Annotated in this window: 99 protein-coding genes and 3 pseudogenes (2 of these 102 running past the window's edge); 46 read left to right on the top strand and 56 right to left on the bottom strand. The window is 66.0% G+C overall.

Annotated elements, in window-relative coordinates:
* The 7 genes in view from R9B84_RS31325 to R9B84_RS31295 are tightly spaced (each overlapping or abutting the next) and all read right to left on the bottom strand, a layout consistent with a single transcriptional unit that may run on beyond the window.
* Positions 1–526, bottom strand: the 5' portion of a protein-coding gene (locus R9B84_RS31325; protein ID WP_047901624.1) for an ABC transporter substrate-binding protein. It extends 521 nt beyond the left edge of the window; the window shows 526 of its 1047 coding nt (coding positions 1–526); its start codon is at positions 524–526; the stop codon falls past the left edge of the window.
* Positions 523–1674, bottom strand: coding sequence for an NAD(P)/FAD-dependent oxidoreductase (locus R9B84_RS31320; RefSeq protein WP_423761326.1), 1152 nt, complete (start codon positions 1672–1674; stop codon positions 523–525). Before R9B84_RS31320 ends, R9B84_RS31325 begins: the two co-directional genes overlap by 4 nt.
* Positions 1667–3100 carry an FAD-dependent oxidoreductase gene (locus R9B84_RS31315; RefSeq protein ID WP_423761325.1) on the bottom strand — a complete coding sequence of 478 codons (1434 nt, stop codon included), beginning with the start codon at positions 3098–3100 and terminating at the stop codon, positions 1667–1669. The genes R9B84_RS31320 and R9B84_RS31315 overlap by 8 nt, the downstream gene beginning before the upstream one ends.
* On the bottom strand, positions 3097–3444 hold the full coding sequence (locus R9B84_RS31310) for a (2Fe-2S)-binding protein (protein ID WP_423761324.1): 348 nt from the start codon (positions 3442–3444) through the stop codon (positions 3097–3099). Before R9B84_RS31310 ends, R9B84_RS31315 begins: the two co-directional genes overlap by 4 nt.
* Complete coding sequence (locus R9B84_RS31305; RefSeq protein ID WP_423761323.1) at positions 3444–4238, bottom strand: ABC transporter permease; 795 nt, start codon at positions 4236–4238, stop codon at positions 3444–3446. Before R9B84_RS31305 ends, R9B84_RS31310 begins: the two co-directional genes overlap by 1 nt.
* Positions 4235–5212, bottom strand: coding sequence for an ABC transporter permease (locus R9B84_RS31300; protein ID WP_423761322.1), 978 nt, complete (start codon positions 5210–5212; stop codon positions 4235–4237). The genes R9B84_RS31305 and R9B84_RS31300 overlap by 4 nt, the downstream gene beginning before the upstream one ends.
* Positions 5213–6295, bottom strand: coding sequence for an ABC transporter ATP-binding protein (locus tag R9B84_RS31295; RefSeq protein ID WP_047901618.1), 1083 nt, complete (start codon positions 6293–6295; stop codon positions 5213–5215).
* A gap of 294 nt (positions 6296–6589) precedes the next feature.
* Here R9B84_RS31295 and R9B84_RS31290 point away from each other — a divergent pair, with 294 nt between their 5' ends.
* The 5 genes from R9B84_RS31290 (at position 6590) to R9B84_RS31270 (ending at position 10304) form a co-directional block, all read left to right on the top strand.
* Positions 6590–7477 carry an IclR family transcriptional regulator gene (locus R9B84_RS31290; protein ID WP_423761321.1) on the top strand — a complete coding sequence of 296 codons (888 nt, stop codon included), beginning with the start codon at positions 6590–6592 and terminating at the stop codon, positions 7475–7477.
* A complete protein-coding gene (locus R9B84_RS31285; RefSeq protein ID WP_423761320.1) occupies positions 7477–7677 on the top strand; it encodes a hypothetical protein in 201 nt (66 codons plus the stop codon). Before R9B84_RS31290 ends, R9B84_RS31285 begins: the two co-directional genes overlap by 1 nt.
* A 267-nt stretch (positions 7678–7944) precedes the next feature.
* The gene (locus R9B84_RS31280) at positions 7945–8691 is read left to right on the top strand and encodes an SDR family oxidoreductase (RefSeq protein WP_423761319.1); all 747 of its coding nucleotides are present in this window, start codon (positions 7945–7947) and stop codon (positions 8689–8691) included.
* Between the two features lie 152 nt (positions 8692–8843).
* Positions 8844–9698, top strand: a complete 855-nt coding sequence (locus tag R9B84_RS31275; protein WP_423761318.1) for a DJ-1/PfpI family protein — start codon at positions 8844–8846, stop codon at positions 9696–9698.
* Positions 9699–9821: 123 nt separating this feature from the next.
* Positions 9822–10304 carry a YybH family protein gene (locus tag R9B84_RS31270; RefSeq protein WP_423761317.1) on the top strand — a complete coding sequence of 161 codons (483 nt, stop codon included), beginning with the start codon at positions 9822–9824 and terminating at the stop codon, positions 10302–10304.
* Positions 10305–10395: 91 nt separating this feature from the next.
* Here the strand turns inward: R9B84_RS31270 and R9B84_RS31265 are convergent, their stop codons facing one another.
* Both R9B84_RS31265 and R9B84_RS31260 read right to left on the bottom strand, forming a co-directional pair.
* Entirely contained in the window at positions 10396–11343 is a 948-nt protein-coding gene (locus R9B84_RS31265; protein WP_423761316.1) for a GlxA family transcriptional regulator, read from the bottom strand.
* Between the two features lie 478 nt (positions 11344–11821).
* Positions 11822–12565 carry an SDR family oxidoreductase gene (locus R9B84_RS31260; protein ID WP_423763519.1) on the bottom strand — a complete coding sequence of 248 codons (744 nt, stop codon included), beginning with the start codon at positions 12563–12565 and terminating at the stop codon, positions 11822–11824.
* A 316-nt stretch (positions 12566–12881) separates the two neighbouring features.
* On the opposite strand from R9B84_RS31260, the gene R9B84_RS31255 reads away from it, so the two are divergent.
* Positions 12882–13265, top strand: coding sequence for a hypothetical protein (locus R9B84_RS31255; protein WP_423761315.1), 384 nt, complete (start codon positions 12882–12884; stop codon positions 13263–13265).
* Between the two features lie 163 nt (positions 13266–13428).
* Here R9B84_RS31255 and R9B84_RS31250 read toward each other — a convergent pair whose 3' ends face one another.
* Positions 13429–13887: a hypothetical protein gene (locus R9B84_RS31250; RefSeq protein ID WP_423761314.1), complete on the bottom strand. Its 459-nt coding sequence runs from the start codon at positions 13885–13887 to the stop codon at positions 13429–13431.
* A 621-nt stretch (positions 13888–14508) separates the two neighbouring features.
* On the opposite strand from R9B84_RS31250, the gene R9B84_RS31245 reads away from it, so the two are divergent.
* Positions 14509–15807: an NAD(P)/FAD-dependent oxidoreductase gene (locus R9B84_RS31245; protein ID WP_423761313.1), complete on the top strand. Its 1299-nt coding sequence runs from the start codon at positions 14509–14511 to the stop codon at positions 15805–15807.
* Between the two features lie 311 nt (positions 15808–16118).
* On the opposite strand, the gene R9B84_RS31240 is transcribed toward R9B84_RS31245, so the two are convergent.
* From R9B84_RS31240 to R9B84_RS31220, 5 genes are all read right to left on the bottom strand, one after another.
* On the bottom strand, positions 16119–16493 hold the full coding sequence (locus R9B84_RS31240) for a copper resistance CopC family protein (protein WP_423761312.1): 375 nt from the start codon (positions 16491–16493) through the stop codon (positions 16119–16121).
* 2 nt (positions 16494–16495) lie between these two features.
* Positions 16496–17431 (bottom strand): hypothetical protein, encoded by a 936-nt coding sequence (locus R9B84_RS31235; protein ID WP_423761311.1) that lies wholly within the window; start codon positions 17429–17431, stop codon positions 16496–16498.
* A gap of 104 nt (positions 17432–17535) precedes the next feature.
* On the bottom strand, positions 17536–17916 hold the full coding sequence (locus R9B84_RS31230; RefSeq protein WP_423761310.1) for a DUF2946 domain-containing protein: 381 nt from the start codon (positions 17914–17916) through the stop codon (positions 17536–17538).
* Between the two features lie 267 nt (positions 17917–18183).
* Positions 18184–19413 (bottom strand): cyanate transporter, encoded by a 1230-nt coding sequence (locus R9B84_RS31225; protein WP_423761309.1) that lies wholly within the window; start codon positions 19411–19413, stop codon positions 18184–18186.
* A gap of 197 nt (positions 19414–19610) precedes the next feature.
* A complete protein-coding gene (locus R9B84_RS31220) occupies positions 19611–20468 on the bottom strand; it encodes a helix-turn-helix transcriptional regulator (RefSeq protein WP_423761308.1) in 858 nt (285 codons plus the stop codon).
* A 95-nt stretch (positions 20469–20563) separates the two neighbouring features.
* Between R9B84_RS31220 and R9B84_RS31215 the strand changes: the two genes are divergently transcribed.
* Positions 20564–21457 carry an SDR family oxidoreductase gene (locus R9B84_RS31215; protein ID WP_423761307.1) on the top strand — a complete coding sequence of 298 codons (894 nt, stop codon included), beginning with the start codon at positions 20564–20566 and terminating at the stop codon, positions 21455–21457.
* A 60-nt stretch (positions 21458–21517) separates the two neighbouring features.
* Here the strand turns inward: R9B84_RS31215 and R9B84_RS31210 are convergent, their stop codons facing one another.
* The gene (locus R9B84_RS31210) at positions 21518–22507 is read right to left on the bottom strand and encodes a zinc-dependent alcohol dehydrogenase family protein (protein WP_423761306.1); all 990 of its coding nucleotides are present in this window, start codon (positions 22505–22507) and stop codon (positions 21518–21520) included.
* Between the two features lie 271 nt (positions 22508–22778).
* Between R9B84_RS31210 and R9B84_RS31205 the strand changes: the two genes are divergently transcribed.
* Positions 22779–25775 (top strand): amino acid adenylation domain-containing protein, encoded by a 2997-nt coding sequence (locus R9B84_RS31205; protein WP_423761305.1) that lies wholly within the window; start codon positions 22779–22781, stop codon positions 25773–25775.
* A gap of 109 nt (positions 25776–25884) precedes the next feature.
* Here the strand turns inward: R9B84_RS31205 and R9B84_RS31200 are convergent, their stop codons facing one another.
* From R9B84_RS31200 to R9B84_RS31185, 4 genes are all read right to left on the bottom strand, one after another.
* Complete coding sequence (locus tag R9B84_RS31200) at positions 25885–26787, bottom strand: LysR family transcriptional regulator (protein ID WP_423761304.1); 903 nt, start codon at positions 26785–26787, stop codon at positions 25885–25887.
* A gap of 90 nt (positions 26788–26877) precedes the next feature.
* The gene (locus R9B84_RS31195; protein ID WP_423761303.1) at positions 26878–28257 is read right to left on the bottom strand and encodes an FAD-containing oxidoreductase; all 1380 of its coding nucleotides are present in this window, start codon (positions 28255–28257) and stop codon (positions 26878–26880) included.
* A gap of 276 nt (positions 28258–28533) precedes the next feature.
* Positions 28534–29109: a hypothetical protein gene (locus tag R9B84_RS31190; RefSeq protein WP_423761302.1), complete on the bottom strand. Its 576-nt coding sequence runs from the start codon at positions 29107–29109 to the stop codon at positions 28534–28536.
* Positions 29110–29157: 48 nt separating this feature from the next.
* Entirely contained in the window at positions 29158–29622 is a 465-nt protein-coding gene (locus tag R9B84_RS31185; RefSeq protein WP_423761301.1) for a GNAT family N-acetyltransferase, read from the bottom strand.
* A 151-nt stretch (positions 29623–29773) separates the two neighbouring features.
* Here R9B84_RS31185 and R9B84_RS31180 point away from each other — a divergent pair, with 151 nt between their 5' ends.
* The 5 genes from R9B84_RS31180 (at position 29774) to R9B84_RS31160 (ending at position 35851) form a co-directional block, all read left to right on the top strand.
* Positions 29774–30412 carry a LysE family translocator gene (locus R9B84_RS31180; protein ID WP_043179179.1) on the top strand — a complete coding sequence of 213 codons (639 nt, stop codon included), beginning with the start codon at positions 29774–29776 and terminating at the stop codon, positions 30410–30412.
* A 345-nt stretch (positions 30413–30757) separates the two neighbouring features.
* Positions 30758–31531 carry a DUF3348 domain-containing protein gene (locus R9B84_RS31175; protein WP_423761300.1) on the top strand — a complete coding sequence of 258 codons (774 nt, stop codon included), beginning with the start codon at positions 30758–30760 and terminating at the stop codon, positions 31529–31531.
* A gap of 10 nt (positions 31532–31541) precedes the next feature.
* The gene (locus R9B84_RS31170) at positions 31542–34589 is read left to right on the top strand and encodes a DUF802 domain-containing protein (RefSeq protein ID WP_423761299.1); all 3048 of its coding nucleotides are present in this window, start codon (positions 31542–31544) and stop codon (positions 34587–34589) included.
* A 3-nt stretch (positions 34590–34592) separates the two neighbouring features.
* Positions 34593–35237, top strand: coding sequence for an OmpA family protein (locus R9B84_RS31165; RefSeq protein ID WP_423761298.1), 645 nt, complete (start codon positions 34593–34595; stop codon positions 35235–35237).
* Positions 35234–35851 (top strand): DUF2894 domain-containing protein, encoded by a 618-nt coding sequence (locus R9B84_RS31160; RefSeq protein WP_423761297.1) that lies wholly within the window; start codon positions 35234–35236, stop codon positions 35849–35851. Before R9B84_RS31165 ends, R9B84_RS31160 begins: the two co-directional genes overlap by 4 nt.
* A 33-nt stretch (positions 35852–35884) precedes the next feature.
* Here the strand turns inward: R9B84_RS31160 and R9B84_RS31155 are convergent, their stop codons facing one another.
* Positions 35885–36388 carry a DM13 domain-containing protein gene (locus R9B84_RS31155; protein WP_423761296.1) on the bottom strand — a complete coding sequence of 168 codons (504 nt, stop codon included), beginning with the start codon at positions 36386–36388 and terminating at the stop codon, positions 35885–35887.
* 250 nt (positions 36389–36638) lie between these two features.
* Between R9B84_RS31155 and R9B84_RS31150 the strand changes: the two genes are divergently transcribed.
* Complete coding sequence (locus R9B84_RS31150; RefSeq protein WP_423761295.1) at positions 36639–36944, top strand: DUF4148 domain-containing protein; 306 nt, start codon at positions 36639–36641, stop codon at positions 36942–36944.
* A gap of 79 nt (positions 36945–37023) precedes the next feature.
* Here the strand turns inward: R9B84_RS31150 and R9B84_RS31145 are convergent, their stop codons facing one another.
* Positions 37024–37596 (bottom strand): NADPH-dependent FMN reductase, encoded by a 573-nt coding sequence (locus R9B84_RS31145; RefSeq protein WP_423761294.1) that lies wholly within the window; start codon positions 37594–37596, stop codon positions 37024–37026.
* Positions 37597–37692: 96 nt separating this feature from the next.
* Positions 37693–38328 (bottom strand): histone acetyltransferase, encoded by a 636-nt coding sequence (locus R9B84_RS31140; RefSeq protein WP_423761293.1) that lies wholly within the window; start codon positions 38326–38328, stop codon positions 37693–37695.
* Between the two features lie 1136 nt (positions 38329–39464).
* Here R9B84_RS31140 and R9B84_RS31135 point away from each other — a divergent pair.
* From R9B84_RS31135 to R9B84_RS31120, 4 genes are all read left to right on the top strand, one after another.
* Complete coding sequence (locus R9B84_RS31135) at positions 39465–48752, top strand: hemagglutinin repeat-containing protein (protein WP_423761292.1); 9288 nt, start codon at positions 39465–39467, stop codon at positions 48750–48752.
* Between the two features lie 7 nt (positions 48753–48759).
* The gene (locus tag R9B84_RS31130) at positions 48760–49182 is read left to right on the top strand and encodes a hypothetical protein (RefSeq protein WP_423761291.1); all 423 of its coding nucleotides are present in this window, start codon (positions 48760–48762) and stop codon (positions 49180–49182) included.
* Positions 49183–49443: 261 nt separating this feature from the next.
* A complete protein-coding gene (locus tag R9B84_RS31125) occupies positions 49444–49593 on the top strand; it encodes an SMI1/KNR4 family protein (RefSeq protein WP_423761290.1) in 150 nt (49 codons plus the stop codon).
* Between the two features lie 152 nt (positions 49594–49745).
* Entirely contained in the window at positions 49746–50009 is a 264-nt protein-coding gene (locus R9B84_RS31120) for a hypothetical protein (RefSeq protein WP_423761289.1), read from the top strand.
* 75 nt (positions 50010–50084) lie between these two features.
* Here the strand turns inward: R9B84_RS31120 and R9B84_RS31115 are convergent, their stop codons facing one another.
* Positions 50085–51344 (bottom strand): IS256 family transposase, encoded by a 1260-nt coding sequence (locus tag R9B84_RS31115; protein ID WP_204421550.1) that lies wholly within the window; start codon positions 51342–51344, stop codon positions 50085–50087.
* A gap of 42 nt (positions 51345–51386) precedes the next feature.
* Here R9B84_RS31115 and R9B84_RS31110 point away from each other — a divergent pair, with 42 nt between their 5' ends.
* The 4 genes from R9B84_RS31110 (at position 51387) to R9B84_RS31095 (ending at position 56275) form a co-directional block, all read left to right on the top strand.
* On the top strand, positions 51387–53129 hold the full coding sequence (locus tag R9B84_RS31110; RefSeq protein ID WP_423763518.1) for a ShlB/FhaC/HecB family hemolysin secretion/activation protein: 1743 nt from the start codon (positions 51387–51389) through the stop codon (positions 53127–53129).
* A 93-nt stretch (positions 53130–53222) separates the two neighbouring features.
* Positions 53223–54092, top strand: a complete 870-nt coding sequence (locus tag R9B84_RS31105) for a hypothetical protein (RefSeq protein WP_423761288.1) — start codon at positions 53223–53225, stop codon at positions 54090–54092.
* Positions 54093–54567: 475 nt separating this feature from the next.
* On the top strand, positions 54568–55359 hold the full coding sequence (locus R9B84_RS31100) for a hypothetical protein (protein ID WP_423761287.1): 792 nt from the start codon (positions 54568–54570) through the stop codon (positions 55357–55359).
* 544 nt (positions 55360–55903) lie between these two features.
* Positions 55904–56275, top strand: coding sequence for a hypothetical protein (locus R9B84_RS31095; RefSeq protein ID WP_423761286.1), 372 nt, complete (start codon positions 55904–55906; stop codon positions 56273–56275).
* A 62-nt stretch (positions 56276–56337) separates the two neighbouring features.
* On the opposite strand, the gene R9B84_RS31090 is transcribed toward R9B84_RS31095, so the two are convergent.
* Together R9B84_RS31090 and R9B84_RS31085 are read right to left on the bottom strand one after the other, a co-directional pair.
* The gene (locus tag R9B84_RS31090; RefSeq protein WP_423761285.1) at positions 56338–57624 is read right to left on the bottom strand and encodes an isoprenylcysteine carboxylmethyltransferase family protein; all 1287 of its coding nucleotides are present in this window, start codon (positions 57622–57624) and stop codon (positions 56338–56340) included.
* Positions 57625–57744: 120 nt separating this feature from the next.
* Entirely contained in the window at positions 57745–59871 is a 2127-nt protein-coding gene (locus R9B84_RS31085) for a collagen-like triple helix repeat-containing protein (protein ID WP_423761284.1), read from the bottom strand.
* A 360-nt stretch (positions 59872–60231) separates the two neighbouring features.
* On the opposite strand from R9B84_RS31085, the gene R9B84_RS31080 reads away from it, so the two are divergent.
* Positions 60232–60630 carry a carboxymuconolactone decarboxylase family protein gene (locus R9B84_RS31080; protein WP_423761283.1) on the top strand — a complete coding sequence of 133 codons (399 nt, stop codon included), beginning with the start codon at positions 60232–60234 and terminating at the stop codon, positions 60628–60630.
* Between the two features lie 55 nt (positions 60631–60685).
* On the opposite strand, the gene R9B84_RS31075 is transcribed toward R9B84_RS31080, so the two are convergent.
* From R9B84_RS31075 to R9B84_RS31065, 3 genes are read right to left on the bottom strand one after another with little or no spacing between them, the layout of a single operon-like run.
* The gene (locus R9B84_RS31075) at positions 60686–61681 is read right to left on the bottom strand and encodes an alpha/beta fold hydrolase (RefSeq protein WP_423761282.1); all 996 of its coding nucleotides are present in this window, start codon (positions 61679–61681) and stop codon (positions 60686–60688) included.
* Between the two features lie 7 nt (positions 61682–61688).
* Positions 61689–63272 (bottom strand): flavin-containing monooxygenase, encoded by a 1584-nt coding sequence (locus tag R9B84_RS31070; RefSeq protein WP_423761281.1) that lies wholly within the window; start codon positions 63270–63272, stop codon positions 61689–61691.
* On the bottom strand, positions 63269–64171 hold the full coding sequence (locus R9B84_RS31065) for an SDR family NAD(P)-dependent oxidoreductase (RefSeq protein WP_423761280.1): 903 nt from the start codon (positions 64169–64171) through the stop codon (positions 63269–63271). The genes R9B84_RS31070 and R9B84_RS31065 overlap by 4 nt, the downstream gene beginning before the upstream one ends.
* A gap of 88 nt (positions 64172–64259) precedes the next feature.
* Here R9B84_RS31065 and R9B84_RS31060 point away from each other — a divergent pair, with 88 nt between their 5' ends.
* Positions 64260–64919 carry a TetR/AcrR family transcriptional regulator gene (locus R9B84_RS31060; RefSeq protein ID WP_423761279.1) on the top strand — a complete coding sequence of 220 codons (660 nt, stop codon included), beginning with the start codon at positions 64260–64262 and terminating at the stop codon, positions 64917–64919.
* An 822-nt stretch (positions 64920–65741) separates the two neighbouring features.
* Here the strand turns inward: R9B84_RS31060 and R9B84_RS31055 are convergent.
* The 12 genes from R9B84_RS31055 to R9B84_RS31000 form a co-directional block, all read right to left on the bottom strand.
* Positions 65742–66638, bottom strand: coding sequence for a LysR substrate-binding domain-containing protein (locus tag R9B84_RS31055; protein WP_423761278.1), 897 nt, complete (start codon positions 66636–66638; stop codon positions 65742–65744).
* Between the two features lie 77 nt (positions 66639–66715).
* On the bottom strand, positions 66716–67441 hold the full coding sequence (locus tag R9B84_RS31050) for an amino acid ABC transporter ATP-binding protein (protein WP_423761277.1): 726 nt from the start codon (positions 67439–67441) through the stop codon (positions 66716–66718).
* A gap of 38 nt (positions 67442–67479) precedes the next feature.
* The gene (locus R9B84_RS31045; RefSeq protein WP_423761276.1) at positions 67480–68136 is read right to left on the bottom strand and encodes an amino acid ABC transporter permease; all 657 of its coding nucleotides are present in this window, start codon (positions 68134–68136) and stop codon (positions 67480–67482) included.
* Complete coding sequence (locus tag R9B84_RS31040; RefSeq protein WP_423761275.1) at positions 68133–68897, bottom strand: amino acid ABC transporter permease; 765 nt, start codon at positions 68895–68897, stop codon at positions 68133–68135. The genes R9B84_RS31045 and R9B84_RS31040 overlap by 4 nt, the downstream gene beginning before the upstream one ends.
* Before the next feature lie 43 nt (positions 68898–68940).
* A complete protein-coding gene (locus R9B84_RS31035; protein WP_423761274.1) occupies positions 68941–69762 on the bottom strand; it encodes a transporter substrate-binding domain-containing protein in 822 nt (273 codons plus the stop codon).
* Positions 69763–69802: 40 nt separating this feature from the next.
* Positions 69803–70876, bottom strand: coding sequence for an ABC transporter ATP-binding protein (locus tag R9B84_RS31030; protein WP_423761273.1), 1074 nt, complete (start codon positions 70874–70876; stop codon positions 69803–69805).
* Between the two features lie 35 nt (positions 70877–70911).
* Positions 70912–71754: an ABC transporter permease gene (locus R9B84_RS31025; RefSeq protein WP_423761272.1), complete on the bottom strand. Its 843-nt coding sequence runs from the start codon at positions 71752–71754 to the stop codon at positions 70912–70914.
* Positions 71751–72671: an ABC transporter permease gene (locus R9B84_RS31020; protein ID WP_423761271.1), complete on the bottom strand. Its 921-nt coding sequence runs from the start codon at positions 72669–72671 to the stop codon at positions 71751–71753. Before R9B84_RS31020 ends, R9B84_RS31025 begins: the two co-directional genes overlap by 4 nt.
* Before the next feature lie 4 nt (positions 72672–72675).
* Entirely contained in the window at positions 72676–73773 is a 1098-nt protein-coding gene (locus R9B84_RS31015; RefSeq protein ID WP_423761270.1) for an ABC transporter substrate-binding protein, read from the bottom strand.
* A 150-nt stretch (positions 73774–73923) separates the two neighbouring features.
* Positions 73924–75396: an aldehyde dehydrogenase family protein gene (locus R9B84_RS31010; protein WP_423761269.1), complete on the bottom strand. Its 1473-nt coding sequence runs from the start codon at positions 75394–75396 to the stop codon at positions 73924–73926.
* Positions 75393–77087 (bottom strand): 5-guanidino-2-oxopentanoate decarboxylase, encoded by a 1695-nt coding sequence (locus R9B84_RS31005; protein WP_423761268.1) that lies wholly within the window; start codon positions 77085–77087, stop codon positions 75393–75395. The genes R9B84_RS31010 and R9B84_RS31005 overlap by 4 nt, the downstream gene beginning before the upstream one ends.
* 280 nt (positions 77088–77367) lie before the next feature.
* Complete coding sequence (locus R9B84_RS31000; RefSeq protein WP_423761267.1) at positions 77368–78303, bottom strand: LysR family transcriptional regulator; 936 nt, start codon at positions 78301–78303, stop codon at positions 77368–77370.
* A 128-nt stretch (positions 78304–78431) separates the two neighbouring features.
* Here R9B84_RS31000 and R9B84_RS30995 point away from each other — a divergent pair, with 128 nt between their 5' ends.
* The 6 genes from R9B84_RS30995 to R9B84_RS30970 all read left to right on the top strand — a co-directional run bounded on the left by R9B84_RS30995 (position 78432) and on the right by R9B84_RS30970 (position 86386).
* Positions 78432–79106 (top strand): glutathione S-transferase family protein, encoded by a 675-nt coding sequence (locus tag R9B84_RS30995; RefSeq protein ID WP_423761266.1) that lies wholly within the window; start codon positions 78432–78434, stop codon positions 79104–79106.
* 36 nt (positions 79107–79142) lie between these two features.
* Positions 79143–81320: a pyridoxamine 5'-phosphate oxidase family protein gene (locus R9B84_RS30990; protein WP_423761265.1), complete on the top strand. Its 2178-nt coding sequence runs from the start codon at positions 79143–79145 to the stop codon at positions 81318–81320.
* 123 nt (positions 81321–81443) lie between these two features.
* Positions 81444–81647 (top strand): DUF2970 domain-containing protein, encoded by a 204-nt coding sequence (locus R9B84_RS30985; RefSeq protein ID WP_423761264.1) that lies wholly within the window; start codon positions 81444–81446, stop codon positions 81645–81647.
* 588 nt (positions 81648–82235) lie between these two features.
* Positions 82236–84467 carry a TonB-dependent siderophore receptor gene (locus R9B84_RS30980; RefSeq protein WP_423761263.1) on the top strand — a complete coding sequence of 744 codons (2232 nt, stop codon included), beginning with the start codon at positions 82236–82238 and terminating at the stop codon, positions 84465–84467.
* Between the two features lie 59 nt (positions 84468–84526).
* A complete protein-coding gene (pnuC, locus tag R9B84_RS30975; protein ID WP_423761262.1) occupies positions 84527–85159 on the top strand; it encodes a nicotinamide riboside transporter PnuC in 633 nt (210 codons plus the stop codon).
* A gap of 36 nt (positions 85160–85195) precedes the next feature.
* Positions 85196–86386 (top strand): phosphotransferase enzyme family protein, encoded by a 1191-nt coding sequence (locus tag R9B84_RS30970; RefSeq protein ID WP_423761261.1) that lies wholly within the window; start codon positions 85196–85198, stop codon positions 86384–86386.
* Positions 86387–86550: 164 nt separating this feature from the next.
* Here the strand turns inward: R9B84_RS30970 and R9B84_RS30965 are convergent, their stop codons facing one another.
* Positions 86551–87000 (bottom strand): hypothetical protein, encoded by a 450-nt coding sequence (locus tag R9B84_RS30965; protein WP_423761260.1) that lies wholly within the window; start codon positions 86998–87000, stop codon positions 86551–86553.
* Positions 87001–87015: 15 nt separating this feature from the next.
* Positions 87016–87732: a M35 family metallo-endopeptidase gene (locus R9B84_RS30960; RefSeq protein ID WP_423761259.1), complete on the bottom strand. Its 717-nt coding sequence runs from the start codon at positions 87730–87732 to the stop codon at positions 87016–87018.
* A 303-nt stretch (positions 87733–88035) separates the two neighbouring features.
* On the opposite strand from R9B84_RS30960, the gene R9B84_RS30955 reads away from it, so the two are divergent.
* The 6 genes from R9B84_RS30955 (at position 88036) to R9B84_RS30930 (ending at position 96750) form a co-directional block, all read left to right on the top strand.
* Positions 88036–88305 carry a hypothetical protein gene (locus R9B84_RS30955; protein ID WP_423761258.1) on the top strand — a complete coding sequence of 90 codons (270 nt, stop codon included), beginning with the start codon at positions 88036–88038 and terminating at the stop codon, positions 88303–88305.
* Between the two features lie 181 nt (positions 88306–88486).
* On the top strand, positions 88487–89788 hold the full coding sequence (locus tag R9B84_RS30950) for a TolC family protein (protein ID WP_423761257.1): 1302 nt from the start codon (positions 88487–88489) through the stop codon (positions 89786–89788).
* Positions 89789–89814: 26 nt separating this feature from the next.
* Complete coding sequence (locus R9B84_RS30945) at positions 89815–91284, top strand: efflux RND transporter periplasmic adaptor subunit (protein WP_423761256.1); 1470 nt, start codon at positions 89815–89817, stop codon at positions 91282–91284.
* 137 nt (positions 91285–91421) lie between these two features.
* Positions 91422–94646 carry an efflux RND transporter permease subunit gene (locus tag R9B84_RS30940; protein ID WP_423761255.1) on the top strand — a complete coding sequence of 1075 codons (3225 nt, stop codon included), beginning with the start codon at positions 91422–91424 and terminating at the stop codon, positions 94644–94646.
* The gene (irlR, locus tag R9B84_RS30935; RefSeq protein ID WP_423761254.1) at positions 94646–95329 is read left to right on the top strand and encodes a heavy metal response regulator transcription factor IrlR; all 684 of its coding nucleotides are present in this window, start codon (positions 94646–94648) and stop codon (positions 95327–95329) included. The genes R9B84_RS30940 and irlR overlap by 1 nt, the downstream gene beginning before the upstream one ends.
* The gene (locus R9B84_RS30930) at positions 95326–96750 is read left to right on the top strand and encodes a heavy metal sensor histidine kinase (protein ID WP_423761253.1); all 1425 of its coding nucleotides are present in this window, start codon (positions 95326–95328) and stop codon (positions 96748–96750) included. The genes irlR and R9B84_RS30930 overlap by 4 nt, the downstream gene beginning before the upstream one ends.
* Before the next feature lie 82 nt (positions 96751–96832).
* Here R9B84_RS30930 and R9B84_RS30925 read toward each other — a convergent pair whose 3' ends face one another.
* Positions 96833–97123, bottom strand: coding sequence for a DUF4148 domain-containing protein (locus tag R9B84_RS30925; RefSeq protein ID WP_423761252.1), 291 nt, complete (start codon positions 97121–97123; stop codon positions 96833–96835).
* Positions 97124–97447: 324 nt separating this feature from the next.
* On the opposite strand from R9B84_RS30925, the gene R9B84_RS30920 reads away from it, so the two are divergent.
* A complete protein-coding gene (locus R9B84_RS30920) occupies positions 97448–97660 on the top strand; it encodes a hypothetical protein (protein ID WP_423761251.1) in 213 nt (70 codons plus the stop codon).
* A gap of 214 nt (positions 97661–97874) precedes the next feature.
* Here the strand turns inward: R9B84_RS30920 and R9B84_RS30915 are convergent, their stop codons facing one another.
* Both R9B84_RS30915 and R9B84_RS30910 read right to left on the bottom strand, forming a co-directional pair.
* Positions 97875–99035, bottom strand: coding sequence for a porin (locus R9B84_RS30915; RefSeq protein WP_423761250.1), 1161 nt, complete (start codon positions 99033–99035; stop codon positions 97875–97877).
* Entirely contained in the window at positions 99032–99226 is a 195-nt protein-coding gene (locus tag R9B84_RS30910) for a hypothetical protein (RefSeq protein ID WP_423761249.1), read from the bottom strand. The genes R9B84_RS30915 and R9B84_RS30910 overlap by 4 nt, the downstream gene beginning before the upstream one ends.
* 124 nt (positions 99227–99350) lie before the next feature.
* On the opposite strand from R9B84_RS30910, the gene R9B84_RS30905 reads away from it, so the two are divergent.
* Both R9B84_RS30905 and R9B84_RS30900 read left to right on the top strand, forming a co-directional pair.
* A complete protein-coding gene (locus R9B84_RS30905; RefSeq protein ID WP_423761248.1) occupies positions 99351–99626 on the top strand; it encodes a DUF4148 domain-containing protein in 276 nt (91 codons plus the stop codon).
* Positions 99627–99692: 66 nt separating this feature from the next.
* Positions 99693–100196, top strand: a complete 504-nt coding sequence (locus R9B84_RS30900) for a hypothetical protein (RefSeq protein WP_423761247.1) — start codon at positions 99693–99695, stop codon at positions 100194–100196.
* 22 nt (positions 100197–100218) lie between these two features.
* On the opposite strand, the gene R9B84_RS30895 is transcribed toward R9B84_RS30900, so the two are convergent.
* Entirely contained in the window at positions 100219–100944 is a 726-nt protein-coding gene (locus R9B84_RS30895; protein ID WP_423761246.1) for a ZIP family metal transporter, read from the bottom strand.
* 182 nt (positions 100945–101126) lie between these two features.
* Positions 101127–102422 carry an O-acetylhomoserine aminocarboxypropyltransferase/cysteine synthase family protein gene (locus R9B84_RS30890; protein ID WP_131947099.1) on the bottom strand — a complete coding sequence of 432 codons (1296 nt, stop codon included), beginning with the start codon at positions 102420–102422 and terminating at the stop codon, positions 101127–101129.
* A 133-nt stretch (positions 102423–102555) separates the two neighbouring features.
* On the opposite strand from R9B84_RS30890, the gene R9B84_RS30885 reads away from it, so the two are divergent.
* Positions 102556–103224: an O-methyltransferase gene (locus tag R9B84_RS30885; protein WP_423761245.1), complete on the top strand. Its 669-nt coding sequence runs from the start codon at positions 102556–102558 to the stop codon at positions 103222–103224.
* Between the two features lie 76 nt (positions 103225–103300).
* On the opposite strand, the gene R9B84_RS30880 is transcribed toward R9B84_RS30885, so the two are convergent.
* The 3 genes and pseudogenes from R9B84_RS30880 to R9B84_RS30870 all read right to left on the bottom strand — a co-directional run bounded on the left by R9B84_RS30880 (position 103301) and on the right by R9B84_RS30870 (position 106062).
* Complete coding sequence (locus R9B84_RS30880; RefSeq protein ID WP_423761244.1) at positions 103301–104449, bottom strand: DUF1176 domain-containing protein; 1149 nt, start codon at positions 104447–104449, stop codon at positions 103301–103303.
* 258 nt (positions 104450–104707) lie between these two features.
* A pseudogene (locus R9B84_RS30875) lies at positions 104708–104836 on the bottom strand (nucleotidyltransferase); the annotation flags it as partial.
* 2 nt (positions 104837–104838) lie between these two features.
* Complete coding sequence (locus R9B84_RS30870) at positions 104839–106062, bottom strand: RtcB family protein (RefSeq protein ID WP_423761243.1); 1224 nt, start codon at positions 106060–106062, stop codon at positions 104839–104841.
* A 227-nt stretch (positions 106063–106289) separates the two neighbouring features.
* On the opposite strand from R9B84_RS30870, the pseudogene R9B84_RS30865 reads away from it, so the two are divergent.
* Positions 106290–106631: pseudogene (locus tag R9B84_RS30865) on the top strand (sigma 54-dependent transcriptional regulator); the annotation flags it as partial.
* A gap of 260 nt (positions 106632–106891) precedes the next feature.
* On the opposite strand, the gene R9B84_RS30860 reads toward R9B84_RS30865, so the two are convergent.
* Positions 106892–107467 (bottom strand): AidA/PixA family protein, encoded by a 576-nt coding sequence (locus tag R9B84_RS30860; RefSeq protein ID WP_423761242.1) that lies wholly within the window; start codon positions 107465–107467, stop codon positions 106892–106894.
* A 321-nt stretch (positions 107468–107788) separates the two neighbouring features.
* Between R9B84_RS30860 and R9B84_RS30855 the strand changes: the two are divergent.
* A pseudogene (locus R9B84_RS30855) lies at positions 107789–108292 on the top strand (sigma 54-dependent transcriptional regulator); the annotation flags it as partial.
* Between the two features lie 128 nt (positions 108293–108420).
* On the opposite strand, the gene R9B84_RS30850 reads toward R9B84_RS30855, so the two are convergent.
* From R9B84_RS30850 to R9B84_RS30840, 3 genes are all read right to left on the bottom strand, one after another.
* A complete protein-coding gene (locus R9B84_RS30850; RefSeq protein ID WP_423761241.1) occupies positions 108421–109008 on the bottom strand; it encodes a nuclear transport factor 2 family protein in 588 nt (195 codons plus the stop codon).
* Between the two features lie 98 nt (positions 109009–109106).
* A complete protein-coding gene (locus tag R9B84_RS30845; RefSeq protein WP_423761240.1) occupies positions 109107–109868 on the bottom strand; it encodes a class I SAM-dependent methyltransferase in 762 nt (253 codons plus the stop codon).
* Between the two features lie 13 nt (positions 109869–109881).
* Positions 109882–110508 carry a LysE family translocator gene (locus R9B84_RS30840; protein WP_423761239.1) on the bottom strand — a complete coding sequence of 209 codons (627 nt, stop codon included), beginning with the start codon at positions 110506–110508 and terminating at the stop codon, positions 109882–109884.
* Positions 110509–110679: 171 nt separating this feature from the next.
* Here R9B84_RS30840 and R9B84_RS30835 point away from each other — a divergent pair, with 171 nt between their 5' ends.
* The 3 genes from R9B84_RS30835 to R9B84_RS30825 all read left to right on the top strand — a co-directional run bounded on the left by R9B84_RS30835 (position 110680) and on the right by R9B84_RS30825 (position 113116).
* On the top strand, positions 110680–111480 hold the full coding sequence (locus tag R9B84_RS30835) for a helix-turn-helix domain-containing protein (RefSeq protein ID WP_423761238.1): 801 nt from the start codon (positions 110680–110682) through the stop codon (positions 111478–111480).
* A gap of 113 nt (positions 111481–111593) precedes the next feature.
* Positions 111594–112013: an ATP--cob(I)alamin adenosyltransferase gene (locus R9B84_RS30830; RefSeq protein ID WP_423761237.1), complete on the top strand. Its 420-nt coding sequence runs from the start codon at positions 111594–111596 to the stop codon at positions 112011–112013.
* 110 nt (positions 112014–112123) lie between these two features.
* Positions 112124–113116 (top strand): LysR family transcriptional regulator, encoded by a 993-nt coding sequence (locus R9B84_RS30825; protein WP_423761236.1) that lies wholly within the window; start codon positions 112124–112126, stop codon positions 113114–113116.
* Positions 113117–113426: 310 nt separating this feature from the next.
* On the opposite strand, the gene R9B84_RS30820 is transcribed toward R9B84_RS30825, so the two are convergent.
* Positions 113427–113700: the final stretch of a LysR substrate-binding domain-containing protein gene (locus R9B84_RS30820; RefSeq protein ID WP_423761235.1), read on the bottom strand. Its footprint extends 647 nt past the window's final position; 274 of the gene's 921 nt are visible here — the last part of the coding sequence; the start codon falls outside the window, past its right edge; the stop codon is at positions 113427–113429.

Genomic DNA, 113700 nt, shown 5'->3' with positions numbered 1-113700 from the left:
GCAGCCCGAACGTGCTGCTCGACGCCGACTGGAACACGACCTTGCCCTTGTATTTCGGATCCGCGAAATCCATCCACGACGTCGGCGGCGCCCAGCCCTTTTCCGCGAACAGCTTCTTGTTGTATGCGATGCCGGTCATCCCGAGCTGCACGCCCGCGCCGACGTCGTCCTTCATCCTCGCGAACGGGTACAGCTCCTTCAGCACCGGCGAATCGTCGAGCTTCTGGCACACGCCGAGGCTGACCGCGCGCGCCATCACGCCGTCGTCGAGGAACGCGACATGGATCTGCGGCTTGTTGCGGTTCGCGAGCAGCTTCGCGAGCACGTCCGACGACGTGCCGGGCACGACGACGACCTTCACGTTGTTCGCCTTCTCGAAGTCGGGCAGCACCTGGCTCGTATAGGCCTTTTCCATCGGCCCGCCGTTCATGCCGATGTAGATCGTCTTCGTTTGCGCGAACGCGGGGGCGCTGGCGCCCGCGATGCAGAGTGCGGCTGCGGCCGCGATCGTACCGAGCAGTTTCATCGAGAGGTCTCCTCTTGGGGGAAAGGGGCGGTCGGCGCGGCTTGGCGGAAGAAGCGGCCGATCGAGAATGCATCGAGTGGTGTGGCGGTTTCGCCGGTCGTGACGAGATCGGCGAGCACGTCGCCGACGCCCGGCGCGAGCAGGAAACCGCCGCCGGAAAAACCGAACGCATGCAGCAGGTTCGGCGTCGTGCGGCTCGCGCCGATGATCGGGTTGTGGTCGGGCGTGCAGCCTTCGACGCCGCTCCACGTGCGGATCAGCAGCGCGTCGCGCAGCGCGGGCAGCAGCGCGCACGCGTCGCGCATCACCGCGCGCGTCGTATCGACCGACGGCTGGCCGAATTCGCCGTCGCCACGGCCGCGTCCGCCGCCGATCACGCAATTGCCGCGCGCGACCTGGCGCGCGTAGACGCCGCCGCCGTACACGCCGAGGTTGTGCGTGATGAACGGCGGCAGCGGTTCGGTCACCCACATGTTCGGGTAGATCGGCTCCATCGGCACGGCTTCGCCGAAGCGTTCGGCGATCGTATTCGCCCACGCGCCGGCCGAATTGATCAGCCACGTCGCGGTGCATGCGCGGCCGCCCGCTTGAAACTGGAAGCGCGTGCCGTCGTGCCGGACGTCGTCGACCGGCGTGTGTTCGAACACGTCCGCGCCTGCCGCGCGGGCCGCGCGCGCGAACGCGGGCGACACGACGCGCGGGTTCGCATGGCCGTCGGTCTCGCACAGCGAGCCGCCGAGCGCCGCGCGGCCGAGCCACGGATAACGACGGCGGAACGCGTCGCCGCGCATCACCTGCAGCGGCAGGCCGTGTTCGCCGGCAAGCGTCGCGTATGCGTCGAGCGCGTCGAGATCGGCGTCGCTGCGCGCGAGCCGCAAGTGACCCGACACGACGAATTCGCCGTCGATGCCGATCAGCTCGGGCAGTCGATCCCAGATGCGTCGCGCACGCAGCGCGAGCGGCAATTGCTCGGCGGGCCGGCCCTGACAGCGCACGCCGCCGTAGTTCACGCCGCTTGCCTGCGCACCGCAGTCGCGCCGCTCGAACAGCCCGACGCGCAGACCGCGCCGCGTCAGCGCAAGCGCGGCCGATGCGCCGACGAGGCCGCCGCCGACGATCGCGACGTCATAGTGACGGGAATCACTCATCGCGCGCCTCGTCGGGAATCGCCGCGACGTCGTCACCGGCGAGCGCGGCCGAGATCGGGAACGGCTTCACGGGTGGTTGCGCGCGCAACCGGCCGACGTCGGCGAGCGGGCGGCCGGTTTCGGCGGCCAGCACGAGCGCGGCCGCATTGCCGCACATGCGGCCCTGGCAGCGGCCCATCCCGACGCGCGTCAGCGCTTTCAGCCGGTTGAGTTCGGTCGCTGCGCCGCCACGGATGCAGCGGCGCAGCGTGCCCGCGTCGATCTCCTCGCAGCGGCATACGATCGTGTCGTCGGGGCAGTGTGCGATCTGCTCGACAGGCGGCGCGAATGCCGCTTCGAGGCCCGCACGGAACGCGCCGATGCGCGCGAGCGTGCGTTCGAGTGTCGCCGCATCGGGTTTGCCGGACGGCGTTGGCGATGCGATGCCCGCGTCGTCGAGCAAGGCAAGCGCCGCGCGCCGGCCCGACGCTTCGGCCGCGTCGGCACCCGCGATGCCCGCGCCGTCGCCCGCGACGTAGATGCCGGGCACCGACGTGCGGCCGGCAGTGTCGCGCTCGGGCAGCCATGCGCGGTTGACCGGATCGAAACCGAACCGGCAGCCGGCGAGATCGGCGAGCTGCGTTTCCGAACGCAGGCCGAAGCCGAGGCCGAGCGCATCGCAGTCGAGCAGGCGCGGCTGCGCATTGTCACCGGCCGCGCGCCACGCGAGCCCCGTCACATGGTGTTCGCCGAGCACGCGTTCGAGCGTGACGCCCGTTTCGATCGCGACGCCATGCGCGCGCAGCCAGCCGATGTAATAGAGCCCTTTCGCGAAGGTCGACGGTATGCGCAGCAGTGCGGGCGCGGCGGCGGCCTGGCGGCGCAGCGGGCTCGTGTCGAGCACGGCCGCGACCTGCGCGCCGGCCTTCGCATACTGATAGGCGACGAGATAAAGCAACGGCCCGGTGCCTGCGAACACGATGCGCCGGCCGATCGCGCAACCCTGCGCCTTCAGCGCGACCTGCGCGCCGCCGAGCGTATAGACGCCCGCGAGCGTCCAGCCGGGCACCGGCAACATGCGATCGGTCGCGCCGCTCGCGACGATCAGGTGCGAGAACGGCACGGTAATTTCGCGGCCGTCCTGCAGCGTATCGACGCGGCCCGCGCCGCATGCCCACGCGAGCGTGTTCGGCCGGTAGTCGACGTGCGGCAGCAGCGCGGCCATCGTCCGGTGCACGGCGTCGGCCTTCGATGCTTCGAACCCGTACAGCGCGCGTTTGGCGCGCGCGAAGCCGCCGTCGGCAGGCGGTTGACGATAAATCTGCCCGCCCCAGCGCGCGTTCTCGTCGATCACGACAGGGCGTAGCCCCGCGTCGACCAGCGCCTCGGCCGCGCGCACGCCGGCCGGCCCCGCGCCGACGATCACCGGTTGCAATGCGGCGTTCATTGCGTGTCTCCGGTCGCGGCCGGTTGAGCGGCGGTGAGAATCCGCATGCCTTCTGCGATCGGCGTCGAGCACGCGCGCACGCGTGCGCCGGCCTCGGTACGCACCCAGCAGTCCTGGCATGCGCCGATCAGGCAGAAGCCCGCGCGCGGCTGGCCGCTGAATTCGCTGACGCGCACGCGGCGCTGCGCGACGAGGATCGCGGTGAGCACGGTGTCGCCGGCGAGCGCGTGCGCGGGCCGGCCGTCGAGCGTGAACGCAACGGCGGCACGCTCGCGCTCGGCGACGCGCACGAACTGCGCGCCGTCGGCCGGGTCGCTTGGGGAACGGGAAACGGGAGTCGACATCAGTGTTGGCCAATCAGGATGCGGTTCAGGCCGTACACGCGATCGAGCAGCAGCATCGCGCCGGCGGTGATGAAGATGACGAGCGCCGACACCGACGCCATCATCGGGTCGATCGATTCGGTCGCGTACATGTACATGCGTACGGGCAACGTGATCGTCTGCGGCGATGTGACGAAGATCGACATCGTCAGCTCGTCGAAGCTGTTGATGAACGCGAGCAGCCAGCCGCCGGTGATGCCGGGCACGATCATCGGCAGCGTGATGCGGCGGAACGTCGTCCACGGGTCCGCGCCGAGCGAGCACGCGGCTTGCTCGATGCTGCGATCGAGGCCCGCGACGGACGCGAGCACGAGCCGCATCACGAACGGCGTGATGACGATCATGTGCGCGATCACGAGCCACGCGAACGAGCCGGTCGCGCCGATCAGCGCGAAGAAGCGCAGCAGCGCGATGCCGAGCACGAGGCCGGGGATCACGAGCGGCGACAGCAGCAGGCCGTTCAGGAACGCGCGGCCGGGAAACGCCGCGCGGCCGATGGCAAGGCCCGCCGGCAACGCGATCGCGAGCGACAGCGTCGCCGACGCGAACGCGAGCTTCAGGCTGTTGAAGAACGCGGTGACGAAGTCGGGATAGTCGAGGATCGCGCGGAACCAGCGCAGCGACAGCCCGTGGGTCGGCAGCGTCAGCGTTTCGTCGGGCGTGAACGCAACCAGCACGACGATCGCGAGCGGCGCGAGCACGAACAGCATCACGAGCGTGTGAAATGCGAGGGCGAAGGGGCCGTTCTTTCTCATCGGGATGCGCCTCCGAGGCTGCGCGCGTAGCGGCGTTCGAGCACGCGGTAGTAGGTGAGCATCACGACGAGGTTCGCGATCAGCAGCAGCACCGCGATCGTCGCGCCGAGCGGCCAGTTCAGCGAGCCGAGGAATTCGTCGTAGACGGCCGTGGCTGCAACCTTCAGCCGGCGTCCGCCGAGCAGGCCGGGAATCGCGAATGCGCTGGCCGACAGCCCGAACACCATCAGGCTGCCCGACAGCACGCCGGGCATGAGCTGCGGCAGCACGATGCGGCGCAGCGTCGTGAACGGCGACGCGCCGAGCGACAGCGCCGCGTGCTCGGTCTGCGGATCGAGCCGCTGCAGCGCGGTCCACACGGGAATCACCATGAACGGCAGCATCACGTGCACCAGCGCGATCACGATTGCGAAGGTCGTGTATTCGAGCTTGTAGGGCCCGAGGCCGGCGAGCCCGAGCGCCTGGTTCACGAGCCCGCTCGTGTTCAGCAGCATGCTCCAGCCGAACGCGCGCACGACCACCGACACGAGCAGCGGCGCGAGGATCGCGAGCAGGAACAGCGAGCGCCACGGGTCGCGCATTTTCGACAGCACGTACGCTTCCGGCGTGCCGATCGCCACGCAGATCGCGGTCGTCAGCGCGGCGATGCCGAACGTGCGCGCGAAGATCGTGTGGAAGTACGACGAGCCGAGCACTTCCGCGTAGTTGCCGAACTGGAACGCGGCGATCGGCCCGGTGGCCGGATCGTAGCGGTAGAACGTCAGCACGAACGTCATCGCGAGCGGCACGAGCACGAGCGCGGCGAACAATACGAACGCGGGCGCGCACATCAGCCACAGCGGCGCATGCGCGCGCCAGGTGGCGCGCATCGTGCGCCCGGTGGCGGCGCGTGCCGGCACGGCATCGGGCGCGGCCGGATGCGTGAGGCCGGCCGGTGCGCCGTCGCTGGGCAGCGGGCGGGAAGGCTGTCGCATTCAGGCCTCCCGGCGCATCACGCGCACCGCATCGCTGTGCCAGTCGATGCCGACCGGCGCGCCTTCCGCGAGCGGCTCCGCGCCTTCGTTCTGGCAGCACACGAGCACTTCGCCGAGCGCGCTGTCGACGCGGTACAGCCACTGGCTGCCGAGGAAGAAGCGGCTCGTGACGGTCGCGGCGAAGCGGCCCGCATCGGGCGCGCACAGCCGCAGCTTCTCGGGACGGATGCAGACCGAAACGGCATCGCCGACGCGCATATCGCGCTCGCGCGGCGGCAGGTGCGCGGTGCGCCCGGTTTCGGCGAGGTCGTGACCGAGGTCGATGCGGATCGCGTCGCCGTCGTGCGCGACGACGGTGCCCGGCAGCAGGTTCGCCTTGCCGATGAACTGCGACACGAAGCGGTTTTCCGGGCGCTCGTAGGCCTGGTACGGCGTGTCGATCTGCGTGACGCGGCCGGCTTCCATCACGACCACGCGATCGCTGATCGACAGCGCTTCCGATTGATCGTGCGTGACCATGATCGTCGTCGTGCCGATCTTGCGCTGGATCGCGCGCAACTCGAACTGCATGTCCTCGCGCAGCTTCGCGTCGAGGTTCGACATCGGTTCGTCGAGCAGCAGCACCGGCGGCTCGATCACGACCGCGCGCGCGATCGCGACGCGCTGCCGCTGGCCGCCCGACAGCTCGCGCGGAAAACGGTGCGCGAGCGTATCGAGGCGCACGAGCGCGAGCGCCGCGCGGATGCGTTCCGCGCGCTCGGCCTTGTCGACGCCGCGCATGTCGAGGCCGAAGCCGACGTTCTCCGCGACGCTCATGTGCGGAAACAGCGCATAACTCTGGAACACGATGCCGAGCCCGCGGCGGTTCGGCTTCAGGTGCGTGATGTCCTGCCCGTCGAGCGCGATGCGGCCGCGCGTGACGTCGACGAAGCCGGCGATCATCTGCAGCGTGGTGGTCTTGCCGCAGCCCGACGGCCCGAGCAGCGACACGAATTCGCCTTGTTCGACCGACAGGTTGACGTCGGCGACGGCGGTGAGCTCGCCGAAGGTTTTCGTCAGATCCGTAAGCGTGAGAAACGACATGAGGAGCTCCGGGTTCGCACACCGCGTAGCCGGTGCGCCGATGACGCGGACTCTAGCCAGCCATATTTCGGAGCGTCAATTTCGAATTCGGCTGAACGGGATGAATTTCAGAAAAATTCCGGTGAGCGGAACGGATTGGTGCGTCTCGCCCAAATTGTTCCGATGGATGAAGGGTGGCCGGGCCATGAAATGCCCGCGTCAATCCCGTGCACACCCGGATGCCCGCGGAATTTCGGCCGGACGACAATGGCGGCTACCGTATTCCGTTCAATGAAATTGTCGAGGAGAGCCGGCATGCAGGAACCCCTTTCGTCCGGAATGCCCGGCACGCCCGCCGCGCGCGCACCCGGCGCCGACGACGAAGCCGATCCGGCCGGCGCGCCGGGCACCGGCATGCTGCAGCGCGCGTTCGCGATCCTGCGCGCGCTCGCCGGCATGCAGCAGGACGGCGTGCGCGTCACGCATCTCGCGAAGGCCGTCGGCCTCACGCAGGGCACCGCGCACCGGATCCTGCAATCGCTGATCGCCGAAGGGATGGTCGAACAGGACGAGCAGTCGAAGCTGTACCGGCTGAGCGTCGACTTCTTCGCGCTCGCCGCGCTGGCCGGCAACCCGAGCAGCATGCGCACGCTGTGCCGCCCCGCGCTGCTGCGGCTGTGCGCAAGCCTCGGCGAAACGATCTTCCTGCTCGTGAAGAGCGGCTTCGACGCGGTGTGTCTCGACCTCTGCGAAGGGCCGTTCCCGATCCGCTCTTTTACCGGCGATATAGGGGGGCGCATCGCGCTCGGCGTCGGGCAGGGCAGCCTCGCGATCCTCGCGTTCCTGCCCGAAGCCGAACGCGAGGAAGTGATCCGCTTCAACGTGCCGCGCATCCGCGGCTACGGCGTGCTCGACGAGGTGTACCTGCGCACCGAGATCGAACGCGTGCGGCAGCTCGGCTACGCGGGCCGCAACAGCGGCGTGCTCGACGGGATGGCCGGCGTCGCGGTGCCGATCCTCGATCGCACCGGTTATCCGGTCGGCGCGCTGAGCGTCGGCACGCTCGCGTCGCGGCTCGGCGACGACCGGATGCCGATGGTCGTCGAACTGCTGCGGCGCCAGGCCGATGCGGTCGGGCCGCGCACCAACCCGTTCGATGCCGCGCTGCGGCGGCCGATGCACGGGCTATCCGGGAGTCGTTGATGCCGCACGGCATCGACCGGATCGACGACGGCATCGCGGCGTGCGTGGAGACGGGTACGGCAATCGTCCACAACCCGAGCGCGATCATGTCGATCATGCGCGAGCGCGTGAACGAAGTCGCGGAAGCCATGATCGAACGCAGCGGCTTGGGCCATCTGCCCGACGAGCCGAAGACGCGGTGGGCGCATAGCCACTACTGAGCGATCTCGCGGCGAAATCAGGTCGCTGTATGTCGATCCCGATTTCAAGTGTTGCGGCATCGGCCGCAAGCGGCGTACCGGAAATGAACGTATCCCGGTGCGACGCCCGTTTGCATTGCATGGCGTTTTTTGAGGGTTATACGACCTTTGCGCCATTCGCCTCGCGTTCCATACTTCCCGTGAACGATCAAGCCGGGGAAAGCGCACAAACGCGATCGCGTTTTGAACTTTCGGCCTGATCCATCACGACATGAAAAGGAACGGAAGATGAGGCTCAAGAACAAGTCAGCGTTGATCACGGGTGGAACCAGTGGCATCGGTCTTGCAACCGCGAAGCTGTTCATTGCGGAAGGCGCCCGGGTAGCGGTTACGGGCCGCGACGATGCCGTGTTTGAGCGCGTGAAGGCCGAGCTTGGCGAGCGCGCGGTCGTACTCAAGGGCGACGTGCGCTCGCTCAAGGACATGCGGGCGATTGCCGCCGAGGTAAAAGAGACGTTCGGCGGCCTGGATATCGTGTTCGCCAACGCTGGCTGGGCTTTCCCGTCCGCGGTCGACGACATCGACGACGAACTCTACAACGAGATCATGGACATCAACGTCAAGGGCGTGGTGTTCACGCTTCAAGCGGTGCTGCCGGACTTGCGGAAGGGTTCGTCCGTCATCCTCAATACATCGTTCGTCGCGCAGACCGGCAAGCATGGCATCTCGTTGACCGCAGCGGCGAAGGCCGCCGTGCGATCGCTTGCCCGCAGCTGGTCCTACGAGTTTCTCGACCGGAAAATCCGCTTCAACGCAATCGCGCCCGGCGCGATGGACACGCCGCTGATCACCCGGTGGGGCAGGTCCGACGAATGGGTTCGCGACCGCAAGGCCGAGTTCGCCGAAGCGATTCCGGTCGGCTACATGGGCCGGGCCGAGGATATCGCCTACGCAGCACTCTATCTCGCCAGCGACGAATCCTCCTACGTCGTCGGCACCGAACTCGTCGTCGATGGCGGGGCCTCGCAGCTTTAAACCTGCCGGTCGCGATGCCGGAGCCCTACTCGTCATTCCGGCTCATCCACATCCTGATCTCACGTCCGCCACGCCGTTCGTCGTGGCGGTTGTTCAATCTGGCCCAGCCTGGTTGCGCTCGCAGAGGGGCCGACATGCAAGGAGAAATCATCTTGACCGACAGTAGCGATAACCACGCTTCCGTAAAGCGTCTCACCAGAGCAGGTCGTTCGCGCCGCGATGTCCTCAAGCTTGGAAGCGTCGCCACGCTCGGCGCCGTCCTGGGCGGCGGAGCCTTGCTTGGACACGCCACGCCTGCGCTTGCGCAGGCAGGCAGCGACGGAGTACTTGCCCCGAATGACCCCCTCGATATCTTGATCGTCAATTACGACGGGGGGACGCTTCTCGATTTCGCCGGACCCAGCGAGATTTTCCACCGGCTGCCCAATACGAACGTTCGCTACGCGAGCCTCAATGGAGGCAACGTGACGCTCGAATTTGGCGTCGTGTATGGCAAGACCGAACGACTGGCCGATATTGAGAAGACGGACTTGATTCTCGTCCCCGGCGGGTCCGATTTGACCGCGCCGATGCGGCCGGAGTATCAGGCGCAAATCCGGCGTCTGGCACAAAGCGCCAAACACGTGACGTCGGTTTGCAACGGATCGCTCGTGCTTGCCGCAACGGGCGTTCTCAAGGGCAAGCGCAGCGCCTGTCATTGGGCCTTCGTCAACAAGTTGTCCGAATACGGCGCCATTCCCGTTCCCGATCGCTTCGTCGAAGACGACAACGGCCGCTTCATGAGCGGCGGCGGCGTGACGGCAGGCATCGACTTCGCGCTTCGCGTTGCAGCGAAACTGCGCGGTCAACAGGCCGCCGAATTCACGCAACTCGTGATCGAATATGATCCCGCTCCGCCGTTCCGCTCAGGTCATCCCAGGGAAGCACGGCCGGAAGTGGTCGCGATGGTCGACAAGAAACTGCCCGGCGCATCCAGGGGGCTCGCACGAATCCCTGGCGTTCGCTGAAACGCTTGCCGGCAATGAGTGCATGGCCGCCGATCGGCTCGATGAAGGCCGCGGCCGGCACTGCCTGTTTCCCCTGCCCATTGGCGCCGCCCTTTCCATTCAAGCTCGTTCGGAAATCACTCGATGCAACAGATCCGTATTTGTACTGCTGCGCTCGCAGCCTGCGTGTCCTTTTTCGCATTCACGGCACCGGCTACTGCCGGTGGTTCGCAACGTCCGCCCGAAGCGGCCATCAAGGCCGAAAACGCGCGCTGGGCGGATGCTTTTGCGCGAGGGGACTATGAGGCGATAGGCCGCCTCTATACCGACGACGGCACACTCTTGCCGCCCGGAGGCGACAAAGTCACCGGAAGCCGCGCGATCGCCGAGTACTTCACCAACGGGTATGCGGGATCGAAACCTGGCACCGTATCGTTCAGTCATCACGAGTTTTACGGCAATGATCGGATCGTGACGGAGGTTTCGGATGCGGAGGTCCGCGACCACGATGGAAAGCTCAAGATCCGCGCCAAGCAGATTCTCGTTTTTCTGAAGCAGGCCGGCACCTGGAAGCTGCATCGCGACATGTGGAATGACTACGCTCCCGTCAAGACCGACGGCCATTGAGCGTCCGGCGAAATGGCGCGTCACGTACCGACGCGCCGATTGCCCGTTGAACGGACGTTGACCACGCAGCGCGCTGATCAGCGGTGGTCGATCAGCGCGCTGCGTTCGATCTGCTCTCGCGTCGAATCGCTTGCGGCGGGTGCCCATGCAGTTTGATGAAGGCTCGCCGCATCCGTTCCGGATCGGTGAATCCCACCGCCAGCGCAATCTGTTCGATCGGTTCGCTGCCACTCTGCAGGCGCAGCCTCGCGGCTTCGACCCGCAAGCGCTCGACCGCCTTGGCAGGTGTTTCACCGGTTTCCCGGCGAAAAGCTCTTCCGAACTGTCGCAAACTTAATCTCGCGGCATCCGCGAGTCGTTCGACAGGCAATGCTTCCGCCAGATGTTCCCTGGCAAAATTCAGCGCGATGCGGATGCGATCCGATTCCGGCTCCATCTGCGACATGGCGGAGAATTGGGACTGCCCGCCTGGTCGACGATACGGAACGACCAACAGCCTCGAGACAGCGCGCGCAACCTCCGCGCCCATGTCGCTTTCAATCATGCCGAGCGCCAGGTCGATTCCGGAGGCGATGCCCGCCGACGTCCACACGCGGCCATCCACGATATAGATACTGTCGCCGTCGACTCTGGTGCGAGGGAAGCGCGACTGCAACAGGGCAGCGTATCGCCAGTGCGTCGCTGCTCTCAAACCGTCCAGCGAGCCGGTTTCCGCAAGCAGAAACGCGCCCGTACACACGCTTGCCACCCGTGAGGCCCGGGCGGCCAGTTTTCCGGCAGCGGCGACATTTTCCGATGTCTGCATCGGGGCGATATCGCCGCCCACGAAAACGACGGTGTCGAACGTGCGTTTTCCGATCGGCTTTGTCTCGATCGAAAGACCCGTATTGCCAGGAATCGGGCCGCCGGATTGCGAGATGACATGAAGGTCATATGGCGTATGGCCGGCAGCTGTGGCCACCTGATTAAAGGCCGACAGTGGCCCGCCAAGATCAAGCGCATCGTAGCCACGGCAAACGAAGAATCCGATTCGATGCATGACGAAGTCGTTAATTGATCACCCGGAATGGCGAATTTTACAGGGAACCCTCGAATAACGTCATTTAGCCTGAAATGAGGGAAAAACGTCGTTTACATCTCCATCGATTGCTCGTACAGCGGATAGAGATGTATTGCGCTCCCCGGAAGACGCCCGGCGCTCGATCAGTACAAACCGGCTTTTTGTCGCCGGCTGTCGGGCGGCCTCTCGCGTTCGTCGTTACTGCTTCGGCAATCGACTTCGTTCATGGCGTTGCCTGGCTTATGTGATGCCGACAAGACGCGACGAGCCGCGACGAGCCGCGGCTCGTCGCAAACGCGAAGCGCCCCGTCGTTTGCCGGCGGGGCCCGGTTGCCATGCAGCTGCGAAGGTCAGCGACGGTAGATTAACGCCGGGTCGGTCGATTCGCCGGCCTGGAAATCGTACGTGCCGACATGCCTGAATCCCGGGTGACATCAAGCCGACGCGTCGCTGCCCGCTAACCGGCGATCGTCGCGGTCGGACGCACGACGATCTCGTTCACATCCACCTCGGCCGGCTGCGCGATCGCATACGCAATTGCCGCTGCAATCGCTTCCGGTTCGAGCGCAATGCTGCGGTACTTCGTCATCGCTTCGGCGGCGACCGGGTCCGTGATCGTGTCGGCCAGTTCGGACGTGACGACACCCGGACAAATGCTCGTGACGCGCAGCTTGTCGTTCTCCTGCCGCAGGCCGTCGGAGATCGCGCGCACCGCATACTTCGTGGCGCAATAGACGGCCGCCGTCGGCGACACCCGCAACCCGCCGATCGACGACACGTTGACGATCTGGCCGAAACCCTGGCGATTCATCACCGGCAGTGCGGCCGCGATGCCATACAGCACGCCCTTGATGTTGACGTCGACCATGCGGTCCCACTCGTCGACTTTCAGCGACGCCATCGGCGAGAGCGGCATGACGCCCGCGTTGTTGACGATGACGTCGATACGTCCGTACTCGGCGAGCGCGGCGTCGACGAAGGCGACGCTGTCGTTGCGCTGCGTGACGTCGAGCGCGCGCCAGGCCGCGGTGCCGCCATGGGCGCGAATGTCGTCGGCGAGGGCGGCAAGGCGTTCGGTGCGACGCGCGCCGAGCATCAGGCGCGCACCGCGCTCGCCCAGATGGCGGGCGGTGGCCTCGCCGATTCCGCTGCTCGCGCCGGTGATCAGGATCACTTTCTGTTCGATGTTGTGGCGGGTCATTTTTTCCGTTCCTCGGGTCGGGATGAAGAACCGACAGCATCGCGCGGAAGCGGGCGCCGGCGTTATCCTGCGAGTCCGCATCTCTTGCACGATTCTCCGAGAATGCACGGGGCACGATCCGGCGCGCGATCGGGTATGCGACTCCCGAATCATGGAAAAAAATTCGTTGATCCTGCAGCCCGGCGAAAGGTGTCGGCGCTCGCCTGGCCCGGCCATCGTGACGAACCGGAATCCCGGTACGGCAATCATGCGGATGCCGATGGTTGACCGCCGACGGACATGCTAGGATTTCTCTCAAACAACTCCGGAGACTGCTATGCCGTTCATCTGCGAAAACGTTGAATGTCGTGCCGTACTGGCTCGCGGGCAGGTCAGGCCCAAGCAAGAGGACGAAGGGTGGTGCTTCTACTGCCCGGACTGCAATGCCAGGAACGCGTTGAAGGATATCGGTGTACCTGGCGGTCCGGTCGAGTTGGCTCAGCCGGAACGATCCGGCCTTCCGCACAAGGTCATCGCAACGGCCCGACCCCTGGAGGACGGCAGATACGCAGCGCAATTGCGCGTTCAGCGGGCACTCGGCGTGAAAGGAACGTACGCGGCCGAAGAGCACTGGGATCAGCTTGGCGTGTTCCCGGACCCGCAAGAGGCCGTCGCGCATGCGAAGTCTTTCGCAACGGACCTGCTGGAACGAACGGCGTAGTCGCGAGCGGTACGCCGGATTGCGCGATACCTGGCCATGCGCGGATCGGTACGGGAGGCCCACGACCGTGGGTCCGCGCGACAACCTGGTGCTGCGCGGCGCGCGCAAACGGGTACCGCATCTCGCTGCATACCCCGCCAAACCAGAGGTGACTAACCTCGCTTCATGCAGCACCACCGGCAGCGAGCTTGACGAATAGTCTGGCTGCTTCGTTGCCTTGGGACAAAGCGCGCAGTGCAAGGGCGAGCGCCAGCTGTGCGTCGTGAGTGGCCGCGCTTCGATCCTGCTCGAAGAGTTTGACGGCGTGGCGCATATGCTGCGCCGCTTGCATGTGAAGCTCGACGGCCGCCGCATGAAGTTTTGCCACGTCCGCGGCACTTGCTGCCGAGCCGGTCGATGATGGCGTTGCCGATGGCGTATTGGCACCGTGCGCGCCGGCGTCGTGTGCCTGATCGATCGCATGCAACGTGTGACCGTGAGCCATCATCGCCTGATGTGCGGCGTGGGCGAAGTCCTTGCCGTCCTCGAAATGCCGCGACGCCTCGCGGTGATAGCGCGCGGCCTGCTCGTGGTGCGACGCCGCGGCTTCCAGATGCCCTTTCTTGCTGTGCTTCGCGTTCATGCCGGCTCCAGTGCAATTTCATGACTGACTCGGATGGCGACCGATTCGAAGACACGGTGGCAGGTCGCAACGACGTTCTAATCTACACGCACTTGCGCCATGTGTGGCATTTGCGTGTCGCGAGGCATCGGCATCGCGTGCGGCCTGTTTTTGCAGCGGGTTGTTGGGGTGACCAATGCGTATTGGCCCGCGCCGACAACACATCGGCGAGGCACTCAAGTTTTTTTGGGTCGTGCGGAAAAGCGGGCGACCAGGCACAAGGTCGCCGGCCGTGCCTGTTCGGCCACGGGGTGGATCCGCAGCCAGCAACGGCCACTCGTGCGCCGATCCGGAACGTCCGCTTCTGCTTGCACGCGCGCCCATTGCACGAACGCGCAGACTGTTCGCGATGGCAAAATAGTACTATCGGTCAGGGCACGCTGTCTGAAACCTGTCGGACTGCTTGCAATTGCGTCGAACAGGAAAAAAATGCCGAGCCGGGCCACTGAATCTCCGTGCGCCCCTTCGGCGGTTTCGCACGCCAGACAGTCAAGCACCTCCCAACAACACGATGATTCCCGAAATCAGCCATCGCATTTTTGCTTTGGTCCATGAATACGCCCTTATTTGGAAGCGAGCGCAATGAACTCATCGAAATGCGATTCGAGCCGGCCTGACGTGCTGATCATCGGCGGCGGGCCCGCCGGTGCGACGGCGGCGGCCTTCCTGACGATGAAAGGACGCGACGTCGTGCTCGTGGAGAAGGAAGCCCATCCGCGCTTCCATATCGGCGAAAGCCTGCTGCCCCGTAACCTCGACATATTCGAGCGGCTCGGTGTTCTGGATCAGGTACGCGAGATCGGTGTCCATAAGCCGGGTGCAGAGTTCGTCTCGGACCGTACGGGTCGCAGCTGCGCGTTTCCGTTCGAAAACGCACTGAATCGAGACCGTACGCACGCGTGGCAAGTACGGCGTGCGGACCTCGATGCGTTGTTGTTCAGACACGCCGCCGCGTGCGGGGCCGAGTGTGTCGAGCGTACTCGTGTCACGAAAATCGAGCTGGACGATGCCGGCGGACGTCACGTCGTGTCCGCGCAAGACGAATCGGGCGCCACCCGCGAATGGTATCCGCGCTACGTGCTCGACGCTTCGGGTCGCGATACGTTTCTCGCGTCGCGGATGAAGGTCAAGACCTCGAACAAATACAACAACACGGCGGCCGTTTATGCGCATTTCACTGGCGTAGAGCGTCGTGAAGGCGAACTCGCGGGCTACATCAGCATTCATCTTGCGGAGGATGGCTGGTTCTGGCTGATCCCGCTACCCGATCACACGATGAGCATTGGCTTTGTCGGCGATCAATCGGCGTGGAAGGGGCGCAACGGAACGCCGACTGATCTGCTGACCGAGCGTATCGCTTCGAGCCCGACCGTCGCGGCTCGCACGCAAGGCGCACAGCGCGTATCGGACGTCTACAGCACGGCGAATTACAGCTATCGCGCGCGCGAGGGCAACGGTAACGGTTTTCTGATGATCGGCGATGCGTACGGATTCGTTGATCCGATGTTCTCGACAGGCGTATTGATGGCGATGACTGGCGGAGAACTCGGCGCGGAGGCCGCCCACGTCTGGCTCGACGATCCGGTGCGAGGAAAGAAGCTTGCGCAGGCAGCCAACCAGGAACTGTCGGAGGCGATGGATCGGATCAGTTGGCTGATCTATCGAGTGAACGATCCTGTCATGCGTACGCTGTTCATGGCACCGTCCAATCGCTTGTGGATGCGAGACGGCATCGTCAATCTGCTGGCAGGCAATCTCCGGGGGAGCTGGCGCGCCGCACTGCCGGTGATGTGCTTCAAGGTCGTGTATCACGTGCTCTCGGCACTGCACCGCCGTGGCGTCGAGATTGCGCTGCCGGAGATGCCCGCGCCCGGAACCTGATCGGTCTGGATACCCGGGCCCGCTCGGTAGCGACCGCTTGCCGATTGCATATCGGCCATTGCCGAAAGCATCGGCGACGGACCGCAACAGGTCGTCAAGCGGCGTCCACCACAATCGACGCAGCATTCCTTGCATCGGCGAGCCGGTTGCCGGAAACGAAGAAGGGGCGTCGCGCGCTCGTGCGCGACGCCCCTTCGCGTTTGCCTGCGGGTGCGACCGGGCGCGTTTTCAGTTGCAGATGTCGAACGAGAAATACTTGTTCGCGACTGCTACTGCTACTGCGATCGATGCATGAACCGTCGCCAGGTTCATTACTTCACCTTGAACGAATAGTCGCCGTGTGTGCGGTGTCCGTCCGACGCGACTGCGACCCAACGCACCGTGTACGTGTCGGGCGGCAGCATTGGCAGCGCGACATGTATCGACTTCCTGTCGTTCGGATCGACTTCGGCCTTGGCAGTATTCATCTGTTTGCCATTCGAATTGCTGACGTTCAGCGAACTGAACGCGGGTTCGAGGGGGCCGTCGAACTCGATCGCCACGCTTGCCGGCGCCGCCACTTCGGCGCCCGCCGACGGTGACTGATGGTGCGGAAACACATGCGCGAATGCCATCGACGCGATCGAGATACCGGTAGCGATGGCTGCTGCGCGCAAGCCGTGACGAAGTCGCTTGAGTGCTGGCATGGCTATTCCCCTTTGCCGAACAATGGCTTGCCAAGCGAGCGGGGCATCACGTCGTCCAGAAACAGGTGTGCCTGAAACAGGACGCCAACCCCCTTTCCGCTTGCCTGGTTGACCGGGATGACCGCTTCGGCGCCAAACTGGCCCCATCGGTTGACCCAGAGCAGGCCGGGATTGATGCTGCCGGTCGTATGTCCCGAACAGGGGCCGCCTGTACAGGTGCTCATCGGGAACTCGACGACCGGGATCAGGTTGCTGAACGGTGCCTTGAGCCCCACGTCCTGCACGACATTCTGCAGATACGGCAGGCTGTATTGCACGGTGACACCCCAGCTCAACGAATCCGGATCGGCGTTGTTCATCGTCAGGCGTGGACCGATGGTCCCGGTGATCGCGAGCGGCTTCAGGTACTTCAGGCTATCCGGAAAATCGCCGAATCCCTTGCCGACGTATAGCGTCGGCGTGATCGCCGAGTGTGCATCGGCGATCGACCTCGATCCGGTGCCGCCCAGTTCCGCAACCGCGCCAACGGAGGCCATCAACTCGTGTTTTTCGTTGACGTAGAAGCGGTATTTGGCACCGATCGCGAAGTTGTCGAATCCGCGGGCCGAACCGCCATTCGGCGCGTTGACGTTGACGTAGGTTCCCACCACGGACAGGGCGAAACTGGGCGTGATCAGTTTGTCCCACTCGAGCGTCGTCGTGTTGGTGTTCTGCTCGTCGCCATCGTCGGTCAGCGATTTGACATGGCCGAATTCGAGATTGACTTCGTCGCCGACACCGGGGTCGTCGACCGCCATCGTCGCCGGGAAAACCCGGTTGCCGGCGATCGCGTGCGCCGATGCAAGCGATGGAAACAGAAGCGGGATGGCGATAGTGGCCGCAGCAATGAGGGCCGCAAGCATCGGCATACTGCCGCGTGCAGGAATGAGGGTGCGCATGATTTGATCCTTGCGAGAGGCGCTAATGTGCTCGCGAGCCTGTCAAAGGACGCGCGAGGACATGGCGATGCAATGACACCTGCATCGCCGTCGGGCTGACTCGATCAGGATGAAAACGGGGGCGCACGCGGCTGGGCCGCAGTGAAGTGGAAAACGCTGTGGGGTGTCCGAAACGCTGGCGACGACGCGGGATGAATCGGCCAATCCGTCGGCACGAACCCCGAGGTCCCGCCCAGTAATGCGGGCATGTCGGCAAGCAGCCCGCAGTACGCGCATGCCTGCCAGTGGACCGCCTTCTCCGGCAGCGACACGTGATCGGGGCCCGCAACGTCCGCGCCGTTCCGCGCGGTACAGAACGCCCCGGATACAGCGTCGAACTGATGCTCGGACCAGAGGCTTTGCGATATCGTCGGCGCGAGCGCCGCCATCAGGATTGCAAGCAATCCCAGGATGCTGCCTATCCTCCTGCGAAACAGGGCTGACATGATTTTGGTGGAATCGCACGCTCGTCGGCACGTTGCGGGGAGTATGGCATAGGCACCGGACGGTCCAGATGGGGAAGTTCCCTACTTAGGTGTGGGCATCGGGAGGTGCTTCGCGCCTGTTCGGACTAGTCGCCGGCGTCTGCCTTTGCAGCGTGCGACCGGCTGCCTGGGGTCGACAAGCGACATCTGCGGCAACCCGCGAAGCACGTCCTGCATCGACGACATCGCCTGAAGCGGCCGGCGATCGTCCCGATCAGGGAATGCGGTTCAGTGAACGGCGCCGGTGATGCGCGCCATGCTGCGCCGGTAGCCGGCGGGCGAGAACGCGGCGTTCAGCGCGGCCATCGCCACGATCACGGCGATATGCATCCACCACGCGATCGCGAAGCCGCTGCCCGCGTCGCGCAGCCAGCCGATCAGCCAGGGGCTCGCCGCGACGGTCAGGAAACCGACGCCCTGCACGAAGGCCGCGAGCGCGCCCGCGAGCCGCGCGTCGGGCAGGTGGTCGAGCGTGACGATCAGGCTCATCGAGAAGAAGCCGCCGAGACCGAGGCCGGCGCACGCGACCCAGAACCACGGCGCGGCCGCGGGCAGCGTGGCGAACCCGGCGAAACCGGCCGCCTGCAGCGCGAGCGTGAGCCACAGCACGTTGCGACGGTCGGGCGAACGTTTCGCCAACATCGGCATCGCGAGCGCGCCGATCGCCTGGAACAGCGCCATCCACGCGAGCAGGTTGCCGCTCGCCTGCGGGCTCATGCCGACGCTGCGGTAGAACGCGGGCAGCCACGCGACGAGGCTCGCGTAGCCGCTGTTGCTGAGGCCGAAGAACAGCGCGAGCTGCCATGCGCGCGGAATGCGTGCGAACGCGGTGATCGGCGCCGAGGCGGCCGTCGCATGCACGGCGTCGCGCGGCGCTTTCGTGCGCCACAGCGCGAGCGTGACGAGCGCGGGCACGGCCCATACGGCGAGCGCGAGATGCCAGCCGCCGTGCGCCGCGAGCCACGGCGCCGCGACCGCGCCGAATGCGCCGCCGCCGACCAGCGCGGCCGAATAGAGGCCCATCGCGAGCGGCAGCCGGTCGACGAACCAGCGTTTCGCGAGGCCGGGCACGAGCGCCTGGACGACGGCAACCCCGGCGCCTGCGACGATCGCGGTCGCGATCAGGCCCGCGCTGCCGCCGGTCCACAGGCGCGCCGTGCAGCCGGCCGCGATCAGCGCCAGCGCGGCAGTCAACGCGCGTTTCTCACCGAAGTGCCGCGCGAGTCCGACGCCGACCCCGGCGACGACGCCCATCAGCACGAACGGCAACGTGGTCAGCAGCGCGGCCGCGCGAAAACCGAGGCCCGTGTCGGTGCGCACGACGTCGAGCACAGGGCCGAACGCGGTCAGGAACGGACGCAGGTTGAGGCCGGCCAGCACCAGCAGCGCCAGTGCGCCATAGGACACGGAAGCCGCGTGCGGGCGGTGGACGGCTTGCGCGGTGCCGGGGTCGGTCATCGGGATGCTCCAAGGGGGCCGGTGGCCCAAAGATGCGATGCCGAAAGGGTAAGCGCGCGCTACACCAGGTGAAAATTAAATATTCGACTGGGAATCAGTGCGGATTACGATGGGTCGACGCGGGATGGCGGGGACGGATGGGCGCGGCTGACGCGGCGCGGGGCCGGCCGTTGTCGCGCGTTTCGGTGGGGGCGTCGTTACGCGGCCGACGCGTGTTCCGTGCCGGCTTTTTCGCGCGCCGCAACCAGCGTCCGGACGCGTGCGCGATCGGCGGCAGTCTCCGGCGTGAAAATCACGAGCGTCAGGTCGGGCCGGCCGTTTACCGCGAACGCCGAGTATTCGAGCGCGATCCGCCCGACGGCCGGATGGCGGATCTCCTTGGTGCCTTCTTCATGTGCCCGGATATCGTGGTCGCGCCACAGCGCGTCGAACTCGGCACTGGTCGCGCGCATCTCGTCGACGAACGCCTGCACGGATTGTGTCGCGCCGCCGCGTGCGACATCGGCGCGAAATGCACCCACTGCGAATCGCGCGACCTGTTTCCAGTTCGACTGCGCATCGCGCACGCGCGGATCGACGAAGATCAGCCGCAGGATGTTGCGCCGTTCGGGCGGCAGCGTCGCGTAGTCGGTCAGCGTCGCGGCCGCCGCGTGGTTCCATGCAACGACGTCCCATGTCGCCGAGCGCACGATCGCGGGGCTCGCTTCGAGCGAATCGAGCACGTGCTGCAGGCGTGGCGTCACGCTGTCGGTCGCGTGGTAGCGCACTTCGGGCGGATGGCCGACGCCGATCAGGAACAGGTGCTCGCGTTCTGCTTCGTTCAACAGCAGCGCACTCGCGAGCCGGTCGAGCACGTCGGCCGACGGCGCGCCGCCGCGCCCCTGTTCGAGCCACGTGTACCACGCGGCGCTCACGTGCGCGCGCTGCGCGACTTCCTCACGGCGCAAACCCGGCGTGCGGCGGCGCGTGACGGGCAGGCCGAGCGCGGCCGGGTCGAGTTTCTCGCGGCGATCCCGAAGGTACGCGCCGAGCAGGTTGTCGGGTCCGTCTGCCATAGCCTGTTAGTTCGTTTACCGGTAAACCGTCACGTCTTCACCGCGAGCGGCCGTCGACAGATAGTAATCCTCCATTCCATCCGGAGGTGCTGAACATGCGTGTCTTTGTCACTGGAGCATCGGGATTCGTCGGCTCCGCCGTCGTTGCCGAACTCATTGCCGCCGGGCATTCGGTGCTCGGTCTTGCCAGGTCCGATGCGGCCGCCGCGTCGGTTGCGGCGGCCGGCGCGGATGTGCTGAGCGGGTCGCTGGAGGATCTCGACAGCCTGACGCGCGGCACCGACGCCGCCGATGCGGTGATTCACGCGGGATTCAATCACGACTTCTCGCGCTTCGCGCAGAACTGCGAACTCGACCGCCGCGCGATCGAGACGATCGGTGCGGCGCTTGCGGGCTCGGCGCGGCCACTGGTTGTCACGTCGGGCCTCGCGCTCGTCGCGCCCGGTCGCGCGGCGACCGAGGACGATCCGCACGTGGCGGTGTCGCCGAGCTATCCGCGTGCGTCCGAAGCCACTGCGGTCGCGCTCGAAGCGCGCGGCGTGCATGCGTCGGTCGTGCGCCTGCCGCCGTCCGTGCACGGCGACGGCGATCACGCGTTCGTGCCGCACCTGATCGCCGTCGCGCGGGAGAAGGGCGTATCGGCCTATCTCGGCGACGGCGACAATCGCTGGCCGGCCGTGCACCGGCTCGACGCGGCACGCGTGTACCGGCTCGCGATCGAACGCGGCGCGGCGGGCGGGCGCTATCACGCGGTCGACGATACGGGTGTGCCGTTCCGCGAGATCGCGGAGGTGATCGGCCGGCGACTGAACGTGCCGGTCGTCGCGAAATCGGCGGCGGAAGCGGGCGAGCACTTCGGCTGGTTCGCGATGTTCGCGGGGATGGATGCGCCCGCAACCAGCGAGCGTACGCGTGCATCGCTCGACTGGGCGCCGACGCAGCCGGGGTTGCTGGCCGATATCGACCGCCCGCGGTATTTCGAGGTCTGACGAGCAGGCGGGGCGTGCCGTCGTTTGCAACCGGCCCGCCCGCCGCCCGCCGTCCGTCGCTCAGACCGTGACGACGATCTTCCCGACCTGCGCGCCGGCTTCCATGTACCGATGCGCTTCGACGATGTCGTCGAACGCGAACGTGCGGTCGATCAGCGGCTTCAGCGAGCCGGTCGCGAGCCCGTCGACGATGAAGCGTTTTGCGCGTTCGAGCCGCTGCGCGTCGCCGGTGATCTCGAACAGCTCGTAGCCGCGCAGCGTCAGGTGGCGCGCGAGCAGGTCCATCACCGGCACCGGGATGTCGCGCGTGTCGAGCGCGCCGTACTGGAAGAACGTGCCGTCGGTGCGCAGCGCGCGCAGCAGGTTCGCCGCGTCGGGGCCGCCGACCGGATCGAACACGATGCGTGCGCCGATGCCGCCCGTCATCTCCGCCACCTGCTGCGGCAGATCCGCGGGACTGCCGACGATCACGTGCTTCGCGCCCGCATCGAGCAGCGCCTGGCGCTTCGCTTCGCCGCGCGTCAGCGCGATCGGCACCGCGCCGATGGCGTTCGCGACCTGGATCGCCGCCTGCCCGACACTGCTCGACGCGGCGCCGATCAGCACCGCGTCGCCGCGCTGCAGCCCGCCGAGTTCGATCAGCGCGCCGTAGGCCGTGACGAACATCATCCATGTCGCGGCCGCTTCCTCGAACGACAGGCTGTCCGGGTGCTTGACGACCGCATGCGCGGGCACGTTGACCACGTCGCCGTACATCCCGTAATCGGCGAACGAGAAGGCCGGCACGACGCTCACCGCGTCGCCCTCGGCGAACGCCGTTACGTTGCGGCCGACCGCCGCGACGACGCCCGATGCTTCATAGCCGAGCGACGCGGGAAAGCGCGGCATGATCGTGTATTCGCCGCTGCGGTACATGATTTCCGCGCGATTGAGGCCGATCGCCTTCACGCGCAACTGGATTTCGTCGGGGCCCGGCGCGGGCACGTCGACGTTGTCGATCTGCAGCACGTCGGGGCCACCGATGCGATGGAAACGAACGATACGGGACATGGATTGCTCCTTCGATGAACGGGTGTCGATGAAGGAGCACTGTAGGCGGGTGCCCGTGCCGGATAAACGCGCGGCCGATTCATTGATTGTTATCCGGCGAATAACAATCGGCTGTGTGCCGTAGCGGACCCGGTACATCGTCGAATGCTTCGTCAAGCGCATCAAACAACGTCGTCGTTTCGCGATGCGTGATGACCCGCGCATGAAATTGCTTTTTGTTTGTCGCCGCCTATATTGAGATCTGTTGTTTTCGATATGAGGAATAAAAACGATGATCACTCAATCGAACGTGCTCGGAAAATTTCAAATGCGGGCGGCCCTCGGGGGACACAGGCCGGCCGTGGTCTCGGCGCACGAAAGCGTGAGTTACGAGGCGCTGGACCGTTTGAGCGACGCGGTTGCCGGCGCATTGCAGGAACGGGGAATCAAACGCGGCGGCCTGGTGCCGATCGAGGCGGCGCGCAACGCCGACTTCATTGCCGGCATCCTCGGCATCCTGAAAGCAGGTGCGACGTATGTGCCGATCGACGACCGCTATCCGGATACCCGCAAGGACTACATTCTTCGGCAATGCAATGCCGAGCTCGTGTTGACGACCCGCGCGACGCCGCGGAACGCGACCGTCCCGTTCGCTTGCGTGGCCGACCTGTGTGCGCGGCAACCCGAGGAACAGGACGACGTGCGCGCGATGCGACATGTCGATGCGCCGGACGGCGCGATCTACGTGATCTTCACGTCCGGTTCCACCGGTGCGCCGAAAGGCGTGATGGTCGAACACGGCGCCGTGGCGGCACTCGTCGATTGGCACAATGCGCGCTTTGCGATGAACGCCGAAAGCCGGACGACGCTGATGGCCGGCCTCGGCTTCGACGTGTCGCAGTGGGAAATCTGGTCGGCCCTCTCGGCGGGCGCGACGCTGTTTCTACCGGACGACGAAACGCGCTTCGATGCCGATGCGCTGGTGGGTTTCTTCGCCCGTCACCGGATCACGCATGCGTACGTGCCCACCGTGATGGTTGCCGATGTGGTGGGTGTCGGGCAGCCTGCGGATCTGATGCTGAAATACCTGTTCACGGCCGGCGAAAAGCTTGGCCCGATCGATACCGGCGCGATTGATTACACGGTAATTGATTACTACGGTCCGACCGAGGCGACGATCTTCGCGACGTGTCAGGTTGTCCCGAGCGCGGCGCTCGGCCTTCCGGATTCGATCGGGCGGCCCATCGACGGAACGGAGATCCTGATCCTGAACGACGCTCGGGAAACGGTGACGGGCGACGACGTCGGCGAGATCTGCATTGGCGGGCGAGGACTGGCCCGCGGCTACCTGGGCAACCCGTCGTTGACTGCCGAGAAATTCCGTCCGCACCCGCAGCGTCCGGGCCAGACCATCTATCGCACCGGCGACCTCGGGCGCTGGCTGAACGATGGCTCGATCCAGTTCCTCGGGCGACTGGACGATCAGGTCAAGATCAGGGGCAATCTGGTCGAACTGAGCGAGATTCACGCCGCGCTCGTCCGATCCGGCGTGGTACGCAAGGCCGTGGTGCTGGCGCTGTCCAACGCTGCCGGAACCGGGAAGGAACTCGTCGCGTTTGTCGTGCCGCGCGATTCCGTCGCGCCGCCCGAGCATGTCGTCGATGCGCTCAAGGCAAGCGTCCGGCACATCCTGCCCGATTACATGTGGCCCGTCAGCTACGTGCTGCTGGACGACGTGCCGATCACGGTGAACGGCAAGACCGACCGAGCCGAGCTTGAACAGCGTTACCGTGCGGAGCAGCGCAACCGGACGGAGCGGGAACCGTACACCTCCGCCGAGCAGATCGTCGCAGATGCATTCGTCGCGTTGATCGGCCATGCGTCCTTCCGCAAGACCGACAATTTTTTCGACATCGGCGGAAATTCGCTGCTGACCGCGAAGCTCGCCAGGGCCTTGTCGAATGCGGCGGGAACGAAGATGCTGATCCGGGATGTCTACGAGCACCAATCGGTGGAACAGCTTGCACGCGAGATCGAGCGGCGTGTCGCGACAGTGGCGCCAGAGATCGAACGCGAGCCGGTTTATGTGCTGGCGAATGATATCCGCGTGCCGGAGCAGGCGGATTTCGGCCGCTCCTTCGACGCGGCACTGCTGGCGCATCCACGCAAGATCCTGCTGACCGGGGCCACGGGATTTGTCGGGGTCCACTTGCTGGCCGAACTGCTCGCGACGACGTCGGCGGTGGTGCATTGCCTGGTGCGTGCGGAGAACGCCGCTGCGGGGGGCGCGCGGATCGAGGAGAAACTGCGCGCCTACGAGTTGAACCCCGAGCCGGACGAGCGATCCCGCATCCACGTGTGGGCTGGCGATATCACTCAGTCGTGCTTTGGAATGAACGAGCACGACTACGCGGAACTGGCAGACGAAATCGACCTGGTTTACCACTCCGCGGGCGCGGTCAATTTCATCCAGCCCTATTCGTACATGAAGAAGATCAATGTGGACGGCATGACGGAGGTCCTCGCTTTCGCCGGGTGCCGGCGAACCAAGGCGCTGATCCTGCTGTCGACGATCTCGGTGTACAGCTGGGGGCATCGTTTCACCGGCAAGACGATGATGACCGAAGCGGACGACATCGATCAGAACCTGCCGGCGGTGCTCGAGGACATCGGCTATACGCGCAGCAAATGGGTGATGGAGAAAATGGCCGATCTGGCAGAGCAGCGCGGCCTGCCGTTGATGACCTTTCGGCTGGGATACGCGACGTTTCACAGCGTGACCGGCGTGAGCGCGGATTATCAATGGTGGGGGCGGCTGGTGAAGACGTGCATTGCGCTCGGTACCGTGCCGGACCTGCACGACCTGCGGGAAGGGCTGACGACCGTCGATTACATGACGAAGGCGCTGGCGCGGATTTCGCGTGACCCGGCAGCACTGGGGCGGAAATTCAATCTGATCAATTCGCCCGAGACCAACCTGACGCTCAGGGAATTCTTCTCGAGGCTGGAACGCTACTTCGGCATGCGGTTTCGGGTCGTGCCGTTCCGTGCATGGCTCGATGCGTGGAAATCGGATGTCGACGCACCGCTCTATCCGCTATTGAGCCTGTTCGACGACAACATTCGCGACGGCATGAGTACCGCCGAGCTCTACCAGAGCAATTACGTGTGGGACTGCCGCAATGCGATCGAATTTCTCGAGGGCAGCGGGATCGAGCAGCCGGCATTTTCCCGGGAGCAGCTGGCGCGGTACCTGGAGCGATCGCTCGGTTACCGCGTCGCGAAGTGAGGCATGCAACGCGGTCGCGTGGAAGATGCGCCCGGACTTTCGTCCGGAGCAGTCCGGCTGCAAGCGAATCGTCATCCTCGACCGCGTTCGCGCAGGTTCATGATCCGTTCTACGCCGGATAGCGGCGCGCGATCAGCTCGGTGAGCCAGTCGATGAACGCGCGCACCTTGTCGGGCAGATGCGCGCGGTTCGGGTACAGCACGGAAATCGGCTTCGGCACGGCCGGCACACCGGGCAGCAGTTCGATCAACTGGCCCGAGTCGATGCTCGGCTGCAGCGCGGGCCGCAATGCATGCACGATGCCGAGGCCGGCGAGCCCGCAGGACAGCAGCGCTTCCGAATTGTCCGTGAGGAGGCTGCTCGCGAGCTTCACGGCAACGGTTTCGCCGTGCGGGCGAAATGTCCATTCGAGCACCTTGCGATTGCGGCCGGTAAAGAAGTTGATCGCACGATGCGCGCGCAGATCGTCGAGCGTGCGCGGCAAACCGTGGCGGGAAATATAGGCGGGCGACGCGCACGTGACCATCGGCACGGCGCCGACCGTGCGCGCGACCATGCTCGAATCCTTCAGCGTACCGACCCGCACGACACAGTCGATGCCTTCGCCGATCAGGTCGGCCGGCTGGTCGCTCGCGCCGAGCACGAGCTCGATCTGCGGATAGCGTTGCTGGAAGTCGGGCAGCGCCGGAATGACGACCGTCTTCGCGAGCGCGAGCGCGATGTCGAGCCGCAGCCGGCCCTTCGGCACCGCGCGCTGCCTGGGAAACGACGCGAACGCGTCGTCGATGCTGCCGAGCAATTGCACACAGCGCGCATAGAACGCCTCGCCTTCGGCGGTCACGCTGACACGGCGCGTGCTGCGGTTCAGCAGCCGGATGCCGAGTTCCTGTTCGAGTTGCTGCACGGCTTTCGTGACGGCCGGCCGATGCAGTTGCAGCGCGTCGGCGGCCTGCGTGAAGTTGCCGCGTTCGACGATCTGTACGTAGATCTGCATCGTTTGCAGGCGGTCCATGGCGTTCCCGGGTGTCGTGGCGAGCGGCCATCTTCGCACACCGCCCGACACTCGCGCGACACCCGTTCGCGGCCGCCTGGCCATCGCGCGTCATTCGACCGGATGCAGATCCTGCAGCAGCGTCGGCACGAGTTCCGACACGGTCGGGTGGATGTGCATCGCGCGGCTGATCGTCGTGTACGGCGCGCCCGCGGCCATCACGTCGAGCATCGCGTGCACGACCTCGTCGCCCGTCACGCCGAGGATCGACGCGCCGAGGATCGCGTGGCTGTCCGCGTCGACGATCACCTTCATGAAGCCCTGGCTTTCGCCTTTTTCGACCGCGCGACCGACACGCGTCATCGGGCGCGTGCCGACGAGCAGCCTGCGGCCCGTCTGCTTCGCTTCCGCGAGCGTCATGCCGACGCGGCCGAGCGGCGGATCGATATACATCGCGTATGCCGTGATGCGGTCGGTCACCTTGCGCGGATCGTCGTCGAGCAGGTTGGCCGCGACGATCTCGTAGTCGTTGTACGCGGTGTGCGTGAACGCGCCGCGCCCGTTGCAGTCGCCGAGCGCCCAGATGCCGGGCACGTTCGTGCGCAACTGCTCGTCGACGGTGATATAGCCGCGCGCATCGGTCGCGACACCCGCGCGGTCGAGCCCGAGATCGTCGGTGTTCGGCACGCGGCCGACCGCGAGCAGCAGGTGCGAGCCCGCGACCTCGCGGCCGCCGCCTGCGCAATCGAGGCCGATCACGATGCCGTTGCCGTCGCGCCGCGCGCTCAGGCAGTTCGCGTCGAGCTGCACGTCGATCCCTTCGTTTTCGAGGATCTCGCGCACGGCTTGCGACACGTCGTCGTCCTCGCGGCGGATCAGGCGCGAGCCCTTCTCGACGATCGTGACCTTCGACCCGAAGCGGCGATACATCTGGCCGAATTCGAGCCCGACGTAGCTGCCGCCGACGATCACGAGATGCTCGGGCAGGAAGTCGACGTCCATCATCGTCGAGTTGGTCAGGTACGGCACCGAGTCGAGGCCCGGCATCGGCGGCACCTGCGCGCGTCCGCCGACGTTGATGAAGATGCGTCCCGCTTCGAGCAGTTCGTCGCCCACGCGCACCGCGTCGGCGCTCTCGAATCGCGCATGCCCCTGGAATACGGTGGTGTTCGCGAGGCCGCGCACCCATTGTTCGACGCCGTGGTTCGAGCGGCCGGAGATCTGGTCCTTGCGCGCCTTCACGGCTTTCATGTCGACGGTGACGGGGCCGCCGACCGACACACCGTATTCGCCGGCGCGCCGCGCGATCTGCGCGGCATACGCGCTCGCGATCAGTGTCTTGGTCGGGATGCAGCCGGTGTTCACGCAGGTGCCGCCGAAGCGGCCGCGTTCGACGATCGCGACTTTCAACCCGGCGGCGGACAGCCGCGCGGCGAGCGGCGGGCCGGCTTGCCCGGTGCCGATGACGATCGCATCGAAGTGTTGCGTCATGACGTCCTCCTGCGCGGGTTTTACGACGGAAGGCGTGCGGGCGAGCCGCGTGCGGCGGCCGCGCACGGTCGCGCGACGGCGAGCGCTTATGGTAGTCCTGTTGGCGTGTGGCTGCGAGCGCCTAAAGGGCGAGAAGGGCGCGAAGGGCGGGGAGGGCGAGGCGTCGGCGAGCGCGAGGGACTGGCCGTGCGTCGGTGCGCGCGGGAGGCTGCTGGCGCGACGCAATCGCTTGCGGTCCGCTCCACCGGTCGCGTCAGTCCATGCGTTGCGCCGCCGTCAGTCCTTGCGTTTCCATTGACCGAACGAGACCGGCCGGTGCGCGTCGGCGCGCGTGACGGTGACGTGGTCGGGCTTGTCGTCGAGCGGAAACGATTCGGTGACGATCTGGTTCGAAAATACCCAGCCGCGCGTGCGCGGGTCGTAGCGGAACGTCACGTAGTCGGTCCAGTGCTGCCCGCACGCGACGAAGTTCTGCACGGTGAAATAGCGGCCTTTTACCGAGAGGCCGTTAGCGGCGTCTTCGGGATCGAACGGATCGCACTGGCCGCCTTCGTTCGCGCGCAGGACGACCTGGTCGTTGCGCGCGGCGAGCCGGAACGCGTGGTCGGGCTGTTCCTCGTAGATCAGCAGCGGGCGCGGCGAAGGCTGCTCGCGCGTATCGACCGCACGATGCACGACGACGAGAAAGCTGTGCCGCCCGTTGCCGAGATCGGGCCCGGCTTGCGCGAGCAGCGGCTGGTAGCCGGGCGGCAGTTGCGTCTCGATCGACTTCGGCAGGGCGTCGGCGCGGGCGCCGGCGGGCAGTGCCGCAAGCAGCGGGAGCAGCAGGAGGGACAAGCGGAGAACGCGCATGGCGAAGTGTCCGGTCGAAAGGGGAAGGGGCTTGACGGCCGCGCAGGGTTACAGCTCGCGCCCGAGAAACTCGGTGCCCGGCACCGGATTGAATGCGACGGGCGGCGCGGGCGTGAAGCCGAGCGATGCATACAATTGCCTTGCAGCGACGAATTCGGGCAGCACGTCGAGGCACATGCGCGCATAGCCGGCCGCCTTCGCGTCGCGCAGCAGCCGTTCGACGAGCTGGCGACCGACGTTCAATCCGCGCGCTTCGGGCCGGACATACACACGCTTCATCTCGCAGGTCGCCGTGTCGATTTCGCGAAACGCCGCGCAGCCGACCACGCGATCGCCGTTCCACGCGAGCAGCAGCAACCCGCGCGGCGCCGCGTATTGGCCGGGCAGCGCGGCGATCTCGGGCTCGTAGTCCTGGAATTCGAGGCTGACGGTGGGGCTGGCGATGTACTCGCGGAAGATCGCCTCGACGACGCGGGCGTCGTCGGGATAACGGGCGGCGCGGATCTCGATCATGGGCGGCGGCGCGGGATGACGGGAAAGAGGGCCAGCATAGCAGCGCGCGGCCGCTTTCGGCCACGCGCGAAGCGTGCCAGAATCGGCGGCTCGACCGTCGGAAACGACACGCAGGCGCCGGCGAATCGGCGTCGCTGACAAGGAGACTTCGATGACTGCATCGGCTGCCGTACTCGCGATCCTGGCCGCGCTGTTTCTCGGCGCGATGATTCCGGGCCCGAGCTTCGTGCTGGTTGCCCGCAATTCGATCGGGCTGTCGCGCCGCGACGGGCTGGCCACCGCGCTCGGCATGGGCATCGGCGGCATCGTGTTCGGCGGCGTCGCGCTGGCCGGGCTCTATACGCTGCTGCAGGCCGTCGAATGGCTGTATGTGGGCCTGAAGGTCGCCGGCGGCGCGTACCTGATCTACATGGCGTCGAAGATCTGGCGCGGCGCCGACCGGCCGATCGCGATGGACGATCCGCAGGCGATGGCCGGCGGCAGCGCGCGCAAGTCGTTCTGGACGGGCCTCACGACCCAGCTCAGCAACCCGAAGACGGCGATCTGGTACGGCAGCATCTTCGCGGCGCTGCTCCCGCAGCATCCGCCGCTGTGGTGCTACCTCGCGCTGCCGCCGCTCGTGTTCGGCGTCGAATTCGGCTGGTACACGATCGTCGCGCTGTGCTTCTCGACGCGCCGGCCGCGCGAGCTCTACCTGCGTGCGAAGAAGTGGGTCGACCGCGTCGCGGCCGGCGCGATCACGCTGCTCGGGCTGCGGCTGATCCTGAACGCACCGAAAGCGGGGATCTGACCGCTTCCATTCCCGGTCTGCATCGCACGGCGGCCGACCATTCCCGTGGTCGGCCGCCGGAGCGAATCATCCGAACCGCGCACCACGCTTCCGGAAACCGCGAGTCGTCCGGAAACGCCTTCTTTTTCCTCATGACGCACCGGGCGAGGCTCCCGGCTTCCCGATCCCGGCAGCTCGCCGAGCCGCACCCGACGGCATTTCCGGCCACCCGCCACCGCCCGCGGAGCCTTGCGCGGCGGGCGTTCGCGTGTGTCGCCCGGTGCGCCGGACCGCGCCGCTTCCCCGATTCTGGCGGTCGACCTCCCGGCGACGTGTAAACTGCTGCCTTTTTTGACGGTTTGCAGCATGGTGCACGCTTCCCCGCGCCCGGCATTGAGCGGCCCGACGCTCGTCCGGCTGCTCGCGCGCCTGGCCGATGCCGACGTCGCGGAATCCCCGCAGACGCTGTCTGACCGGCTGAGCCAGTGGCTGGGCTGGACCGACGCGATCACGCTGTCGTCCGCGTTGACCGCGAGCCCGCCCGGCGTCGCGGCCGGCGTGCGCGGCCACGACGCGGAGCGCGACTGTGCGCGCGTGCGCCACGATCTCGCGCAGGCGATCACGGCCACCAACCGGCCGCGTATGCGGCGCCGGCCCGGCGATATGCCACCACCGGCCGCCGACACGGCCGATTTCGCGGACTTCCGCCAGCGTTATCTGTCCCTGCAGCAGGAGATGGAAACGGCGATCGGCCAGTTGCGCGGCCGCCTGCGGGTCGCGCTCGCCGCGCGCTCGTCCGGGATGGCGCGGCTCGCGACGCTCGACGCGATCATGGAGCGCGTGCTCGGCGCGCGCGAGCGCAGCCTGCTGTCGGCCGTGCCCGCGCTGCTCGGCACGCGCTTCGGGCGGCTGCGCGACGCGGAACGGCAGGCGCTGGCCGATGCCGAATCCGCCGCTGCATCCGACCCGGCCGGTACGGCTGACGACGGCGCGGTTGCCGACGGCGCGGCCGTCGTGGCGATCGTGCCCGGCGCATGGCTCGACACGTTTCGCGACGAGATGCAAAGCATCCTGCTCGCCGAACTCGAGGTCCGGTTTCAAACGGTAGACGGGCTGCTCGCGGCCCTTCGTACCAGCTAATCAACACGCTATGTCCAGAATTCGCATTGATCTCGTTGTCTTCGTCGCCGGTCTGCTCGCAGTGGGCTGGATCGGCGTCGGCTATGTCGCGTCGAATCCGCTGGCGTCGGCCGTCACGCTGCTGATCGGCGCGTGTTACGTCGCCGGCGCATGGGAACTGCTGCGCTACAAGCAGGCGACCGCCACGCTGTCGCGCGCGGTCGCGGGCCTGACCGAGCCGCCCGCGAAGCTCGACGCGTGGCTCGACACGCTGCCCCCGGGCCTGCGCGGCGCCGTGCGGGCACGTGTCGATGGCGCGCGCGTCGCGCTGCCGGGCCCGGCGCTCACGCCTTACCTCGTCGGCCTGCTGGTGCTGCTCGGCATGCTCGGCACGCTGCTCGGGATGGTCGTGACGCTGAAGGGCACGGGCGCCGCGCTCGAAAGCGCGACCGATCTCGATGCGATCCGCGCATCGTTGATCGCGCCGGTGAAGGGCCTCGGCTTCGCGTTCGGCACGTCGATTGCGGGCGTCGCGACGTCCGCGATGCTCGGGCTGCTGTCCGCGCTCGTGCGCCGCGAGCGGATCGACGTAGCGCAGCAGCTCGACGCGAAGATCGCGACGACGCTGCGCGTGCATTCGTCCGCGCACCAGCGCGACGAATCGTTCCGGCTGCTGCAGCGCCAGGCCGACGTGATGCCGGCGCTGGTCGACCGGCTGCAGACGATGATGATGACGCTCGAGGCGCGCAGCGTCGCGCTGCACGATCGCCAGCTCGAAAGCCAGCAGGCGTTTTTCGACCGGACCGAGCGCGCGTATGCGGGCCTCGCGTCGAACGTCGGCGACGCGCTGAAGGAAAGCGCCGCCGAAAGCGCGCGCGTGGCCGGTGCCGCGCTGCAGCCGGTCGTCGCGGCGACGATGACGGGGCTCGCGCAGGAGATGGCCGCGCTGCGCGACACCGTGACGGGCGCCGTGCAGCGCCAGCTCGACGGGTTGACGGACGGCTTCGAGAAGACCACCGGCAACGTGACGGCCGTCTGGAACCGCGCGCTCGACGAACAGCGCCGCGCGGGCGACGCGGTCGCGCAGCAACTGCAGACGACGCTCGGCCAGTTCACCGATACGTTCGCGCAGCGTTCGACGGACCTGCTCGACGGCGTCGCGACGCGTCTCGAATCGACCGAAGGCCGCCTGTCGGACGCATGGCGCGAAGCGCTGTCGCGCCAGGAGCAGGTCGGCGAGACGCTGGCCGGCCAGCACGCACGCGCGCTGGGCGAAGCCGCCGCGACGTTCGAGCGCCATTCGGGCGCGACGCTCGCTGCGATGCGCGAGTCGCACGCGGGGCTGCAGACCGAACTGGCGGCGCGCGACGAACAGCGCCTCACCGCGTGGAACGACTCGCTGGCCGCGATGGCCGCGAAGCTCGGCGACGAATGGCAGCGCGCGGGCGTGCATAGCGCGGGCCGTCAGCAGGAAATCTGCGACGCGCTCGCACAAACGACGCGCGACCTCACCACGCAGGCTTCAACTTTCGAGCAGCGTTCGAACGAACTGCTGTCGACGATCCGCGATTCGCACACGGGCCTGCAAACGCAACTGGCTGCACGCGATGAAGAACGTCTGTCTGCGTGGAACGATTCGCTGGCCGCGATGGCGACGAAGCTCGGCGACGAATGGCAACGCGCGGGCGTACACAGCGCGGGCCGTCAGCAGGAAATCTGCGACGCGCTCGCACAAACGACGCGCGACCTCACCACGCAGGCTTCAACCTTCGAGCAGCGTTCGAACGATTTGCTGTCGACGATTCGCGATTCGCATACGGGTCTGCAATCGCAACTTGCCGCACGCGACGAAGAACGTCTGTCGACGTGGAACGATTCGCTGGTCGCGATGGCCGCGAAGCTCGGCGACGAATGGCAGCGCGCGGGCGTGCATAGCGCGGGCCGTCAGCAGGAAATCTGCGATGCACTCGCACACACGACGCGTGATTTGACCGCACAGGCTTCGACGTTCGAGCAGCGTTCGAACGAACTGTTGTCGACGATCCGCGATTCGCACACGGGCCTGCAAACGCAACTGGCCGCGCGCGACGAAGAACGTCTGTCGACGTGGAACGATTCGCTGGCCGCGATGGCCGCGAAGCTCGGCGACGAATGGCAACGCGCAGGCGTACACAGCGCAGGCCGCCAGCAGGAAATCTGCGACGCACTCGCGCAAACGACGCGCGATCTCACCACGCAGGCCGCCACGTTCGAACAACGCTCGAACGATCTGCTGACGACGATCCGCGATTCGCACGCCGGCCTGCAGACGCAACTCGCGGCACGCGACGAACAGCGCCTGTCCGCATGGAACGATTCGCTTGCCGCGATGGCGGCCGCGCTGCGCGACGAATGGGCGCAGACGAGCGCGCAGGCCGCGACGCGCCAGCAGGACATCTGCGACACGCTGGCCCGCACCGCGAACGACATCACCGCGCAGGCGCAGGTGCATGCGAGCGATACGATCAACGAGATCGCGCGCCTCGTGCAGGCCGCGTCGGAAGCGCCGAAGGCCGCGGCCGACGTCGTCGCCGAGCTGCGCCAGCGCCTGTCCGACAGCATGGTGCGCGATACCGCGACGCTCGAGGAACGCAGCCGCCTGCTCGCGACACTCGAAACGCTGCTCGGCGCGGTCAATCACGCGTCGACCGAACAGCGCACCGCGATCGACGCACTCGTCAGCACGTCGGCCGACCTGCTCGATCGCGTCGGCGCGCGCTTCAACGATACCGTCGATGCCGAAACGCGCAAGCTCGATTCGGTGGCCGCGCAGGTCACCGCGGGCGCGGTCGAGGTCGCAAGCCTCGGCGATGCGTTCGGGATGGCCGTGCAGGTGTTCGGCGAGTCGAACGACAAGCTGCTGACCCATCTGCAGCGCATCGAGGCCGCGCTCGAGAAATCGCTCGCGCGCAGCGACGAGCAGCTCGAGTACTACGTCGCGCAGGCGCGCGAGGTGATCGACCTGAGCATGATGTCGCAGAAGCAGATCGTCGAAGACCTGCAGCAGCTCGCCGGCCGGCGGGCACCGGTCGGAGCGTAACGCATGCACGACGAAATCGACGGCGGCGCGCCATCCGCGCCGGTGTGGCCCGCGTTCGCCGACCTGATGTCGGTGCTGCTCGGCGCGTTCGTGCTGATCCTGGTCGGCGTGATCGGCATGCAACTGCAGCTCACGTCGAAGCTCGAGGAAGCCGTGCGTGCGCGCCAGCTCGAAGCGCAGCAGCGCAAGTCGCTCGAACAGGCGCTCGCCGGGCCGCTCGCGGCCGGCCGCGTGACGCTCGTGAACGGGCGCATCGGCATCAGCGGCAACGTGCTGTTCGCGCTGAACTCCGACCAGTTGCAGCCCGCGGGCCGCGACCTGCTGAAGACGCTGGCCGCCCCGTTGGCCGCTTACCTGAAGACGCGCGACGAGATCCTGATGATCAGCGGCTTTGCCGACGACCAGCAGGTGCATACCGGCAACCGCCAGTTCGCGGACAACTGGGAACTGTCGGCCAAGCGCGCGCTGACGGTCACGCGCGCGCTGATCGACGCCGGCGTGCCGGCGGCGTCGGTGTTCGCGGCCGCGTTCGGCTCCGAACAGCCGGTCAGCTCGAATGCGGACGATGAAGGCCGCGCGAAGAATCGCCGCGTGGAGATCGCGCCGGTGCCGCGCAAGAGCGCATCGAACGGAGGGAAGGCGAAGTGACGGAAGACGCGACGCCCGCCCGCGCGACGCTCGACGCATGGCGCGAGCAGGGCGTGGACCGGCTCGATCCCGTGCGCTTTCACCGGATCGACGCGCTCGAACGGCGCGCGGCCGTGCTCGATGGCGACGCGCGCGGATTGCTCGACGCGCGGCTGGCAGCGTTGATCGAAGGCTTCGCGGAGGTCGTCGCGCGGGCCGATGAAGCGAAGGCCGCACGTGACCATGCGGAAGCCACGGCAGGTGCACCCGGGCGCGGTGCGCTTGCGGAACTCGTCGAACGGCTTGCGCGCGATGCGCAGGCCGACCGGCGCGGACTCGATCCCGAGCTGGTCGACTACTTCCGCACGATGTGGTCGAAGGTCCGCACGGAACAGCAGTACCGCCAGTCGCTCGACCAGGTGCCGCGCAATGCGGGGCCGCTCAATTCGAACAGCCTCGTGCACCGGTCGCTGTCGACGATGCGCGAGCTGTCGCCGGAATATCTGCAGCAGTTCCTGTCGTACGTCGATGCGCTCGCGTGGCTCGAGGATCTCGCCGGCGGCGGCGCGCAGCCCGAGAAGGAAGCGCCGCGTGCGAAAACGGTGAAGAAGGGCACGCGGAGCAAGGGTCGGTAGCGCGCGACCACGCGTCGCTGCGGCAGGGGCCGGTTACATCGACACCGAGCCCGACGTCGTTGCGCTTTGATACCGGGCCGCGCTGATGAATTTCGAAAAACGTTCGCACCAGATCACGACCGACGTGTATTGCGCGGGATTCACGTCGGCGGGAAGCGGCACGACGAAATTGCCGAATGTCTTCAGGTCGCCCACGCGCGCGGCACGCGCCTTGATCGCGAGGAACGACGCCTTGGTATCGACGAATTCCGGGACGAGGTAGATCTTGTAGTCGGGCCCCGGTGCGACGTCGCCTTCGAACGCGATCGACGAATCGGTGATCGTCAGCTTGCCGACTGCCCAGTGCAGCGGATCGCTCCCCGGCAGGCCGCGTTCGAAGCGGCCGGTATGGCGTGTGTTTTCGGCGGCCACTTGCAGTTCGACGGCGCTTGCGCCCTCCGATGCCGTCAGGATCGGAAGCACGTAGATGCCCGCGGCGAATGCAACGAGACCCGTCGCGAGATGCGACGCGATCAGTATCCGGATTCTGGTTTTCATGTCGGACCCTTTGAACGAGAACAGAGGGTGGCGCATGGCCACATGCCTGTAGTCGCGCGAGCCGGCGAAATCTGACAGCGGATCGGTTTTCATCTGAGCATGCCGTTCACATCGGGCGCGACGCCCGACCGTGGCGCGGTACGGCGCGGCGACGCGACGTCGAATAAATTTCGTCGGCGTGTGTCATCTTTGCGCTCGCCGATCGACTCACTCTCCGTCGACAACGTCGTCGATGCTCAGGAGAGTTCAAATGAACAAGCTTGCTCTGTATGTTCTCGCGACGGTTGCCGCGACCGCTTCCGTTTCCGCATGGGCCGCGCCGCAGCCCACCGTGACGCGTGCGGAGGTCACGGCCGAACTGGCCGCACTGCACGCGGCCGGCTACCGTCAGACCGGCGAAGACCCGCACTATCCGGCGCGACTGGCTGAAGCGCTGACGAAGATCGGCTCGACGGGGACGTCGACGGCCGATACGAGCGGATACGGGATGGCCGCACCGGCCACGAGCGAATCGGGTCCAATGGCCGCCGACAGGCCGATCTATCGCGGACGATGATCCGGGCCGGACGTCGTGCCTGTCGACGGGCGCAACGTCCGATTATTCCGGACTGCGATGAATTGCCGGATGCGTCGCGTCAGCGCGTTGACGCGCCTTCGGCAATCACCGCGCCGAGCGCGTGCAACGCATCGGCCAGCGCCGACGCGAACGGCGGATGCGCGGCGATGCCCGCCGCATCGAGCTGGCTTCCGAGGATCGGCAGCGTGATCGACGCACGCTCGACGATGCGCGCCGACATCACCGACAGCGTTTCCCGTAAAGCCGCGTCCGCATGCGTCGCACGCGGCGACGCATTCAGCACCGCGACCGGCTTGTAGACGAACGCTTCGCATCCGACAACCCAATCCAGCGCGTTCTTCATCACGCCGGTCACGCCGTGCGCGTATTCCGGGCTCGCGATCAGCACGCCGTCGGCCGCGTTCAGGCGATCGATCAGGTCGCGCACGGCGGCGGGCGACGGGTATTCGGTATCGGGGTTGAACAACGGGAATTCGCCGAGGCGATCGAAGCGCACGATGCGCATGCCGTGCGGCGCGACGAGCGCGGCTGCATCGAGCAGCGCGGCGTTGTACGACTGCGACCGGAGGCTGCCGCACAGGGAGACGATGTCGATGCGGCGGTCGGTGTCGGTTCGGGGATCGGTGGTCATCGATGAGCGTTTGGTTGGCGCGGTGCGCTGCCGCATCGCGCGGACCGGACGGATTATCGCATTGGCGTTCGGTCGACGTGGCGCGTGCCGCCGACGCTAAGCGCGCGACGCGATCCGCGCTGCCCCGTCGAAAATCGCCGCGGAATCGCAGCGAACCGGTTCGCCATCGCTCATCCCGGCCGCCCGCGCGAATTCTGTCATTGCCCACCCGCTGCCGAGCAACAGCCGCCGCGTATGCAGCGCGCCGTGCACGTCGTCCGGAACGGTGTCGCCGAGATAACGCAGCGCGCGGCCTTCGACATCGACGAAGCCATGCCGGTAATCGTGCGCGAGCGCCGTCCACAACTGCGCGGCGCCGACCGACTGGCGCGCGCCGCTGATCAGGCACAGCCCCGCGTCGAGCCCCCAGCGATACAGCGTCGTCGCAAGGCCCTTGCGTTGCGCCGAGCCGCGCAGCCGAGTATGCGGCGCGCGCAGGTAGCGGTCGGCGTGGCGCGGGATTTCGGGAAGGCGGTTGAACACCGTGTAGCCGGCGAGCTGGCGCACGGCCGGATCTTCGACATACAGGAAGTATTCGCCGTCCGCTTCGCGGTGGCGGACGATCAGGCCGGAGCGGCCGAGCGCGACGGCCGGCAGGCCGTGCAGGCGATGGCCCGGCTGGTGGAGGCGTGCATAGAGCGTGTCGAGTTCATCGTCGATGTCGTGCTGGGAATGCTGTACGTCGATGCGCATGGCAAAGGTCGCCCGTCCCGGGCGGTTCGAGAAAGAGGTTCATCGCAGAAAGGGAAAAGGAACGGGTGCGGCCCCCGGGCTCGGCGAAGCGAGCCGGGGCCGCGAATCAGCTGGGGATGTGCTGGAAACCGGCGGCGATCGCGGCGAGGCCCGCGATGCAGAGTGCGAACAGGATCAGGACTTTGTGGATCACGCCTCTTTCCTCTTGAATGCGCGGTGGCGGCGAGCGGCATCGCGGAGACGGTGAGCGGCGGGCACGGCCCGCGCGGCCGTCGTGCGTGACGACGGTCGGGTGTCCGGGCGACGGATCGAGCGCGGACGGCCAGCACCATACGCGAGGTACAGGAGGCGGGCAATCGGACTGGCGGAGAAAAGCGACGAAAAGCGGGGAATCGCGGTGTTTCGCGACAATTGGCCGCAAGGGGTTGCGTATCGCGCGGCGCGCGCAATCGATTCGAGAGATTCATCGTCGCAATCCATCGAACTCGATAGGCATCGATGCGGTTCAACACCGAAAGGTTCGCGCTTCCGTTGCAGATTCGCGACACCGTGAACGATGCTCTGTTCCTGTTCGACACGCTGAATTCGTCAGCTAGTCAGATGACGCCAAAGTCAATAGAAAAATTCAAGTTCGGATGTTGTTCCCACGAGATCGAATGCGTTCTCGCGCTGGATGGGTGGTGTGATCTGCAGGACAGATCTTTGACCGCACTACATCGATCCGCTGCTTTCCGGTCGATTCAGTGCTGCAGCACGACGAGCGCGCGGGTGCCGGTCCTGAAAAAGATTTTCAGATTAGGATTATTAAAAAATCGAAAGACGATTATTGAATGGTTTTAAATCGTTAAAGAACCGCATCAGCCGACGCGGTTTTTAAGTCGAGCCCGACATGAATCATTTCAAGTTGAACGGATGCTGAACCGGGAGCGCTGTGCGTCTTTTCAATTCCTGACACTGTGCTGACAAGTATTTCGATAAATTACGCCACGAGAGACCAATCCATCCCGCCGTAGCCGGAGTGAAGAAGAGTCGGGGAAAACTCGGCAGCGTTGTTTTTGCGCTGTCGTCCTCTTCTACACTTTTGCACGGTGTTTCGCATCCATTCGCTTGGCGCGTAAAAACGCGTCCGCCGCACCATGAATAAAAAACAATATCGTCTGGTATTCAGTTGCGTCCGAGGCATGTTGATCGCGGTCGAAGAGACTGCCAACTCGTCGGGAAAGGTAGGCAATGGAGAAACCGTCCGGGCCGGGTGCGGCCGGCTGCGACGTGCGACGGTGAAGTTTGCGCTGCGCCACGCGGCGTTTGCGGCGCTGATTGCGACAGGGGCGACACCGCTTTGGGTGGGCGCGCAGGTAGTCGGAGCGGGGGCGAATGCCCCCAAGGTCGTGCAGACCCCGAATGGCTTGCCGCAGGTCAATATCAACAAACCCAGCGGGGCCGGCGTTTCGCTGAACACCTATTCGCAGTTCGATGTTCAGAAACCGGGCGTGATCGTGAACAACTCGCCGGTGATGACGAACACGCAGCAGGCCGGCTATATCAACGGCAATCCGAATTTTGGCGCGAACGACGCGGCCAGGATCATCATCAATCAGGTCAACAGCAACAACCCGTCGCAACTGAGGGGGTATGTCGAGATTGCCGGCCAACGTGCCGAAATGATTATTTCGAATCCGTCCGGATTGGTTGTCGACGGCGGCGGATTTATCAACACCTCGCGTGCAATCCTGACCACCGGAACCCCGAATCTGAATGCGGATGGGTCACTGGCGGGTTTCAACACGACGCGCGGCCTGATTACGGTGCAGGGCGCCGGCCTGAACGCCACCAACGTCGATCAGGTCGATCTGATCGCCCGGGCCGTACAAACCAATGCGGCCATTTACGCGAACAACCTGAACGTCATTACAGGCGCGAACCAGGTAAGCCACGATACGCTCCAGACCACGCGAATCCAGGGCGAAGGCGCCACGCCCGCCGTGGCAATCGACATCGGCCAACTGGGTGGCATGTACAGCAACCGGATTTTCCTGGTCGGCACCGAGGGCGGCGTCGGCGTCCGGAGTGCCGGGACGATCGCGGCGGATGCGATGGGCCTGACGCTGACGACGGACGGCCGGCTGGTGCAGTCGGGCAAGGTCAGCTCGCTCGGCAACGTCGCGGTATCGGCTGCAGGCGGAGTCGAGAACAGCGGTACGACTTACGGGCAGCAGTCGGTGTCGCTGAATACCGGCGCGGACGTGGTGAATACCGGTACGCTTGCCGCGCAGCACAACGTGGGCGTGAATGCGGGTTCGCTGAATTCGACGGGCCTGCTGGGCGCGGGCGTGAACAGTGACGGCGTCGCCACACAGGCGGGCGATCTGCAGGTCACGACGACGGGTCAGTTGAGCGCGAACGGCAAGAACATCGCGGGCGGTAATGTATCGGCGACAGGCTCCGCCGTGAATCTCTCGGGCAGCACGACCGCCGCGAACGGCAACCTTTCGCTGACTGCGACGAACGGTGACGTGAACCTCGCGAATGCGACGACGAGCGCCCAGGGCGCGGTCACCGCAAATGCGGCCGGCACGGTCAACAACGACCACGGCAACCTGACGAGCGGCGGCAGTACGAGCCTGACGGGCGGCAACGTATCGAATCAGGGCGGCACGGTATCGTCGCAGGGGCCGCTGTCGGTAACGGCCGCCGGGCAGATCGCCAACCAGGCCGGCGTGCTCGTGTCGGAAAGCACGATGGCGCTGCGCGGTAACGCCATCGCGAACCATCAAGGCACGATCCAGGGTGGCGGACACGCGACTGTCGATGGCAACACGATCGACAACACGGCGGGCCGCATCACGTCGCTCAATACCGACGGGCTGGAACTCACCGCGACCGGCCAACTCACGAACGTGGCCGGCACGACCGCGAATGGCGCGCAAGGCGGCGTGATCGGCGGCAACGGCGACGTGACCGTGCGAGGCGGGAATATCGCCAACCACGCGACGATCACGTCGAACACGAATCTTCAGGTTTCCGGCCAGTCGGTCGACAACAGCGGCGGCACGCTGAAGGCTGCGCAGAAGGCGGCGGTCGATGCGGGCGCGCGCCTGGTCAACAACGGCGGCACCATCGTCGGCCGGACGGCCGCACTGACCGGCACGACCCTCGACAACAGCGCCGGCAATGTACAGGCCGAGCAGGTTTCGTTGTCAGCGACCAATGTGGTGAACCACGGCGGCACGATTACGCAGACCGGCGCCGGTGCGATGGCCGTCAACGTCGCTGGCACGCTCGACAATTCGGGCGGCGGCATGCTGCAAACCAACAGCACCGACCTGATGCTCGCTCCCGCTTCGCTGGTGAACGACGGCGGCACGATCACACATGCGGGCACCGGCACGCTGACGCTCGGCAATGGATCGGGTTCGGTGTCGAACGTCGGCGGCACGATCGCCGGCAACGGACGCATCGCGGCTCAAACCGGTTCGCTGAACAATACATCGGGTTCGATCGATGCGCAGGCCGGGTTGACAGCCACGGTCGGCGGGGCGTTGAACAACACGAACGGCAGGCTGCTGTCCAACACCGACCTTGGCGTCACCGCCGGCACCTTGACGAACAACGGCGGCCAGATCGGCGCGAGCACGAACGCGTCGATCCAGGTCGAGTCGATGACGAATCAGGGTGGCGCGATCGTCGGCCCGAATCTGAGCGTGCGCGCAAACGATTCACTCGACAACAGCGGCGGCAAACTCGAAGCCAACCAGCTCGCGTTGACCACGCCGACCTTGACGAACCATGGCGGCACCATCACGCAATATGGTTCGTCGGCGATGGGCGTCGATGTGAGCGGCACGCTCGACAACTCCGCGGGCGGCGTGATCCAGACGAACAGCACCGACCTGACGCTTGCCGCTGCCCGATTGAACAATGCGGGCGGCACGATCACGCACGCCGGCACGGGCACGCTGACGCTCGCGCCGGGCAGCGGCGCGAGCGCGCTGAACAACGCTGCAGGCACCATCGTCACGAAGGGGCAAGCCTTCATCAATGCCGGTAGTTGGAACAACGCGAACGGCATCCTCGCGGCGCAGCGCGGCATCGATGCGACGATCTTGGGCGACGTGAACAACGCGCAGGGGCTGGTGCGTGCGGGAACGTCGCTGTCGTTGACGAACGGCGGCGCACTGGCGAACCAGGGCGGTCACATTCAGGCCGGCCAGCAGACGGCAGGTGATACAAGCACGCTCGCCGTTCAATCCGGCTCGATCGACAACGCCGATGGCTCGATTACCGATCTCGGCACCGGCAAGATGACCGTGCAGGGCGGCAGCCAGATCATCAACAGCCACGCGGGTGGCGTGTCGGGCATGGGGGCGATCACCGGGAACGGCGACGTGACCGTCAGCGCGTCGTCGATTTCCAATACGCAAGGCGGGCAACTGAGCGGCGCGTCGCTGCATGTCCGGGGCAATACGCTGGACAACTCCGGCGGGCAGATCGGCAACGTCACGAATTCGAACGGCGACGTGGACGTGACGACGAGCGGCGCGGTCACGAACACGGGCGGGCATATCAGCGCCACGCACGACCTGACGGTCACGGCCGCGACGCTGCGAGGGGGCGGCACATACGGCGCCGCTCACGATGCCAGCGTGAACCTGCAGGGCGATTACACGACGGGGCCCGACACGCAATTCAACGTCGGTCACGATCTCTCCTTCACGCTGCCCGGCACGTTTGCAAACAACGCGAACCTGCAGTCGGTCAACAACCTGAGCGTCAATGCAGGCAACATCGTCAACGTGGGCGTGATGATGGCAGGCGGCCTGCTGCATACGCAGTCGGGCAATCTGACCAATACCGGTTCGATCGTCGGCGGCAGCACGTCGATCAATGCGACTGGCACGGTGTCGAACCTCGGGCCGACTGCGCTGATCGGCGGTTCGGACAGCAACGGCACGCTGGAAATCCTCGCGCGCGACATCGAGAACCGCGACGACACCACGGCGACCGATTCGATGGCGACGACGGCCATCTTCGGCATGGGGAAGGTCGTGCTCGCGGGCGGCAAGGACGTCGGCGGCAACTACACGAACGCGGCGCTCATCAACAATGCGTCGGCGTTGATCCAGTCTGGCGGCGACATGGAACTGCATGCCGACAGGGTGACGAACACGCGGCGTGTGATGACCACCACCGGCTACACGAACAACGTCGATCCGGCTGTCCTTGAGAAGTACGGCATCAGCATGTCGGGCTGCGTGGCCTATTACATGGAGGCTTGCAGCGGCAAGGATGTCCACTGGGTCAACCTTTTTCGTGATCCGAACTTTCCCGATTACGATCCCGCTCCTGTCATCGCCAAACTGAAGGAACAGCCCGGTGGCGTATTCACCGTTCCGCCGAACGGCGGGCAGTGGAACAGCGGCTACCAGTACACGACCTACACGGGCGTTGCGGTCGCGAACATGATCAAGGACATCAGTCCGGCTGGGCAAATCGTGTCGGGTGGCGCGATCGATGCATCGTCATCCGGCACGGTGCAAAACTACTGGAGCAATATCGCAGCAGTGGGCGATCTGAAACTGCCCGCACGATATGACGGCGACGGGTGGGCGGCGACGGGCCAGCAGGCGCCGGGCGTGACGGTCACCTATTCGGGCCAGTATCACTACAACAACTACGACAACACCGAGCACAACTGGCAGTTGCCGTTCGGCGATGCGCCGTTTGTCGGCGGCCATCCGGGAGGCTATACCCAGGCGGCCCCGGCCGATGTCAAGAAATTCGGCTTGCCGGATTACCGGTCGACCTTGAGTTCCAACGGGACGATTTCCGGAACCGGCGTGAGCATCAACAACACGGCCGCAAACGCGTCGATTCCATCGCTTGGCCTGCTCCCCGGGCAGGCTGTGCCGGGCCTGACGATCGGCGGATTGAGCGGTAATGCCAGCGGGGCGAAATCGGGGGCGTCGACCGTGCATGGCGGCAGTACCGCCGTCGATCCGGTCGTCGCGAGCGCGACCGCGCTGAATGTGCTCAACAACCTGACGATTCCGCAGGGCGGCTTGTATCGGCCGGACACGTCGCCGAACGCGAGCTATGCGATCGAGACAAACCCGGCGTTCACGAACCGGAAGAACTTCATCTCGAGCGACTATTTCTTCGGTCAGATCGGCGTCGACCTGACGCATATTCCGAAGCGCCTGGGCGACGGGTTCTACGAGCAGCAACTGGTTCGCAATGAAGTGACGGCGCTGACCGGTCGCGCCGTGCTCGGGCCGTACACGGATCTCGAGACGATGTACCAGTCACTGATGGCCGCGGGCGCCGGCCTGTCGAAATCGCTCGATTTGGCCGTAGGCGCGAGTTTGTCGGCCGATCAGGTGTCGAAGCTGACCGGCAACGTGATCATGATGGAAACGCGCGTGGTCGACGGCCAGTCGGTGCTGGTGCCGGTCGTGTATCTCGCGCAGGCGAACCAGCAGAACGTCAATGGGCCGTTGATTACCGCGACCGACATCGATTTGAAGGACGCGGAGAACTTCAAGAACAGCGGCACGATGAAGGCGGACAAGACGCTGTCGATTCAGGGCAAGCAGATCGACAATGCGTTTGGCACGCTGCAAAGCGGCGGACTCATGTCGTTGACGACGGATGGCAATGTCGATCTGACTTCGGCCAAGGTGAAGGCTGGCAGCCTCAATTTGGATGCTGGCGGCAACCTGATTCTCGACACCGCGACGAAGACCGATACGCGGGTGAGCCGCGACGGCGCAACGAGTGTCACGACGACGCTCGGGCCGACGGCCCAGGTCGATGTGACGGGTGACGCGGCGATCAGGACGGGCGGCAACTTCCAGCAGAACGCGGGGAATCTGTCGGTCGGCGGCAATTTCGGCGCGAGTATCGGCGGCGACTGGACGCTCGGTACGCAACAGACCGGCGAACACAAGATCGTGCAGCGTGCGAATGGGGTGTCGGATACGAACCTCAACAGTGCGGTCGGCAGCACGGTCAAGGTTGGGGGTGTCTCCAATATCGGTGTCGGTGGCGATTTCACGGCGAAGGGCGCGCAGATCGATCTGCGCGGTGGTGGCACGATCGCCGCAAAAGGCAATGTGACGCTCGGCGCGGCGAGTACGACGTCGACAGTGAACGCCAACAGCTCGGGTGACGAGGGCAGCCGGAGCTACGCGGAAACCAAGCATGCGTCGGATCAAGCGCTGACTGGAACGACGCTGACGGGCGGCAATACCGTCAATCTCGTGTCGGGCAAGGACATCACGCTTTCCGGCAGCGCAATCAGCCTCGACAAGGGCAATGCGAACCTGCTGGCAGCGGGCGACGTGAATGTCGGCTCGGCGACCGAGATGCGCGAATTCAATTCGCATGAAACGCATAGCCGCAGTGGCGTGGTTAGCGGATCGAAGGTTGCGAGCGGGATCGATCAGATGGCGACCTATAGTCAGGGCAGCACGATTTCGGCGGATGGCGTCACGGTTACCAGCGGTCGGGACATCAACGTGACGGGCAGCAATATCGTCGGCACGAACGATGTGTCGCTGTCGGCGGCGCGGGACGTGAACATTAAGACCTCGCAGGACACGGTCCAGTCGTCTACCTATTACGACAAGAAGGAAACCGGCCTGATGTCGAATGGTGGCCTGTCGGTGTCGGTCGGTTCGCGTTCGAACTCGGACAAGCAGCAGTCGTCATCGGTGACGAACTACGGGAGCGCGATCGGCGCGCTGAACGGTAACCTGACCGTGAGTGCGGGCAATGATCTGCACGCGACTGGCAGCATCCTGCATGCGGGCAACGACGTGAATCTCGCTGGCAAGACTGTAAAAATCGATGCCGCGACCGATACATCCAACTTTGCAGAGCAGCAGCAGTTCCGTCAGGCCGGCGTGACGGTGGGCGTGACGAATCCGGTCATCGCGGCGGTGCAGACTGGTCGACAGATGACGAGCGCTGCGCAAAGCGTGGGCGGCGATCCGCGCTTGATCGCGCTGGCAGCCGCCACGACGGGCCTTGCGGCGAAGAACACGTATGACTCGCTGAAGCAGATGGGCGGCGATCCGGTGAAAGCCGCGACTAGCGTCGGGATCAACGTGTCGGTCGGGGCGAGCAAGAGCGACAGCCAGATGCATGCACAGTCGAGCACCGCGGTGGGGAGTACCGTGTCGGCAGGCCGCAACGTTACGATCGCTGCCGCCGGTGCCGGCAAGGACAGCAATATCGACGTGATCGGCAGCACGATTTCGGCAGGTAACAACGCGAAGTTGGCTGCCGAAGGCAATGTGAACCTGCAGGCGGCAGAAAATACCAGTAGCCAGCACAGTACGAACAGCGGGTCGAGTGCATCGGTGGGCGTGTCGTTCACCGTCGGCGACAAGACGGGGATAGCGTTCACGGCCGGCGTCGCCGGCAATCGCGGCAACGCGGACGGTGATTCGTCGACGTGGACGAATACGCATGTGACCGCAGGCAACCAGCTTGCGATTCAGTCCGGCGGTGATACGAATCTGAAAGGTGCGGTCGCGTCGGGAAAACAGGTGGTTGCCGATGTCGGCGGTAACCTGAACATCGAGAGCCTGCAGGACAAGGATCACTACGATTCGAAGCAGCAAAGCGCAGGCATATCGGCGAGCGTGTGTGTGCCGCCGCTTTGCACTGGAAAGTCGAGTGTGGCGGGCAGCGTTGGCCAGACGAAGATGAACAGCGACTACGCCAGCGTGATCGAGCAATCGGGTATCAAGGCCGGCGACGGTGGCTTCCAGGTCGACGTGAAGGGCGATACCGATCTCAAGGGTGGTGTGATCGCGAGCAGCGAGAAGGCCGTCCAGGACAACCTGAACAGTCTGACCACCGCGACGCTTACCCATAGCGACATCGAGAACCACGCATCGTACGACGCGTCCTCGATCGGGCTTTCGGGCGGTTACGGCGGCACCATCGGCAAGGATCAGAAAGGTACGGCGAATAACGTAAATCCGGTGCCGGGGACGTCGCTGCCAAAGGGGGATGGCGGTTTGCAGGTTGCACCGCCAGTAGCGCTCAGTGCTTCCGGCGATGCGAACTCCACGACGAAGAGCGGTGTCAGCGGTGGCACTCTTACGATTACCGACGGCACGAAACAGCAGCAGTTGACGGGTCAGACCGCTGCCGAAACTGTGGCGAGCATCAATCGTGACACTTCGAACACCGGAGGTGCGCTTGCACCGATCTTCGACAAAGAGAAGATACAGGCCGGGTTCGACATTACAAGCCAGTTCATCAACCAGGCAGGAACGTTTGTGGCCAATCGCGCGGCGGAAGCCGACGCAGCGAAGGCGGCCGCGAATAACCCGAAGCTGACGCCGGAACAACGTGCGGCGGCACAACAGCGCGCCGATGAACTGAACGCCAATTGGGGGCCAGGCGGCACCTATCGACAAGTAATGACAGCCTTGTCGGTGGCTGCGGGCGGCAATGTCACGGGGGGCGTGGGCCAACTCGCGCAGAACGCAACGGTTGCCTATCTGCAAGAGCTTGGTGCGAACCAAGTGAAGCAGATTGCTGACAACCTCGGTAGTGAAGAAGCGCGTGCTGCACTTCATGCGATTGTCGGCTGTGCAGGCGCTGCCGCCAGCAGCCAGAGTTGTGGGGCCGGCGCGATGGGCGCGGCGGCGAGTTCGGTGATCGGCACACTGCTCGCACCGACAGGGCGGATGTCGGCGACGGATCGGCAGGCACGGGAGAATCTGGTGACGAGCCTCGTGGCGGGAATTGCCACGGCGTCGGGGGCGAGCGCGGCGACGGCGATGGGGGCAGCGCAGATTGAAGGGGAGAATAACCAGTGGTCGATGGCGCCCGTGCCAAGCTTGCCGCCGCTCGGTGGGTATACGGGCAACACTTCAACGAAAGGCGATGGTGTGATTGCCGATCCAGCCACCGAACTTGATCCGGCGATTAAGGTAGGCACGCCGGGGTCGCAACTTGCTGGATCGAATTTGATTGACCGAATATTAGATGCACCTGCGGTCGACGTGGTTAAGGGGTTGGTTGAATACCTCATTAATTCTATCGATGGGAAAAATTCCAGCGTTCCACCGTCAATCACGGGAAGCGACGGAAAGTTGCCGGCCGGTATCGGGGGAGTTGGCACGCCAATTCCGATGCCACCGAGCAGTGACCCGAACGGAACCGCAGAGCAATTTGCAAAAGATGCGTTCAATGGGCAGACGCCAGTAAAAGTGGTCAACAACGTTACCGGGGAGGGAAGTTGGGTCGCGATCTTGCCAGACGGAACTGCGGTGACGTACCGTCCCGCTGGGCAGGCGTCATCCAAGACCGCTGGTGACACAGCGACCGTGGAAATCAACAGCTCTGCGGTTAAAGCGATCAATAGAGGCGAGATAGCGAAATTTAAATTTCCTGGGAAATGAGGTCGACATGAATACATTCTCCGAAATTGATTACCAGAAGCAACTTGTAGTATCAGGACTCGACGATTTCTCTCCTAACGGAGCGCTTTCGCAAGTCCTTGGTGGCCAGTTTGGATCAACCCCTGAGCTTTGGAGGAAAGCTGTTATCGATTTTCTCTGCATTAATGTTCGAGTGGGTATGCTGGAGTGCGTGCATCGAAAAGAAATATCGGGGGAGTCTGGTGCAATCTTGTTAAGGGAGTTGCTGGATTTTGGTGATAGAGAGAATAATTTTGATGTTGAGGTAATTTGGAATGTCTTGTATTTCAGTGCAACTCCAGAGCTTGTGGCTGTTTTAAGAAAATTTAACTTAAATGATTGGGGTTCTATCGGTGCTGGTATAAATCGTCAATTCATGGAGTATCTTAATGGTGTGTATTCCACGGTCTAGATGATTTGCAATGATGGCGCTGTGAGCGATCTCGATATTGCGAGTCGGTTCGTCAATCAGGCGATGACCTGCCGTCAGTAGTCGGGGTGGTCGTTGATTTTTTATGCAGACAATATTTATACCCAATGAATATGGAATCGTTTATTGACGGCGACGCGTCGCTCAATGCGATGGAGTGGCGCCGAACTCTTGATGCCTCAAGACGTCGTAGCGCCTTGCGCCATATTGATGGATCGGAAATTATGAATTGAGGAAATTAAAATGGATCTTGAGATTCGTAACATTTTGCCGAAGCCAACTGCCGATGCGATTGCAGAAGTCGAGGCTGTCCTCGGTGCGAAGTTGCCTCAAGAGTACTTGAATCTCATTCGTAAGATGAGTGGAGCCTATTTTGAGGGTGGTTTTTTCTAAATTCGTGAGGGCAATAACACGGGGTTGAGTAAATTTGTTCCGTTTTATAAAGTGATTTATATGAAGGCTCTCATGGAAAAATGGTTCCCGAGTATTTGTGCCAACCGTGCGTGTGTCCGGTGGTCGCTAAGTTCGCATTTCGATAAGAAAAGATGAATTCTGAAGTGTCTGTTTTTTCCAATCGAGAAATGCCGGGGGAGAAGGACCTTGCTAAGTTGGCGAACGATATTTATCAATTTATCGATATGTTGCGGCCGTTTTCCGTGGATGGTGTGACCCTTGATCCAAATAACGTTGAGGATGTTTGGATTGACCGCGATTCAATCAGGAAAATCAAGGGTGGAATAGTTTTTTGGGGCGAACCATTGGCTAACAAACCATCCAGTGCGCAGGCACAATTAGGTGACGAGAAATGAAAATAACGAAGCGTCTGGGGGTCTTGCCGTTCACGGGGAGGTATCCGGAATTTCGTGTGTGAGGCGGGTAGAGATTCAGACTCCAATGTTGAATCGTTCCGGGTAAAGCAGTGCAAACTGCGTCATCGCGCTCTTCCAATCGTGCCGGGAACCGGTCCACTTAGCCACGACGTTGCGCAGCGCCAGCCAGATCAGTTTGAGTGCGGCCTCGTCCGACGGGAAGTGGCCGCGCGCCTTGATGATCTTCCGAAGCTGCATGTGCAGTGACTCGATCGCGTTGGTCGTATATACAATTTTCCGGATGTCAGGCGCGAAGGCATAGAACGGAATCACCTGATCCCAGGCCCGGCGCCAGAGTGCGGCGATCGGGGGGTATTTCGTGCCCCAAGGGCTCGTATCGAACGCATCTAACGCCACGGCGGCGGCTTCGGCGGACGGTGCCCGGTAGACCTCCTTGAGCGCCGCTGCGACCGATTTCCTGTCTTTCCAGCTGGCGAAGTCCAGCGAGTTTCGGATCAGATGCACGATGCAGGTCTGGACCGTCGTTTCCGGGAACACCGTGTTGATCGCTTCTGGGAAGCCCTTCAGGCCGTCGACCACGGCGATCAGGATGTCCTGCACGCCGCGCAGCTTCAGGTCGTTCACCACCCGCAGCCAGAACTTGGCCCCCTCGGTCTGCTCGATCCAGAGGCCGAGCACGTCACGTGTGCCATCGCGGCGCACGCCCAGCGCCAGGTAGATCGCCTTGTTGCGCACGACGCCTTCGTCGCGGATCTTGACTCGCAAGGCATCGAAGAACACGACCGGGTACATCGGCTCAAGCGGCCGCTGCTGCCATTCGCGCACCTCGTCGATCACGGCATCGGTCACCGTGCTGATGAAGTCTGGCGACACCTCGATGCCGTACATCTCCAGCAGGAAACCCTGAATCTCCCGCACGCTCATGCCGCGTGCGTACATCGCGATGATCTTGTCGTCGAAGCCGGTGAAGCGTCGTTCGCCCTTGGCGATCAGCACCGGATCGAAGGTGCCTTCGCGGTCGCGCGGAATCTCGACGTCGAGCAGGTCATCGTCGGTCGCGATGCGCTTGCGGCTGGTGCCGTTGCGATGGTTCGTGCGGCCTACCGGCTTGGCTTCGCCCTTCTCGTAGCCCAGGTGGTGGGTCAGTTCGCCGCCCAGCGCGCGCTCGAAGATCGCCTTCTTGAGCGCGGCGAGCTGCTCGTTGATCGTCGCCCGATCCAGCGTTCCGGGTACCAGTTGCTTGATCAGTTCCGGGTCCAGGTTCAAGCCCTTGCCCGGTTCAATCGTCACTTCTTCCTTGCGTTTGCGTGGCATAAAGTGGCTCCTTGGCCGTCAGTTTATGCCTCACACACAAAGATTCGGATAGGCTCGTTCACGGTCTTGATATCAATCGGGGGGCACGCGCAGCAGGCACCCACGCCGGCAGATAAGGCCGCCGCCGCACACGCGAACGCGGAACAGGACCGACAAGCACAACAACAACGCGACGCACAGCAGCGTGACGCAACCGTGCGCGCTCCTTCCGTGCGCTCGGACGTGCCGCATGCCGAAGCGTATCCGGCGCTTCCTGCCGAAACGCCGTGCTTCCGCATCGACCGCTTTGTGCTCGACGTGCCTGCGTCATTGCCCGACGCGATGAAAACTGAAGGCGCGTCCACGCTGCCAATGGATCGATTCGCATTCGCCCGCGAATGGCTGAACCACTACACCGGCCAGTGCGTCGGCAAGCAAGGCGTCGACATGTTGGTCAAAGGGCTGTCGCAAGCGATTCTGGCGCGTGGCTACGTCACAACGCGCGTACTCGTTCCCGAACAAGACCTGTCGGCCGGCACCCTCAAACTCGCGCTGATCCCCGGCGTGATCCGCCACGTCCGCTTCGCAGACGAAAAACTGCGAGGCACATGGAAAACCGCATTCCCAACGCACGACGGCGAACTGCTAAACCTGCGCGACCTTGAACAAGGCCTTGAGCAAATGAAGCGCGTATCGAGTCAGGATGTCTCGATGCAGATCGTCCCCGGCGAACTGCCCGGCGAAAGCGACGTGGTACTCGACGTAAAGCGCAACAAGCCCTGGACCGTCGTCGCATTGATCGACAACTCCGGCACGCGCGCCACCGGCAAGTTGCAAGGCAACCTGTCGCTCGGCATCGACAACCCGTTCGGCCTGAACGACATGTTCAACGTCGGCGTCAGCCAGGATCTCGAATTCGGCGACAAGCGTCTCGGCTCGCATGGCTGGAACGGCTTCTATTCGATCCCGTGGGGCTATTGGACCGCAACGCTGTCCGCATACACGAACACCTACTACCAACAGATCGCCGGCGTGAACCAGACATTCATCGCGAGCGGCAACTCGAAAACGGTCGATTTCAAACTGGCCCGCGTACTGGCGCGCGGCCAGAACGACGTGTTCGGCGGGTATTTCCGGTTGTCGCGCCGTTTCGGGCAGAGCTTCATCGAAGACACCGAGATTTCACAGCAGCGCCGCAACAACACGATCGTCGAACTTGGCTTGACCGATCGCCACTACTTCGGCGGCGCACAGTTCGACGGTTCGCTTGCCTACCGTCAGGGTGTCGGTGGATTCGGCGCGCAGGACGACATGCTGTCGGAAGGTGGCGGCCCGACCTATCGCTTCAGGATGGCCGTGCTCGACGCGAACTTGTCGGTGCCGTTCGCGATCGGCCAGCAGCCGTTTCGTTACGTCGGCACGTTCCACGGCCAGTACACCGGAAACACGCTGAACTACATCGACGACCTGACCATCGGCAGCCGCTACACGGTACGCGGCTTCGACGGCGAAACGATGCTCGCGGCGGCGCGCGGCTTCTACTGGCGCAACGAGTTGCAAATGCCAATCGGCCAAACGGGGCAGGCGGTGTATGCGGGGCTGGACTACGGGCGCGTATGGGGGCCGCAGCCGATCGTGCTGGTCGGGACGCAACTGGCCGGTGCGGTGATCGGCGTCAAGGGCAGCGTCGGCACGCGTTTTGGCGCATATGCGTACGACTTGTTTGCGGGCACGCCGATCTACAAGCCATCCGGTTTCCCGACCGCGCGCGTCACGGTCGGGTTCCAGGTCACCGCGCAGTTTTAACAGGGAGTTTCGCGTCGTTGAGGGTGAGAAGTTGCGGAACGTCGGTGGTGTGATGTTATTTGTTAGGAATATTTAACATTTAAGGAGTGAATAATGAAGAAGCAAGTGCTTTTGGCCGGTGTGATGGGGGCGTCAGTCCTGCTGGCAGCGTGTGGCGGCGACGACGGTGGGGTTGCCAACGCGGGAAGCAGTACGTCGAACAGTAACGACGCCGGGGCGCCGACCGCCCCGTCGCCAGGGGTGTCCCAGCCATCGGTCCAAGCGGCATGCCGACCGAACGGCCGTTTCACCTATTCGGGTTCCGCGTCTCAGGTCGCGGCGAACAACGGCCAACTGGCCGTGCTGGTTGTCCCCAGTCTGCCGACGGCCTATCAGAAGAACAGAAACATCACGGCGCCGAACGCGCCCGCATCGAGTCAGGTGCAGCAGGCAAGCGGTGCGTTTACGACGCTTGCGTCGTCAGCTGCGGCAACCGACTGCCTTGGGCTCGACCACGGGGCGGTGACCGAGATTCAGAGTGTCGGCAGCGATGTGGCGATCGGGCGGTGGAATCAGGCGATGGACACGGACGGCAATACCTATTCCAGCGATCAAGGCATTCACTATGCTGTCGGTAGGCCGTTGTCGTTGTCGTTGTCCGCGACGAGCGGCACGCTCGCGTGTACGCAATTGATCGCGGACACGGTGGCGTCCGCTGACGGCGGCCAAGGTGGCACGCTTGGAGCAAGCTCGGCCACGCTCGATCTGGGGACGCGCACGCTCAACAATCTGAGCTTGTCGATCAACTGGGCGAATACGCAATCTACGCTTACGAATACACAGGCGCCGTTGAACGGTGCCTCGACGACCGGGCAGTTGTCGGTTCAGACGGTTGTCGTGGGGCATGACACGGCGCAGCCATTGGTCGCCGTCGGCTACTCGACGCAATCGATTGGCGGGGTCGTGGTCTTGTCGTGCCGTTGACTTCGGCCTGAGTGTCGCGTTCATCGACCGAATAGGCCGCTGACAACCGTGTCCTGCGATTTGCGCTGCACTCCATTGCCCAGGTGTAACGAGCAGGACACGCGGACGGCACGTGCGATGTGAGGTGCAGCGTGAACACGCGGATGGGGTTTTGTAGTTTGTTAGGTGTATCTAATAAATTGAAGGATCGACAATGAACAATCAATTGTAGAAACTTGGACTCGATCTGACAGACGATGTCAGAACATCCGTCTCAGTTCGGCCAATTCATGACGTTCGAGATAGCCGCGTAGATCGTAGACGATCATCATCCAATTGCTACACTCGTTCGAGTCGTACGCGCTCAGTGAGATCACAAGGTTGACGCTCTCGATTTGGGTCGAAACCGCGACCTGGTTTGATGTCTGGCGGGTGGTTAGAATACCCGCTGCACGAATCTAGCAGTCGTAGGACGAACATCGGAAATTAATAAGATATGAAACGACCGGGCATAGTTACAGGACTTGCGTGTCTTAGTTTGATGAATGCGTTGTCGGCGGTTTGGGTGTTCGACCGACGAGCGCACATTGGCACTGATCCAATTTACTTGGGGTCAGCCTTTCCTGTTCATTGGCAGTGGCATTGGATTGTCGCCGCAATCGGAATCCTTTTCGTGACGACGATAGGACTGCTTCGAGGATGGAACTGGGCAAGATGGTTGGCGCTTGTTTTTTGCATTTCCGGCTACATCATCTCCGCACCGGTCAGAGATGGTCACATGCTTTCGAATTTCTTCTTCAATTTGGCAGGAAGTGTGCTGTTCTATTGGTTTATTTTCTTCTCTCCGACAGTCAAGCCGTATTTCACGCGCGCCACCGACGATCAACCGAAATTCGCCATTCGCGGCGTGATCAGCACGTTCTTGCTCGTATTTGCAGTGTTCACTGCACACTCCATCGTCATGGGGGTCTTTCGGAAGACACTGTCAGTCGAGATCGCTTGGATCGGCGTAGGCGTATTTATCCTGCCCCCATTGCTCCTTATCCTCATCATTCGTTGGAATCTGGAGGCGTCCTTACGCGAAATTTCGGCGTTTCTGATTTCAGTCGCCATATTTTTTACATATTCGCAGTTCAGCATATTTCTAGGATTGCGTTTCGCCTATTCAGATGCTGCGATGCCGTACTTCGGTTGGCTTCATAGTGCACTTTTGACGTTAGCGTTTGGTGCCGGCGGTCTTCTGCTGACCGCGTACATCAAACGTCGCTACCGCGTTGCATCGACGTAAGGAGCAAAGGGCAGGGAGTTGCTGACGTGTACGTGATCTCGTCGCTTGGAGTTGGACAGGCTTGGTTGCCATCGGAAACAATCGTGCAATTCGCAGTTAACGGATACTGACGCATCGTTAGCGTGAAGCACCACTCGATGACAATCATGGTGTCACGTCGTTGCTTGAATGACCGCTCGCGAGAATTGTGACCGTCCCTTATGGGTTGAATCCGCAGTCGCTTGCGGCCTTTGGCACTGAACGGCAGGCTACCTGCGACTTGATCTGACTCTGACTGATAGATCACGTCTCGACCTATACAAATCAATGGTTTCTGGCGGGGCTGATTGGGGCGGCAGTCCTGCTGACGGCTTGCGGTGGCGGTGATGGCGGCGGCAGTTCGACGAGCAACAATGGCGCGGCAGGTTCGACTGCTCAGAGCGGGATGAACGGCACAACCGATACAGCGTCGCAGGCTGGACCGGATGGACCAGCGAACGCGGTCAAGTGTCCCGATAGCTATAAGTCGATACAGGTGACGAAGAGCGCGATTCCGAATGCAACGATGACGCTCGTCACCGACGACGGTATCGCCACGTTGACCTTCAAGACGCCGCCGGATGGCGTGGTTCGCGACGGGACAATCTGCCTGGGCAAGCCCGACCCGGTGCCGGCAGGCGTGAAGGCCAACTATGTCTACGAGATCAAGGCGTACGGGGCTTTTGATAACATGTTCAACCGGACGCTGACCTTGAACTTCAAGACGGACGTGATTCCCGATCCGAACCCGCCCGTTGTGGAAATGGCGGATCTGTCGAGCGGGAACGTCACCTACAAGCCGACCATCTCGGGTTCGGTGTATTCGGTCCGACCGAACTACAGCCTGGCGGTTGCCGCAAACTTTCCCGGCCTGTACGTCGTGCGTCTGACACGGTAACGGGCAGCGCCGCACCGCATGGATCGTCGGCGGTGCGGCGTGTTCACGGTTCCGTTGCTTTGTCACGCTGGCTGACGCGCGCCGAAGAACGCCTGCTTGATCCGCGCAAACAACCCATGCTGCGCGATCCATTCGGCATACGCGCGATAGTCGGGGTCGCGCATCAGGTGGCGTTCTTCCGTCTTTGCGCGCAGGTAATAGATCAGATTGACCGCGACGAGCGCAGCGCAGTGCATGAGCCCGATCTGCCAGCCGAGCGGCTCGACGAACGGCACCGACACCATCCAGTACGACAGGTTCTTCGTGATGTACGCCGGATGCTTCGTGAAGCGGTACGGGCCCGACGTGATGATTCCGCGGTTGGTGAGGTTCGAGAAGCGCAGCCCGAACGAGATCGTCGACAGCGCGTAGGTCATCAGCAGCAGGATGATCACGGCGCCCCAGATCACGCGCAGCGTCGGCGCGGACAGCAGCCAGTTGTCCCAGAACAGCGAGCCTTCGTAACGGATGTAGCGGCTCGAGATCAGCGACCAGAACGGTTGATAGCAGATCAGCGCGGCGCCCCAGCCGAGCGCCGTCGGCTCGACCGTGCGCACGTGACTGTCGAGGATGCGGAACGTGCACAGGTAGCCGACGGTGCCGAACATCAGGTCCATCGTGAACGACAGGTCGTACAGGAACGAGAACGTCGCGAGCGACATCGGCGTATTCATCGCGTGCGCGAGCGACGCGGTCAGGTGATCGGCGTCCTTCGACAGGTAGACGGTCATCAGCGGCAGGAAGAACGTCTTCACGCCCCAGCCGGCGAGCATCTCGCGCACCGGCTGCCAGCTCGCGGGCCGCTCGCGGCGGAACAGGAAGCGACCCCACAGCAGGTACGCGTCGTCGGTTTCGCGCTGATGGCGGTCCATCCACATGAAATAGAACGGCGCGGCGACGATTACGTACGGGGCGAGCGCGCGCAGCAGCGACCAGAACGGCAGGTAGAAATCGCCGTGGTATTCGGGCAGCAGCCAGTACAGCATCCCGATGCCCGCATAGATCGACGTGAGCGCGCCGAGCCGCGTCGCGACGCGCGCGAGGCCGAGCGGCCGCACGGCCTGGCGCGACAGCCCCGCGCTCGGGCGCAGATAGACGCGCGAGATGAGGATTTCGTGCAGTGCGATCGTGCCGATGATCGCGAGGCTCGCGATGATCGCGCGCGTCGCGGCGTCGAGGGCCGGCTGGTCGCGCGTGAACCACAGCGCGAGGAGCCCGGCCGTGATGCCGAGCAGGCCGGCGCGGAATGGCGTGGCGGAACGGGGCGGGCGGTCCTGGACCGCGGCGACGCCGTCGAGCGTGGAATTCATGATCGGATCCTCGTCGGGATGAGGGCCGGCGCCCCCGCTTGGCGGGTGACGCCGGCCGTCGGCCGGGCTTTGTATTGATGCGTGCCCGGCCATTGGCCTGTGGTTCTGATAGGTGAAGCGTTACTTCTTCGGGGTGGCGCCGAGCAGACCGCCGAGCAGGTTCGTCACCGGCGACAGCAGGTTGCCAGCACCGCCCGCGGCGGCGCCGTTCGAGCTGCCGGTCAGGCCGGCCGCCACGTTGCCGCTGCCGGCCGGCGTCGCCGCCGTGCCGGCTGCGCCGCCGGGGCTGACCGAACCGTTGGCGCCCGCCGAGCCGGCCGGCGTCGTCAGCGCGCCCGTCAGCGTGCCGACCGGGCCGCTCGTCAGCAGGCCGCCGACGTTGCCCGTCACGTTGCCTCCCGGCGTCGTGACCGTGCCGGTGAGGCTTGCGCCGAGCGGCGTCAGCGAGTTGACGAGGTTGGTGACCGGCGCCAGCAGGCCGCCGACGCCCGAGCCACCGGTGCCGCTGGTGCCACTCGTGCCGCTGGTCCCGCTGGTGCCGCTCGAGCCGAGGCCGCCGAGCGCGCCCGTCACCGTGCCGAGCAGGCCCGTGATCGGCGCGAGCGGGCCGCCGCTGGTGCCGCTCGTGCCGCTGGTACCACCCGTACCGCTCGAGCTGCTGCCGCCGCCGAGCCCGCCCGTCAGCGTACCGAGCAGACCGGTAATCGGGGCGAGCGGGTTGGTGCCGCTGCTGGAACTGCCGCTGGACAGCAGGCCGCCGGCCGACGACACCGTGTTGCCGAGCTGGGACACGCTGTTGCCGGCGCTCGTGCCGACCGGGTTGCCGGTCGCGCTGCCGACCTGCGATCCGGCGAGGCCGAGGCCGCTGCCGAGCGTGCTCAGCAGTCCGCTGAGCGGGGCGCCGAGCATGGTTGCGCCGCCGAGCGTCTGCGTGGCGCCAGGCGTCGTGACGCCGCCGGTCAGCGTGTTCGTGATCGGGTTGATCACGCTGCCGAGCTGCGTCTCGAGTTGCTGGACCGGCGCGCTGTTCAGCGCGGTATTCAGCGCCGATGCGGTCGAGTTGACCGCATTGCCGACCGTGTTGACGAGATTGCCGACCAGGGTCGTCGCCGGCGCGAGCGGCGACAGCGGACCGGTGCCGAGGCTCGTCACTGCGTTGCCGAGGTTGTTGACCGCGCCGCCGGCGCCGGTCAGCAGGCCGGTAGTCGACGTGAGCGTCGGGCCGAGCGGGTTCGGCGACACGCCGATCGAACCGAGGCCGGCCGCGACGCCGTTGCCGAGCGACTGCACGCCGTTGCCGAGGCTCGTGACCGCGTTGCCGACGCTGGTGGCCGTCGTCGGGTTCGTGCCGGGGATCTGCACGCCGCCGATCTGCGCGCCGCCGTTCGCGACCGTCGTGCCGAGTGCCGTCACGAGGTTGCCGGATTGCTGGAGGACGTTGCCGAGTGGGGTAACGCCGGTGCCCGACGTACCGGAAGTACCCGACGTACCGGAGGTGCCCGAGGTGCCGGAAGTGCCCGACGTGCCGGAAGTGCCCGACGTCCCGGAAGTACCCGACGTCCCGGAAGTACCCGACGTGCCCGAGGTACCGGAAGTACCCGATGTACCGGAGGTGCCCGAGGTGCCGGAAGTACCCGACGTACCGGAAGTGCCCGACGTGCCGGAAGTACCCGACGTACCGGAAGTACCCGACGTGCCCGATGTACCGGAGGTACCCGAGGTGCCCGACGTACCCGAGGTGCCGGAGGTACCCGAGGTGCCCGACGTACCCGAGGTGCCCGACGTACCCGAGGTGCCGGAAGTACCCGAGGTGCCGGAAGTACCCGAGGTGCCGGAAGTGCCCGACGTGCCGGAAGTACCCGACGTGCCGGAAGTACCCGACGTGCCGGAAGTGCCCGAGGTGCCGGAAGTACCCGACGTGCCGGAGGTACCCGAGGTACCTGAAGTACCCGAGGTGCCGGAAGTACCCGACGTACCGGAAGTACCCGACGTCCCGGAAGTACCCGACGTACCGGAGGTGCCAGAAGTACCGGAAGTCGTACCCGACGTACCCGAACTACCGCCGCCCGACGTCCCCGACGAACCGCCGCCCGACGTACCGGACGTCCCCGACGTACCGCCGCCTCCCGACGTGCTTGGTTTGATCGACGGCGGGGTCGTCGGTCCATCGACCGAGCCGCAACCGTACAGCGCGAGCAGCGACGAGACGGCCATCGTTACCGTCGTCTTCTTGAGGAAATTGTGCATGTTGGCCTCGACATTGGAAGTGTGTCCAAGCCTCCACTGCAAATTCCGCGCCACGACAGCTTTCACGAAACGGTATCGTGCTTTGTTGCGGAAATCGGGAATATCAACGCGATTTAAACGGAGGAATGGCGCTTTCGCGCGGCGGGTACGCGCGGTGCCCTGGCGTCGAGGTTGCGGTGTTCCCGCAAGCCGCCGTAACGCGCGGCCGGATGTTACGTAGCGTTCGACCGCCCGTTACGCGAACGGTCGCGAACCGAGGGCCGCATCTTTGACGAAACGCGGCGGCCCCGTGAACATGGCGCGACATCTCCCGGCTGCCGGCGATGCCGACTCGGCCACGACTTCACACAGGACACGAACATGAGCGAACAGGACAGGGAGTACGGCAAGGCGCGGCGGATCGACGTGATGGGCGAGGCGTTCGTCGAGCGCGCGATGCGCGACCTCGACGGATTTTCGCGTCCGTTGCAGAACTGGCTGAACGAACACGCGTGGGGCAGCACGTGGCAGCGGGACGGGATCGACCTGAAGACGCGCAGCCTGTGCACATGCGCGATGCTGGCGGCGCTCGGCCGCAGCACGGAACTGAAGGGTCACATTCGCGGCGCGCTCAACAACGGCGCGAGCCTCGTCGAGATCCGCGAGGTGCTGCTGCACAGCGCGCTGTACGCGGGCGCGCCGGCCGCGGTCGAGGCATTCCGCAGCGCGCGCGAGGTGATCGCGGATCTCGGGCTGTCGGTGCCCGACGACGAAGCCTGATTCCGCCGCAGCGCCGGCTGCCTGGCACGGGATCAGGCCCTGCTTCGCTTTTCGCTCAGTGCGCGACCCGCGCGGCTTGCGTGGCTTGCGCGGCGTCCTCGGCCGGCGCGGCGGCGACTTCGAGCAGCCAGTCGGCCGTCGCATCCGGAATCGTGACCGGCAGCATGTGGCCACCGTCGACGACCTTCAGTCGCACACGTGCCGATTTCTTCGCGAGCGCGTCGCCGTGCTCGCGCCAGTTCAGGATCGGATCGGCGCGGCCGTACAGCACGTCGACCGGCAGCGTGAGATCCGCGTAGCGGCGCTCCATCGCGGGCAGGTCGACGGGCGCCGACAGCAGGTCGGTCGCGGTCGCGTAGAACACATGCGGCCGCATCCCGAGCAGCCCGCCGCCCTTGGTGGGGAAGTCGCGCGGCACGTCTTCCGGCGCGAACACCTGGCGCACGGCCTTGCGGCCGGTCAGGATCGTCAGCGGGATGGCAAAGGTCCACGACACGAAACGGCGCACCAGCGGCGACGGCAGCATCAGCGGCCGGAACGGCGCCGGCGGCTCGGATTGCTCGTGCGACAGCGGCGCGATCAGCGCCAGCCGGCTTACGCGGTCCGGATGGTTGAGGCCGACCGCGAGCGCGATCGCGCCGCCGAGCGAATGGCCGACGAGCACGGGCTTGTCGAGCCGCAGCGCGTCGATGAACGCGGCGACCGTGCGCGCCTGCGCAAACACGTTCGCCTGCGAGCCCGCGCCGCGGGTCGAGCGACCGGCGCCGGGCCGGTCGATGAGGATCACGCGATGCTGCTGCGCGAGCCGCGCGAGCGGCAGGTACGCGAAGTTGCGCAGTTGCCCCGCGAGCCCGTGGACGAACACGAGCGGCGGGCCGTCGCCGTATTCGACGTAGTGGATACGATCGCCGCCGATGTCGACGAAGCGGCCTTCGGGCGGAAACGCGCGCGTCACGCGGCGGGCCACGTAGCCGGAAAACAGCGCGAGCGCGGCGAGCACCGCGACGACGCCGAGCAGCACGTTCTGGATCAGATGGAGCGTATGGGTCATGTCGGTCTCACCGGGTTTCGAGTGCGGGTTCGGCAACCGGCGCTGTTGCGGCCGGGCCGGCTTTCGCGCGGCGTTCGAAATGCATCGCCGAATCGGCGAGCGCGCTGAACTTCAGCGATGCAAGATCGAGCACGTAGTTCTGGTGGAATTTCCACGGCTTGCGGTGGCCCTGCTTCGGCAGGATGCCGGCCGCGCGCTGGATGTAGCCGGAGCTCAGGTTGACGGCCGGCACGTCGCCGAGATCGCCGGCGCCGAGCCGCGGCACGCAGGTGTCATAGCCGTTCGCGCGCATGTGGTTGAGCAGCCGGCACACGTAGCGCGCGATCAGCTCGGCCTTCAGCGTCCACGACGCATTCGTGTAGCCGAACGACGACGCGAGGTTCGGCACGTCGCTGTACATCATCCCCTTGTACGACACGGTCTCCGGCAGGTCGACCGCGCGGCCGTCGACCGTGACGCGCGCGCCGCCGAGCATCTTCACCTTCAGCCCGGTCGCGGTGACGATCACGTCCGCGTCGAGCTGCTGGCCGCTCTTCAGCTGGAGGCCGGTCGGCGTGAAGCGCTCGATCTCGTCGGTGACGATCGACGCGCGGCCCGCGCGGATCGACTTGAACAGGTCGCCGTTCGGCACGAGGCACACGCGCTGGTCCCACGGCATGTAGCGCGGCGTCAGGTGCTTCGCGACGTCGAAGCCGGGGCCGAGCTGCTTGCCGGCCGCGCGGATGATGAACTGCTTCGTTTGATCGGGCTTGCGGCGCGACACGTTGTACAGGTACATCGTCAGCAGCACGTTCTTCACGCGCACGAGCCGGTGCGCGAGCCGCGACGGCAGCACGCGGCGCAGCGCGTTCGCGATCCTGTCGCGCGCGGGCAGCGACACGATGTAGGTCGGCGAGCGCTGCAGCATCGTCACGTGCTGCGCGTCGGCCGCCATCGACGGCACGAGCGTGACGGCCGTCGCGCCGCTGCCGATCACGACGACGCGCCGGTTCGCGTAGGACAGATCCTTCGGCCAGTGCTGCGGATGCACGAGCGTGCCCTCGAACGTGTCCATGCCGGGCCAGTCGGGCCGGTAGCCGGCGTCGTAGTCGTAGTAGCCGCTGCACATGAACAGGAAGCGGCAGGTGGTGACGAGCGTGTCGGTCGCGCCGTCGCGCGTGCGCTCGATGCGCACCGTCCAGCGCGCGCGGTTCGAATCCCAGTCGGCCGCGACGACCTTCTGGCCGTAGCGGATCGTCTTGTCGATCCCGTAGGTGCGTGCGGTGTCGCGGATGTAGTCGAGGATCGTCTGGCCGTCCGAGATCGCCTTGTCGCTGTGCCACGGGCGGAAGCTGTAGCCGAGCGTGAACATGTCGGAATCCGAACGGACGCCCGGATAGCGGAACAGGTCCCAGGTGCCGCCGATCGCTTCGCGCGCCTCGACGATCGCGACGCTCGCATGCGGGCAGCGCTGTTTCAGGTGATACGCGGCGCCGATGCCGGACAGGCCGGCGCCTACGATCAGCACGTCGAGGTCGTTGCTGTCGCCACGATCATGGCGGGCGCCGGGAGCGGGCGGCGCGTCGCGCCGGTCGGTCGTCGTCGAAGTCATGCGGGGTCCTTGGTCGGCGTGGTCGGGAGTGCGGCCGGGGCGGGGGCGCGTTCGAGGTTGCGTGCGCGGGCGCGGCGCACGTGGCGCAGCATCAGCCACTGGTAACCGGCGCCGAGCACGCGCGCGATCCGGTCGAGGCGGCGCGCGTCGGCGCCGACGAGCACGCGGCGCGCATTGCGCTCGACGCCCGCGAGGATCTGTCGTGCGGCATCGTCGGCCGTCGTCGCGTTGATCAGGCGGTTCGCCTGCCGGCGATGGGTCGCTTCGTCCTGGCCCGTGAGCGCGTGGATGCTGGTATCGACGCGGCCCGCATCGACGATGTTCGTCGCGACGCCGCCCGGGTGCACGCAGGTCGCGCTCACCGGCGCGCCGTCGAGTTCGAGTTCCATCCGCAGCGCCTCGGTGAAGCCGCGCACCGCGAACTTGGTGGCGTTGTACGCGCTTTGCGTCGGCATCGCGACGAGCCCGAACAGGCTCGACGTGTTGACGACGTGCCCGTCGCCCGACGCGCGCAGGTGCGGCAGGAACGCCTGCGTGCCGTGCACGACGCCCCAGAAATTGATGCCGACGATCCATTCGAGATCGGCGATGCGCGCGGTTTCGGCGCTGGCGGCCAGCGACACGCCCGCGTTGTTGAAGATCAGGTTGACCTTGCCGTGTTCGGCGCGGACGAAATCGGCCCACGCGAACACCGCTTCGCGGTCGGCGACGTCGAGCCGCCGCGTGCTGACGCGCACGCCGTGCTGCGCACAGGCGGCCGCCGTGCCGGCGAGCCCGGCTTCGCTGACGTCGGCGAGCGCGACTTCGCAGCCGCGCCGCGCGAGCTCGACCGCGAGGCTGCGGCCCATGCCCGAACCGGCGCCCGTGATCGCGGCAACCTTGCCGGAAAACCCGTTCATCCGTTGCTCCTCCCGTTCCGCTTGTGCCGCGCCGGCGGCGCGCTTATTGTGGTGTTTGTCGTCACCACTTTAGTTTTCGGGTGTCCTGATGTCAAATAGCGGAATGGAGAAAGCACTCGAAACGGAAAAACGGGGCCGGTCGTATGGCGGCGTGGCGCCCGAGGTGCGTGCCGCCGAGCGGCGCGAGGCGCTGATCCGCGCGGCGACGCGCGTGTTCGGCACGGTCGGGTTCCGCAAGGCGACCGTGCGGTCGATCTGCCAGGAAGCGAAGCTGAACGATCGCTATTTCTATGCGGCGTTCGACAGCACCGAGGATTTGCTGCGCTGCACCTACCTGCATCACGCGCAGCAACTGCATGACGCGGTCGCACAGGCGGTCGCCGCGCGCGGCGGCGATCTGCGCGAGAGCGTCGACGCGGGGCTCGCCGCGTTCTTCGCGTTCCTGCGCGACCCGTGCGCGGCGCGCGTGCTGCTGCTCGAGGTGATGGGCGTGAGCGCGGATACCGACATGACGTACCAGCGCATGCTGATCGACTTCGGCAAGCTGATCATGGCGATCGGCGCGCCGCCGCACGAGGCCGCGACACCTGCGGAGCGCACCGAGCAGCGGCTGATCGGGCTCGCGCTCGTCGGCGCGATGACGAACGTCGGCGCGGCGTGGTTGCTCACCGAATATCGCGATCCGGAAGCGCAGATGGTGGCGAGTTGCCGCAAGGTGCTGCTCGGGACGTTGCGGGAGATCGGCTGACCGGATGGCATCCGGTGGTGCGTGTTCCTCCCGGCAATTGCAGGCTGAAAATGACAAGAAAGCGCTAACCACACGGCGCGCGGGACGTCGTGTTGTATTTTTGTGCGATTTAGTCGTCTTTTTAATAAAAAAAGGCGATCGGTTTTGGGGTGGTGAATAAATGTCGGAAAATCGCCATTGTTTCTAATTCCACTTCCATGCGGCGATGAATTGATGAAAGCAATGTGGGGCAAAAAAAACGGCGCAATGCAAAGAAGTTAGCTCGCATTGCGCCGATCAAGGCGCGAATCCCTTCGCGCCTCAGGCACACCCGATCAGGAACCCGTGTAGCCGCCCCGGGTCCAGCCGTCGCCGTCCCGGCAATACTCGGTCGTCGCGCCGCCGCTCGTCGCGGACACGCGGATGTGAACGGCGCTCCCGAGCAGCCGGCACGTGGCGGACGCGTTGTCGCCGGCGTGGTTGAAGGCGCCCGTGTACCCGTTCGCCCCGTCGTAGCAGCGTTCGGTGATCCTGTTGCCGTTGGCCGTGCAGACGCGGATCGACGGCGTGGTTCCCTATGAAATTGCGGTGGTTTGCATTTCCAGCCCCCTTGTTCGATTGAATAAAGCGGAGAATTGAAACATTCCGGTAAACGCGAATTGGTGTATTGCCGAGAATAAGGTTAGTGGAAAATCCGGAAAGCGGCACGGGATTTTTACGATGGATAGGGTGTATTCGTTCGGGGCAGGAAAGCCCCGGGAAAGGAGAATGGAGGCGGCGTGAAAACGCGCGGCGATCCGGATTCAGCCTGCCGGACGTTTCGATCGTGTCGGCGCCGCCGGCTCAGGCCGGCACGACGCTCGTCGCGCGCTCGCGTTCGTCCGCGATCCAGTCGCCGAACAGCCGAATCTTCTGTTGCTGTTCGACACCGTCCGGATACACGAAGTAGTAGCCCATACCCGTCGGCAGCGACACATCGAACGGCATCACGAGCCGATGTGCCGCCACGTTTTCGTCGACGAGCGACCGGTCGCCGATCGCGATGCCGTAGCCGTCGATCGCCGCATGCGTCGCGAGGTCGAGCGTCTCGAAGCTCAGCCCGCGAGTCGAGTCGATGTGCGGTGCGCCGGCATGTGCGAGCCAGCGTTTCCAGTCCCGGTGGTCGCGTGTCGGATGCAGCAGCGTATGGCCGGCAAGGTCGTCGAGGGTCGCGAGCGGTTGCCGGTCCAGCAAGCCCGGCGCACACACGGGCGTGAGCCGCTCTTCGAACAGCGGGATCGCATGCATGTCCGGACCGGCGCCGGGGGCGTAGATCACCGCGGCGTCGAACGGCTCCATGCGGAAATCGACATGGTGGCCCCAGGTCGTCGTGATCTGCACCTGGAGTTCGGGGTGTTCGGACTGGAACCGCATGATCCGCGGCAGCATCCACTGCATCATGCAGGTCGGCACCTTCAGCGCGAGTTCGGTGCGCCGGCGCGACAGGCGCATCGATACCTCTTCGATGCGCGCGAAGCTTTCGCGGACGGTCGGCAGCAGCAGTTCGCCTTCCGCCGTCAGCGTCAGGCCTTTCGGCGTGCGCTTGAACAGCGGAAACTGGTAGAAGCCCTCGAGCGCGAGGATTTGCCGGCTCACGGCGCCCTGGGTCAGGCACAGGTGCTCGGCGGCGCGCGTGAAGCTGCCATGGTGCGCGACGATGTCGAAGATCTGCAGCGCGTTGAGGGAGGGAAGTCGTCTCATCGGGAAGGCTGGCGTCGAACAGGCGATCGGATGGGGCAGGTGCGGCGCGTCGGGCGGGGCGCGCGAATGACTGCCGCTCAGTGCAGGATCTTCGCGAGGAAGTCCTTCGCGCGTTCCGATTTCGGATTCGAGAAGAAATCGTCCTTGCGGTCGTCCTCGACGATCGCGCCCTTGTCCATGAAGATCACGCGATGCGCGACCTTCTTCGCGAAGCCCATCTCGTGCGTGACGACCATCATCGTCATCCCTTCCTGCGCGAGTTCGACCATCACGTCGAGCACTTCGTTGATCATCTCGGGATCGAGCGCGGACGTCGGTTCGTCGAACAGCATCGCGATCGGGTCCATCGACAGCGCGCGCGCGATCGCGACACGCTGCTGCTGGCCGCCCGACAGCTGGCCCGGATACTTGTGCGCATGCGCCTTCAGGCCGACGCGATCGAGCAGCTTCATGCCCTTCTCGGTCGCTTCGTCCTTGCCACGGCCGAGCACCTTGATCTGCGCGAGCGTCAGGTTCTCGGTGATCGACAGGTGCGGGAACAGCTCGAAATGCTGGAACACCATCCCGACCTTGGAGCGCAGCTTCGACAGGTTCGTCTTCTTGTCGCCGACCGACTGGCCGTTCACGAGGATCTCGCCCTGCTGGAACGGCTCGAGGCCGTTGACGGTCTTGATCAGCGTCGACTTGCCGGAGCCCGACGGGCCGCACACGACGACCACTTCGCCTTTCTTGACCTCGGTCGTGCAGTCGGTGAGAACCTGAAACTGGCCGTACCACTTCGAAACGTTGCTGATGGAAATCATGTCGAACCCTGAATCGTAATGAGGCGCGCGGCGCCGGTTCAGCGCGCTTTGGCGACGCGATAGCGTCGCTCGAGCGTGCGCGCGTACCACGTCAACGGGAAGCACATCGCGAAGTAGAGCAGCGCAACCATCGCGTAGATCGGAAACGGCTTGAACACCGCGTTGGTGATGATGTTGCCGGTCTTGGTGAGCTCGGTCAGCCCGATGATCGACGTGAGCGCGGTGCCCTTCACCGCCTGCACGAGAAAGCCGACGGTCGGCGGCAGAGCGATCTTCCATGCTTGCGGCCAGACCGCGTAGCGCAGCTGCTGCGTCCACGTCATGCCGAGACTCGCCGCGGCATTCCACTGGCCGCGCGGCACGGCGTCGACGCAGCCGCGCCAGATGTCGGCCAGGTACGCGCTAGCGTTCAACGTCAGCACGACCGATGCGGCGACCCACGGCGTCACGTCGATGCCGACCAGCGGCAGTCCGAAGAAACCGAGGAACAGCTGCATCAGCAACGGCGTGCCCTGAAACAGCTCGACGTACAGGCTCACGAAACGGCGCAGCGCCGGCACCGGCGAGATGCGCATCGCGAGCAGCACGAACCCGGCGACGCTGCCGCCGACGAACGTGATCAGCGACAGCAGCACGGTCCAGCGTGCGGCCAGCAGCAGGTTCCACGCAATATCCTGGAAGGTGAATTCGATCATCGGGCACGCTCCGTCGGGAGGCCGGTTTCAGGGGAGCGCGCGCGCCACGTAAAGCGGGCGATGCACGAGCGGCGCGGTGCGGCGGCTGCGCCGTGCGGCGCGCGGCCTGCGAACAGCCGGCGGCCGACGCGATTGAGCAGCATGCGCAGCGCGATCGACAGCAGCAGGTAGATCGCAGTCACGACGATGTAGATCTCGAACGCACGGAAATTGCGCGACTGGATGAAATTCGCCGCATAGGTCAGGTCGGGCACCGAGATCTGCGACACGACGGCCGAGCCGAGCATCACGATCAGCACTTGCCCGAGCAGCGCGGGGTACACGTTCGCAAGCGCCTGCGGCAGCACGACGTGGCCGAACACCTGGCGGCCGTGCAGCCCGAGCGCCTGCGCGGCCTGGGCCTGCCCGTGCGGGACCGATTCGATGCCGGCGCGCAGGATCTCGACCGCATAGGCGCCGAGGTTGACCGTCATCGCCAGCACGGCCGCCTGCGCTTCGTCGATATGCACGCCGATACCGGGCAGGCCGAAGAAGATGAAGAACAGCTGGACCAGGAACGGCGTGTTGCGGATCAATTCGACATAGGTCGCGACGAGCGCGCGCGCCCAGCGGGGGCCGGCGAGCGAGATCCATGCGCCGGCCGTGCCGATCAGGCCGCCGAGCACGGTGGAGGCCGCGGTGAGGCCGAGCGTCACGCCGATCCCGCGCGCGAGCATGCCGGCATACAGGCCGAAATCGCTGAAATCGAACACGTAGGTCATCGCGGTGCCTCGGGTCGTGAATGCAGGGCGGGTACGGAGCGCATCACAGGTCGGCCGGCAGCGCCGCATGCAGCCACTTCTGCGACAGCGTGTTCAGCGTGCCGTTCTTTTTCGCGCCGGCGATCGCGTCGTTGACCTTCTGCATCAGGCGCGGCTCGTTCTTGTTCAGGCCGACGTGATCGGGCGAACTGAACAGCGAGAACTTCTGCTCCGGGTCGATCGAAGGATGGCGGGCGATGATCGTCGCACCGACGTCGTTGCCGACCACGAGCAGTTGCGCCTGTCCCGACAGGAAGGCGGCGATTGCACCGTTCGGATCGTCGAAGCGCTTGATCGTCGCGCTCGGCGGCGCGACCTTGCTCACGCTCAAGTCCTCGAGCGTGCCGCGCGCGACCGCGACCGATTTGCCGGCGAGGTCGGCGGTGCCCTTCACGGCGAGCGATTTCGGGCCGAATACCGCGAGATAGTACGGCGCGTACGCGTTCGAGAAGTCGATCACCTTCGCGCGCTCGGGCGTCTGTCCGACCGACAGCAGCATGTCGGTCTTGCGGTCGGCAAGGTAGGCCATCCGGTTGTCGCCGGTGACCTGCACGAGCTCGACCTTCGCGTTGAGCGCCTTGCCGAGCAGGTTGGCCATGTCGATGTCATAGCCTTGCGGCTTCATGTCGGCGCCGATCGAACCGAACGGCGGATAGTCCTCGAACACGCCGATGCGTACGACGCCGGATTTCGCGATCGTGTCGAGTGCGTCGGCATGCGCAAGCGGTGCGAAGGCGGCGAGCCCCGCGCCGGTGCACGCGCAGAGGAGGGCGGTACGGGCGAGCAGGCGCCGCACGAGACGGGTGGCTTGGGTCGATGCGTTCATGGTGAGATCCTTGTCGCTGCGGTGGTGAAAGGGGAGGGTGTCAGGCGCCGCGTGCGGCGATCAGCTTGCAGGCGCGTGCCGGCAGTTCGGCGAATACCGGCATGCCGACGTGCAGGTCGGGCGTTTCGCGCGGCGTCGTTGCGGCCGTCAGCGTGAAGCCGCGACAATCGATCGTCGCTTCGATCGACGCGCCGACGTCGCGCACGAACGTGATCGTGCCGGCAAGCGTATTGGGCGTGGACGACGGCGCCGCGCTCGGGCGAACGCAGACGTCCTCCGGACGGATCAGCAGGCGCACGGCGTCGGCCGCCGGCTGCGTGTCCGGCGCGCACCGGATCGTGAGCCGTTGTCCGCCCGGCAGGACAATCGCATCGTCGCCGTCGCGGGCGACCGGCAGGATGTTGCCGAGGCCGATGAAATCGGCGACGAACTCGTTGACCGGATCGCGGTAGATATCGAGCGGCCGGCCAACCTGCTGAATGCGGCCTTTGTCCATCACGACGATCTCGTCGGCCATCGTCATCGCTTCGCGCTGGTCGTGCGTGACCATGATCGTCGTGATGCCGAGCCGCTGCTGGAGCAGCCGGATCTCGACCTGCATCGCCTCGCGCAGCTTCGCGTCGAGCGCGGAGAGCGGCTCGTCGAGCAGCAGCAGGCGCGGCGACGAAGCGATCGCGCGTGCAATCGCGACGCGCTGGCGTTGCCCGCCGGACAGTTGCGTGACGAGCCGGTCGGCCATGTGCGGCAGCTGGATCAGCTCCAGCAGCTCGGCGACGCGCCGAGCCTGCGCGGCCCTGGCGGTCTTGCGCAGCCGCAGCGGATACGCGATGTTCTGCGCGACCGTCATGTGCGGGAACAGCGCGAGGGACTGGAACACCATGCCGAAATCGCGCCGGTTGGCGGGAACGTGCGTGAGGTCGCGGCCGGCGAACGCGATCGTGCCCGAGGTCGGCGTCTCGAGGCCGGCGATGATCCGCATCAGCGTCGTCTTGCCGCAACCCGACGGGCCGAGAAAGCAGACGAGCTTGCCGTCCGGCACGGACAGGTCGACGTGATCGACGGCATACGCCTGGTGGAAGCGCTTCGTGACGTGCTGGAGGATGAGCTGGGACATGAGGTCTCCTTGAACGGGCGAGGACGGCGCGCGGATCAGAGCGCAACGCCCTTGTCGCCGACGAGTTTTTCGAGCATCCAGATCAGCGCGAAGTCGATCGCGACGGTGAATACCGCGAAACAGAACACGGTCGGGTCGAGCGACGAGACGGTGCGGCTGTAGAGCCACACCGGCAGCGTCATCGTGTCGACGCTGTACAGAAAGAACGTCACCGTGAATTCGTTGGACGACACGATGAACGCGAACAGCATGCCGGCGAGGATGCCCGGCCGCATCAGCGGCAGCACGACATCGACGAGCGCGCGCAGCGGGCTCGCGCCCATCAGGCACGCCGCTTCCTCGAATTCCGGGCCGATCGACGCAACCGATGCCGCGCAGTTCTTCACGGTGAACGGCAGCGTCAGGATCACGTGCGCGACCACCAGCCGCACAAGTCCGAGTTCGGCCGGCAACGCGTTGAACACGAGCAGCAGCGCGAGACCGAGCATCACGAGCGGGTAGACGATCGGCAGCGCGACCAGCTGTTCGACGAGCGCCTTGCCGCGAAAGCGATAACGCGACAGCGCGTAGGCCGCGGGTACCGAGACGGCGGTCGCGATCAGCATCGTTGCGGTCGCTACGACGAGACTCGTCGTCAGCGCGGCGCCCATCGATTGCGCGCTGCCCGCGTCGGCCGACACGAAGGTCTGCCATGCGGCGCGGTACCAGTGCAGGCTGAACTGGCGCGGCGGGAATTCGAGCGTGCCCGACGAGCCGAACGACATCGTGATCATCGTTACGATCGGCAGCGCGGCGAGGCACAGCACGAGCGTCGCGAGCGCGCTGGTCGCGCGCCCGAGGCGGCCGGGCAGCGGCGTGCGCAGCAGGAAGGCATTCATCGGGCGACCTCGTCGTGACGTTGCAGGACGCGCGCGAGGCGCTGGGAAACCGCCATCGCGACGAGCGTCGCGCCCATCAGCACGACGCCGGAAGCGGCGGCGGCAGGCCAGTTGAGCAGGGGCGCGACCTGGTCGTGTACGAGCACCGCGAGCATCGGCACGCGCCGGCCGCCCAGCAGCAGCGGCACCGCGAACGCGCTCGCGTTGTACGCGAACACGAGCAGCGCACCCGATACAAGGCCCGGCATCGCGAGCGGCAGCGTCACGTGCCGCAGCGTCTGCCAGCGCGTCGCACCGAGGGTCGCGGCCGCTTCGTCGTATGCGCGGGACACCGCGCGCAGCGCGCTGGACAGCGGCAGCACGGCGAGCGGGAACGCCGTCTGGATCAGCCCGAGCAGCACACCGTGCTCGCGGTACAGCAGTTGCAACGGCCGTTCGATCAGCCCGGTCGCCAGCAACGCGCGGTTGAGCAGGCCCGCCGGCCCGAGCATGACGAGCCAGCCGTAGCCCTGCAGCAGCAGATTCACGAGCAGCGGCAGCAACACGCCGGCGAGCATCAGCCGGCGGGCGAGCCGCGATTCGGCGCGCGCCATCGCCAGCGCGACCGGGATCGCGAGCAGCACCGCGCACACCATGCTCTGGAACGCGAGGCGCAGCGTGAGCCACAGCGAGTGCGTGAAGTACGGATCGGCGAGATCGGCGTAGTTCTGCAGCGTGAACGTGCGCCATTCGTCGCCCGGCGTACCGACGCTCATCCGCAGCACGGTGAGCGTCGCGGCCGCGAGCACCGCGAGGAAGGCGAGGATCGGCGCCAGCAGCAGCCACGGCGGCACGCCGGGCAGCGGGCTTGCGGCGGCGGAACCGGCGTGGCCGACGGCGGCCGGCCCTGCGTCACGGGAGGTAGACAGCGAAGTCATGTCGTTACGCCGCGAAGAGGCTCGTATAGCGCTTGATCCACGCAGGCTGGACGACCGCGAGCGCCTTGTCGTCGTGCAGGATGGCCTTTTCCGCGATTTGCCGCGGCGATGGCACGAACGCGCGGCTTTCCGCCGGGATCACGGCCTTCGAATTCACCGGCCCGTTCAGCACGTCGGCCGCCATCCGGCCCTGCACACCCGCATCGAGCGAGTGGTTGATGAATGCGTGGATCAGGTCGAGGTCGCCCGGGTGCGCTTTCGGGATCACGGTGAACATCAACTGCGTCGCGAAGCCTTCCTTCATCCCGTACGTGACGCCCATCTTGTATTCGGGCTTGCGGATCTGGTCCGGGAAGAACGCGGGCGAATAGATGCCGCCGATGTCGAGCGAGCCGGTGCGGAACAGGTCGGCGACCTGGTTCGGGTTTTCGCCGAGCGTCATCACGCGGTCCTTGAGCTCCGCGAGCTTGCGGAAGCCCGGCTCGATGTTCTGCTGGGAACCGCCGGCCAGCTTCGCGGCGACGATCGCGAGATCGACTGCCTCGGCCCATTCCGGCGGCGGCAGGAACAGGCGACCTGCGTATTTCGGATCCCAAAGTGCTTCGTAGCTCGACGGCGCGCTCTTCACGGTCGACGTGTTGTAGATCAGCCCGTCCGACCACAGCAGGTAGCCGATGCCGAAGCCGTTCGCGCCCGTGCGGTACGGCGGCGCGACGTCCTTCAGGTTCGGCAGCCGGTTCAGGTCCGGCTTCGCGAGCAAGCCCGCGTCGGCGAGGCCGGCCGCGCCGACGCCGGCCAGCGTGATCACGTCGTAGGTCGGCCGCTCGCCGGCGGCCTTGACCTTGGCGACCATGCCCGAGGTGCCGTCCGCGCGGTCGGCGATCACGCGGGCGCCGGTTTGCTTGCTGAAGGTTTCCGCGATGTTGCGCAGCGCGGCCGCGCCCGTATCGTCAGACCACGTGAGCAGGCGCAGCGTCTTGCCTGCGAATCTGCTCGACTGAGCCTTCGCAGTACTGATGAACGGCATCGGAAGGGCGGATGCAGCGAGTGCCGTGCCGAGGGTTTTGATCACCTGCCTTCTGCCCGCCTTGAAATGTTGCATGGCCGTCTCCTGATGAACGATGCCGTGTGGTTCGATGCCGGTCGCCGAACGGCGGCGCGGGGTGTGGATGAACTGTAGGGAGGTCAAATTTCCGCAACAAACGAAATATCCGCATGCGCGGCATGACATAAACGCATGGGCCGGCCGGTCTCAGCGGGCCGGCATCATCACCTGCTTGATCTCCTGGAACGCGGCCAGCCCGAACGGGCCGAGCTCGCGTCCGACGCTGCTGCGCTTGTAGCCGCCCCATGAGGTTTGCGGATAGATCAGTTGTGGCGTATTGATCCAGACGACGCCCGCCTCGAGCGCGTCGGCGACCCGTTTGCCGCGTGCGGCGTCGCGCGTGACGACGGTCGCGACGAGCCCGTATTCGGTATCGTTGGCGGCCGCGATCGCGTCGTCTTCGGTGTCGAACGCGCGCACGCACAGCACCGGCCCGAAGATTTCCTCGCGCCATAGCGTGCTGTCGGCCGGCACGTCGGCGAACAGCGCGGGCCGGATGAAGTAACCGGGGCCCGCGAGTACGTCGCCGCCCGTCACGAGCCGCGCGCCGTCGACCTTGCCTTGCTCGATATGACGCTTTACGCGTTCGTATTGCGTGCGGTTCGTCAGCGGCCCCATCTGCACGCCGGCGGCGAACGGCGGGCCGACGACGGTCGCGTCGATCCGCCGCGCGAGGCGCGCGATCAGGTCGTCGGCGAGCGACGCGGCGACGAGCACACGCGAGGTCGCCGAACACATCTGCCCGGCGTTGAACAGGCCGCCGCCCGCGATCAGCTCGACCGCGTGATCGGGGTCGGCGTCGTCGAACACGACGATCGACGACTTGCCGCCGAGTTCGAGGCCGACGCCCTTGATCGTGTCCGCCGCTGTTTTCATGACCTGCGCGCCCACCGCCGTGCTGCCGGTAAACGACACTTTCGCGACGAGCGGATGCGCGCACAGCCGGGCGCCGACGTCGTGGCCGGTGCCCGTCACGACGTTCAGCACGCCGGGCGGCAGGCCCGCTTCGGCGGCGATCGCGGCGAGTTCGAGTTCGGGCAGCGGCGTGATCTCGGAAGGCTTCAGCACGACGGTGCAGCCGGCCGCGAGCGCGGGTGCGAGCTTCCAGGCGGTCGTTACCATCGGGAAATTCCACGGCACGATCAGCGCGGCGACGCCGGCCGGTTCGCGCCGGATCCATGCGCGGTGGTCGTCGCCGGGCAGCGCGACCTCGGTGTCGCCGTCCGTGTCGAGGCGTTCCGCGAGGCCCGCGTAGTAGTCGAACGTGGCGATCACGTCGGCGACGTCGATCTCGGCCTCGGCGAACGGCTTGCCGTTGTTGAGCGACTGCAGCGTCGCGAGCCGCGTGCGGCGTGCGTCGACGCCGCGCGCGATCGCGCGGAGCAGGGCCGCACGCGCGGCGCCCGTCGTGCGTTTCCAGCCCGGAAACGCGCGGGCCGCGGCCCGGACGGCGCGCTCGACGTCCGCGCTGCCGCCGGCATCCACATGCACGATGACCGTTTCCGTCGATGGATCGACGACGGGCAGCGTCGCGCCGTCGATGCCGGGGCCCCACGCGCCGTCGATGAAGAGGCCGGTATGCAACGGCGGATCGAAGCGAAGCTCGGCAGCCCGGCTCATCGCTGCACCTGGCTGAACCATTTCGTTTCGTCGATCTCGATCACGGTCGGGATTGCGCGCGCCGCCGCGTCGTGCAGCGCGCGGGTCAGCGCGTCGGGCGTCGCGGCCGCGTGCGCCGCACAGCCGAAGCCGCGCGCGAGCGCCAGGAAGTCGGGCGTGTACGGATCGACGCCGATCGGCGTGATGTCGCGCGCGACCATGTATTTGCGGATCTCGCCGTAACCGCGGTTGTTCCAGACGATCACGATCACCGGCAGGCGGGCCTCGACCGCGCTCGCGAGCTCCGGCAACGTGAACTGCAGGCCGCCATCGCCGATCAGGCAGACGACCGGGCGCGCGGGCGCGGCGAGTTTCGCGCCGATCGCGGCGGGCAGCCCGTAGCCGAGCGTGCCGTAGCCGGTCGACGAGTTGAACCAGCTGCGCGGCGCCGGCGCGTCGTGGGTGAAGTTGCCGACGTAGACGGGGCTCGTCGAGTCGCCCGCGACGATCGCGCCGGGCAGCGCCTCGACGATCGTGTCGATCAGCAGTGCTTGCGTGCGCGCGTGGCCGTCGTGGCCGGACGCGATTGCGGCGCGCACGGCGGCCACGCGCATCGCGCCCCAACCGGCCGCGGGTGTCGGCGCCGGCTTTTCGTGCAGGCGGGTCGACAGCGCGCCGAGCGCCAGCCGCGAATCGCCGGCGATGGCGATTTCCGCACGGGCATTGCGCATCAGCTGTTGCGCATCGATGTCGATGCGGATCAGCCGGCCGTCGATCGCGAAGCCGCCATCGAACGTGACGTCGTAATCCGTTTCGCCGAGTTCGGTGCCGACGGCGAGCACCACGTCGGCGTCGCGGATCGCCGCGCGGGTGGCCGGCAGCGACTGCGTGGAGCCGATCAGCAACGGATGGCCGGCCGGCAGCAAGCCCTTCGCGTTGATCGTCAGTGCGACCGGTGCGTGCAGGCGCTCGGCGAGTTCGCGCAGTTCGGCCGCCGCGTGGACGGCGCCGCCGCCTGCCAGGATCAGCGGCCGGCGCGCGTGCGCGAGCAGGTCCGCGGCCGTTGCGAGCGCATTTGCGTCGGGCGCGGGTTTCGCGGGCAGGGCAACCGGGGCGTCGGGCATCGCGCCAGCCGGCATGACGATCACGTCGAGCGGAATCTCGATGTGCACGGGCCGCGGCCGCGCGCTTTCGAAGACCGCGAATGCGCGCGCGAGGACCTGCGGCAGGTCGGCCGCGTCGAGCAGCGTATGCGAGAACGCGGTGAGCCCCGCGAACACGTCGCGCTGCGACGGCAACTCGTGCAGGCGGCCGTCGCCGCTGCCGAGCTCGCGCCGCGCGTTGACGCTCGAGATCACCAGCATCGGGATCGAATCCGCGTAGGCCTGTGCCATCGCGGTCGCGATATTGGTCATCCCCGGCCCGGTGATGATGAAGCAGACGCCCGGTCGGCCCGTGACGCGTGCATAGCCGTCGGCCATGAAGCCGGCCCCCTGTTCGTGGCGCGGCGTCACATGGCGGATCGACGACGCGGCGAGACCGCGGTAGAGCTCGACGGTATGCACGCCGGGAATGCCGAACACGCATTCGACGCCATAGCGTTCGAGCAGGTCGACGAGCGCTTCGCCGCAGGTGCGGGGGCGGCCATGGAACGATGCCGGTGCGGCCGTGCGGGCCTCGGCGATGCAGGAGAGGGGGGCTGGGTGGTTCATGGATCGTGATGTGCCGGTTGGGAGGGGGGAGTGGCCCGTACCGCAAACGAGGGGGCATGAAGCGGATTGTCGGCGTCGATCCGGGTCGCCAACAATCGATTAGTTCTCATGCGGCGCATGAGCGACGTGCATGGCGACGCCTGCTCATGGGGCGTCGCGATTCGTCGGTGGAATGCATGGGCCGGCAACGGCGATTCGGTCGCCGCTCAGGACACGGTGCGAACCCCGGTGCGGCCGGCAACCGGCGAAGCGCGGCAGCCGCAACGGACTTCGGCTTGCGTCAACGCTCGCGCTTCCCCTTTCGTACCGGTCGCGTGTCTCCGATCCTCGCTTTCATCGCATCGATGAACGCCCGCACCTTCGGCGACGGCAACCGCGTCGACGGATACACCGCATGGATCCCGGCCGGCGCCGAACGCCATGCGGGCAGCAGCCGCACGAGCCGGCCGTCCGCGATGTCGTCGGCGGTCGAGAAATCCGTCAGCAAGCCGAATGTGCCGCCGGCCAGCACGATCGCGCGGCAGGCGGTCGCGGTGTTCGACACGAAATCCGGCACGCAGCGCACCGATGCCTTGCCGCCGCGCGCGCTTTCAAGCTCGAGCGTGTGCGGGCGCGACAGCGTCGACAGCATCACGAACGGCAGCGCGGCGAGCGCGTCCGTATCGCGCGGCAGCCCGTGGCGCGCGACGAATGCGGGGCTCGCCACCAGCCATTTCTCGTACGTGCCGAGCTGCACCGCGCGATAGTTCGAATCGGCGAGGCGGCCGATGCGGATCGCGACGTCGAGGTTGTCCGCGACAAGATCGACGACGCGGTCGTTCGCGACGAGCTCGACGTCGAGCCCCGGATGCAAGTCGCGCAGCGCGACGACGGCCGGTGCGACGACCTGTGCGCCGTAGTCGATCGGCACGCTCACGCGCAGCGTGCCGCGCAGCGGCCCCGTATCGGACGACACCGCATCGAGTGCGGTTTCGGTGGCGCGCACGATGTCGCGGCACGCGTCGTAGAACGTACGCCCCGCGTCGGTCACGCTCAGCCGCCGCGTCGTGCGCACCAGCAGGTTCGCGCCGACCTCGGATTCGAGGCGCTGCATGTGCGTGCTGACGACCGTCTTCGCGAGGCCGAGCCGCTCGGCCGCGGCCGTCAGCGAGCCGGCATCGACCACCGCGACGAAGATCGCCAGCCGGTTCAGGTTCACGTCGCGCAGATCTGCCATCGTCGATTGTCCTATGGGAGCGGATAATGTTTCAGCGATTATCCGTCTTCTGGCCGCGAACGGCGAGCGCTACGCTTGGGGCTGTTCGTCGCCGACTCCCGGCGACGTGAGATTCCGGAGTGTTTTCCATGTCCGTTGTCAGCAAGCCCGTCGCCGATGAGCCCGTCGCCGGTAAGCCCGTCGCCCCGATTCGCGTCTATTCGTTCCTGCTGTCCGGGCATGCGCATCGCGTCCGGTTGTTCCTGTCGCTGCTCGCCTTGCCGTCCGAAACCATCGACATCGACCTCGCAGCCGGCGCGCAGCGCGAACCGGCGTTCCTCGCGCTCAATCCGCTCGGGCAGGTGCCTGTGATCGACGACGGCGGCACCGTGATCGCCGATTCGAACGCGATCCTCGTGTATCTCGCGAAGCGCTACGGCGACGCGCACTGGCTGCCCGACGACCCGGCCGGCGCGGCGGCCGTGCAGCGCTGGCTGTCGTATGCGGCCGGCCCGATCGCATCGGGGCCTGCCGCGGCACGGCTCGTGACCGTGTTCGGCGCGCCGCTCGACCAGGAAGCGGCCAAGCGCACGGCCGCGAAGCTGCTCGACGTGATCGACCGCGAACTGGCCGGCAAGCCGTTTGCGGCGGGTTCACAACCGACGATCGCGGACGTCGCCGCATACACGTACATCGCGCACGCGCCGGAAGGCGGCGTGTCGCTCGAACCGTATCCGCATGTGCGCGCATGGCTGGCACGTGTCGAGGCGCTGCCGGGTTTCGTCGGCATGCCGACGACGCGCGCGGGCCTGCTCGCCGCGTAACGCCAACCGAAGCCGCGCCTGTTCAGGGAGAACGCGATGAACGCCCCGACCGCCGTCGTACCGGGCTGGGAACTCGACGCCGCGCCGTTTCACGCGGGCGAACTCGCCGTGCAGCAGCGCGCGGGCGTGACGGAGGCCGCGGGCGCGGCCGGCCGGCGCGGGATCCGGCGCTTCATGCCGGACCAGCACCGGACGTTTTTCGCGCAACTGCCGTTCTTCGTGCTCGGCGGCGTCGATGCGCACGGCCAGCCGTGGGCGACGCTGCGGGCCGGCGCACCGGGGTTCGTCACGTCGCCGGATGCGCGCACGCTGCGCATCGCGGCGCCCGCGCTGCCGGGCGATCCGCTGGCCGGCGCGTGGCGGCCGGGTGCGCCGCTCGGCGGGCTCGGGATCGAGTTCGATACGCGGCGGCGCAATCGCGTCAACGGCGTCGTGCACGCGGTCGACGGCGATGCGCTGACGATCGCGGTCGAGCAGAGCTTCGGCAACTGCGCGAAGTACATCCAGGGCCGCAAGCCGTCGTTCGTCGCGCGCGACGGCGATGCGCAGGTCGAGCCCGACGTGTCGGACCGGCTGGGCGACGCGGATCGCGCGCTGCTCGCGCAGGCCGATACGTTCTTCGTCGCGAGCGCGAATACGTCGGCGGACGCGGGCGCCGCGCGCGGCGCGGACGTGTCGCATCGCGGCGGGATGCCGGGCTTCGTGCGTGTCGATGATGCGCACACGCTGACGACGCCGGATTTCAGCGGCAACCGTTTCTTCAACACGCTCGGCAACCTGCAGCAGGATCCGCGCGCGGGGCTGCTGTTCGTCGATTTCGACAGCGGCGACCTGCTGTACGTCGCCGCGCGTGCGGAGATCGTGTGGGACGGGCCGCTCGTCGCGTCGTTCGACGGCGCGCAGCGTGTCGTGCGCTTCCATGTGCGGGAAGTGCGGCGCGTGCGCGCGGTGCTGCCGTTCCGGTGGTCGGCGGTCGAGCGCGCGCCGCAGTTCGCGGCGATGGTTGCTGCTGCTGGCGGTGGAGCGGCGACGGCGGCGGTCGCGCTGGTGCAGTCCGCGTCGGCACCCGCATCGGCGTCGGCACCCGCATCGGCATCGGCGTCGGCACCCGCATCGGCATCGGCATCGGCGTCGGCATCGACACCCGCATCGGCATCGGCACCGGCACCGGCATCGGCATCGATACCAACATGGCTATCGCTGCGCATCGCGAAGATCGTCGACGAAGCGCGCTCGATCCGCTCGTTCCATTTCGAACCGGTGGACGGCGGCGCGTTGCCCGCATACGAAGCCGGGCAGCATTTGACGCTGCGTGTTGCATTGCCGGGCAGCGATGCGCCGTCGATTCGCAGCTATACGCTTTCCGATGCGCCGGGCGGTGCGCATTACCGGATCACGGTGAAGCGCGAAGGGCGCGTTTCGGCGTGGCTGCACGATCACGCGCAGGCGGGCATGACGTTCGACGCGCAGATGCCGCGCGGCCGTTTCACGTTCGATCTCGCGAGCCCGCGACCGGCCGTGCTCGTATCGGCCGGCATCGGCATCACGCCGATGATCGCGATGCTGCGCCGCGCGCTGGCCGACGCCGCGCCGTCGCGCCGCATGGTGTTCGTGCACGGCGCACGCGAAGCGGCCGACCGGCCGTTCGCGGCGGAACTGGCGCGCATCGCGGCCGCCGATGCGCGGCTGTCGCTCCACTGGTTCGACAGCCGTCCGCACGGCGACACGGTAGCGCGGGCCGGCCGCATCGACATCGCGCAACTGAAGCGAATCCTGCCGTTCGACGACTACGACTTCTACCTGTGCGGGCCGTCGGCGTTCATGCGCGAGCTGTACGACGGGCTGCGCGCGCTGAACGTGCCGGACGAACGTATCCGCTTCGAGGCGTTCGGGCCGTCCACTGTGGCGCGCAGCGCGGCCCGCGCGGCAGGCACGCCGGCGGCGGCGAGCATGCCCGTCGTGTTCCGGCGCACCGGGCGCGAAACCGCATGGACGCCCGCCGACGGCACGTTGCTCGAATTCGCGGAAGGGCAGCGCGTCGCCGTACCGTCCGAATGCCGCTCCGGTTCGTGCGGCACGTGCGCGACGCGCGTGCTGTCCGGCGCGGTCGACTACGAGCAAACGCCCGATGCGGCGGTCGAACCCGGCTGCGCGCTGCTGTGCGTTGCGCGGCCGGCGCAAGGCGCCACGGAACCGCTCGTGCTCGACCGCTGACAGCACCTGCGACATGCCGCCGCAGAGGGCCTGCTGCGCGAAAAGCACACGCAACTGCTTCTTTTTTCGGATGCCGGTCGGATCGACGATAGCGTCAACCGATTCGATGAAAGGAGCGCAATCATGAAACTGCTCGGCATGATCAAGCTGGTCCTGTGGAGTTTCTTCGGCGTGCGCAACAGCAAGGCGCACGCGAACGATCTCGCGAACGTCAACTTCACGCTGCTGCCGTTCGTGGCGATCATCCTCGCCGTGCTGGTCGGGGCCGTGATCTACGGCGTCGTGCATCTGGTCGTCGATCCGACCGTGACGATGCAGGGGTTCTGAGCGGCGCATGAACCGCGAGCGGGCTATCGCGCCCGCTCCGGTTTCCGCCCGCGTGACCGGAGCGTGACCGCGCCGGTCTGCAAGCTTGCCCGGCGCGACGCGCGTGGTGGTCGCATTGCCGCCGTTGTCGTCCCGCCCGACCGCGTTTCTCCGTCCCCGCCGTCCGTTCCACCCGATTCCAAGGTCTCGATCCCCGCCCGGGGTAAAATGCGCGCCACGCCGCGATGTCGCGCGCGACGGGCAGGCCGCCGTTCCGACGAACGGCGCGCGCAACTGCCCGCCGTTCGCACCGGGGCGTTCGAAGCGTCCCCCGCATGACACGACCGCGCGATGCTGCCGGCCGCCCGACAGGCACCCGACGAACCCGTCGACGGCTGCGTCGGCTCCCGGTGCGTCACCTGAATCCGATGTCCCATCCTGCGTCTTCCTGATCGACCGGCACGCATGCGTGCCGTCTCGTCCGATTCGTCCGACGAATGTCGTGCCGGCCGGATACGCCGGCGGGTGAAGATTCGTCCGCGGGCGGGCGCTTCGCAGCTTCGTAACGTGTTTCGACAGGGTCGAGTGGCGAGTTTTCCATCCAGAACAATGACGGTGAATAAAACAACAGCGTCGCCCGCACGGCGGCGGCGCGCGAAGGTCGGGCTCGGCGTCGGTCTCGGCATCACGCTTTTTGCGGCGCAGGCTGCAGCAGCACAGGGCGATGCGCCGGCACCGGACGCCGATGCGGCCGGCAGCGCGACGCTGCCGACGATCACGGTGAACGGCGAGCACGGCACCGCGTTTCGCGTGCGCAACGCGTCGGTCGCGGGGCTCGACGACAGGCCGCTGCGCGACACGCCGGCATCGGTGAGCGTCGTCACGCGCGCGCAGCTCGACGACCAGCAGGCGAAGCGGCTCAGCGACGTCGTGCGCAACGACGCGTCGGTCGTCAACGACTATGCGCCGGTCGGCTATTTCGAAGGCTTCGCGATCCGCGGCTTTCCGGTCGATCTCGCGAGCGCGATCCGGATCGACGGGCTGACGGTGTCCGGCGAGCAGAACGTGCCGCTCGAGAACAAGGAACGCGTCGAGATCCTGAAGGGGCTCGCCGGCATCGACAGCGGCGTCGTCGCGCCGGGCGGCGTGATCAACTTCGTGACGAAGCGCTCCGCGAACGTCGCGAGCGTGACGGGCGGCGTCGACAGCCGCGGCTCGACGTCGGCGGCCGTCGATCTCGGCCGCCGCTTCGGCCCCGACAATCAGTTCGGCTTCCGGATCAATGCCGCGAAGGAGAACATGCACTCGTACATCGACGGCACGAACGGGCGGCGCACGTTCGGCTCGATCGCCGCCGACTGGGACATCAGCCCGCGTGCGAGCCTGCAGCTCAATGCCGAATTCCAGCAATGGATCCAGCGTTCCGCGCCCGGCTACCAGTTGCTCGGCGGCACCGTCGTGCCGTCGGTCAACACGACGTCGAAGGCGCTCGGCACGCAGCCGTGGGCGAAACCGGTGACGACCGACGCGCTGAACCTGAACGCGCGCTTCGACTACCAGTTCAACGACGACTGGAAAGCGTACATCGCCGCCGGCCGCAGCCGCACGATGATCGACGACAACAGCGCGTTCGCGTACGGCTGCTCGTATGCGGCGAGCTGCGCGGCCGGCGCGACGTCGCCGTTCTTCTTCGGCGCGAACGGCGACTACGACGTGTACGACTTCCGCAGCCCCGGCGAATACCGGCGCAACGACGACCTGCGCGCGGTCACGACCGGCAAGTTCGCGACGGGGCCGCTGCGGCACGAGCTGACGCTCGGCGTGAGCGTGCAGCGCCGCGTCGTGCACATGGCCGACGCCGTGTACGACTACGTGGGCAGCGAGAATATCTACGGGGCCGACGTGGCGTTCCCGCCGTCGCCGAATTCGCCCGGGCCGTCGTATCCGCGCCTCGACGCATGGCAGTACGGCGTGTTCGGGCTCGACCGCATCAGCCTCGGCGAACGCTGGCAGGTGCTCGCGGGCGGCAAGGAAGTGCTGCTGCGCCAGCGCAGCTGGAGCAGCCTCGACGGCCCGACCACGCATACCGATCGCTCGGTGTTCCTGCCGCAGGTCGCGCTCGTCTACAAGCCGGTGAACGTGCTGTCGCTGTACGCGTCGTACAGCAAGGCGCTGTCGCTCGGCGATCAGGCGCCGGTGCGCGCGACCAACGCGTATGCGTTCCTGCCGCCCGTCGAATCGCACCAGGTCGAGGTCGGCGCGAAATACGACTGGCTCGACCGGCTGAGCCTCACGGCCGCCGTGTTCTCGATCAGCAAGCCGTTCCAGTTCGCCGACCCGGACGCATCGGGCACGACCTACACGTTCGTGCAGCGCGGCACGCAGCGGCACCAGGGGATCGAGCTCGGCGCGGCCGGCCGCGTGACCGAGCGGCTCGCGCTGACGGCCAGCGTCGCGGCGATCCGCGCCCGTGCGGTCGATTCGGGTTCGCCGGCGTATGAAGGACACCAGATCATCAACGTGCCCGCATTGCGCGCGTCGCTGTATGCGGATTACGCGGTGCCGGGCGTCGCGGGCCTGAACGTGCTCGGCGGCGTCGAGTACAGCGCGGCCCGCAACGCGAACGAGGAAGGCACCGCGCGCGTGCCGTCGTGGTTCGTGTTCAATCTCGGCGCGCGCTATACGACGAAGATCGGCGGCCATCGCACGGTGCTGCGCGTATCGGTGGACAATCTGTTCAACAAGTTCTATTGGCGCGACGCGGGCGAGCAGCAAGGCGATGCGTACCTGTTCCCGGGTGCGCCGCGCACCGCGCGCGTGTCGTTGACCTATGATTTCTGATCGTCCGGGACCGGCCGCGTGACGCGCGGCCCCGGCAGCTACCCAGGAGAGCACAGACGATGTCCCCACTCGAAATCGCCGGCGTGATCGTCAGCGCGCTCGCGATCTGGCTGACCGCGAAGCGGCGCATGCTGTGCTGGCCGGTCGGGCTCGTGTCGGTTGCGCTGTACGGCTGGATCTTCTTCGACGCGAAGCTGTACTCGGACATGCTGCTGCAGGGCGCGTTCGCGGTGCTGCAGGTGTACGGCTGGCAGCGCTGGCTCGCGCAGCGCGCGAGCGAAGCCGGCGGCGGCGCGGCACCGGCGGGCGACGTGGAACCCGTCACGGGCGTGCGGCCGCGCCAGATGCTGCCCGACCTGATCGCGGCCGTCGTCGGCAGCGCGCTGCTCGGCGGCATGATGGCGCGCTGGACCGATGCGGCGCTGCCGTTCGTCGATGCGTCGCTGACCGCGTTCAGCCTCGTCGCGCAATACTGGACCGCGCGGCGCTACATCGCGTCGTGGGGGCTGTGGATCGTCGTAAACGTCGTGTATGTCGGGATGTTCGTGTTCAAGGCGCTGTATCTGACGGCCGGACTCTATGCGCTGTTCATCGGGCTCGCCGTCGTCGGCTGGCGCGACTGGAGCCGGACGGCCGCGACGCTGCGCGCGGCGGCCGGCGGCGCGCTCGCGTCGGGCGGCGGCGCGCGCTGATTCACGCGCCGATTCAACTACGGAGCAACATCGTTCATGTCATTCCCACTCGAGCCGGACGGGCCAGTATCGCGTGACGTCGCGCCGCCGCAATTCGGCGTCGACGGCGAGCAGGCCGAACGCGACTGGCCGCTGATGACGCACGACGAGGTGGCGGCGGTGCTCGCGCGGATCGACGGTGCCGGCGAACCGGCCCGGCTGACGTGGCACAGCCCGCGGCAGTTCGCGGCGGCCGTGCTCGTGCGGATGGCGGACGGGCGCGGGTTGTTCGTCAAGCGTCATCACGCGAGCCTGCGCGATGTCGCGGGGCTCGAGGAAGAACATCGCTTCATCGCGCATCTGCGCGAACGCGGCATGCCCGTGGTCGACGTGCTCGCCGGCCGCGACGGCGCGACCGCGTTCGCCTCCGGCGAATGGACCTACGAGGTGCACGTGCTCGCGCCCGGCGTCGACCCGTATCGCGGCGTGATGTCGTGGCAGCCGTTCACGCATCCGTCGCATGCGTACGCGGCCGGCCGCGCGTTGGCCGAGCTGCATCGCGCGTCGGCCGGCTACGATGCGCCCGCGCGGCCCGTGCGCACGCTGCTGTCGAGTTTCCGGGTGCTGTCGTCCGCCGATCTGGCGGGCGCGCTCGAACGCTGGGTCGAAACGCAACCGCTGCTCGTGCGTGCGCTCGGCGCGCGCGACTGGCGCGGCGACGTCGCCGACGCGATCGGCCCGTATCACGCGCGCCTCGTGCCGCTGCTGCCCGCGTTGCCGCCGCTGTGGACGCACGGCGACTGGCATGCGTCGAACCTGCTGTGGACCGATGCGGGGCCCGGCGCGCAGGTGCGGACCGTGCTCGATTTCGGGTTGTCGGATCGCACCTGCGCGGTGATGGATCTCGCGCTCGCGATCGAGCGCAATACGGTCGACTGGATGGCGCCGGCCGACGCGCGGCGCGTCGAATACGAACAGATCGATGCGCTGCTCGACGGCTACGAATCGCTCGAACCGCTGAGCGACGACGCGTATGCGGCGCTGGTCGCGCTGCTGCCGATCGTGCATACGGAGTTCGCGCTGTCGGAGGTCGCGTATTTCGGCTGCATCATCGATGCGCCGGCTATTGTCGACATCGCGTACGACGGTTATCTGATCGGGCACGCGCGCTGGTTCGGCGAACGCGACGGGCGGCAACTGCTCGACTGGCTCGAACGGCGCCGGCGGATGAAGCAAGGGACCGTTTGATTCTTGAGAACTCCCTGATAGCTTCACCAGTTCGGTGATTGACATGTCACTCGAATAGGACATCGAAATCTTGCCCGGACAGATCTGATGGAGCATCGCACGCAAGCGCTGGATGTGCTGAGCTCAACGCAAGCGCAGCGGCGATAAATGAGCCAACCTTCATGTCAATGGCCCGTACAGCAGTTGTCGAGGCAGCCGGGGCTCACTTGAACGGTGACCTCACGGGTTTCTGACGTTGATTCGGTTGTACTATCGGTTGGATAAATCTGCGTTTTTATCTGAAATGGTGCGTTTATCAGTCCATCGTCTATAATGATTTTTGCCACTTCAGAAGCACGTTTTGTCGCAAGTTGATCGGGAGTGGTTTCGTTTTTGGACGCGCTGCCAATTATGTAAATCCAGTTTTGAATCGGGTAATTTGAGTTGGTTGCTGATACCCATCGTCCAATTCGTATCTGCTCGGATTTGATGATTTTGTGACTGTTGGGTGAAAATGCCACGAACAATTGTTGCGATGGCAGATTTTGTGGTCCCTGACATTCCGCGGCGGACTTTTTTGGAAAAATTAATAATATTGCAGTGACGGTGATTGATGCTGTAATGAAAGTTCTCATGCTGAATTGGGCTCCTCAATCTGCAAATAAGTTTTCGCCGTAGATCACGAATCCGGTGAGTGTGTCAGCATTTCTCAATGCCAGGTCAGGATTGGCTCTTGCCCATGCGGCTGCTGTGGGGTCAAGCCCGTAACGAGGGTCGCTGCTACCGAAGGTGTCAATGAAATGTGTTACTTCGTGAATGAGCGTAGACAGCCGGGAATCCCCGAACATATTCTGGTTGCGCAAGCCGGTACAAAATTTCGTCGCAATACTTATAAGCTTGCGCTCCGTGTTAGGCCCGCAAACATGAGCGGCCTCGTTATCAATGTCACTCATATTTGGGACGCAGCCTAACATTCTATCGAGATTCGGATCGGTTCGAACGAAATTGTGTGGCGTTAGTGTCTTGAGAACGGCGAGCTGTCGTGAGAAGCCGCTGATAAGATACTGCCGTGTATTCTCATCGCATCGATTGAACCAATAGATCATTCTCTCCTTTGTTCTTTCGTCGTACCGCTTCAGGTCAGCGATTCTTCGTTCAACTAGAATTATGGACCATTTAAGCAGTTTCGCTAGCATAATCCTGAATTCTCTGTTGGTCATGTTTGGGCAAATGGGTGTCGTGTTAATGTAAACGTCAACCGTCGATCCCGGATTTGTGTTGGTGACAGCCCCGGAGTGAACGAGGAACCATTCTTTGTCTTCATCCGCATCAAAGTCGTACTCATTGCGATCGGAAAAATTTTCCATTGCTTAAAGTCCAGTCATGTAGATTTTCAGGGATGCCGTCGTGTCAGTAACGAAGCAGCGCGTTTGCCCGGCGTTGTCAGTGCTGCCGGTGAAGATCTGCTAGGCATCCGTTACGATTCGATAGCGGACGTTTACGAGTGGGCGGTCGATATCATCGGCCAAGACGTCCGTGGCGGATCTTGCGCTTTGCGCTTCTCACTATCAGGAAGAAACGTCGCTTCGCAATTTCCGCATGTCGCCTTGCCACCATCAAGGTGAACCCGTTTGCAGTGGTTAAACATCGTTGACAGAACGGCGATGATCATGCCGCTTGTTGTTGTCGGGTTGCCGTTTCTGACTGCTCGTCGACTCATTGTCGGCTCCTCAATTGGAGTGGGTAAAAATCCAATCGCCCGTCCAAGGGGCATGGAATGGCATGGTTACGTTCGTGTTCCGGAACCTTGGACAGTCATCTTTTTAGGTGAATATGTCTATAGAACTCGTCCGAAATTTTGGAATGCAAAAAAGTTTTGTGATTTTGATGCGATCGAACTGAATGATCGGAAGCGATGCGACAAGTCTGATGAACTTTGACGGCATCATTGGATCGCACGCGAGCGCTTAGACGTTGCGAACAGATGGCTATCTGGGTAGATATGCACGCTGGTTCGGCGAGTACAACGCGCCGAAGATGACGGAAATATCATCTTCGCCTCATGTTTGCACTGCGGTTGCTCCGTAGCATCGGTCGCGAACCGTCACTGCAGACTCGCCCATGCTCACGTACACCCTGGTTGCGCTCGCCGTCGTTGCGACGGCGGTGACCGCACATGCCCAAACGTCCCCACCACTTGCCGCGCCCGTCGAACTGCCCGCAGCCGTTGCGCCGCAGCCCGACCCGGCTGCTGCCGCGCCGCTGACGCTCGCCGACGCGCTCGACACGGCCGCACGCAGCAATCCGGCGCTGCGCGGCGCGCGCGCCGACGTCGACGCGTCCGCGGGCGCGCTGATGCAGGCCGGCGCACGCCCGAACCCGGAAATCTCGTTCCTGCAGGAAGGCTTTCGCCGCGCGGAGCGCACGTCGACCGTGCTGCTCAACCAGACGATCGAGCTGGGCGGCAAGCGCAGCGCGCGGCTCGACGTCGCGTCGTACGGACGGCAGTCCGCCGATGCGTCGCTCGACGAGCAGGGCGCCGTCGTGCGCGCCGACGTGATCGCCGCGTTCTACGGCTTGCTCGCCGCGCAGCGGCAGCTTCAGGTGACCGAGGAGTCGGCGGCGATCGCCGCGCGTTCGGCGGATCTTGCCGGGCGGCGCGCGCAGGCCGGCAAGGTGTCGCCGGTCGAGGCGACCAAGGCGCAGGTGGCCGCCGCTGCCGTGCTGATCGAAGTCACGACCGCGCGCGGCCGCGTCGACGTCGCCCGCGAAAAACTGAATGCGGCGATGGGCGGCGCGCGCACCGACCGGCGCGATGCGGTCGGCGATCTCGAAGTCGTGCCGGCGGTCGACCCGCTGCCCGCGCTCGTCGAACGGCTCGACGACGCGCCGCTCACGCGCATCGCGCGCGCCGAGATGCTGCGCTCGAACGCGGCCGTGTCGCTCGAACGCGCACGGCGCATGCCGGACGTGACGGTCAGCGCGGGCGTGAAGCGCGTGACCACGGGCGGCGTGCCGGACAACCAGGCCGTCGTCGGCGTGTCGATCCCGATTCCGCTGTTCAACACCAACAAGGGCGCGCTGCTCGAAGCGACGCACAAGGCCGGGCGCGCGAACGCGAATCTCGATCGCGAACGCGCGCGGCTGCGGCTGGAGCTGACGCAGGCCTACGCGAACTTCGAGGCCGCCGCACAGGAGGCACGGCGCCTGAAGACCGACATCCTGCCCGGCGCGCGCACCGCGCTCGACGCGATGTCGCGCGGCTACCAGCTCGGGAAGTTCGGCTTCCTCGACGTGCTCGACGCGCAGCGCACGCTGTTCCAGGGGCAATCGCAATACGTGCGCGCGCTCGCCGACGCGCACGCGGCCCGCGCCGACATCGGCCGGCTCGTCGGCACGCCGCTCGCGGCCGTCGCGCAATAAGCGCCCCTCTTACCTGAAGGATCATCATGTCACGCAGCAGAATCTTCATCATTGCGGCGGCCGTACTCGGCGGCGCCGGGATCGTGCTCGGCGCGCTTGCCGTCACGCGAGGCAGCGGCAGCGCGCCAGCGCCATCGGCCGCCGAAGCCGCACAGCCGGCCGATGGCGCCGGCGCGCGCGGCGGCGTCGTGCTGAAGCGCGGCAGGCTCGCCGTCGAGATCGTCATGACGGAAAAGCCCGGCGACGCGCGGCTCGTCGTCTATCCGTTCGTCGACGGCAAGCCGGCCGACAAGGGCGTGACCGTGTCCGGCACGCTGGTCCGGTACGACCGCACGCACGAACCGCTGCGTTTCGACGCGGCCGGCCAGAAGTTCGTGTCCGCGCAGCCGATCGCGAAGCCGCACGTGTTCGATGCGACGATCGACGTCAAGGCGGGCAGCGACGCCGCATCGTTCCCGTTCGCGCGCGCCGACGGCGCGATCGCGCTGACCGACGCGCAACTGGCGACCTCGAAGATCGCGCTCGCGAAGGCCGGCCCCGCGCAGATCGCGACGCCGTTCCAGTTGCCGGGCGAGATCAAGTTCAACGAGGATCGCACCGCGCACGTCGTGCCGCGCGTGGCGGGCATCGTCGAGAAGGTGTCGGTGTCGCTCGGGCAGACCATCGCGAAGGGGCAGGTGCTGGCCGTGATCGCGAGCACCGATCTTGCCGACCGGCGCAGCGAACTGCTGACGGCCGAGCGCCGGCTGTCGGGTGCGCGCGCAACCTACGAGCGCGAACGCACGCTGTGGCAGGAGCGCATCTCGGCGGAACAGGACTACCAGCAGGCACAGGTGCAGTTGCGCGAGGCCGAGATCGCCGTGCAGAACGCGCGGCAAAAGCTCGCCGCGCTGAACGCGCCGGCGGGTGCGGGCGCGCTGAACCGTTACGAGCTGCGCGCGCCGTTCGCGGGCACGATCGTCGAGAAGCATGCGACGCCCGGCGAAGCGATCGCCGCCGATGCGAGCATGTTCGTGATCTCCGACCTGTTGACGGTATGGGCCGAGATGGCCGTGCCGGCGCAGCGGCTGAACGATGTGCGGGTCGGCCGCGACGCGACCGTCAGCGCGACCGCGTTCGAATCGCGTTCGAGCGGCCCGATCGCCTATGTGGGCTCGCTGCTCGGCGAACAGACGCGCACCGCGCCGGCGCGCGTCGTGCTGCCGAACCCGGACGGCGTGTGGCGGCCCGGGATGTTCGTGAACGTGTCGGTCGACGCGGGCAGGCAGGACGTGCCGCTCGCGGTCGCGAGCGACGCGCTGCAGGACGTCGACGGCGCGCCTTCCGTGTTCGTGCGCTCGCCGAAGGGGTTCGTCGCGCAGGCGGTCGAGACGGGGCGGCGCGACGAACGCGCGACCGAAGTGCTGAAGGGGCTCAAGCCCGGCCAGGAATACGCGGCGTCGAACAGCTTCGTGCTGAAGGCCGAACTCGGCAAGGGGAGCGCGGAACATGAATGAGCGTGTCGTGCGCGCCGTTGCGCGATTTTCTGCCCGAAATCTGGTCCGGTATGCGGCTCGGCTTGCGACCCGCCGAATGATCGGCCGCGCGGCCCGTCCGGCGAGGGCGACCGTTCCCCGTTTCAAGGAATTCCGCCATGTTTGAGCGCCTGATCCGCTTTGCGATTGCGCACCGCTGGCTCGTGATGCTGGCGATCGCGGCCGTGGCCGCGCTGGGCGTCTTCAGCTACCAGAAGCTGCCGATCGATGCGGTGCCCGACATCACGAACGTGCAGGTCCAGATCAACACGGCCGTGCCCGGCTATTCGCCGCTCGAGGCCGAGCAGCGCATCACCTATCCGATCGAGACCGTGATGGCCGGGCTGCCGGGCCTCGAGCAGACGCGCTCGATCTCGCGCTACGGGCTGTCGCAGGTCACCGTGATCTTCAAGGACGGCACCGACATCTACTTTGCGCGGCAGCTCGTCAACGAGCGCATCCAGGAGGCGAAGGACAAGCTGCCGGCCGGCATCGCGCCCGCGATGGGCCCGACGTCGACCGGCCTCGGCGAGATCTATCTGTGGACCGTCGAAGCCGACGCGGCCGCACGCAAGCCCGACGGTACGCGCTATACGGCAGCCGACCTGCGCGAGCTGCAGGACTGGGTCGTCCGGCCGCAGCTCAGGAACGTGCGTGGCGTGACCGAGGTCAACTCGATCGGCGGCTACGTGAAGGAATACCGTGTCGCGCCGAACCCGGCGAAGCTGATGTCGTACGGGCTGACGCTCGCCGACGTCGTGCGCGCGCTCGAACGCAACAACGACAACGTCGGCGCCGGCTACATCGAGAAGCGCGGCGAGCAGTATCTCGTGCGCGTGCCGGGCCAGGCGCGCACCGTCGACGACATCGCGAACATCGTGCTGACCAACGTCGGCGGCGTGCCGGTGCGGATCAAGGACGTCGGGCTGGTCGACATCGGCCGCGAGCTGCGCACGGGCGCTGCGACGTCGGACGGCGAGGAGGTCGTGCTCGGCACGGTCTTCATGTTGATGGGCGAGAACAGCCGGACGGTCGCGAAGGCCGTCGCCGCGAAGATGGAGGACGTGAACCGCACGCTGCCGTCCGGCGTGAAGGCGATACCCGTGTACGACCGCACCGTGCTGGTCGAGAAGGCCGTCGCGACGGTGAAGAAGAACCTGCTCGAAGGCGCGATCCTCGTGATCGCGGTGCTGTTCCTGTTCCTCGGCAACATCCGCGCGGCGCTGATCACCGCGCTCGTGATTCCGCTGTCGATGCTGATGACCTTCACCGGCATGGTCAACGCGAAGGTGAGCGCGAACCTGATGAGTCTCGGCGCGCTCGACTTCGGGATCATCGTCGACGGCGCGGTGGTGATCGTCGAGAACTGCGTGCGGCGGCTCGCGCATGCGCAGACCACCGCCGGGCGGCCGCTCACGCGCGACGAGCGCTTTGCCGAAGTGTTCGGCGCGTCGCAGGAAGCGCGCCGCGCGCTGATCTTCGGGCAACTGATCATCATGGTCGTGTACCTGCCGATCTTTGCGCTGACCGGCGTCGAAGGCAAGATGTTCCATCCGATGGCCGTTACCGTCGTGATGGCGCTCGCGGCTGCGATGGTGCTGACCGTCACGTTCATTCCGGCGGCCGTCGCGCTGTTCATCGGCGAGCGGGTCGAGGAGAAGGAAAACCGCCTGATGGGCTGGGCGCGGCGCGCATACGAACCGGTGCTCGCCACGTTCATGACGCGCCCGGCGCGCGTGATGATCGGCGCGGGCGCGATCGTGCTGGTCACGCTCGGGCTCGCGACGCGGCTCGGCAGCGAGTTCATCCCGAGCCTCAACGAAGGCGACCTTGCCGTGTCCGCGCTGCGGATTCCCGGCACGAGCCTGTCGCAGTCGGTCGAGATGCAGAAGTCGATCGAGAAGACGCTGAAGGCGCGTTTCCCCGAAATCGAGCGCGTGTTCGCGCGTACCGGCACGGCCGAGATCGCGGCCGACCCGATGCCGCCGAACCTGTCGGACGGCTACATCATGCTGAAACCGGCGGACCAGTGGCCCGACCCGAAGAAACCGCGCGACACGCTCGTGCGCGAGATCGAGGAAGCGCTCGCCGAGCTGCCGGGCAATGCATACGAGTTCTCGCAGCCGATCCAGCTGCGCTTCAACGAGCTGATCTCGGGCGTGCGCAGCGACGTCGCCGTGAAGATCTTCGGCGACGACATGGCCGTGCTGAACCAGACCGGCGAGCAGATCGCGGCCGCGCTGCAGAAGGTGCCGGGCGCATCGGAGGTGAAGGTCGAGCAAACGACCGGGTTGCCCGTGCTGACCGTCAACCTCGACCGCGACAAGCTCGCGCGCTACGGCGTGAGCGTCGCCGACCTGCAGGACTCGGTGGCGGCGGCCGTCGGCGGGCAGAAGGCCGGTACGTTGTTCCAGGGCGACCGCCGCTTCGATATCGTCGTGCGGCTGCCCGACGAGTTGCGCACCGACATCGAGGCGATCAAGCGGTTGCCGATCGCGTTGCCCGCGCCGGCAGCAGGCGCCAGCGCGCCGCTCGCGGCGGCGCCGTACGTGCCGCTCGCGGAACTCGCGACGATCGACGTCGCGCCGGGCCCGAACCAGATCAGCCGCGAGGACGGCAAGCGGCGCGTGGTCGTCAGCGCAAACGTGCGCGGCCGCGACGTCGGTTCGTTCGTCGCCGATGCGCGCGAGCAGTTGCAGCAGGACGTGCGCGTGCCGGCCGGCTACTGGGTGTCGTGGGGCGGCCAGTTCGAGCAGTTGCAAAGCGCGAGCGAGCGCCTGAAGCTGGTCGTGCCGCTCGCGTTGTTCATGGTGTTCGTGCTGCTGTTCGTGATGTTCAACAACGTGAAGGACGGCCTGCTCGTGTTCACCGGCATTCCGTTCGCGCTGAGCGGCGGCGTCGTGTCGCTGTGGCTGCGGGGGATTCCGCTGTCGATCACGGCGGCGGTCGGCTTCATCGCGTTGTCCGGCGTCGCCGTGCTCAACGGCCTCGTGATGATCTCGTTCATCCGCAACCTGCGCGACGAAGGGACGCCGCTCGACGCAGCGGTGCGCGAAGGCGCGCTCACGCGGCTGCGGCCGGTGCTGATGACCGCGCTGGTCGCGTCGCTGGGCTTCCTGCCGATGGCGTTCGCGACCGGCACCGGCGCCGAGGTGCAGCGCCCGCTTGCGACGGTCGTGATCGGCGGTATCCTGTCGTCCACGGCGCTGACGCTGCTGGTGCTGCCCGTGCTGTACCGCGTCAGCCATGCGGTGTCGTGGCGCGCCGCGCTTTTGGGCAGCTTCGGCGGCGGGTTCGGCATGGGCATGCTGCGCCGGCTGGGTTTCTTCAAGGGTAATACGTGATGCGAATTCTGATTGTCGAGGATGAACCGAAGACGGGCGCGTATCTGCGCAAGGGCCTGACCGAAGCCGGTTATGTCGTCGACTGGGTCGAGGACGGCATCACCGGCCAGCACCAGGCCGAGACCGAGGAATACGACCTGCTCGTGCTCGACGTGATGCTGCCGGGGCAGGACGGCTGGACGCTGCTGCAGAACCTGCGGCGCAGCAAGTCGACGCCCGTGCTGTTTCTCACTGCGCGCGACGACGTCGGCGATCGCGTGAAGGGGCTCGAACTCGGCGCCGACGACTATCTCGCGAAGCCGTTCGACTTCGTCGAGCTCACCGCGCGCATCAAGTCGATCCTGCGGCGCGGCCAGCCGCGCGATTCGAACACGCTGCGCGTGGCCGACCTCGAACTCGACCTGACGCGCCGCAAGGCCACGCGGCAGGGCGACACGATCCTGCTGACCGCGAAGGAATTCGCGCTGCTGTGGCTGCTGATGCGTCGCGAGGGCGAGATCCTGCCGCGCGCGACGATCGCATCGCAGGTGTGGGACATGAACTTCAACAGCGATACGAACGTCGTCGATTCGGCGATCCGGCGGCTGCGCTCGAAGATCGACGACGCATACGAACCGAAGCTGATCCATACCGTGCGCGGGATGGGCTACGTGCTCGAAGTGCGCGGCGGCGCGGCCGCATGATCGCGCGCCTGCTGCCGCGCACGCTGCGCGGACGCCTGACCGCGCTGATCATCCTGTCGACGTCGGTGATCCTCGCGTCGAGCGGCGTCGCGCTTTACGAGGCGCTAAGCAACCGCGTCGAAATGACGGCGGCCGAGCAGATGGCCGGCATTTCCGCCGCGTTGGGCTCGCACCTGGGCGAAGCGCGCACGACGGCCGACGTCGCGCGCAACACCGACATCTGGATCGATCAGTTGCACGGCCATCCGAACATGGATCTCGCGATCTACGATGCGACGGGCACGCGCCTCGTCGGCACGCCCGGTTTCCGCCCGTACGCGCCGCTGCTGTCGCTGGACGCGGGGCGCGTACCGGTCGGCGTCGCGCCGCCCGGCGCGCGGCATCAGTATCTGGTGACGACCGTGCCGCTCGCCGGCGCGGGCGCGCCCGTGGTGCGCGTTGCGGTGCAGTACGACCGCAGCGCCGACGTGCTGTTGTTGCGCACGCATGCTTATACGATCGTCGTGATCGAGGTGTTCGGCGTGGTACTCGCGGCCGCGATCGCGTATGGCATCGCGGCGCTGGGCTTGAGCCCGCTGCGGCGCTTCGCGGCGCGTGCCGAGCAGATGTCGACAAGCCGGCTTGCGCATCCGCTGCCGGAACTCGATACGTCAGGCGAACTGAAGGAACTCGAGCACGCGTTCAACGGGATGCTCGCGCGGCTGAACGAATCGTTTACGCGGCTGAGCCAGTTCTCGTCGAATCTTGCGCACGACATGCGCACGCCGCTCACGAACCTGCAGGCGGCCGCGCAGGTCGTGCTGTCGCAGCCGCGCGGCGCGGATGAATACCGGAGCGTGATCGAGTCGAGCATCGACGAGTATCAGCGGCTGTCGCGGATGATCGAGGACATGCTGTTTCTCGCGCGCTCGGAACAGGCCGGCACGTCGATCGACGTGCGGCGCCTGAATGCGGCGGAAGAGGCCGGGCGTGTCGCCGGCTACTACGAGCCGCTCGCGGAGGATGCGGGCGTGTCGGTGAAGGTCGACGGCCACGCGTGGGTCGATGCGGATCTCACGCTGTACCAGCGCGCGTTGAGCAACCTGCTGTCCAATGCGCTCGCCTATGCGCCGCGCGGCAGCGTCGTGACGATCGATTGCGTGGAGCAGGGCGGCACGACGACGATCGCCGTGTCGGATACTGGGCCCGGCATCGCTGCGGAACATGTCGGGCGGATCTTCGAACGTTTCTATCGCGTCGATCCGTCGCGGCACAACTCGGCGTCGGGGACGGGGCTCGGCCTGGCGATCGTCCGGTCGATCATGGACAACCACGGCGGCGAATGCGGCGTCGACAGCGATCCCGGCCGGCGCACGACGTTCTGGCTGCGCTTTCCGCGACGGCCGGCCGAGCCGCAGCGGCCGGCCGCCATCCGCACCTGACATCGCGGGCGGGCACGCCCGCGCGTTCGCCGCAAGGCGTGTGCGCGCGGCACGTTGCCCGCGATCGTGCGACCGTGCGGCATCAGCGCGTCGCCACGTTGTCGTGGTTGTCGGCCTGCGGCTTCTTCTCGCCACCATGCACCGAAATCCCGTGCAGCTCCTTGTTGCGCGCGATGATCTCGCTGGTCGGCGGGTATTGCGTCTTGCTCGTCGGCACGATGCCGTCGTGCTGCGCCTGCTTCAGTTCGTTGACGACTTGTGCGCGGGTCTTGCCCTGCGGTTGCGTCTGCGTCTGTGCGAACGCGGCCTGCGTGGCCATGCCGAGCGACAGCGTGGCGGTGACGAACAGTGCTGCGAGTTTTGCCGTTTTCATTGAGTGCTCTCCTTGATCAGGGTCGCCGGGTGGCGAACCATGGACCCAGTATGCGAAAGCAGCCATGCGCCACCGTGATCGGGAGATGAAAAAACCGTCAGATTGCGTGAGACGGCGGCGCGCCGTGCGGACTCGATCGACGTGACGCAATCGTCATGTTCGCGTCATGGGCGCGATGAGCGGGAAGCGGAACATGAAGCCTGTCAACGGCCCGCGCGGCCGATGGCATTCGCGCCGTTCGCGACAGCAGCATGAGAAGCGGGCGGTCCTGTTCAGACTTTCATTCCGGACCGAAACGTGCATCGTCCCGCCATTCGCCTATCGTTGATCGCAGTCCTGATCGTCCCGCTTCTCGCGGGCTGCGCATCGCCACGTTCCGACACCGGCGCGACCGCGTCGGCCGCCGCGCGCAAGCCGGTGCCGGCCGACCTCATGCCCGGCGAGCAGATCGACTATGCCGGGCATCGCTGCGGCAATCCGAACCTGCACGTGAAGACGCATCCATGCCTGTTTCCGCAACGTAATCCAACGCCCTGATCGTTTGCCTCTCGACAAAAAAAGGCCCGGTACTCAATGAGTCCGGGCCTAACGCGAGATCGTGCCGAGTGGCAGCGACCCGCTACGTGGGTGGTAACGGGCATGGCCCGTTGCCGTTCCGATCGTAGCGACACGACGCATCGTGAACCTGACAGGGGCGTGAAATTTTTGTCACGCACGCACGCACGCACGCGCGAGCGTGCCGCGGCCGCGATCAGAACCGGTGGCGCAACCCGAGATTGACGATGCCTTGCGTGCGCGTGCCGCCGTAGCCATAGGAGCCGATCGACGCCTGTGCCGTTTGCGTGCCGCCGTCGAGCGTGCGCTGTTCCCCGTTCGCGCGTTGCCACGCGCCGACCGCATAGAGATCGGTGCGCTTCGACAGCACATAGTCGGCGCCGGCGGACACCTGATGGTAGGTCGCGCTCGTATCGCCGCGTGCTCGCGTGTAGCTGTAGCCGACACCGACGAGCAGGCTGGGCGTCGCCTGATAGTTGAAGAAGCCGCGGGCGGTGTCGTATTTCTGCGTGCTGCGAAACGCGGACATCGCGTCGGCCTTGTACAGCGCGTTGCTGTAGTCGAAGCCGACCGCGAACGGCGCGAAGTTGTAGCGCAACGCGCCGCGCGCGATGCCGATCGATTTCGCCGAGAGGTAGCCGCCGTTGACCAGCGATCCGTCGAACGTTCCGTCGGAGGTGCCGTTCCAGCCGGTCCGGATGCCGTTGGCGAGCGACGAATGATTGGCCGCGTAGTAGTAGCCGCCCGCCACGTCGACCGGTCCGTTGCTGTACGACAGGCCGGCCGACCAGGTCTGCCCGGCACCGCTCTTGCCGGCCACGCCGCCGAGCGCGTACAGGCCGACGAACTGGAATCCGGCGATCACGGGCGACGTGTACTTCACCGCGTTGTCGGTTCGCGACGACGTGTCGTAGTTGTCGACGTCGCCGGGTGTCGCATAGACGCTGCCGAAGTAGAAGTCGCCGGTCACCGGCCACGCGACATCGGCGAGCGCGTCGTACTGGCGGCCGAGTGTCAGCGAGCCCCAGCGCGCGCTTTCGAGGCCGACGAACGCCTGCCGGCCGAACATCCGGTTGCCTTGCCCGAGTGCGCCGGTGTTCGGATTGAAGCCGTTTTCGAGCGTGAAGATCGCTTTCAGCCCGCCGCCCAGGTCCTCCGCGCCTTTCAGCCCGAAGCGGTTGCCGAGCAGATTGCCGTTGCCGAGGCCGACGAGATTCCTGCCATCCGCGTTGGCGTTCCACACATACGTCAGCGACGTATCGAACAGGCCGTACAGCGTGACTTCCGACGCGTGCGCCGCGTGGGCGGTCGCGAGCAGCGCACCCGACATCATGACGAGCCGAACTGGAGTTTTCATGGTGTGTCCCTGGAGTTCAAGATGATCGTTCCGTGCATCGGTCGATTCCTGCGCCGTGCCGGTGGCCGGCGCGCGGAAATGTCGCGATCGCGCTGGCGATTCTGGAAAGCGTTCGGATCGTGAAGGTGAGGGACAAATGAGAAAAATGTCATCGCCGCGTCATGAGCGGTGAAATCAATGACGAATTTCATTCGCACTGCGACGCAGCGCATGCGTGAACCATGACGAAACCGTCATCCCGGGATCACGATTCCGCACCGCCGCCGGATCAAAGTGAAGGCTCCCGTCACGGATTCCAGGCAAGGAGCGAACAACATGAACATTCCGCGACCGAAGATCACCATTGCCGTTGCCGCGCTGTCGATCGCGGCCTTCTCGCAGACCGTGGCCGCGCAGGCGAAGACCCGGCAGGAAGTACGTCAGGAACTGGTGCGCGCGCGGCACGACGGCGTGATTCCGAGCCCGAATCACGACTATCCGGCGAGCCCGGCCGCCGTCGCGCGCAATCAGGAAATCCATCGTTCGACGGTTCATCGCGGCGAGAAGGCACCGATGGTCGATGCGCACGACAACCGCTTCGCGGTGCGTTGAGCGTTCATTCTTGGCCGGCTGCGATGACGCAGCTCGGCCGGTTCCCCATATGAAAAGGAGCGTGCCATGCGCACTATCGCAACAGGAATCGTGTTGTCAGTCTGTTTGATGTCGACGGCCGCGACGGCGGCCGGCTGGCCGGAACGGGTGCTGTCGCACGCGTCCGCGCATGACGTCGGCCGCCGTGCGAACGAACGGATGCGCTGCGAGTACGCGGCCGTGCCGGCAGGCGAGTGGAGCGCGACGTTCACGCGCGGACAATGCGAGGTCGACAACGGCCGGCTCACGTTCGTGCCGGCCGACGCGGGAGGCGACGCGAATGTCGCGGAGATGCGGATCGTGCTGCGCGATGTCCGTACTGCGTCGCATCAGTCGCGCAAGTTGAAGGAGCAACTGCAACTGACGACACGCGACGAAGTGATCGCGCTGAACGTGCTGACCGACGACGGCAGCCGCAAGTCGCGCGAGCATGCGATCGACCTGTGGACCGCGCTGCGTGACGAAGGCGTCACGCCCGTCAATGGCACGCGTTTCGTCGACACGTATCCGGCGGGCGCGACGACGTGGTAGCCGGCGCGCGGTCGCGCGCGGCCTACCCGGCCTTCACCGATCCTTCGATCAGGAAGAACACGATGAAGCCGATGAAGAACGCGGCGGTCGCGAACGGTGTTTCGGGCACCTCGTGCGCTTCGACGAGCAACTCCTCGGTGACGAGGTACAGCAGTGCGACGGTGCCGAGCCCCAGCAGCGCCGCGTAGATATTCGCCGGCAGTCCCGCGAACACCGCATTGCCGGCTACGGCCGCGATGCTCAGCAGCGCCGCGAGGCCGACCGGCACGACGATCGACAGCATGCGGCCGATGCCGGCCGCCGCGAGCGCCGCACTGACCGACAGCGCGAGGAACAGCACTTCGAGCGTCAGTGCGACGGTCAGGATGATGCCGCTTTCGTCGCTCGCGGAAAACGCGATGCCGAGCACGAGGCCGTCGACGATGAGGTCGATCGCGGTGACGATGATCAGGCTGAAGGGTAATCGCGCTTCCTCGTAGCGCGTTTCGATCGCGCCTGACAGCGCGCGAATCGCGAGCATCAGCGCGAGGCCGAGCACGAAGCCGACGACGACCGGAAACAGCGCATGCGCGCGGTCCTGCGGCAGCAGTTCGAGCGCGGCGGCGGCGAACACGATGCCGCCGGTGAAATGCTGGATGACGCTCGACGTTTTCGGGCCGGGCGCGCGCCATGCGGCCGCGAGCGCGCCGAAACAGGCCGCCAGCACGGGCGGTAACGTGAGTAGCGCAAGCTTCGCGGTCGGTGTCATGAGGCCCCTCGGGCGGTTGGCGTGCCGCAGCGGGCTGGGGATCTCGCAGCCCGGTTGCATTGCACGGTTCGTATGCGCCGGGCGTTGCCCCGGCATCAACCGGGGATTGAACACCTTGAAGCCGCTTCAAGGTCAATACATTTGATGCGGCACGCGCCGGCAAGCCGGCGCGCCCGTTCCGGTCAAAGCTGCGCGAGCGCCTGGTCGAGATCGGCGAGCAGGTCGTCGATATGCTCGATGCCGATCGACAGCCGCACCGTTTCCTCCTTCACGCCGGCCTTCGCGAGTTCGGCCGGCGACAATTGCCGGTGTGTCGTCGATGCCGGGTGCGTCGCGAGCGACTTCGTATCGCCGATGTTGACGAGCCGCGTGAACAGCTTCAGCGCGTCCTGGAACTTCGCGCCGCCGTCGCGGCCGCCCTTCACGCCGAACGTCAGGATGCCCGGCGCGCGGCCCGACAGGTAGCGTGCGACGAGCGGGTGGTCCGGGTGATCGGGCAGCCCCGCATAGTTCACCCACTCGACCTGCTCGTGGCGCGCGAGATGCTGCGCGATCTTCAGTGCGTTGTCGCTGATCCGTTCGACACGCAGCGCGAGCGTTTCGATGCCCTGCAGGATCTGGAATGCGTTGAACGGCGAGATCGCCGCACCCATGTTGCGCAGCGGCACCACGCGCGCGCGGCCGATATAGGCGGCCGGCCCGAACGCCTCCGTATAGACGACGCCGTGATAGCTGACGTCGGGCTCGTTCAGCCGCTTGAAGCGGTCCGCGTGCTCGGCCCACGGGAACTTGCCCGAATCGACGATCGCGCCGCCGAGGCTTGTGCCGTGTCCGCCGAGATACTTCGTCAGCGAGTGCACGACGATGTCCGCGCCGTGCTCGAACGGGCGCAGCAGGTACGGCGACGGCACCGTGTTGTCGACGATCAGCGGGATCCCGTGGCGATGCGCGACTTCCGCGAGCGCGGCGATGTCGGTGACGTTGCCGAGCGGATTGCCGACCGATTCCGCGAAGATCGCCTTCGTGCGCGCATCGATCAGCGGCTCGAACGACGCGGGGTCGCGCGGATCGGCGAAGCGCGTCGTGATCCCGTACTGCGGCAGCGTATGCGCGAACAGGTTGTAGGTGCCGCCGTACAGCGAACTCGCGGACACGATGTTGTCGCCGGCTTCGGCGATCGTCTGGATCGCGTAGGTGACCGCGGATTGCCCCGACGCGAGCGCGAGCGCGCCGATGCCGCCCTCGAGCGCGGCGATCCGCTGCTCGAGCACGTCCGTCGTCGGGTTCATGATCCGCGTGTAGATGTTGCCCTGGACCTTCAGGTCGAACAGGTCGGCGCCGTGCTGCGTGTCGTCGAATGCGTACGCAACGGTCTGGTAGATCGGTACGGCGACCGCGCGCGTGGTCGGGTCGGGACGATAACCGCCGTGCACGGCGATGGTTTCGAGGCGCCAGTTCGAAGAGGCCTGATCGGTCATGGGTGCTCCGTCTGTTGTTGTGATGGTCGACGGATTATAGGAGCACGTGTGCTGCCGTCCTTAGAACGAATGGTGTGTTGCTTATGGGGACGCCGCGCATAGAATGCCTGTTTCGGCAGACAAGGGGGGCGCGATGGATCAGGATCAGTGGAACCAGGTGGATGCGTATTTTTCCGCGACGCTCGTGCCGTCCGACGATGCGCTCGATGCCGCGCTGGCGGCCAGCGACGCGGCCGGGCTGCCCGCGATCAACGTCGCGCCGAACCAGGGCAAGCTGCTGCAGCTGCTCGCGACGATCCGCGGCGCGCGGCGCATCCTGGAAGTCGGCACGCTCGGCGGCTACAGCACGATCTGGCTCGCGCGTGCGTTGCCGCCGGGCGGCACGCTCGTGACGCTCGAACTGAGTCCCGAGCACGCGAACGTCGCGACGCAGAACATCGCGCGCGCCGGGTTCGCGGAGGTCGTGTCGGTGATCGTCGGCAGCGCGAAGGACAGCCTCGCGCGGCTCGTCGATGCGGGCGAGGCGCCGTTCGATTTCATCTTCATCGATGCGGACAAGGACAACAACCCGGCCTATCTCGACGCGGCGCTGAAGCTGTCGCGGCCCGGCACGGTGATCGTCGTCGACAACGTGGTGCGCCGCGGGCGCGTGGCCGATCCGGACAATCGCGAGCCCGATGTGGTCGGTGTGAGGGATGGGTTCGCGCGTCTCGCAGCCGAGCCGAAGCTCACGACGACGGCCGTGCAGACGGTCGGGCAGAAAGGCTGGGACGGGTTCTCGATTTCGATCGTCGGCGAGTGACGTGATGGCGGCACGCGTGTGCGGGCGTGCCGTGCGCCAGTTTCTGGCGGGATCCGAAATTGGCACGCCACGCGCGTCAGCGGTTTCCCGACGCGTCGGCCCGTCGATACAGGCGCGGCCATTGATCCTGGAACAGGCCGTTGCAGGTGCCGTGCGTCGCGATATCGGCGAGCAGGAAGCGCCGGCCGTCGAAGATCCACGACGCGGTCGAGCCGCAATCGCCGGCACTGCGCAAGCGGACCTTGCTCGACAGCATCGCGCTGGCGGAATCGTAGCCGGCCTCGGTCAGTTCGTTTGCGAACGACGCCGAATCGAGGCCCGCGTTCGCGTTCTCGCCGAAATTCATCGCCGTCGGCGCGTACGGCGCCGTGCGTCGCACGCGGAACCACAGGTCGGTGTGGTTATACATGCTGCTGGTCTGGCACGGTATCGCGACGAGTGCGTCGTCGGCCGAGATCGCCACGGCGCGCGACGTCTTCCGGCGATCGCCGGCCGACATTTCGTCTTCGACATCGGCCGCACATTGCTTCACGTCGGCGCCGAATTTCGCGAGCACGGCATCGACGAGCGGGCGCTGTTCGGCGGCCGACAAGTTCGCGACAGGCGGCGCCGGAACGACGGCGGGCGGCAGCGCCGGCGCGGGTGGCACGGATGACGCCGGCCGGTTGCCGGGGCGCAGCAGCGCCGTGACCGTACCGACGCGGCCCTGCGTGTCGTCGATCAGCAGCAGCGCGGCATTCAATCCCGACAGCGGCGTGCGAGATGTTTGTGCCGCCGCCGGATCGCCGAAGCTCAGCATTTGCGCATTGCGCGATGCGGCAAGCCATGCGGCAATCGTTGCCGGATCACTCGTCCGGATCCGGAACGGGTGCGCGTCGTGATTGTCCGGCTTGTCGCCGAACGCATGCCATTGGGCCGGCATCGCGTCGAACGGGCGGCCGTCGACGCGTGCCGTGCGCAGATCCAGTGGCGTCGACGCGAAGATGTCGAGCGACGGTTGCGCGTCGGGGCCGGCATCGCGCGTCACGCGCAGGATGAGGTTGGTGCGTGCATCGTCGATATCGTCGGCGTGGCTTTCGGCAATGCAGCGGTTGCCGTTGTCGCAGACGACCGACCAGCTCTTGAAGTCGCGCTCGACCGGCGGCCGCGCGAGCGGGCGAGCCTGCGCGGCGAGCGGGGAAGTGGCGAGGAGGGCGGCGAGGACCAGCGAAAGGCGGTGCGACATGACGGTTCGTATCGGCGGTGAATGGGCGGGCGGAAGACGTCGGACTGCAAGCGCATCGTCAGCAAGCGGTGCACGTCGAGTGCAGCGGCGCATGATGCGGCGCGCTTTGCCGAATGAGACCAAGTATACCGCCGCAACCGGCTGCGTTCGGCGCGACGGCGCGTAGTGTGCGGGCACGCACGTTGCTCACCGGCAGCGGCCGGGCGCGTGCAGATGCGGAAACGGCGCGATGCCCGCAGGCATCGCGCCGTTCGTCTTTCACCGACCGTCGACCACGTCGCGCAGGAACGTGTCGAGCATCGCGACGTCGCCCCACGGCCGCTTGTATTCGCGATCGTGTTCGGCCTCGGCGAGCATCGTCTCGACGAGCGCGTGGATCGCGCGCCGCGCTATCCTTTCACGCACACCACCTGGCGCAGCGTATGCACCACTTCCACGAGGCTGCGCTGGGCCGCCATCACCGCGTCGATGTCCTTGTAGGCCATCGGGATTTCGTCGACGACACCCGCGTCCTTCCGGCATTCGACGCCTTGCGTCGCCTTCGCCTGGTCGTCGGCCGTGAAGCGGCGCTTCGCTTCGGTGCGGCTCATCGCCCGGCCCGCGCCGTGGCTGCACGAGCAGAAGCTCTCCGGGTTGCCGAGCCCGCGCACGATGAAGCTCTTCGCCCCCATCGAACCCGGAATGATCCCGAGCTGCCCCTTCTGCGCGGACACCGCGCCCTTGCGCGTCACGAGCACGTCTTCGCCGAAGTGGCGTTCACGCTGCACGTAGTTGTGGTGGCAGTTCACCGCGTGCTCGTCGACCGCGAACGGCTTGCCGATCACGCCGCGTGCCGCGCCGATCACCGCGTCCATCATCGCCTGCCGGTTGCGCCGCGCGTAGTCCTGCGCCCAGCCGACCGCTTCGACGTAGTCGTCGAAGTGCCGGCTGCCCTCGGTGAAATACGCGAGGTTGCGATCCGGCAGGTTCGCGATGTGCTGGCGCATGTCGGCCTGCGCGAGTTCGATGAACAGGCTGCCGATCGCGTTGCCGACGCCGCGCGAGCCGCTGTGCAACATGAACCACACGTGGCCTGCTTCATCGACGCACACTTCGATGAAGTGGTTGCCGGTGCCGAGCGTGCCGAGATGCCCGTAGTGGTTCGTCTTTTCCAGCTTCGGATACTTGTCGACGATCCGCTGGAAACCCGGCAGCAGCGCTTTCCACGATTCGGTCACTGCAGCCGGCGTGCGATCGCCCCACGCGCCCGGATCGCGGCGGCCCGGCGCGCGACCGTGCGGCACCGCGCGTTCGATCGCGCTGCGCAGCCCGGCGAGCGAGTCCGGCAGGTCGGACGCCATCAGCGTCGTGCGCGCGGCCATCATCCCGCAGCCGATATCGACGCCAACCGCGGCCGGAATGATCGCGCCCTTCGTCGGAATCACGCTGCCGATCGTCGAGCCCTTGCCGAGGTGGACGTCCGGCATCACCGCGACGTGGCGGAAGATGAACGGCATCTGCGCGGTGTTGCTCAGTTGCGCACGCGCTTCGTCCTCGACGGCGACGCCTTGCGTCCACATCTTCACCGGCTTGCCGTGCGCCAGTTCCATCACCTGATAATCCATGTCGGTCATTTGCTTCACCTGCTTCGTTCATTCGTGCGGCACGGTGCACATGCGCCGCGCCGCTTGTTTCGAGCCTTAAGCGCCCTTGATGCCGACGAGTCCGTTCAGCACCTGGTCGAGACCGCCGAACACCGAGATGCGGTCGATCCGTTCCGCGACGCGCTTATGCCGTGACGCTTCCGTATATTCTTGTCCTTTTCTTCGACGGCCGCTGGGTGACGCGCATCGTGCGGATCGCGGTGTGGGCCGGCAACTTCCGCGAGCTGTCGGCCTCGGTCACGCGAATGGCGACGCTGGCCGATGCGGGACGGATTACCGAGGACCTGGCCGAGCAGGAAGTCGAGCGGCTGACGCGAACGTGGTCACCGCCGGGCGGCGCGGGCGCGTCCGATACGTGGGTCGATGCAGTGTTCGGCGCACGTGTGGCGGAACTCGACCTGTTCGACCGCGCGCAGCTCGAACGCGTGCTCGATGTGTGCCGCGTGTCGGCGAGCCTGTCGGAAGGCGGGCGCACGCTGTTCGCGGTGTCGCGGCAGAGCAAGAGGTAGCCGAACGATGCGGATCGGCTGCGCAAGTAGCTCGCGCGGTTCGGGCTGGATTGGGAGGGGGGGCGGCGAGAGTTCGACGGGGGCGTGCTGTCACCCGACAGGCGTTAGTGACGCCACATCGCAAGCGTTTGTTGCGCAAGCCATCGGAGCGGCCGTCGCAAACTGCGTGCGGAAAGCCGCCGGGCAGGGCGGCTGGCTGTGAGGAACCTCGACACTCGAAAGGGGGCTGATTCATCTGCAACGGCGATCCGAAAAGAATCATCGCCCCCTCACGTCTATCGGATATCGCTTCAGGCGAGGCAGGTCACTTCCGGATCCCACTTGTAGTATCCGGAGTTTGCATAATCGATCTCCCCGGTTCTGCGGTCGACCTCCATTGCGTAGAAGGTCACGATGTATTGATCGGTGTCGTGACCGACAACCGATGCGCTGACGCGGTTGTCCGTGAATTTCTTGATATCGTAGGGTTCCTTCTTGTCGATGTTGTACGCAAGGTAGGACCCCGGAACATCGTTCGGCGGGCCCTGGAACTTGAGGACTTTGGCGACGCCGTTCGGTTCAATCGAAACCAGCGCTGCCGCATGATTGATGTTCCCGCTGAACGAGAGGCCGCGCCAGCGAACGGTGTCGCCGGTGAGGCCGTAGATCGAGATGTCCGGCGTCGCGTTCGTCGAGGGTTTCACATATTCCTCGGGCGCAACCATGTACGCATATTTCACCGAGGTCGGCCCGTGAGGGAGCCAGATCGCGGACTGAGGCGTCTTGTTACCCACGGGTTTAAAGTCGTGCAGAATCAGCTCGACGTCGAACAGTGTGACGATTTCGATGGTGGCCGGTGCGCCGGCCAGAATTTCGCGGTGTCCCATGATTCGCTCCGAAGAGAAATGATGTGCCAAGTGAGGGCGCTTGCGGCACCTTCTCCCCTTCCAGGTCGATCGTCTTCTCGGTCGAAGAATTCAAATCGTGTGAAAGAGTGCTGGCAGCGTAAGCGGAATGGGCGCGCGAATCGATTACACGCGATTACAGTCCGGTGCAGGTGATGGCCGACGCGGTCTGCGTCGGCCCGGCCGGGAGAGCACGTGCCTTCGCCGTGTAATTTCGTTGCAAAGCTAAATCCGCATGATCGTATGGAGCGTCGAAGTCATGGCCAAGCAGCAAGAGGAGTCCGTTCCGACGATTACCAACCCAATCGGTGGGCGTATGAACTGCCGGGGCTCGCCGACCGCCGCGAGGACATCGAGCCGAACCTCGAATTCGAGCTCGACCGTTTCGGCCGCGAGCAGGGCGAGCAGGTGCGTTTTAACGTCGAGGCGAAGCGGCGTTATCTCGCGTTCGCGGCGTCGCCGCGCGCGGCGTGGGCCGGCAACTTCCGCGAGCTGTCGGCCTCGGTCACGCGGATGGCGGCGCTGGCCGATGCGGGACGGATTACCGAGGACCTGGCCGAGCAGGAAGTCGAGCGGCTGACGCGCACGTGGTCACCGCCGGGCGGCGCGGGGGCGTCCGATACGTCGGTCGATACGGTGTTCGGCGCACGTGCGACGGAACTCGACCTGTTCGACCGCGCGCAGCTCGAACGCGTGCTCGATGTGTGCCGCGTGTCGGCGAGCCTGTCGGAAGCCGGGCGCACGCTGTTCGCGGTGTCGCGGCAGAGCAAGAAGCAGCCGAACGATGCGGATCGGCTGCGCAAGTAGCTCGCGCGGTTCGGGCTGGATTGGGAGGGGGTGCGGCAGGCACTTGAAGTGGCGCGGTGAGCGCGGCGTGCGGATGCCGCACGGAGCCGAATGGCCCCGCACGCACGCGGGCACGCGGGCGGGTTCGGTCACGCCGCTGCCGCTGCGGCCTCCCGGAACGGCGCGAGGAATCCCCAATCCGGCTGCGCCGCCGCCACATCCGCCAACCCGCGCGCGAACGCCTGCACCGGCAGCCACGGATACCCGAACGCCGCGTGCAGCGCATCGCGTTTCACCGACTGCGGATCGTCGATCGTATCCATCCGCGCGATATGAATGTGCAGCGCGGTTATCCGCGCAACGCGTTCGCCATCGCACGCGAACTGCCAGCGATACGTGCCGTGGCCGATCCGCAACGCGCCGTTGTCCTTCTGCCGCATCACGACGAGCCACGACATTCCGCTGACGCCATGTTCGTCGACGACCGGTTCCGTGCAGACGTAATAGGTCCGGCACCGTTCGAACCGCTCGCCGAATTCCTCGACCAGCGTGCGCGCAATGGCCGCCGCGCCCGTCACGCGCGGCGGAAAATCGATGTCGTCGTTCGCGAGCGAAAAGCTCAGCTCGGCATCGGCCGCGAAGCAGTCGGCGATCAGCGCGGGCCGGTTCAGGTCCTTCGCGCGCAGATAGCATTCGAGCAGCGCGCGAACCTGCGCGGGATTAAGCGGGAAGGGCATGGTTGAGCCTCCAGTATCGGGTTATCGGGCCGCATGCTCCGGCATGCGTATGCGGTAGATACACTGTCCGTTGCGGGCTGACGTAATCGAACGCGCACTCAGGCGCGGCAGATCGCGATGATCTCCGCGCTGGTTGCCGCGTCGAACGGTGCGCGTTGCCAGTCGCCGCACCAGTCGGCCGACGCGAATCCGGCGGCCGCCACGCGCGCCTGCAATTCGGGTTGCGCGATGAAGCGCAGCCGGCTCGTGTTCTTCAGCAACATGTCGTCGCGGCGGAAACGGTAGTACGTATCGAACGTCACGATCTCGTCGTCTACCGCGCGCACCGCATGATGGAGATCGACGCCGCCGAAATCGCGCGAATCGACGCTGCATGCCGAATGCTCCGGTGTCCATGCGCACCACGGCGCGACGTACGGGTTGCGGGTGTCGAACAGAAAGCGGCCGCCGTCGGCGAGCGTGCGCCTTACACCGCGCAACGTCGCGTCGATGTCGTCGTCGGTCAGCAGGCACTGGAACGCGTGCCCGGTCATCACGACCGCATCGAACGGCGCGCCGGGCGGCAGGCCGGGCAGATCGCAGGCGATCCAGCGTACCGCGCCGGCGCCCGGCTGGCGTCGTGCGTAATCGATCATTGCCGGCGCGGGATCGATCGCGACGACGTCGTGTCCGGCCGCCGCGAGCCGGCGCGCGAACGTGCCGGTGCCGCAACCGAGATCGAGAATGCGTTGCCGCGCGGCGCCGATAACGGATGCGTAGAACGCAAAATCGCGATCGCCCGCGTTGAACAGGTCGTAGACCGCGACGAGGCGCGGGTCCGTGTAGAGGGCTTCGCCGACGGGCGCCGTGCCGGACGTCATGCGGCCGCGCGCATCAGCGCTGCTGCACGGCCACGCGCAGCCCGAGCGCGATGAAGATCGAGCCGATGATCTTCCCCTGCCAGCGCGTGAGCCACGTGAGCCGCTTCACGATACGGCCGAGCGGGCGGATCGAGCACGCGAGCAGCGACGTATAGAGCGAGCTGAGCACGACGAAGATCAGCCCGAGCACCGCGAACTGCACGAACGTCGAGCCGCGTTCCGGATGCACGAACTGCGGCATGAACGCGAGAAAGAACAGCGCGGTCTTCGGATTCAGCACTTCGGCGGGAATCGCCTGCAGGTATGCCTTGAGCGGCGTGACGGGCGACACCGTCGGCAGCGACGGATCGGACGGTTTCTCCAGCAGCGCGCGCACGCCGAGATAGATCAGGTACGCGGCGCCGACCAGCTTCACGACGTTGAATGCGAGCGCCGACGTCATCAGCAGCGCGGACAGCCCGACCGCCGCGAACAGCGTATGCACGAAGTCGCCGCTCGCGACGCCGAGGCCGGTCAGGATGCCGGTCTTGCGGCCGCCCTGCACGGTGCGGCTCAGCACGAGCAGCACGGCGGGGCCGGGGATCAGGAACAGGCCCAGAACGACGGCCGTGAAGGTGGTCAGCGTGGTCAGGTCGAACATGGCGGCTCCGGCAGGTGGGTGCAGCGGCGGGGGATCGGCGCATTGTATTCGGTTCGGCGCGCGGCCGCAGACGCCGCCCGCGAACCGCCCGGCTGCGCCGGCGCCTTTCTGGTATAAGCACGAAACGATGCGCGGGCACGGTGCCCGGCATCCTCCACCACCTACCGTTTCATGCGCAAGCTTCCACCGACCACCGATCCCGCAGCGGACGCCGACATCTACCGCGTGCCGCGTCCGCTCGTCGTGTTCGGCGGCTCGGTCGTCGAGCCCGAGTGGCGGCTCGAGCGGCACAGCCATCGCCAGGCGCAGCTGCTCTACACGCTGAGCGGCGTCATCTATTGCGAGATCGACGGCGGCGTGTGGAGCGCGCCGCCGCAATGCACGGTGTGGATTCCGGGCGACGTCCCGCATTCGGCGCGCGGCTCGGCCGGCGCGACCTTCTATGCGGTGCTGGTCGAACCCGATGCCGCGCTGGATTTGCCCGCGCGCTGCTGCACGCTGTCGACGTCGCCGCTGCTGCGCGAGCTGCTGCTGAAGGCGGCGAGCTTCCCGAACCTGTACGACGTCGACGGCCCGCAAGGGCGGCTGGTGGCGACGCTGCTCGACGAACTCGTCGCGGCGCCGGTCGAGGACCTGTATCTGCCGATGCCGGCCGACCGCCGCCTGCGCAAGCTGATCGACCATCTGCTCGACGATCCGGCCGACAAGTCGTCGCTGCCCGAACTCGCGCGGCGCGCGGGCGTCAGCGAACGCAGCCTGACGCGGCTCGCGACGAAGGAGCTCGGGATGAGCCTCGGCGACTGGCGCCGGCGGCTGCACGTCGCGCTGTCGCTGCGGATGCTGACGACCGGCCGCCGCGTGCACCAGATCGCGATCGATCTCGGCTACGAGAGCGCGAGCAGCTTCGTGACGATGTTCCGCAAGGCGACCGGCAAGTCGCCGACGCAATTCCTGAGCGACCGGCAACGCTGAACGGCGCGGCGCGCGCACGTTTGGCCGGAATGAAAAAGCGGTTGGCCGGGATGAGAAATGACGCGGTTGGCCTCGATCCATAAAATGAGAATCGTTCTCATCTGGAGGCCGACATGCAGATCGTCACGACTGAATTCCCGTTTGTCTGGTTGCGTTACAGCGGTTCGACGCACACCGACCCCGCCCGCCTGCTCGCCGAACTCGACGCGTTGCTGGCGCGCCGCGAACGCTTCGTTCTTCTGACCGACGACGCGCCGTCCGGCGACGATCGCGGCGCCGGCGATCACGAAATGCGCAAGCAGCTCGCGAAGTGGAGCAAGGCCAACCGCGCGCAATCGCGCGAATGGATCCCCGCGATGATCGCGATCGAGCCCGACGCGGCGCGGCGCGTCGCGCTCGACGCGTTCTCGGGCGCGTTCGAGAAAGTCTGGGGCTATCCGTTGAACGCAGCGGCGACCCGCGACGCTGCGCTCGCGCTGGCGCAACGGCTGCTCGACGAACCGGCGCGCGGCGCCGCGGCGGCGAACGGCTGAACCGGCTGAACCGGGTGCTGCGCCGGCGGCGCGGCTTTCCTCGACATCGACACGCATGCACGGCGCACGAACGTGTGTCGCGGCATGCGGTAACCACGCAGGGGCGACCGGTGGACAATCCGATCCGCGCGATGCGCATCTTCACGCGCATCGTCGACATGAACAGCTTTACGCGCGCGGCGCAGGCGCTCGGCATTTCGCGCGCGACCGCGACGCGGACCGTGCAGGAGCTCGAAGCGGCGCTCGGCATGCCGCTGCTGGTGCGCACGACGCGCGCGCTGCGTGCGACGCCCGAAGGCGACGCGTATTACCGGCGCTGCCTGCGCATCACGGCGGACGTCGACGAGCTCGAAGCCAGCATCCGCGGCGCCGCGCTGCGTCCGAGCGGGCCGCTGCGCGTCGAGTTGCCGGGATCGGTGGCGGGCGCGATCGTGTTGCCTGCGCTCGGCGAATTTCAGGCACGGCATCCCGATCTCGTGCTGATGCTCGGCGCGTCCGGGCGCGCGGCCGACATGGTCGGCGACGCGGTCGACTGCAGTATCCGGCTCGGCGAGCTGCCCGATTCGTCGCTCGTCGCGCGCCGGCTCGGCATGCTCGAGCGCGTGACGTGCGCGAGCCCTGCGTATCTCGACCGTCGCGGCGTCCCGCGCACGCTCGACGATCTCGCCGCGCATCGCGCGGTATGCGGGTTGTCCGTTTCCGGTCGGCGCACGGCCGAACTCGATTTCACGGTGGATGGCGCGGTGCGCAAGGTGCGGCTAGACGGCATCGTCAGCGTGGACGACGAGCACGCGTACCTCGCGTGCGGCGTGCACGGTCTCGGCATGATCCAGCCGCCGCGTGTCGCCGCGCAGCCGTTGATCGACGCAGGACGGTTGCGGGAAGTGCTGCCGCGCTGGCGGCCGGGAGCGATAACCGTGTCGGCCGTCTATGTGAAGCGACCGCATGTGTCGCCCGGCGTGCGCGCGTTCGTCGACTGGATCGCCGAGCGGTTTGCGCAGGACCTGAACGGTGTGGTCGTCGCGGGGCCCATGGCGCGACAGCCGGTGCCGGAAGCCGTCGAGATGAACGATCGCGAGGGCAGTCAGGTGGCGATGGCGTGAATGAGGGGGGGCTGAACGAAGGCCGGTCAATCGTTCGCGAGATGGAACGCGTCGGCCATGCGCTCCTGCTCGCGTGTGCGACGCGCGAGTCGCGTCGCAGGGTGAGGTCCGGTGCATCGAGATGTAAATATTCTGGCGATTGTTTGCCGTGTTTCGCCAGAATATTTGCCTTTTGATGTCCGCCCAGGCGAGACAAGCCCGTGCGCATTCGGAGCGGAGCGCGACCAGGTGCAGAGCAATTCGGCCGTCGAGCGTTGTCTGTGCCGAACGCATGTAGCGATGGCGGCTTGCGCCAGCCTTACCGTCTTCCCTACACCGCGCTCAACCGCCCCAACTCGTCCGCCAGAAAATCAACGAACGCGCGAATCCGCGCGGACATCTGGTGACGTTGCGCGTACACCGCGTAGATATCGGCGCTCGGCGTTTCGTGGTCGGGCAGCACGACGACCAGGCGACCGTCGGCGAGATAGTCGCGGAGGTCCCATTCGGCGCGCATCAGGATCCCGTGCCCGTCGAGCGCCCACTTCACTGCGATCTCGCCGTCGTTCGTCGTCAGGTTGCCGTTGATCCGCACGGCTTCCGTG

This window comes from Burkholderia sp. NLJ2 (assembly GCF_049487195.1).
GTDB classification, from domain to species: domain Bacteria; phylum Pseudomonadota; class Gammaproteobacteria; order Burkholderiales; family Burkholderiaceae; genus Burkholderia; species Burkholderia pyrrocinia.
The sequence above is the reverse complement of the archived record's forward strand: the minus strand, read 5'-3'. Positions and strand labels throughout refer to the sequence as shown.

Excerpts from the sequence above, each read along its gene's own strand:
- R9B84_RS31280 (WP_423761319.1), top strand. The coding sequence starts at position 7,945 with ATGAGGCTCAAGAACAAGTCAGCGTTGATCACGGGTGGAACCAGTGGC.
- R9B84_RS30970 (WP_423761261.1), top strand. The coding sequence starts at position 85,196 with ATGTCATTCCCACTCGAGCCGGACGGGCCAGTATCGCGTGACGTCGCG.
- R9B84_RS30830 (WP_423761237.1), top strand. The coding sequence starts at position 111,594 with ATGCAGATCGTCACGACTGAATTCCCGTTTGTCTGGTTGCGTTACAGC.
- R9B84_RS30910 (WP_423761249.1), bottom strand. The coding sequence starts at position 99,226 with ATGAAATTCGTCATTGATTTCACCGCTCATGACGCGGCGATGACATTT.
- R9B84_RS30925 (WP_423761252.1), bottom strand. The coding sequence starts at position 97,123 with ATGAAAACGGCAAAACTCGCAGCACTGTTCGTCACCGCCACGCTGTCG.
- R9B84_RS30840 (WP_423761239.1), bottom strand. The coding sequence starts at position 110,508 with ATGTTCGACCTGACCACGCTGACCACCTTCACGGCCGTCGTTCTGGGC.
- R9B84_RS31000 (WP_423761267.1), bottom strand. The coding sequence starts at position 78,303 with ATGGCAGATCTGCGCGACGTGAACCTGAACCGGCTGGCGATCTTCGTC.
- R9B84_RS31125 (WP_423761290.1), top strand. The coding sequence starts at position 49,444 with ATGGATCTTGAGATTCGTAACATTTTGCCGAAGCCAACTGCCGATGCG.
- R9B84_RS31130 (WP_423761291.1), top strand. The coding sequence starts at position 48,760 with ATGAATACATTCTCCGAAATTGATTACCAGAAGCAACTTGTAGTATCA.
- R9B84_RS30845 (WP_423761240.1), bottom strand. The coding sequence starts at position 109,868 with ATGACGTCCGGCACGGCGCCCGTCGGCGAAGCCCTCTACACGGACCCG.
- R9B84_RS31115 (WP_204421550.1), bottom strand. The coding sequence starts at position 51,344 with ATGCCACGCAAACGCAAGGAAGAAGTGACGATTGAACCGGGCAAGGGC.
- R9B84_RS31120 (WP_423761289.1), top strand. The coding sequence starts at position 49,746 with ATGAATTCTGAAGTGTCTGTTTTTTCCAATCGAGAAATGCCGGGGGAG.
- R9B84_RS31030 (WP_423761273.1), bottom strand. The coding sequence starts at position 70,876 with ATGTCCCAGCTCATCCTCCAGCACGTCACGAAGCGCTTCCACCAGGCG.
- R9B84_RS31020 (WP_423761271.1), bottom strand. The coding sequence starts at position 72,671 with ATGACTTCGCTGTCTACCTCCCGTGACGCAGGGCCGGCCGCCGTCGGC.
- R9B84_RS30860 (WP_423761242.1), bottom strand. The coding sequence starts at position 107,467 with ATGGGACACCGCGAAATTCTGGCCGGCGCACCGGCCACCATCGAAATC.
- R9B84_RS31100 (WP_423761287.1), top strand. The coding sequence starts at position 54,568 with ATGAAACGACCGGGCATAGTTACAGGACTTGCGTGTCTTAGTTTGATG.
- pnuC (WP_423761262.1), top strand. The coding sequence starts at position 84,527 with ATGTCCCCACTCGAAATCGCCGGCGTGATCGTCAGCGCGCTCGCGATC.
- R9B84_RS31170 (WP_423761299.1), top strand. The coding sequence starts at position 31,542 with ATGTCCAGAATTCGCATTGATCTCGTTGTCTTCGTCGCCGGTCTGCTC.
- R9B84_RS31270 (WP_423761317.1), top strand. The coding sequence starts at position 9,822 with ATGCAACAGATCCGTATTTGTACTGCTGCGCTCGCAGCCTGCGTGTCC.
- R9B84_RS31075 (WP_423761282.1), bottom strand. The coding sequence starts at position 61,681 with ATGACCCATACGCTCCATCTGATCCAGAACGTGCTGCTCGGCGTCGTC.
- R9B84_RS31285 (WP_423761320.1), top strand. The coding sequence starts at position 7,477 with ATGCCGCACGGCATCGACCGGATCGACGACGGCATCGCGGCGTGCGTG.
- R9B84_RS30835 (WP_423761238.1), top strand. The coding sequence starts at position 110,680 with ATGCGCAAGCTTCCACCGACCACCGATCCCGCAGCGGACGCCGACATC.
- R9B84_RS31250 (WP_423761314.1), bottom strand. The coding sequence starts at position 13,887 with ATGAACGCGAAGCACAGCAAGAAAGGGCATCTGGAAGCCGCGGCGTCG.
- R9B84_RS31305 (WP_423761323.1), bottom strand. The coding sequence starts at position 4,238 with ATGAGAAAGAACGGCCCCTTCGCCCTCGCATTTCACACGCTCGTGATG.
- R9B84_RS30985 (WP_423761264.1), top strand. The coding sequence starts at position 81,444 with ATGAAACTGCTCGGCATGATCAAGCTGGTCCTGTGGAGTTTCTTCGGC.
- R9B84_RS30850 (WP_423761241.1), bottom strand. The coding sequence starts at position 109,008 with ATGCCCTTCCCGCTTAATCCCGCGCAGGTTCGCGCGCTGCTCGAATGC.
- R9B84_RS30885 (WP_423761245.1), top strand. The coding sequence starts at position 102,556 with ATGGATCAGGATCAGTGGAACCAGGTGGATGCGTATTTTTCCGCGACG.
- R9B84_RS31185 (WP_423761301.1), bottom strand. The coding sequence starts at position 29,622 with ATGATCGAGATCCGCGCCGCCCGTTATCCCGACGACGCCCGCGTCGTC.
- R9B84_RS31225 (WP_423761309.1), bottom strand. The coding sequence starts at position 19,413 with ATGACCGACCCCGGCACCGCGCAAGCCGTCCACCGCCCGCACGCGGCT.
- R9B84_RS31205 (WP_423761305.1), top strand. The coding sequence starts at position 22,779 with ATGATCACTCAATCGAACGTGCTCGGAAAATTTCAAATGCGGGCGGCC.
- R9B84_RS31095 (WP_423761286.1), top strand. The coding sequence starts at position 55,904 with ATGACGCTCGTCACCGACGACGGTATCGCCACGTTGACCTTCAAGACG.
- R9B84_RS30915 (WP_423761250.1), bottom strand. The coding sequence starts at position 99,035 with ATGAAAACTCCAGTTCGGCTCGTCATGATGTCGGGTGCGCTGCTCGCG.
- R9B84_RS31195 (WP_423761303.1), bottom strand. The coding sequence starts at position 28,257 with ATGACGCAACACTTCGATGCGATCGTCATCGGCACCGGGCAAGCCGGC.
- R9B84_RS31015 (WP_423761270.1), bottom strand. The coding sequence starts at position 73,773 with ATGCAACATTTCAAGGCGGGCAGAAGGCAGGTGATCAAAACCCTCGGC.
- R9B84_RS30940 (WP_423761255.1), top strand. The coding sequence starts at position 91,422 with ATGTTTGAGCGCCTGATCCGCTTTGCGATTGCGCACCGCTGGCTCGTG.
- R9B84_RS31220 (WP_423761308.1), bottom strand. The coding sequence starts at position 20,468 with ATGGCAGACGGACCCGACAACCTGCTCGGCGCGTACCTTCGGGATCGC.
- irlR (WP_423761254.1), top strand. The coding sequence starts at position 94,646 with ATGCGAATTCTGATTGTCGAGGATGAACCGAAGACGGGCGCGTATCTG.
- R9B84_RS31180 (WP_043179179.1), top strand. The coding sequence starts at position 29,774 with ATGACTGCATCGGCTGCCGTACTCGCGATCCTGGCCGCGCTGTTTCTC.
- R9B84_RS30890 (WP_131947099.1), bottom strand. The coding sequence starts at position 102,422 with ATGACCGATCAGGCCTCTTCGAACTGGCGCCTCGAAACCATCGCCGTG.
- R9B84_RS31320 (WP_423761326.1), bottom strand. The coding sequence starts at position 1,674 with ATGAGTGATTCCCGTCACTATGACGTCGCGATCGTCGGCGGCGGCCTC.
- R9B84_RS31090 (WP_423761285.1), bottom strand. The coding sequence starts at position 57,624 with ATGAATTCCACGCTCGACGGCGTCGCCGCGGTCCAGGACCGCCCGCCC.
- R9B84_RS31260 (WP_423763519.1), bottom strand. The coding sequence starts at position 12,565 with ATGACCCGCCACAACATCGAACAGAAAGTGATCCTGATCACCGGCGCG.
- R9B84_RS31210 (WP_423761306.1), bottom strand. The coding sequence starts at position 22,507 with ATGTCCCGTATCGTTCGTTTCCATCGCATCGGTGGCCCCGACGTGCTG.
- R9B84_RS31070 (WP_423761281.1), bottom strand. The coding sequence starts at position 63,272 with ATGACTTCGACGACGACCGACCGGCGCGACGCGCCGCCCGCTCCCGGC.
- R9B84_RS31245 (WP_423761313.1), top strand. The coding sequence starts at position 14,509 with ATGAACTCATCGAAATGCGATTCGAGCCGGCCTGACGTGCTGATCATC.
- R9B84_RS31310 (WP_423761324.1), bottom strand. The coding sequence starts at position 3,444 with ATGTCGACTCCCGTTTCCCGTTCCCCAAGCGACCCGGCCGACGGCGCG.
- R9B84_RS30950 (WP_423761257.1), top strand. The coding sequence starts at position 88,487 with ATGCTCACGTACACCCTGGTTGCGCTCGCCGTCGTTGCGACGGCGGTG.
- R9B84_RS31150 (WP_423761295.1), top strand. The coding sequence starts at position 36,639 with ATGAACAAGCTTGCTCTGTATGTTCTCGCGACGGTTGCCGCGACCGCT.
- R9B84_RS30980 (WP_423761263.1), top strand. The coding sequence starts at position 82,236 with ATGACGGTGAATAAAACAACAGCGTCGCCCGCACGGCGGCGGCGCGCG.
- R9B84_RS30990 (WP_423761265.1), top strand. The coding sequence starts at position 79,143 with ATGAACGCCCCGACCGCCGTCGTACCGGGCTGGGAACTCGACGCCGCG.
- R9B84_RS31025 (WP_423761272.1), bottom strand. The coding sequence starts at position 71,754 with ATGAATGCCTTCCTGCTGCGCACGCCGCTGCCCGGCCGCCTCGGGCGC.
- R9B84_RS30930 (WP_423761253.1), top strand. The coding sequence starts at position 95,326 with ATGATCGCGCGCCTGCTGCCGCGCACGCTGCGCGGACGCCTGACCGCG.
- R9B84_RS31255 (WP_423761315.1), top strand. The coding sequence starts at position 12,882 with ATGCCGTTCATCTGCGAAAACGTTGAATGTCGTGCCGTACTGGCTCGC.
- R9B84_RS31035 (WP_423761274.1), bottom strand. The coding sequence starts at position 69,762 with ATGAACGCATCGACCCAAGCCACCCGTCTCGTGCGGCGCCTGCTCGCC.
- R9B84_RS30965 (WP_423761260.1), bottom strand. The coding sequence starts at position 87,000 with ATGAGAACTTTCATTACAGCATCAATCACCGTCACTGCAATATTATTA.
- R9B84_RS30900 (WP_423761247.1), top strand. The coding sequence starts at position 99,693 with ATGCGCACTATCGCAACAGGAATCGTGTTGTCAGTCTGTTTGATGTCG.
- R9B84_RS31080 (WP_423761283.1), top strand. The coding sequence starts at position 60,232 with ATGAGCGAACAGGACAGGGAGTACGGCAAGGCGCGGCGGATCGACGTG.
- R9B84_RS31040 (WP_423761275.1), bottom strand. The coding sequence starts at position 68,897 with ATGACCTACGTGTTCGATTTCAGCGATTTCGGCCTGTATGCCGGCATG.
- R9B84_RS30960 (WP_423761259.1), bottom strand. The coding sequence starts at position 87,732 with ATGGAAAATTTTTCCGATCGCAATGAGTACGACTTTGATGCGGATGAA.
- R9B84_RS31315 (WP_423761325.1), bottom strand. The coding sequence starts at position 3,100 with ATGAACGCCGCATTGCAACCGGTGATCGTCGGCGCGGGGCCGGCCGGC.
- R9B84_RS31155 (WP_423761296.1), bottom strand. The coding sequence starts at position 36,388 with ATGAAAACCAGAATCCGGATACTGATCGCGTCGCATCTCGCGACGGGT.
- R9B84_RS31190 (WP_423761302.1), bottom strand. The coding sequence starts at position 29,109 with ATGCGCGTTCTCCGCTTGTCCCTCCTGCTGCTCCCGCTGCTTGCGGCA.
- R9B84_RS31005 (WP_423761268.1), bottom strand. The coding sequence starts at position 77,087 with ATGAACCACCCAGCCCCCCTCTCCTGCATCGCCGAGGCCCGCACGGCC.
- R9B84_RS31290 (WP_423761321.1), top strand. The coding sequence starts at position 6,590 with ATGCAGGAACCCCTTTCGTCCGGAATGCCCGGCACGCCCGCCGCGCGC.
- R9B84_RS31215 (WP_423761307.1), top strand. The coding sequence starts at position 20,564 with ATGCGTGTCTTTGTCACTGGAGCATCGGGATTCGTCGGCTCCGCCGTC.
- R9B84_RS31105 (WP_423761288.1), top strand. The coding sequence starts at position 53,223 with ATGAAGAAGCAAGTGCTTTTGGCCGGTGTGATGGGGGCGTCAGTCCTG.
- R9B84_RS31240 (WP_423761312.1), bottom strand. The coding sequence starts at position 16,493 with ATGCCAGCACTCAAGCGACTTCGTCACGGCTTGCGCGCAGCAGCCATC.
- R9B84_RS30880 (WP_423761244.1), bottom strand. The coding sequence starts at position 104,449 with ATGTCGCACCGCCTTTCGCTGGTCCTCGCCGCCCTCCTCGCCACTTCC.
- R9B84_RS31085 (WP_423761284.1), bottom strand. The coding sequence starts at position 59,871 with ATGCACAATTTCCTCAAGAAGACGACGGTAACGATGGCCGTCTCGTCG.
- R9B84_RS30895 (WP_423761246.1), bottom strand. The coding sequence starts at position 100,944 with ATGACACCGACCGCGAAGCTTGCGCTACTCACGTTACCGCCCGTGCTG.
- R9B84_RS31300 (WP_423761322.1), bottom strand. The coding sequence starts at position 5,212 with ATGCGACAGCCTTCCCGCCCGCTGCCCAGCGACGGCGCACCGGCCGGC.
- R9B84_RS31060 (WP_423761279.1), top strand. The coding sequence starts at position 64,260 with ATGTCAAATAGCGGAATGGAGAAAGCACTCGAAACGGAAAAACGGGGC.
- R9B84_RS30995 (WP_423761266.1), top strand. The coding sequence starts at position 78,432 with ATGTCCGTTGTCAGCAAGCCCGTCGCCGATGAGCCCGTCGCCGGTAAG.
- R9B84_RS31055 (WP_423761278.1), bottom strand. The coding sequence starts at position 66,638 with ATGAGACGACTTCCCTCCCTCAACGCGCTGCAGATCTTCGACATCGTC.
- R9B84_RS30955 (WP_423761258.1), top strand. The coding sequence starts at position 88,036 with ATGCCGCTTGTTGTTGTCGGGTTGCCGTTTCTGACTGCTCGTCGACTC.
- R9B84_RS31235 (WP_423761311.1), bottom strand. The coding sequence starts at position 17,431 with ATGCGCACCCTCATTCCTGCACGCGGCAGTATGCCGATGCTTGCGGCC.
- R9B84_RS31295 (WP_047901618.1), bottom strand. The coding sequence starts at position 6,295 with ATGTCGTTTCTCACGCTTACGGATCTGACGAAAACCTTCGGCGAGCTC.
- R9B84_RS31050 (WP_423761277.1), bottom strand. The coding sequence starts at position 67,441 with ATGATTTCCATCAGCAACGTTTCGAAGTGGTACGGCCAGTTTCAGGTT.
- R9B84_RS30945 (WP_423761256.1), top strand. The coding sequence starts at position 89,815 with ATGTCACGCAGCAGAATCTTCATCATTGCGGCGGCCGTACTCGGCGGC.
- R9B84_RS31175 (WP_423761300.1), top strand. The coding sequence starts at position 30,758 with ATGGTGCACGCTTCCCCGCGCCCGGCATTGAGCGGCCCGACGCTCGTC.
- R9B84_RS31265 (WP_423761316.1), bottom strand. The coding sequence starts at position 11,343 with ATGCATCGAATCGGATTCTTCGTTTGCCGTGGCTACGATGCGCTTGAT.
- R9B84_RS31135 (WP_423761292.1), top strand. The coding sequence starts at position 39,465 with ATGAATAAAAAACAATATCGTCTGGTATTCAGTTGCGTCCGAGGCATG.
- R9B84_RS31200 (WP_423761304.1), bottom strand. The coding sequence starts at position 26,787 with ATGGACCGCCTGCAAACGATGCAGATCTACGTACAGATCGTCGAACGC.
- R9B84_RS30905 (WP_423761248.1), top strand. The coding sequence starts at position 99,351 with ATGAACATTCCGCGACCGAAGATCACCATTGCCGTTGCCGCGCTGTCG.
- R9B84_RS31140 (WP_423761293.1), bottom strand. The coding sequence starts at position 38,328 with ATGCGCATCGACGTACAGCATTCCCAGCACGACATCGACGATGAACTC.
- R9B84_RS31010 (WP_423761269.1), bottom strand. The coding sequence starts at position 75,396 with ATGAGCCGGGCTGCCGAGCTTCGCTTCGATCCGCCGTTGCATACCGGC.
- R9B84_RS31065 (WP_423761280.1), bottom strand. The coding sequence starts at position 64,171 with ATGAACGGGTTTTCCGGCAAGGTTGCCGCGATCACGGGCGCCGGTTCG.
- R9B84_RS31045 (WP_423761276.1), bottom strand. The coding sequence starts at position 68,136 with ATGATCGAATTCACCTTCCAGGATATTGCGTGGAACCTGCTGCTGGCC.
- R9B84_RS31165 (WP_423761298.1), top strand. The coding sequence starts at position 34,593 with ATGCACGACGAAATCGACGGCGGCGCGCCATCCGCGCCGGTGTGGCCC.
- R9B84_RS31230 (WP_423761310.1), bottom strand. The coding sequence starts at position 17,916 with ATGTCAGCCCTGTTTCGCAGGAGGATAGGCAGCATCCTGGGATTGCTT.
- R9B84_RS31145 (WP_423761294.1), bottom strand. The coding sequence starts at position 37,596 with ATGACCACCGATCCCCGAACCGACACCGACCGCCGCATCGACATCGTC.
- R9B84_RS30870 (WP_423761243.1), bottom strand. The coding sequence starts at position 106,062 with ATGACCGACATGGATTATCAGGTGATGGAACTGGCGCACGGCAAGCCG.